The organism is Hydrogenophaga sp. RAC07 (genome assembly GCF_001713375.1).
Lineage (GTDB): Bacteria > Pseudomonadota > Gammaproteobacteria > Burkholderiales > Burkholderiaceae_C > Hydrogenophaga.
In genome coordinates this window covers 2,644,689-2,757,022 of record NZ_CP016449.1, presented here as the reverse complement: position 1 = coordinate 2,757,022, position 112,334 = coordinate 2,644,689, and the positions used below count along the sequence as shown (strand labels likewise).

Below are 112,334 nucleotides of genomic sequence, written 5' to 3'. Positions count from 1 at the left end.
GCGGCGCCATGGTCGCGCAGGGTGCCGATGAACATCAGCAGCCGGCACAGGGCATCGTGAGGGCTGGCGTCCGGGCGGCCGTGCAGGCTGGCCAGCACGAACACGTGTTGCGCGCGTGGGTCGCACAGCGGGCGCCACTTGTGCTCGCCGTCTTCGAAAGCGCGGTCTTCGAAGTCGGCCAGGGGTTGTGCCAGCCGCACACTCAGGGCAAGCGCCAGGTCGGTCCCCCGGTCGAGCGAGAAGATCAGCATGTCGTGTCCCAGCGCGCCTGCGACAGTGCACGCACGAAAGGGTCCAGTGCGTTGGCGGGCAGGGCATCGATGCCGGCGGCGGCGGCCCGTCCACTTCCACCAAAGGCCTGGCACAAGGTGTGTGCGCCCTGGGGTGATGCGCGTGGCGCACGCACACTGACGCTGTAGTGACCATCGCGCCGCTCGGTGAGCACAGCCTGGGCTTGTTCAGGATGCACGGCCGCCAGCGCGTTGGCCAGGAAGCCCGAAACGCGACGGCTCCAGGGTGCCGAGGGCAACACCACCACACGGGCCCGTGCACTTTCCCAGTGGGGCTTGAGGCCCATCGCGACCCGGAAATCGCGCCGCCGGCAGGCTTCGATGTCGTGGATCACGGGCTCGTCGCGCAACAGGGTCCAAGGGGAATCGTGGCGCGCCAGACGCTCGTACAACTCGCCAGGTGCAACGCACACATCCGAGGGGTCTTCGCCGTAGGCGTTGTAGTTGATCGCAACGCCCAGTCGCCGCAACACCGCCCGGTGCAACGGGTCGAGCCCGCAGGCGGCGCCCAGTTCGTCGGCCACCGCGGTGAGTTCGTCGCCATAGGCGCCGACCAGTGCCCAGGCGCGATAGCGGCCGTCCAGGAAGCGATCCACCAACAGACTGGTGCAGACATCGCTGCTGAAATCCAGGTGGGCCTCCAGTCCCTCGTGCACCGGTACCGCACCGCTCCAGTGGTGGTCGAACCAGCGAACGTGTGCGCCGCCTTCCAGCAGGCGGTCCAGGTCCGCGCGGTTGCGCTGCACCGACAGGTCGCACACCAGCACTTCGCTGGCGCCGATGGTGGGCACGCGCTGCAGCAGCGCGATGTCGCGCTTGAGCCCGGTGATCAGACGGGCCGCCGACGGATCGTGCAGCCGCCACTGCCGCACCGCGCACAGTCCGTCGGCGTCGCCGTTGCACACGTCGAAACGCGCGATGGCCTGAGCCCGTGACGCTGGGGTTGCTCGCGCTGCCATGGCGCGGCCTCAGTCCAGTTCGACAGGCACGAACAGGCGCTCGCCATCGCGATCGATCAGCAGCGCCACGGCAGCGGGCTTGCGCGCGACGATGGCGCGCACCTGCTCCACGCTCGACACCGGCGTGCCATTGACGGCAAGAAGCACATCGCCCACCTGCACACCTGCCAGAGCGGCCTGACCAGTGCTCTCCACGATCATCAAGCCGCCACCGTCCAGCGACGCAGCCTCACGCTCTGCGCTGGTCAGCGGCCTCATTCGGAGCCCGAGTTGTCCCGGCGACGCGACGGGCTGCTCGGGGGTGGTGGTGGTGTCGTCGGAGGCCCGCCCCAGCTTCACGCTCACCGTGCGCTGGGCCCGGTTGCGCCACACGGTGAGTTGCACCGTGTCGCCCGGCGCCATCAGGGCCAGACGGCCGCCCAGGTCGCCCGCATTGTCGATGCGCTGGCCATTGACGGACGTGATCACGTCACCCGCCATCAGGCCGGCCGAGCGCGCGGCGCTGTCACGCGCCACACCCACCACCAACGCACCGTTGGGCAAGTCCAGTCCGAAGGAGCGGGCCAGCGACTGGTTCAGATTCTGGATCGAGACACCCAGCCGCGCATGTTGGGCCCGCCCGTGGGCCACGATCTGGTCCTTGACGCGCAGGGCCACCTCGATCGGGATCGCGAACGACAGGCCCTGGTAGCCGCCCGACTGCGAGTAGATCTGGGCGTTGATGCCCACGACCGATCCGCTGGCATCGAGCAGCGGTCCGCCCGAGTTGCCCGGGTTCACCGCCGCGTCGGTCTGGATGAAGGTGACCAGCGACTCGCCAGGCAGCGCACGGCCCTTGGCGCTGACGATGCCCTGGGTGGCGGTCTGCTCCAGCCCGTAGGGCGCGCCGATGGCCAGCACCGGGTCGCCCACCTGAAGATCGTCAACGCGGCCCAGGCGCACCACCGGCAGATTGCTGCCCGCCACGCGCAGCACGGCCACGTCGGTCAGCGGATCGGCCCCCAGCACCTGGGCCTTGAACTCGCGCCGATCACTCAGCCGCACCAGGATCTGCTCGGCGCCCTGGATCACGTGCGCGCTGGTGAGCACCAGACCATCGGGCGTGATGATGAAGCCCGAGCCCTGGCCGCGAAACGGCCGCTCACCGGGCGGCGTGCCGCGCGGCAGGTTCTTGAAGAGCGAGGAGAAGGGTTCTTCGTCCGGCCAGGGCATCCAGTCCTGGGGCGAGACCTTGCGCGAGCCGGTGACCGTGATGCCGACCACGGCGGGTGCTGCCAACTGAACAATGGCGCGGTAGTTGGGCATGATCGCGCCCGGGATCACGGTGGCACGGGGGCCGTGAGAAACCGCAGGCGGTGTTTGCGCCTTCGCGTCCACGGCAAGCAAGGCGGCCAGCAACAGGAAAGACACTGGCATCGGGCTGCCCGCCCGGTCACGCGTTCGCATGTCGCTCATGGTGTGTCCCGATGAGGAGGTGACTCACCCTCGGGAGGTTCGCCTGTTTCGGGATCGAGCCAACCGGGCAGACCCACTTGTTACTCGACCTGTGCAAGGCCTTGCCGTGGCTCCTCACCAGCAGTGAGGCCCGGGTCACGGTCTCCATGTCGTGAGCCTCGATCACATCCAGATAGCCCCACGGGCCAGGCAGCGCATGGCTGATCGACCACTTCGAGGTCGGACAATGGTCGAGTACCTGTCGGGACACATGCCGCTCCAGCGTTTCGAACGACTTGGGTTGGTGCAGCGCTTGCGGCGACAGGCGCGTCAGCAGGATGAAAGTGGCCATGCAGTTCTCCCCGAACCTTGTTGAAGCCACTCTACGTGCACCGCAGGTCTGCCGTTTGAGTCTGCTCAATGCCGGGGCAGGTGTCGCCAGTGATGTCTTCAATGGGCCATCAGCACAGGAAGCGTCATCGTCTTCAGGACTGTGCGCGTGGCACCTCCCAGCACCCACTCGCGTGCACGCCCGTGTCCATAACAGCCCATCACCAGCAGATCTGCGTCCACGTCCGTCGCCAGTGACAGCAGGCGGTTGCCAACCTCGCCGTCTTCGATGCCGCCCGCATGCGCAGTGATGCCCACTCCGTGGGACTGGAGGTAGCTTTGCAGCGAATGCAGGGCTGAACCACTTCCTTCCCCGAAGCACACCGCATGCACTTGCTTCGACCGTTGCAGCCAGGGCAGGGAGGCTGACAAGGCTCGAGCCGCTTCCCGGGTTTCCTTCCACGCCACCAGCACCACACCACCTGCCGGGGCGCTCGCACCGGTGCAGGGCAGCACCAGGGCCGGCCGCCCGCTTTCCAGCAATGTGGTGGACACAAAGTCCGCTGGCAACTCGCCGGCCGATGGGTCGTCCGGGTCGGGCTGACCCAGGATCATCAGGTCGGCATACAGTGCCTGCCGCGCAAAGCCCCAGGGTCCGTCGGCCAGCGGTTCGGCCCAGTGCAGTCGACCGTGACCCCCGGTGAGCAACAGGAAACTGGTGTGCATCTTTTCGTTGCTTTCCCTGTCCAGGTCCTGCATCAGTGAGATGGCGGCTGCTGCACCTTCCATGGCGAAGGGGTAGCGCACCAGTGCCGTCAAGACGCAGGGCTGGCCGGTGACCTCGACCCCGAAATCGTCGGCCATCTGGCGTGCCAGCTTGATGCGCGCCGGCGTGCCGGCCGAGCTGTCGATGTGCAGCAGGATGGAGCCGTGGGTCTGCATGGTCATTCCTTTGAAGACGCAAGCTGCGAGCAAAGGAAGGTACCTCTTTGCCCAACGCCTTGCGTTGCGCAGGCTCAACCTGTCTGCAGGGATCGGGCGCCATTGAGTCACCTCAATCGAGACGATCCGGCCGCGACCTAGCATGTGTTCCGGCTTGCGCGGATTCATTCAGTGCAGGCCGACCACCACACCAAATCATCAAAGGAGCCAATCCATGAAAACCATCCAGAGAGGATTCCTCGCGTGTGCCGTTCTGCTCGGCGTGGGAGCCGTTTCGGCACAGCAGGCCACGTTCGATCCGGGCAGGCAGGAGTTTGTCAACAACTGCGCCAGTTGCCACGGCACCGACGGCAAGGGCAATGGCCCGCTGGGCGAGCTGCTGCGCAAGAGTCCGCCCGACCTGACGCAGTTGGCGAAGAAGAACCAGGGTGTCTTGCCGATCAACCGTCTCTATGGCGTCATTGATGGCGCGGGTGTGCCCAGCCACGGCTCGCGCGACATGCCGGTCTGGGGTCGTGAGTACCGGATCGACGATGCCCAGCAATTGAGGGAGGCCCGCGGCAGCTACGACTCGGCCGAGCTGGTGCGTGCCCGCATCCTCGTGCTGCTCGAGTACATCAGCCGCCTTCAAGCGCCTTGAGCATGTGAACCGCCCGGCCATGCGGCGTCGTCTTCGCCGGGATTGCGTTGATGGACCTCATGTCTCGTTGCTGTTCGCCTTGGACCTGTCGTGCACCGGCAAGACCGGCACGCTGACCGGAGGCACGTTCAGCCAGCTGCAGGCAGACGAGGCGAGTTTTCGGACCGTCTGGCGTACCCGGCGCCACAGGTGGAGCGAGGCAGCTTGCCGATGACACAGGCGCCCACACCCGCAAGCCTGCGCGCCATGGTTCTGCACGCGCCAGGCCAGCCACTGCGGCTGGAAACGCGGCCGCTGCCTCAACCCGGTCCGGGCGAAGTGCGCCTGCGCGTTCAAGCGTGCGCGGTGTGCCGGACCGATCTGCACGTGGTCGACGGGGACTTGCCCCTGCCGCGGCTGCCGCTGGTACCCGGACACGAAATCGTTGGTGTGGTGGAGGCGGTGGGCCCAGATGTGGACGCGGGCCGCCTGGGTCTGCGCATGGGCGTGCCCTGGCTCGCCCACACCTGCGGGCACTGCGCGTTCTGCCGGCTCGGGCGCGAGAACCTGTGCGACCACGCGCTGTTCACCGGCCATGGGCGCGACGGAGGTTTTGCCAGCCACGTGATCGCCGAGGCCGCCTTCTGCCTGCCGCTGAACCTGTCCATGGACGCCGAGCACCTGGCACCCCTGTTGTGCGCGGGACTGATCGGCTGGCGGGCCTTGTGCATGGCCGGCGAAGACGCCCAGGTGCTCGGTCTGTACGGCTTCGGCGCAGCGGCGCACCTGATCGCCCAGGTCGCACAACATCAGGGCCGTCAGGTGTTGGCGTTCACCCGCCCCGGCGATGCGCAGGCCCAGGCCTTCGCTCGCGAGCTGGGAGCCACGTGGGCAGGCGGGTCCGACGAAGCACCACCGACCCCGCTGGACGCTGCAATCATCTTTGCGCCGGTGGGCGCGCTGGTGCCGCTGGCCTTGCGCGCCGTGCGCAAGGGTGGTCGGGTCGTGTGCGGCGGCATCCACATGAGCGACATCCCGGCCTTTCCCTATGCGTGGTTGTGGGAAGAGCGCCAGCTGGTCTCGGTGGCCAACCTCACGCGGGCCGATGCCACGGATTTCCTGAGGTTCGCGTCCACCGCGCCTTTGCGGGTGGCAACCACCGCCTACGCGCTGGATCAGGCCAACGAAGCGCTGAACGATCTGCGTGCCGGTCGGCTGCAGGGCGCGGCTGTTCTGGTGATGTGAGCCGAAGCCTCACCTGAACGCGACGCGGGACAGCGGGGCGGACCGGGTGTTGGGGGGGGCGGTCATGCGGTGCGCGTTTGCCTGCGCAGCAGGTACGACACAAGCCGTTCCAGCGAGTCGACATCACCGTAGTCCGCTTCCGGTATGTCCACACCCACAGATTCCTGCAGCGCGATGAGCAGCTTGAGGAAGTCGAACGAGTCGAGATCAAGCTGCTCTCTCAGCGACGCGGTTGGGTTGACATGGTCCAGGTCGGCTTCGGGCGCGATGCCACGCAACGCATGGGCCACTGCTTGCCGCAGCGCTTCGGGTGTGTTCATGATCCGGGCTCCAGGGTCTTCAGCCGGGCAGTCAGCGCAGCCAGAAAGCGCGAGCCGACGAGGCCGTCGCTGACCCGGTGGTCACCTGCCAGCGAGGCGTGCAGGGTGCGCGCTGCCACCACCTGCCCATTCACCACGGCCGGTCGCAGCACCACGCGGCCCAGGCCCACCAGCGCCACCTGGGGTGGGTAGATCACGCCCTGTACCGTTTCGGCCCCCAGATCGCCCAGGTGGCTCACGCTGAGCGTGGAGTCGGCGAGGTCAGAGCTGCGCAGCTGAGCGTTGCGCGCGCGTTCCAGCACGGCCCGCAGCTGCGACATCAATTCGCTCAGAGAGAGGCGGTGCGCGTCGTGCACGGTGGGCACCACCAGGCCGCCACCGCGCAGCGAGGTCACCACACCGAGGTGCACCGCATCGGCTGGCTGGAACACGCCGTTCTCGAATCGGCCGTTGAGCGTGGGCGTGTCCGACGCGGCCTGCGCCACTGCTCGCAGCAGCACCGCTGCGAACAGCACCCGCTCGTTGACCGGGCGGTCCCGGTTGAAGGCCTCCAGCGCACGCAAGGGTTCTTCCACCACGATCTCGCAGCCCACGTGGTAGTGCGGAATCTCGCGCCACGAACGCGTCATGGCCGCACCGATGGCCGCGCGCATGGCGGTGCTGCGCGAGGGCGCGGCGGCAGCGGCGGTGGTCGCCGCGCGCTCCACGTCGGCCAGCGCCACGACCCGCTCAGGCATCTGCGCCGCCAGCGCTTCGATGTCCACCCCCAGGGCCTGCGCGCGTTGCCGCGCCGCTGGCGACATGCGTGCGTGTTGAGCGGCGACCGACGCCGTTGGTGCGGTGGAAGCGGGCGGTGCCTGCGCTTGTGTGGGCGGTGCCGCCGGGGGCGCGGCGACCGTCGCGGCGACCGGTGCAGCCGCCAGCTGCTGCCAGTCCTCGCCTTCACCGGCGAGCACGGCCAGCACATCTCCCACCGGGATCTCTTGCCCCGGCTGTGCCAAAAGGCGGGCCATGGTGCCGTCGTGCCACAACTCCACATCGATCGCGCCCTTCTGGGTTTCGACCACCGCCACCACGTCGCCACGCTTGAGCGCCTGGCCTGGCTTCACCTGCCACTGCACGAAGCGCGCCGCATCCATGTCGGCGCCGAAGGAGGGCATGCGCAGCTCGATCATGGGTGCATCAGCGCGCGCGCTGCCTCGACGATGCGCGCGGCATTGGGCAGGGCCGCATCTTCCAGGTGCTTGGCGTAGGGCATGGGCACTTCGGTGCTGCACACCCGCGCCGGCGGAGCGTCGAGCTCAAAGAACACCTGCTCGACCAGCAGCGCGATGATCTCGGCGGCCAGACCACAGGTCTTCCAGCCCTCGTCCACCACCAGCGCGCGGCGCGTGCGGCGCACGCTGGCCGAGATGGCGTCCACATCCAGCGGGCGCAGGCAGCGCAGGTCGAGCACCTCGGCCTCAATGCCCTCGCTGGCCAGCTGCGAGGCCGCCACCAGGCAGCGCGGCAGCGATCCGCCGTAGGTGATGAGGCTCAGGTCGGTGCCGCTGCGGCGCACCGCCGCACCCTCCAGCGCCACGGCGGGGGGCGGGTCGGGCAGCTCGCCGTCGGTGTTGAGCAGCATCGCGTGTTCGAAGATCACCACCGGGTCGGGGCACTGCATGGCAGTCAGCAACATGCCGTGCGCGTCTTCCACCGTGGCAGGGGCCAGCACGCGCAGGCCGGGCACATGTGCGTACCAGACCTCCAGACTGTGCGAGTGCTGGGCCGCGAGTTGCCGGCCGGCACCGCTGGTCATGCGCAGCACCACCGGCACGCCCACCTGGCCGCCCGACATGTGGCGCAGCGTGGCCGCGTTGTTGACAATCTGGTCCAGCGCCAGGAGGCTGAAGTTGACGGTCATCACCTCCACGATGGGACGCAGGCCATTGATGGCCGCACCGATGCCGCAGCCCACGAAGCCCGATTCCGACAGCGGCGTGTCGCGCACGCGGTGTGGACCAAACTCGTCCAGCAGGCCCTTGCTCACCGCATAGGTGCCGCCGTAGCGCCCCACGTCCTCCCCCATCAGGAGCACGCGCGGGTCGGCCAGCAGGGCCTGACGCAAGCCAAGGCGCAGCGCCTCGCGGTAGGTGGTCAGCATGGCGCGCCTGTGCCGGGTTCGGTCTCGGCCAGCACATGGCGGGTGAGATCCTGCAGCGGTTCGAGCGTGCCCGCGTCGGCAAAGGCCACCGCGTCGTCGATCTCCGCCTGGATGCGGGCTTCCAGCGCGGGGCGGTCCATTGCCAGGCCCAGCGATGTTGCGTGCGCCACCAGCATGTCGATCGGGTCGTGCTGCTTCCAGATGTCCACCTCCGCCTTGCTGCGGTAGAGCTCGGGATCGAACATGGAGTGGGCCCGGAAGCGGTAGGTGCGCAACTCCAGGAACACCGGCCCTTTCTTGGCCCGGGCATGCCCCAGCGCATGGCGCGTGGCCGAGCTCACGGCCGATGCGTTCATGCCGTTGACCGTGATGGCCTCCATGTTGTAGCTGCGGGCCTTGGCGCACAGGTCGGTGCAGGATTCCGAGCGCGCCAGCGCCGTTCCCATGGCGTAGAGGTTGTTCTCGCACATCAGCACGAGGGGCAGGTGCCACAGGGCGGCGAGGTTGGCGGTTTCATGGAACTCGCCCTCGGCCACGGCACCCTCGCCAAAGAAGCACGCAGTGACGCGGTCGTTGCCTTGCAGCTGGTCGGCGAGCGCAAAGCCGGCGGCCAGCGGCAGCGCGCCGGCCACGATGGCGTTGCCTCCGAAGAAACCGCGCGAGACGTCGAACAGGTGCATCGAGCCGCCGCGCCCGTGGCTGCAGCCTTCCTGTTTGCCGAACATCTCGGCCATCACCGCACGCATGGGCACCCCGCGCGCCAGCGCGTGGCCATGTTCGCGGTAGGTGCACAGCAGGTGGTCGTCGGCGCGCAGTTCGGGCACGGCCGCCGCCGCAACCGCCTCCTCGCCGATGTAGAGATGCAGAAAGCCGCGGATCTTGTTGGCGCCGTACAGCTCGGCGCAGCGCTCTTCGAAGCGCCGGATGCGCAGCATCTGGTGCAGCCAGGTGGTGGCCTCGCTGGCGCCCAGGGTCACGCGGCCTCCAGCGTGGACGTGTCGCCTTCGGGCAAACCCAGTTCCCGTGCGCGCAGCAGGCGGCGCACGATCTTGCCGCTGCGTGTCTTGGGCAGCGTGTCCACCAACTCCAGCTCCTTCGGTGCCACCGCCGCGCCCAGGCGCAAGCGCGCGAAACCCAGCAGGTCGCGCTGCACATCCTCGCTGGCCTTGGCACCCGGGCGCAGCACCACGAAGGCCTTGACGAGTTCACCCAGCAACGGGTCGGGCTTGCCAATCACGCCCGCTTCGAGCACAGCCGGGTGCTCCATCAGCGCCGACTCCACCTCGAACGGTCCGATCAGGTGACCCGACGACTTGATCATGTCGTCGTTGCGCCCGACGAACCAGTAGTAGCCGTCGGCGTCGCGCCGCGCCCGGTCTCCGGTGAGGTACCACGGGCCCGCGAAGCATTTTCGGTAGCGCTCGTCCTCGCCGAGGTAGGCGCGGAACATCGAGGGCCAGCCCCGCAGCAGCGCCAGCTCGCCCTCGGTGTCGGGTTCGGTTATCACGCGCGCGCTGCCGTCTTCGCGCCGCTCCACGATGGCCGCCGTGATGCCCGGCAGCGGTTTGCCCATCGAGCCGGGCTTGATGTCCATGCTGCGGTAGTTGGCGATCATGATGCCGCCGGTCTCGGTCTGCCACCAGTTGTCGTGGATGGGCAGGCCGAAGGCTTCCAGGCCCCAGCGCACCGCCTTCGGGTTGAGTGGCTCACCCACACTGGCGATGAATCGAAGGCAGGGAAAGTCGTGCAAGCGAGGGGCTGCGCTGCCGCTGCGCATCATCATTCGAACGGCCGTGGGCGCCGTGTACCAGACGCTCACGCGTTGCTGCTCCAGGATCGTGTACCAGCGCTCGGCGTCGAAGTCGGCCTCGTCCACGATCATCGTCACGCCCAGCGCCAGCGGCGCCAGAACGCCGTAGCTCGTGCCGGTGACCCAGCCCGGATCGGCGGTGCACCAGTACACGTCGTCGTCCTGCAGGTCCAGCGCCATGCGCGCGGTGGCGATGTGGGCCACGATGGCCTCGTGCACGTGCACCGCGCCCTTGGGTTTTCCCGTGGTGCCGCTGGTGAAGTGCAGCAGGGCAGGGGTCTGCGCATCGGTGGGGCGGGTCTGGTACGTGGGCGATGCCGCATCCAGCAGGACGCGAAGGTCCTGCGTGTCGGGTGGCAGCGGCCCGTCGTCGTCCGTGATCAGCAGCACGTGCTGCAGCTCGGGCAGGTGCTCGCGCAGGGCCTGCACCTTGCGGCGGTACAGCGTGGTGGTGGTGACCAGCACCCGGCCATGGCCCAGCGTGAGGCGGGTGGCGATCGGCTCCGGCCCGAAGGCCGAAAACAGCGGAGTCACCACGCACTGCTGCTTGAGCGCACCGAGCAGCGCCACGAACAGCTCGGGCAAGCGACCACACAGCAGGAACACGTGCTCACCGGAATTGACGTGGAGGTTCTGCAGCACATGGGCGAAACGGCTGCTCAGGTGTGAGAGCTCGGCGTAGCTCAGGTCGCGCCGCGCCCCCGACTTGCCCAGCCAGCGCAGCGCCAGCTTGGCTGCGTTGGGGCTGCGGGCGTGGCGATCAACCGCCAGTGTGGCCATGTTGAAGCCGGTTTTGGCCTCCAGACTCGCGTCCAGCGCGCGGCGCGCCTGCCCCCAGTTGAAAGCCGCGCAGGCCGCGCCGTGATCCTCCAGATTGGATGGTCGCAGCGTCTGCGGCTTGTGGATGGTCTCGGCGATGGTGGCCATGTCGTCAGAGGGCCCGCAAGTTCAGCGCTCGCGGGTCCCGCAGCCTGTGCGTCCCGCCTCGGCCGAGACATTCGCTGATTTCATTGAGAAGCCGCATGGGCGCGTCCAACCAGACGGTCGCACATCGGCCTTCCACCTCGTCCTCCTCCCGAAGCAGGGGCAGATCGAGGGCCCACTGGTGCGACGGATTCTGGCCAATGCCGGGTTGCAATTCGAAGTGCGTGGTGGCGCTGATCACATGAGCCTGCCGGTGGAGTTCAAACCCGCCGTGCCTGGTCCGGCCTTCGGGGAAATCGATGGTTTCCAGCGCCCGAGCGGGGGAGCCGTTGGAAACCAGAACTCGCTGCGTATTCATGGCAACTCTTTCCACGATCAGGAGCACCCAATCTAAAGCCCTGGTGGGCATGAACCATTGAGTTCGGTCAATACAAGTCGACCGTGTGCGCGTGACGGGCCCGGATCGCATGTTCTGAGAGGGGATGGCCAGGGTTGACTTGTCGCCCAGCCGAAAGGAGGTCCACCGGCATGTGGCGTGCGACATCCTCGGGAACGTTTGCATGTCCGGTGTGTTCTGCGACTTTGAAGCGGGCATGGCCTGGCTTGTCGCTGGAGCTGGGTCGCTGAATGGCTGCCCGGCAGTCGGTTCCGGTGGGCAGGCAATTCGTGTCGGGGATCGCGGGTTCGAGCCCCGTCCACTCCGCCAGTCAAGAATCAAGTCACCGCGGTCGCAAGACCCCGGTGATTTTTTTCGTCTGCCCTCCGGTCAGGTGGCCCGCTCGAGCCACCGAAACCGCGCAAGCCCGGTCGACAGCGCCGTGCCGCAAATGATCACCAGGCCGCATCCCACCATCCAGGGCGTGATGGTCTCGTTCAGGAATAACGCACCGTAGGCCAGTGCAAACACCGGGACGAGAAAAGTGACCGTGAGCGCCTTGCTGGGACCAGCCTGTTCGATGATGTGGAAAAACAGGATGTAGGCGATGGCTGTGCACAGGAGTGCCACCGCCGCCACAGCGGCCCACGCCGTGAAGCTCACTGGCTCGCTGGGCCAGAACCATGCCATGGGCACGGCCAGTCCGAGTGTGGCGCCGATCTGGCTGCCGGTGGCCGTGGCCAGGGGGTGGGCGCCGGTGAGGTAGCGTTTGGTGAAGCTGGCGGCCAGTCCGTAGCACAGCGTGGCGAGCAGACACGCACCCATGGCCAGCAGCGTGATGCCCGTCGAGCCCGCGCCCGCCACGCCGGTGGCGCTGAAACCCGATTTGCCGACCACCAGCAGCGTGACCCCGGCAAAACCGATGGCCAGGCCGAGCATGCGCGAGCCGCCCGGACGGTCCTTGAGCCAGAGCCACGCGACCAGCGCACCTGTGAGCGGCACCGTGGCGTTGAGGATGGAGGTCAGCCCCGTGGTGATGTGCATCACGGCGAACGCGAACAGCATGAACGGGATGCCCGAGTTGAGCAGGCCGACGAAGAGGATGGCCTTGGCGCGTTGGCGAAAGTCGGCCCAGACGCCTTTGACCAGAAACACCGGCAGCAGAAACAGCGCGGCCAGCGCCACCCGCAGGCCCGCGGTGGGCACGATGCCGAATTCGGCGGCGCCCAGACGGGTGAACAGGAACGATGAGCCCCAGAGGGCGGCGAGCAGGACAAATTCCAGGGCGAGGGTCGGGTTCATGGCGTGAAAGTATGCAGTGGCGCTCCCGGCGACCACGGGCGCCATTGATGCCGAATGGGGCGCGATTGATGCGGTGGACGACTCAATGGTGCGGCGCTGGTGAAAACGCAGCGCCTTCCAGCGCGAGCAACGCGGTCTTGCGTTCCAGCCCGCCGGCATAGCCGGTGAGCGAGCCGTCCGCGCCCACCACGCGGTGGCAGGGCACGACGATGCTGACCGGGTTGCGGCCCACTGCGGCGCCCAGCGCCCGCACAGCGGCTGGCTTGCCGATCGCTGCGCTCAGGCTGCCGTAGCTGGTGGTGGCGCCGGGTGCGATGCCCAGCAGGGCTTGCCACACCTGTTGCTGGAACGGTGTGCCGGACTCCAGGTCCAGCGGCAGATCGAAGGCCGTGCGCTGCCCGTCGAAATACGCGCCGAGTTGCTGGATGGCGGCTTGCAGCACCGGGTGCGCTGGATCGCGGCGCCATTTCGAGGTGTCGGGCCCATGGCGCTGGCCGTCAAACCAGACGCCGCTCAGGCCACGCGGTGTGGCCGCAAGGGTCATGGCGCCCAGGGGGCTTTGCCATGCGGTGAAGACAGTGAGGGGATCGTGTTTCATGTGGGTGTTCCAGTGGGTGAGACGTGCCCGGCCGACCAGGCCCGGAGCACGGCGTAGCTGCGCCAGGGTTTCCAGACCTGTGATGCGGCCTCGGCTTCCCGGGCCGGGTGTTTGAGGTCTTGCACACCCAGCGCCTTGTGCAGCGCCACGTCGCCAGCGGGAAAGGCGTCTGGCCAGCGCAGCGCGCGCATGGCGATGTACTGCGCGGTCCAGTCGCCGATGCCGGGCAGCTCCTTGAGCGCTGCGATGGTGGCCGGCACATCGGCACTGCCGTTGAGCACCAGGCCTTGTTCGGCCACGCCCCGCGCCAGCGCCACGATGGCGGCCTGGCGCTGTTTGACGATGCCCAGTTCACCCAGCGCATCGCCGCCGGCCTGAGCCAGCACCTCGGGAGAAGGAAACAGCCGGTTGAGGGCCACAAACGGTGTGTCGATGGGTTCGCCGAACCGGTTCACCAGCCGCTGCGCGAGCGTGCGCGCGGCGGCCACCGTGATCTGCTGGCCGAGCACGGCGCGCACGGCGAGCTCAAATCCATCGAGTGCTCCCGGCACGCGAAGGCCGTCGCCAGCCGGGAACGCGCCGTGCAGCACCGCGTTGATCGCGCTCGGGTCCGCGTCCAGGTCGAGCGCGGCGCGCAGGCGGTGGATGACCTGTGGCAGCACCTCGCGCAGTTCATCGCTCACGCGCAGCACGAGCTGGCAGCGCGCTTCGTCGAACTCGGCCAGCAGCCAGCCGCGGTGGCTGCGCCCGCCGATGTCCATGCGCAGGGTCTGCCCGAGGCGCTGCCTGTCGTCGACGAAGGCCACACCCCCGATCAGGCGCTGCCGGAAGAACGCCAGCGTGGCCGCGATGTCGTAGGGCGGGCGGTAGCCCAGGCGCACCGCACTGCCCTGGCCGCTGTCGCGGTTGCTGGTTTGACGGCGCAGCTGGGTCGGATTCAAGCGGTAATGGTCGAGGAAGGCGGCGTTGAAACGCCGCACGCTCGCAAAGCCGCTGGCCCCCGCGATCTGGGTCACGGGCAGGTCGGTGTCGGCGAGCAGTTGTTTGGCCGTGAGCAGCTTGCGCGTGAGCAGGTACTGCAGCGGCGAGACACCGAGCCGGTCTTCGAACACGCGGCGCAGGTGGCGGTCGCTCACGCCCAGGCGCGCGGCCAGGCGCTCACCCATGTTGCCGTCGGCATCCAGCCAGTGCTGGGGGTCGTCGAGCCAGCCTGTGGCCTGCTGCAGCAGGATGGCGGAGGCATCTTCGGTGGACCAGTGGCGGTCCATGGGTGCCAGCTCGGGGCGGCAGCGCAGGCAAGGGCGAAACCCGGCGTGTTCTGCCTGCGCCGCGTGTGCGAAGAAGCGGCAGTTCTCGCGCCGTGGTGTGCGCACCCGGCAAACCGGGCGGCAGTAAATGCCGGTGGAGGTGACGGCGGTGAAGAACTGCCCGTCGAAGCGCGCGTCGTGAGAGCACAGCGCGCGGTAGCAGGCTTCGTCGTCGATGCGTTCGTGGCGGTTCATGGATGCCATGGTAGGCCGTTCGGATGAATGCGACTGGCCGTTTCCGGACATGTGCCTCCAAGGGCATGAAACGCCACTCCTACAATGGTCCAACCTCCCCGAACCCAGGACACCCCCATGCAAGTCACCCCCTCGATCTTCAAGGCCTACGACATCCGCGGCGTGACGCCCACCGCGCTCAACGAAGACGTGGCCGAAGCGCTGGGTCTGGCCTTCGGCACGCAGGCCATGAAGCTGGGCGAGAAGAGCGTGGCTGTCGGCCGAGACGGGCGCCTGAGCGGCCCGGCCTTGTCGGCTGCGCTGATCCGTGGACTGGTGGCCGCCGGTGTGGACGTGATCGACATCGGGCTGGCGACGACACCCATGCTGTACTTTGCTGCCGCCACGCTGTGCACCAGCGGCATCCAGGTCACGGGCAGCCACAACCCCAGGGACTACAACGGTTTCAAGATGGTGCTTGCCGGGCGCGCCATCTATGGCGAGGACATCCAAGCGCTGCGCAAGACGATGGAGGCCGAATCGCACACCCTTGCCGACGGTGGACGTGTGCGCCTGATCAACGTGCAGGCGGCCTACCAGGCACGCATCGTGGGCGACATCCAGCTCTCGCGCCCCATGAAGATCGTGGTGGACTGCGGCAACGGCGTGGCGGGTGCGTCGGCCCCGGCGATCTTTCGCGCGCTCGGCTGCGAGGTGGTTGAACTCTTCAGCGAGGTGGACGGCAACTTCCCCAATCACCACCCCGACCCGAGCAAGCCCGAGAACCTGCAGGACGTGATGTGCGCGCTGCGCGAGACCGACGCCGAGCTGGGCCTGGCCTTTGACGGCGACGGCGACCGCCTGGGCATCGTCACCAAGGAGGGCAACAACATCTACCCCGACCGCCAGATGATCCTGTTCTCGCAGGACGTGCTCTCGCGCGTGCCCGGTGGCGACATCGTGTTCGACGTGAAGTGTTCTCAGCGCCTGGCGCCTGCGATTGAAGCGGCCGGCGGCGTGGCCCACATCTACAAAACGGGCCACTCGCTGATCAAGGCCCGCATGAAGGAGCTGAACAGCCCGCTGGGTGGGGAGATGAGCGGCCACATCTTCTTCAAGGAACGCTGGTACGGCTTCGACGACGGCACCTACGCCGGTGCCCGCCTGCTCGAGATCGTGAGCCGCAGCCCGAACGCCAGCGACGTGCTCAACGCCTTGCCCACCAGTTTCAGCACGCCCGAGCTCAACGTGGCCTGCGCCGAGGGCGAACCTCACGCGGTGGTGGAAAAGCTGGTGGCCATGGCGAAGTTCGACGCACCGGCCAAGCTGTCCACCATCGACGGCGTGCGGGTCGACTGGCCCGATGGTTTTGGTTTGATCCGCGCCTCCAACACCACGCCGGTGCTGGTGCTGCGCTTTGAAGGCCAGACAACCGAAGCGTTGCACCGCATCGAAGCGGTGATGTTGGCCTTGCTCAAGCAGGCCAAGCCCGACGCTGTGGTCGGCGCCAGCGCGCACTGAGTCGGCTCAGCGCGGCAAGGGCGGCAAGAGGGCCTGCACGCGCTCGATGACCGCCTCGGCCTGCGCGTCCACCAGCGCGGTGGTGTCCACCGGCTGGTTGGCGCCCCACACCGCAGCCACTGCCGAGGCCACATCGGTTTCGCTGGTCACCAGCCGGGCCTGGCGCAGGCGATCGAGCCGCTCGTAGCTCTCGGCGAAGTTCCACACATTGGGCCCATGCAGCACGGCGCAGCCCAGCGCCAGGGGCTCGTGCGGGTTGTGGCCACCCACGCTGGCGAACGACCCGCCCACCAGCGCCACCGGCGCGAGCCGGTACCACAGGCCCATTTCACCGATGGTGTCGGCAATGTAGACGGCCACATCGGTGGCGATGTGGGCACCGGTGCTCCGCAGGGGCACGTCTCGCAGGCCGGCGACCGACGCGAGCGCAGCCACCTCAAGGCCTCGCGCGGGCGCACGCGGCGCGATGATCAGCAGTGCATCGGGCTGCTCCGAGCGCAGCCGCGCGTGGGCTGCGAGCGCGAGGTCTTCCTCGCCCGGGTGGCTGGACGCCAGCACCCACACCGGCCGGCCCGACAAGGCCTGCTGCCAGGTGTCCAGGTCGTCCGCATCACAAGCCAGCGGCGGCACCAGCGCCTTGATCGTTCCGCTGACGGTGATGCGCTCGCGTGGCGCGCCCAGCGCCACCAGAGCCTCGGCGGTGGCTTCGTTCTGTGCAAACAGCTCGCGAAAACCGGGCAGCAGCGCCTGGTAGAGCCAGCGGCCCCAGCGGCGTTTGGCCAGCGACTCGGGCGACAGGCGTGCGTTGACCAGGGCGCGCGGGATGGCGCGCGCGTCGGTCTCGGCGATCAACGCGGGCCACAGGTCCATCTCGCACCACAGCGCGAGCGAGGGTTGCCAATGGTCGAGAAAGCGCGACACCGCGCCGGGCGTGTCCACCGGCGCGAACTGGTGTTGGCAGCGCGCGGGCAGGCCGGTGCGGCGCAGCGCGTCGCCCGAGGTGCGCGCGGTGGTGGTGATGAGAAAACTGCAGTCGGGGCGCAGCTCGGCCAGCCGCGCGAACAGGCCGGCGAGTGCCATGGACTCGCCCACGCCCACCGCGTGGCCCCACACCAGCACGCCGTCCGGTCGATCCGCGTATTCGCTGCCCAGCTTCTGCCGCACGCTGCGCGGCGTTTCCTTGCCGCGCAGCAAACGCCGCTGCAGGCCCTTGCGCCACACCGGGGCCAGCCAGCCGGCCAGCACCAGGTAGGTCCGCAACGCCCAGGGCTGCTGCGCAGGTGTCATCGGGCTTCCAGCCAGGGCACGAGCGTGGCCATGTGCTTGGCGGTGGCGCCGCCATGTTCGGCGTAGAACGCTTCTGCGCCGGCGATGGCGCGGGCGTAGTCGGCGGGTGAGGTGAGCAGCTGCACCAGCGCCGCCGAGAGGCTGTCTATCGTCATGTGCTGCTGCAACACACCCGCGGCCAGCGCTTCCACGCCGGGGTATTCAATGCCCCAGATACTGTGGCCCACCATCACAGGCTTCCTGAGCGCCAGCGGTTCGATCACGTTGTGCGCGCCCAGGGGCACAAAGGACGCACCCACCACCACCACCTGCGAGAGCGCGAGGTAGAAATACATCTCGCCCAGCGAGTCGCCCATGAGCACGTCGATGGCGCTCATGTCGGGTGCATCGGGGGTTGGCTGCAGGGTGGCGTCGAGCATGCGGCTGCGGCGCGCCACGCGCAGGCCCGCCGCTTCGAACATCTGCACCACCGCGTCAAAGCGCTGCGGGCTGCGCGGCACGTAGACCACCAGCGGTGGCGGCAGGCCCGCTGCTTGCAGGCCTGCCTGCACCTGCCGGATCGCGTCGATGAACTGTTCGTCTTCGCCCACGATGGCGCTGGCGAAACACAGCACCGGCCGTTGTCCGGCGGAGGCCGTGGCAAGCTGCCACGGTGCGAGCAAGGCCTGCGCGGCGCCGATCTGCTGCGGTGACACCGGCAAGTCAAAACGGGTCTCGCCCGCGATCACCACGCGTTCGCAACCCACGTCGCGAAAGCGTTGCGCATGCGTTTCCGATTTGCAGAGCACCAGCTCGTAGGCCTGGAAGATGCCGGCGCGAAAGCCGCCCCATTTGCGGTCGCGCACGATGCTCTTCTTCGGGTACTGTGCATTGGCCATCGCCAGCGGCACCCCCTGGCGGCGGATGGTGGCCAGCAGCACCGGCCAGGTGTCGATCTCGGTCATCACCGCCGCGCGCGGACGCACCCGGTGGATCAAACGGCGCACCGCCCAGCCCAACTCCAGTGGCACGTAGCTCACTTGCAGGCGCTGCGCATCCATGGCCTCGGCAAACAGCGAGTGGGCAGCCGTGCGGCCGGCCGGGGTGAGGGTGGTGATGAAAACGGGGTAGCCGGCAGCCAGCAAGGCGCGCACCAGCGGCGCGGCGCCACGCATCTCACCCATGGAGGCCGAATGCACCCACACCGGGCGATTAAGGCCGGTCGGGGCGGCGCCAAACCGTTCTCCCCAGTGTTCGCGGTACAGCGGCTCGCGTTTGCCGCGTTTCCACAAAAACAGCAGGAACACCGGCAGCAGCAGGTGCCACAGCAGCTCGTACACGCCGATGAGCACGGACAGCCGCCAACTGGGCGGAAAAGGTCGGGACGCTGCGCGTGTGGAAGTGGGGGAGGCCATCGGTGGAAACGGTGCGGGTCGGGCGAGGGTGCCTGCGCGTCGCACCTGGGGCTCCGGACGAAGGCCATTCAGTATAGTTACGCCCTTGGTCAGGCCCTCACCCAGCGGCCCGCCGCCCCACACAGGAACACCTCGATGCCCCTTCCCACGCCGGCCTGGACCGCAGTCATTCCGCTGCGCGCCGGATCCAAGGGCCTGCCCTCGAAAAACATCCGCCCGCTCGCAGGCAAACCGCTGTACCGCCACGCGGTGGACCAGGCGCTGCAGGCCGGCGCATCGCGCGTGGTGATCACCACCGACATTCCCGAGGTGCTCTGGGCCGAACTGCCCACCCAGGTGACGCTGGTGGAGCGGCCGCCCGAGCTGGCGGGCGACACCGTGCCCATGGCGCCGGTGCTGCAGCACGCCCTGCACACCGCCGACTGCCACGGCACCGTGGTGCTGTTGCAGGCCACCTCGCCGCTGCGCCTGCCCAGCGACATCGAAGCCGCGCTGGCGGTGTTCGCCGGGGGTTATTTCGAACTCGTCATGTCGGTCACCAGTGCCGACCGGGGCGTGCTCAAGTGGGGCACGCTGCGGGGCAACCGTTTCCAGCCACTCTCGGACCCGGCCTACTGCTTTGCCAACCGCCAGAGCCTGCCACCGGTGGTGCGGCCCAACGGCGCGCTGTACGTGCTGAACGCCGAACGTTTTGTGGCCAGCGGCAGTTTTGTGTCCGAGCGTATCGGTGTGGTGGAAATGCCGGCCGAGCGCAGCCAGGACATCGACTCGCTCGACGACTTTGAACGCTGCGAAGCCGCGCTGGAGGCTGCGCATCGTGAATGAGATGAACACCGACTACATCGAGGCATACGCCGCGCCCACCTGGCAGTGCGTGATGGTCTGCTGGGGCACGAAGTACTCGACCGCGCTCATCAACAACCTGGCGCGCAGCATCGCCAACAAGACGGCATCGCAGCCGCGCTTCATCCTGATTTCGGACCGGGAGCGTCCCGATCTGGCAGACCGCATCGAGCTGGTGCGGTTTCCAGAGTTCTGGCTCCAGGACAAGCTCAAGACCTCGGGCTGCCAGGCCAAGCTGGTGATGTTCGAGCATGGCATCGTGCCCACCGACCTGCCTGCGATCTACGTCGATCTGGACACCATCGTCCTGGGCGACTTGAGCACCGGCCTGGACCTGATGCAGAGCCGCCAGACCGTGGCCATCCTGCAGAGCGCGATCATTCCGTTTGGCTGGATCGGACGCAGCCTGTACCGATGGACCAACCGCAGGCGCTACGCGCGTGGCAACTCGTCCTTCGTGATCTACCACCCGGCCGAGTGCCACTTCATTGCCGAACGATTCAAGGCCCTGCTGGAGAAGCACCCGCGGCTCGAATTCCGCCCCATGGCGGCCGACGAACGTTTCATCAGCTGGGTCGCGCAGGAACACATGGTGCGCATCCCCAACTCCTTTGCCGTCAAGTTCCCCGGCGAGTTCATGTTTTATTGGGGCTTCTGGCTTTACATCAAAGCCCGCCTGCCCTGGGTGAAAAGCCGGCGCAAAGGCTTGGTGGCCGTGACGCTCAACGGCTTGATGATCAAGCCCGAAAAGCTGCTGTCGCTCAAAGAGGGCGACGTGATCGTTGACGAAAAATCCCGCAAGCTGATCTGGAGCGAAAAGACGCTTGGCTTCATGCGGTCCAAAATCCAGGCGTTCTACGCCGGCTCCCTGTAATTCCCTGACGCCACCCGGCACGAGGCCCTCATGAAAATCGCCCACCGCGACATCTCCCCCAAACACCCGCCGCTGGTCGTGGCCGAAATCGGCATCAACCACGGCGGCAGCCTCGACGTGGCCAAAGGCATGGTGCTGGCGGCGCACCGTGCCGGCTGCGAGATGGTCAAGCACCAGACCCATTTCGTCGACGACGAGATGACCGACGAGGCCAAGCAGATATTCCCGCCCAACGCCGACAAATCCATCTGGGACGTGATGGAAGAGTGCGCGCTCTCCAAAGACGACGAGATTTCGCTCAAGACCTACGCCGAGTCGCTCGGCATGATCTACATCTCCACCCCGTTCTCGCGCGCCGCAGCCGACTTCCTCAACGACATCGGGGTGTCCGCGTTCAAGATCGGCTCGGGCGAGTGCAACCACGTGCCGCTGATCCGCCACATCGCCAGCTTCGGCAAGCCCGTCATCATGAGCACCGGCATGCAGACCATCGACGGCATGCGGCCGTCGGTCCAAGCGCTGGACGATTCGGGTGTGGATTACGCGCTGCTGGAGTGCACCAACCTCTACCCTTCGCCACCCGAGATCGTGAGCCTGCAAGGCATCACCGAATTGCGCAACGCCTTCCCGCGCGCCGTCATTGGTTTCTCCGATCACAGCATCGGCCCCGAGATGGCGCTGTCTGCCGTGGCACTGGGCGCCTGCATCCTGGAGCGCCACTTCACCGACACGCGCTACCGCAAGGGCCCGGACATTTCGTGTTCCATGGACCCGGCCGAACTCAAGTTTCTGATCGACCGCTCGCGCGAGATCCACACCGCGTTGCACAACCCCAAGGTGCGCACCGCGCCCGAAGAAGATGTGTACCGATTCGCTCGCGGCTCCATGGTGGCCGACCGTGACCTGCCCGCCGGCCATGTGGTTACGCCGAGCGACATCTGGGCACGCCGCCCGGGCTCGGGCGAGATTTCGGTGCAGCACTTCGATCGCCTGGTGGGCGCGAAGCTCACGCGTGCCGTCAAACGCAACCAGCAACTGCTGTGGAGCGATCTGGACGGTGTGAAACCGCAAGCGAATTCGTGATGACCAACCGGCGCCTGCTCTTCGTCACCGGCACCCGGGCCGACTTCGGCAAGCTGGAGCCGCTCGCGCTGGCCGCGCAACAGGCCGGGTTTGCGGTGGGCTTCTTCATCACCGGCATGCACATGATGCGGCGCTACGGCGAAACGCGGCTGGAAGTGAAGCGCTTTCCCGGTGCCGAGTTCTTCGAGTTCGTGAACCAGCGGGAAGGCGACGCGCAGGATTTCATCCTCTCCAAGACCATCCTGGGGTTCTCCGATTTCGTGCACGAGCACCGACCCGATCTGGTGGTGATCCACGGCGACCGGGTGGAAGCACTGGCCGCGTCCATCGTCTGCGCCATGAAGTACATCCCCTCGGCGCACATCGAGGGCGGCGAAGTCTCGGGCACCATCGACGAGAGCATCCGCCACTGCAACACCAAACTCTGCGCGGCGCATTTCGTGAGCTCCGAAGGTGCGAAGCAGCGCGTGTTGGCACTCGGTGAATCGCCCGAGAGCGTCTACAACATCGGCTCGCCCGAACTCGACACGCACGCGAGGCCTTCGGGCGTGACACTCGCGCAGGTGAAGGAGCGCTACGCGATTCCGTTCGACGATTACGGCATCGTGATCTTCCACCCCGTGACCTCCGAGGCCGACACCATCGGCGCACAGGCGCAGGCCCTGTTCGCGCGCCTGGAAGCCAGCGGGCGCCATTTCGTGGTGATCTCGCCCAACAACGACCCGGGTACCGAAGACATCTTTGCCGTGCTGGAGAAGTTGCCCAAAGACCGTTTCCGCCAGATCCCGTCGATGCGCTTCAACTACTTTTCCGAGCTCATGAAGAACGCCTCGGCCATGGTGGGCAACAGCAGTGCCGGTGTGCGCGAAGCGCCGTTTCTGGGTGTGCCCAGCCTGGATGTGGGCACGAGGCAAACCAATCGCGCCCAAGCTTCTTCCGTACACGTCTGTTCGGCTTTTGATGCGGGGTCTATCGACAGCTTCCTGGCCGCGTGTTGGGGGCATCGTACGTCCATGGACTTATCGTTTGGTACCGGAAACGCTGCAACCCGATTTGCAGAAATCGTCCAGCAACCGGGCTATTGGACCCGGCCTGTTCAAAAGGTGTTTACCTCATGAACGCGGGGTTGCAGTTGCCTGGTCTGATGGTGTTGCTGATCAATTTACCCCGCTCGGCCGAGCGTCGCGTCCTTATGGAGCAACGTCTACGTCAGATTGGCCTCGCTTACGAGATGTTTCCAGCGGTGGACGGTAAGCAGCATTGGGGGCAGTTACAAGCATCAGTGGACTTTCCAGCATTCGAGCGTCATGTGGGTCGCGATGTACTCCCTGGCGAGGCGGGCTGCTACCACTCTCATTTGCAAGCCTGGGAGCGCTTTCTTGCGTCCGACTGCCAGTTCTTGCTTGTGCTCGAAGATGACATGGTTTTTCACGACGATTTTGGCGATGCGCTCCGATTTGCCCTGCGTGGCAGGGCGCACTGGGATATTCTCAAATTGGCGAAGATTCGCGCGAAACAGCCTGTTTGTCAGGGGAAGCTGGGACCATACCGCTTGAATGCATATTTAGGTGCTGCGACTGGCTTTGGCGCCTATTTGTTACAGCGGGAGGTGGCGCAACGTCTGCTACCGACGTTGTTGCCAATCAAGGCACCCATCGACCGTGAAGTCGAGCAGGTTCATCGTCATGATCTTCGTCACTTCGGGCTCGAACCCTTTCCTAGCCATCCGCAGGACGAAGGTCAAAGCACCATCACAGGCGAGCACTTCGGCGAAGTTAAGCGCTATCCCCTAAGTCGTCGATGGACAAAGTATGCTGAGCAAGCTAGTAACTTTTTTAGGCGCATTCTTTATTTGTGGCGTCACGGGCGCTTGTTTGCGCGAGTGGAGTCGCTCCCTTTGGAAGAAATTTGATGATCAAATCTCGCGTTGTGCTTTGCATGAAATGGGGCACACTTTATTCAGCTGAATATGTCAATGTGCTGTATCGCGCATGCTCGGCCCATATTAAAGGCGACTTCCGTTTTGTCTGCTTGACCAATGAATCTGAGGGGATCTTACCAGGGGTGGAGGTATTTCCTATCCCCGATATCGGTCTAGAGCACCGTCATTACTACCACGGCGCATGGCCGAAGATCGCGGTTTTTCAGCAGCGACTTCATGGATTGGTCGGACGTGCGCTATTCATTGATCTGGATACTGTCATTTGGGGTGCATTAGATCCATTGTTCGACATTCCAGGTGACTTGGTGGCTATTAACAATGCACCTTGGACGGGCGAGAGCGGAGCCCGAACCATGTCCAGTGTCTTCGCATTCGACATTTGCGCACAAGGACACGTTGTCAGTGAATTGCAGGCAAACCGTGACGAACTGATTGCACGGCACGACATTGAGCAGGAATACCTGCACCATGCGATCAAGAATATTCGGTATTGGCCTCAAGAGTGGTTGGTTAGTTTTAAGTACCATCTGCGCCGTCCATTGATCGTTGACAGGTTCCTTCCGCCACTACCGCCGCCCGAGGGTGTGCGTTTGCTGGTATTTCACGGCAGACCAAGGCCGATGGACTTGGTGCGACCGCCCAAGGGCAATTGGGACCGTTTTCCACACTATGGTTCCGGTGCGGTTGGGTGGATGCGCGACTATTGGGCTCGCCATGGAGGTTTAGTCACTTGAGTCTGCGGCTCAGCAAACGGAGAGACCAACGGTAGCGGATGCTTGGTTTCAGTCCGCAGGATCGGGCGTTCATTGTTCGAATGTCCAGTGTTTTCTGGCAGGTGACCTTGCCAAAAGCGGTGATGTACCAACCCTTTAATCGATGAAATGGCGTTGTAGGAAGCTTCGATGGTTCGGTCGGTCGCATACTCGGGCTTGCTGTCATTGATTCGCAACAGGCGGTCTGTGTCATGAAATCCACCGCTTTCCATCTGTCTTCGGGTAATGCCATGTCTTCTTGCACTATTGTTATACCTACGCATAACCGCGATGATTTGTTGATCAGGGCTGTATGCTCAGCTTTGAAGTCCTGCCCACCCGATGGCGAGGTGTTGGTGGTGGATGACAAATCGATCGTTCCTGCAGGGGAGTTGCTCAGTGGGTTAAATGATCAGCGCTTAAGGGTGCTGCTCAATACGGGAATGTCAGGTGCTGCGCACTCGCGAAACTTTGGAGTTGCATCGGCTGAAGGGAGTGTCATTTTTTTTCTGGATGACGATGACGAAATGTTGGAAACCTACTGCGCCGAGGTCCTTTCCGAGATCGCATGCGCCAGTATCGAAATGCACTGGGGGTTTTCAAGCAGTATCGAGCGCCGGGGTAACTCAACGAAGACCGACACCCTTCGCGCGAGGAAGCGCTTGAAGAGGGGGTTTGTTCCTCTTTCTGCCAGACCCAAGGATCTCGTAGCGGCTATGAGTGATGGATTCTGGATTCGCAAACGACTTTTTCTTGAGTTGGGTGGGCTCGACCCAGAACAAACCATCGACGAGGACACCGACCTGTGCCTAAGACTGTTGGCAGCGTCCAAACAACCTTGGTACCAAGGGAAGCCCGGAATGATCGTTCATCGGGGGTACGTGCCAGCGCGGTCCGAGGGCGCGCAATTGACTGTTGCAACTGCCGCCTTGCGCGGTCTGGATTGTTACCGCCGGACGTACGATAAGAACGCTGGTCATTTTGGATCACGCAGCGCAACGCACTGGTACCTTGCTACGAGGTATCTGAGGAGGGCGATCAAGCACGGACAGGCTGTGCAGGCCCGAGCGTTTCTTGGCTCAATCCGACCGATCGAAGTGAGGATTGCACTACGTGCTTTCGTCGAGCTCAAACTGCTTGTGCACTCAAAGCGCGCCTCCCAAAACCGAATTTGACGCTGGCGACAGTGGCTTGAAGTTTCATGATTTCACTAAGTAAGACTTTGCCGATCCTGCTCTATGGACTACCGGCTGGAATGTTGGCACTTTCACCCTTCTCATCGCGTGCCATGAACCTGACGTGGATAGCACTGTTCAGCTCCGTAGCCATCCTCTTTGCGCTTCGTTATGGCTTTCAGCGCCGGAGGGACTTCATGGCGGCTACGACGCCTGCAGCGCAGTTGCTAGCGCTTTTTTTCTCTGCGGGGTTCCTCATCAAGCTTCTGGTCCAGTGGCATTGGGGCGTACCTGGACAGGAGATCAGTTTTGAACTGAACGCGATGGTGGCTGCGTTCGTGGCACTCGCAGTGTCGCGCCTGCGTTTGGAAGAGTTACCCCAAGCGATTGCCTGGTTGGCGTTGATGGTCTTCGCTGCCTTAGCTCTGAAGACGGCAATTGGACTTTCGCTGGATGCTCACCTTTCGTTGCCGACCAATGCAGTTAACTGGTCAGCAGGACTGGCATTGATGCTATGTATTTGCGCTGGCTTCGTGTTTTCTCATCGACCTGGTTCGGCAGGCTGGTACCTGATGATGGTCGCAGTGATCCTGCTTGTCCTAGCTGTATTCATTTCCTCCAAACGAGGCTCGTACTTTGCGATTTTCTGGGTGGTGATCCTGGGCGTCTCCAGTGTGCTTCGAATACCAAAGTCGTCTGCAGGGTGGAGGAGGTTGTACTTCCCGGTCTTTGGGGTTTTGCTGCTCCTGTCAACCATAGCTTGGTTGAATCCTGGACTCATCAAGCAGCCGGTCGAACGGCTCATGTCGGCTACGAGGGAAGCATCGAAATTTGTGGCTGCAGCTGGCGACGAGGACTTCCTGCCTAAGGGTTCTATGGATACACGCTTGTATATCTATCGTCAGGCTATCCACCAGATCGGTGACCATCCGCTGCTTGGCATTGGGTTACAGGATAAGCAAGAACTGGTTCATTCCATTGAGCAGCGGTTGCAAGTTCCTTTGTTTCATCTGCACAGTGAATCGCTAGACGCCTGGGTGGCTTACGGCCTGCCTGGACTCGTGTCGGCGTTGATGTTTCCCTTGGGTCTGATCGTCGCTGGTTGGCGGCTGCGAAACATTAATCTAGGCACAGCGCTGATGTTGACAGGCGCTGGCTTGAGCCACTTTTTCAGCGGTCTTTCCAATGTCAACACCTTTCACAACTACTACCAGACGATGTTCGCGTTGGCTGTAGTTCTACCGATTCTCATGGCTCCCCTCGCTGTCCGGCGTGGTGATATCAAGAGCGTCACTTCGCCAGCAAGGAATTGATCGGCAACAAATCCTCAGGCACCAGCTTTCCGCTGGCCTGCTTCAGCCGCAAGCCGCCGAGCAGCACGTTGTAGCGCGCCTGGGCCAGGTCGCGTTTGGTCTGGAACAGCTGGCTTTGGGCGTTGAGCACGTCGATGTTGATGCGCACGCCCACCTGGTAACCCAGGCGGTTGGCGTCCAGGGCGCTCTGGCTGGAGGCTTCTGCCGCTTCCAGCGCCTTCACCTGACCCTGACCCGAGAGCACGCCCAGGAACGCGCTGCGCGTGGCCAGGTCGACGCCGCGTCGGGCGGCTTCCAGGTCGGTTCGGGCCTTGTCCTCAAGCGCCATGGTTTCATTCACCCGGTTCTGGATCGCGTAGCCAGCGAACAGCGGCATGTTGAACTGAACGCCCACGCTGGCGTTGTTGCTGCGCACGGTGTTCTGGGCGAGGGTGGTGGTGGACGGCGCACGGGCCACCTGGTATTGCGCCACCAGATCGACCGTGGGCTTGTGGCCGGCTTCGGCCTTGCGGGTCTCCAGTTGCGCGATCTCGAGTCCACGTGTGGCTTGCAGGATGGTGGGGTGCGTCTCGTCATTCAAGGCCACCCAGGCTTGCGGATCGGCCGGCAGCAGCGGGGGCAGCACCACCGGCGCCACCAAGGGCCTGGGTGACACGCTGGCGCGCCCCACCAGCTGGTTCAGCGTGAGCTGCTTGACCCGCAGGTCGTTCTCGGCGGCGATCTCCTGGGCCACGACCAAGTCAAACCCGGCCTGCGCTTCGCGCGAATCGGTCACGGTGGTGGTGCCGACCTCGAAGTTGCGTTTGGCGGCGGCGAGCTGTTCGCCCACCGCGGTTTTCTGCGCGCGCACGAAGGCCAGGGTGTCCGTGGCTGCGAGCACGTCGAAGTAGGCCTGGGTGGTGCGCACGATGAGGTCCTGCTCGGCCAGGGCGAGCGTGGCCTTGGCCACGTCCACCGAGAGCAGGGCCTGTTCATTGACGAGTTTGTTGACCGGCCGGTAGAGCGGCTGGCTGGCGGAGAGCGTGGCGCTCTGGCTGTCGCTGCTGGTGTCGGGGCCGCCGTTGATCTCGCGTCGCGCCCAGCTGGCGGCCGCGCCCAGACCCACTTCGGGCAACAGACCCGCCTTGGCCTGGTCGGCGCGGAAGAGGTTGGCCTCGTATTGCGAGCGGGCCGAGAGGAAGGTCGCGTCAAAGCCGCGCGCGGCTTCAAACAGCTCCACCAGGTTTTGCGCATGAGCACCCGAGGCCGCTCCCAGGGCCAGGCAGGCAGCCAAGGCCAGTCGGCTCATGGAAAAAGGGCGGCTCCCCTGGGAGGCGGCAGCGTGCGGGACTGTCATGGAGTTCCTTTGAGACGAATGGCGGGCGAATGACGAGAGGTGGCGCGCTCGGTCAATAGACCGGAACAGCGGGGTCGCGTTCCTGCGACCAGGCGTGGATGCCACCGTGGATGTTCACCACCTGCGTGAACCCCTGGTTGATCAGGAAGTTCGCCACCTGTGCGCTGCGCATGCCGTGGTGGCACAGGCAGGCAATGGGCTGGTCGCGGTCGAGCTCGGCCAGGCGCTCGGGCACGCTGCGCATGGGGATGTGGCGCAGCTCGAAACCCTCCGCCTTGACGGAGGCGGTCTGCAGTTCCCAGGGTTCGCGCACGTCGAGCACGACCGGCAGGCCGTCGGCGGGGACCTCGGTGGCCACCTGGGTGAGCCACGCATCCAGCTGGCCCGGTTGAATCGCTTTCATGGATGTCCTTGAAGAAAGGCTTCAGAAGCGAAAGCTCGAAGGTTCGGGGAAGTTCAGCAGGCGCGGCGCCACGGTGTCCCAGGGCTGGGCGGTCTGGAACGAGGCGTCGGCGATGCGGGTGACGATGGTGGCGCGCATCATGGGCTCATGGCCGACGATGGCCGCCAGCCGGCCACCGGGCGCCAGCAGTGCCAGCAAGGCGGGCGGGATCTCGGCCACCGAGCCACTGAGCACGATGGCGTCGAACGGGCCGTTCACGCTGCAGGCCGCAAAGTCCTGCGCGGCGGCATCCGCGTGTTTGACTTCCACATTGGCAATGCCGGCGTTGCGCAGGTTCTCGCGCGCGGAGCTGGCCAGCGCGGGATCGATTTCCACCGACACCACGCTGTGCGCCAGACTGGCCAGCAGGGCGGCCATGTGGCCGCTGCCGCTGCCGATCTCCAGCACCTTGTCGGTGGGCTTGAGGTCCAGGTCCTGCAGCAGACGCGCTTCGACCTTGGGCGCCAGCATGCACTGGCCCTCCACGGCGGGGTGGCTCAGGGGCAGTTCCATGTCGGCAAAGGCCAGGGCGCGGTGCGCGGCGGGCACGAAGGCTTCCCGGTGGATGCGCGAGAGCAGTTCCAGCACCTGGGGCGAGAGCACCTCCCAGGGTCGGATCTGCTGTTCGATCATGTTGAAGCGGGCCTGGTCAAAGCCGGTGTGGATCGTCGGGGCTGTGGTGGTCGTCATGGAGAGGGTTCCTGGGGCGTCTGGAAGTGGGAATGAATGGCTGGATTTTACGGAGCCGACACCAGAGGTTCGGCCAATTTGGGGCCCATGCCGAGCTTGCGCCGGAACCACTGGGCGAGATCGTCCATGTAGCAGTACACCACCGGCACCACCACCAGGGTGAGCAGCGACGACGTGATCACCCCGCCGATGACCGCCTGGCCCATGGGCGCGCGCTGTTCCGAGCCTTCGGTGAGTGCAAACGCCAGCGGCACCATGCCGAACACCATGGCCAGCGTGGTCATGAGGATGGGGCGCAGCCGCACGCGCGCGGCCAGCAGCAGGGCCGATTCGCGGTCCATCGGCGCTTCGCCCACCAAGCCGTTGCGCGCGCGGATCGCAAAATCCACCAGCAAGATCGCGTTCTTCGTGACCAGGCCCATCAGCAGCACGATGCCGATGACCGAGAACATGCTCATGGTGGAGCCGAACATGAGCAGGGCCAGCGCCACGCCGATCAAGGTGAGCGGCAGCGCGGTCATGAGCGCCAGGGGTTGCAGGAAACTCTGGAACTGGCTGGCCAGGATCATGTAGATGAAGATGATGGCCAGGGCGAGCGCCGAGATCGCGTAGCCGAAGGACTCCTGCATGTTCTTGGTGGAGCCACCAAATTCGTAGCGGTAGCCGGGCGGGAACGGCGTGCTGTCGAGCACCTGTTTGATCTCGGCCGACACCTCGCCGGGCGAACGGCCGAACACGTTGGCGTTGATCGAGACTTCGCGGTTGAGGTTGCGCCGGTTGATCTGGTTGGGGCCGGTGGAAGCCACCACCTCGGCCACCTGGCCCAGACGCACCACACGGGCGCTGCCGTCGGCGGCGGTGCCGACCATGAAGGGCAGTTGTTCGAGATCGCTGGCGCGCTCGCGCCCGCCGGGAGCCAGCTGCACGTTCACGTCGTAGCTCTCGCCGTTCTGCGCGCGCCAGTTGCCCACTGTGGTGCCGGCGACCAGCGTGCGCAACGCTCCGCCCACGGCGGCCACGTTCATGCCCGCGTCCGAGGCCAGCTCGCGCCGCATCTTGACGTCCACCGTGGGCTTGTTGGGCTTCACGCTGGCGTCCAGGTCGACCAGCCCGACGATGGGGCGGATGCGCTCCATCACCGTGGCGCTCAGGCGCTCCAGCTCGGCCAGGTCGTCGCCCTGCAGCGAAAACTCCACCTGCTTGTTGCCACCCACGGCATCGAGCAAGCCCACGTGGGTCACGGTGATGCCGGGCACGCTGCGCAGCCGCTCGCGCAGCTGGGCCGACATCGCGTCCGCGCTGAGCGTGCGGTCCTTGCGGTCGACCAGTCGCACATAGACGCTGGCGTACATGGTGCCCTGGGCGTTGCCGGTGTTGAGCGTGGACAGCGTGTACTTCACCTCCGGAAACTGGCGCAGGATGCCTTCGACCTCACGTGTCTTGGCCTCGGTGGCCTGCAAAGACGAGCCCACTGGCGTGTGAAAACTCAGCGAGGTTTCCGAAAAGTCGGCCTTGGGCACGAACTCGGTGCCCAGCAGCGGCAGCACGAACAGGCTGCCGATGAAGGTGGCCAACGCCACACCGAGCGTGGCCAGCTTGTGTTTGAGCGACCAGCGCAGCGTGGTCTGGTAGGTGTCGGCCAGGTCGTCCTGAAAGCGGTCGAACCAGCCGGTCACGCGGCCAATGGTCTTGTCGTAGAAGCCGCGTGGTGCGTCGGACCTGCCGTGCTTCTCAATCTCGGGGTCGTGCCACACCGACGAGAGCATCGGGTCGAGCGTGAAACTCACGAACATGGAGATGAGCACGGCGGCCACCATGGTGATGCCGAACTCGTGGAAGAACTTGCCGATGATGCCGCCCATGAAACCGATGGGCAGGAACACCGCCACGATGGACAGCGTGGTGGCCAGCACCGCGAGGCCAATCTCCTGCGTGCCTTCCATGGCCGCGTTGTAGGGCGTCTTGCCCATCTGCACGTGGCGCACGATGTTCTCGCGCACCACGATGGCGTCGTCGATCAGCAGACCCACCGACAGCGTGAGCGCCATCAGCGTGATCATGTTGATGGTGAACCCGAACAGGTTCATGAAGAAGAAGGTGCCGATCAGCGCAATGGGCAGCGTGAGGCCGGTGATGACGGTGGAGCGCCAGGAGTTCAGGAACAGGAAGACGATCAGCACCGTGAGCAGCGCGCCTTCGATCAGTGTGCGGCGCACGTTGTCCACCGACACGCGGATGGGCCGCGAACCGTCGGCGATCTGCTCCAGGCGGATGCCCGGCGGCAGCTCGGCCCGCAGCGTTTCCACCGCGGCCTTCAGACCATCGGTCACGGCGATGGTGTTTTCGTCCTGCGACTTCTGCACCTGCAGCAGCAGCGTGCGCTGGCCGTTGTAGAGCGCCAGGCTCTGCACTTCCTCGGTGCCGTCGTTGACCGTGGCCACCTGGGAGAGGCGCACCGCCTGGCCGGCGCGGCGCGCGACGATGATGTCGCCGAAATCCTGCGGGTTCTGCAGGCGCGAGAGCACCTGCACCACACGCTCGCTCTCGCCGGTTTTCAGCGTACCCACCGGCAGGTCCTGGTTCTCGTTGCGCACGGCGCTGGTGACCTGCTCGGTGGTCACGCCGAGTGCTTCCATGGCCGAGGGGTCGAGCTCGATGTTGATGGCGCGCTTTGTGCCGCCCACCAGCGTGACCGAGCCCACACCGCGCACGTTCTCCAGCCGCTTCTTGAAGGTCTGTTCGGCCCAGGTGGTGAGTTCCACCGCGCTGGGTGTCTTGCCGTTCACGGCTTCCGGGATCACGGCCACCGACCAGATGGAGCGCGCCGCCGGGTCGAAGCGCAACACGCGCGGCTCCTCCACCTCGTCGCGCAGCAGCGGGCGCAGGATGCCGATCTTTTCCCGCACGTCTTCGGCCGCCTTGCGCCCGTCGATCGTGAGCTGGAACTCGATGATGACAATCGATGAGCCTTCGTAGCTGCGCGAGGTCAACGTGTTCACCCCCGCCACCGCGTTCACGGCTTCCTCGACCTTCTTGGTGACCTCGGACTCGACGATTTCGGGTGAGGCGCCGGGGTAGGCGGTGGTCACCACCACAACCGGAAAATCGATGTTGGGGAACTGGTCGACCTGCAGGCGCTGGAACGAAAAAATGCCCAGCACCACGAAGGCGACCATCACCATGGTGGCGAACACCGGGTTGCGCAGGGAGACCTGGGTGAACCACATGGTGGACGGCTCAGTTGGTGGCGGTGGCGGGTGCGCTCAGGCGCATGGCGGTGCCCTCGCGGATCAACCCGGCCTGCGCGCGCAGCAGTTGGGTGCCGGCTGGCAGACCTTCCACCGCGCGCATCGGCTCGGATCCCTGCAAACCGGTGGTGCCCGGCTGCAGCGGCACATGGACCACCGCGCCCTCGCGCACCACCTGCACATAAGGCTGGGGCTTGTCGTTGCGAACGGTCGAGGCGGGCACGGCCAGCGCGGTGACCGAACCCGTCACGATGTGACCCTGTGCAAACAGGCCCTGGCGCATGCCGGGCAGTGCGGGCACGCGCAGGTACACCAGCACGCTGCGGCTCGCGGCCTGCACGCTGGGGTTGATGCGTGCCACGGTGGCCTGCACCGGTTCGGGCTGTCCTTCGACCGTGAGGCGCGCGGTCTGCCCGACCTGCACCGCCACCGCGTCGGCCGGCGCAATGGCCGCTTCCATCTCGAAGCCCGAGAGGTCCACCACATCGAGCACGCGGGTGTCGATGCCCACCCGTTCGCCGTTCTGCACCAGCCGGGCTGAGACCTGACCGGTGAGCGGGGAACGCAGCGTGGTGTCGGCCAGCGACTTGCGCGCGATGTCCAGTGCGGCGAGCGCCGCCTGGTGCGTGGCTTCGGCGCTGGCGAGGTTGGCGCTGGCGTTGTCGAGGGCGGTGTTGGAGATGAAGCCCTGGCGCACCAAGGCCTGGTTGTTGTCGAAGGTTCGCCGTGCAATCGCCACCTGCGCCTGCGCCGACTCGGCCTGGCGCATGGACTGGCGCACGCGGGCCTGCGCTTCGGTGCTGTCGATGCGCGCCACCACCTCGCCCGCTTTCACGCTGTCGCCTTCGCGCTTGGTCAGGCCCTGGATCTCGCCGGCGGTTTTGGCCTTGATGGCGGCGGTCTGCAAGGCATCGACCGAGCCCGACAGGGCAATGGTCTGGGTGAGCTCGATGCTTTGCACCGTCACCACGTCGGTGGGTGAGAGCGTGTAGGTGGGCGCCTTCTGCAGCGATTCGGCCGCCGCCATGGCCGCTTCGTTCGTGGCCTTGCGTTTGCCCAGCGCGCGCGTGACTCCCAGGGCAATGCCGAGCACCAGCGCAATGAGCAGCAGCCACTTGATCCAGAAAGACAGCGGGCGGCGGGGGTTCATGGCGGGTGGCTTGAAAAAGTCAGACGGTGGGTCGGCCGGGCGCGGCCAGCATGCCGGTGAGCAGCAGGTCGACCTGGGCATCGATGAAACCGACGGGGTCGATCTGCGCCGTGGCCGGGCAGCACGGCGCCATGGAGTGTTTCCACATCAGGAGGAAGATCATCGGCGCGATCAGGCTGTAGACCGCGTATTCCATGGGCAGCGGTCGGAAATCGCCGCGGTCCACACCGCGCTGGAGGATGCGGCGGATCAGGTCGTGACCGGGTTCGATCACTTCCTGTTGGTAGAAGGCCGCGATCTCGGGAAACATGCCGGCCTCGCTCATCACCAGCTTGGTGATGCCCGAGGCGGGGGTCATGCCGATGCGTTCCCACCACGAATGCATGCAGTAGCGCACCAGCTCGGCACTGTCGCCGCTGAAGCGCTCGAACTCTTCGTTCCACTCGGTGAAGCGGCCGGCGATGTTCTCGCGCACGACCGCCTTGAACAGCTCTTCCTTGCTCGGGAAATACAGGAAGAGCGTGCCCTTGGACACACCGGCCATGGCCGCCACTTCCTCGACCCGGGTGGCGGCAAAGCCTTTTTCAACGAACAGCGTGAGTGCCGCGTCCAGCAGCTCGCCCGGGCGCGCTTCCTTGCGGCGCGAACGGCGCTGCGGAAAGTCGGGCTCAACGGGGGAGCTGGTGTCTGGTGACAAGGACATGAGGGTATTTTAATGACCGACGGGTTATTAAATATACCCCACACCCCTCCCTCCCCCGTGTCCCCGCGGTAAAGCCCCGGCCCAGGGGGGGCGGGGCCCCGACGCTTCAGGAAAACGCCTGGATGCCGGTGATCGCACGGCCCAGGATGAGCGCGTGGATGTCGTGTGTGCCTTCGTAGGTGTTGACCACTTCCAGGTTCACCAGGTGGCGCGCCACACCGAACTCGTCGCTGATGCCGTTGCCGCCCATCATGTCGCGCGCCAGGCGTGCAATGTCGAGCGCCTTGCCGCAGCTGTTGCGCTTGAGGATGCTGGTGATCTCCACCGCGGCCGTGCCTTCGTCCTTCATGCGGCCCAGGCGCAGGCAGCCCTGCAGGCCCAGGCTGATCTCGGTCAGCATGTCGGCCAGTTTTTTCTGGATCAGCTGGTTGGCGGCCAGCGGGCGGCCGAACTGCTGGCGGTCCATCACGTACTGGCGGGCGCGGAAGAAGCAGTCTTCGGCGGCACCGAGCGCGCCCCAGGCGATGCCGTAGCGCGCGCTGTTCAGGCAGGTGAACGGGCCTTTCAGGCCACGCACCTCGGGGAAGGCGTTCTCTTCGGGGCAGAAGACCTCGTCCATGACGATCTCGCCGGTGATGGAGGCGCGCAGGCCCACTTTGCTGTGGATGGCCGGGGCGCTCAGGCCCTTCATGCCCTTGTCCAGGATGAAGCCGCGGATGGAGCCTTCGTCGTCCTTGGCCCAGACCACGAACACGTCGGCGATCGGCGAGTTGGTGATCCACATCTTGGCGCCCGAAATGCTGTAGCCACCGGGCACCTTCTTGGCGCGCGTGACCATGCTGCCGGGGTCGGAGCCGTGGTTGGGTTCGGTCAGGCCGAAGCAGCCGATCCAGTGGCCGCTGGCCAGCTTGGGCAGGTACTTCTGTTTCTGTTCTTCGCTGCCGAATTCGTTGATCGGCACCATCACCAGCGAGCTCTGCACGCTCATCATGGAGCGGTAGCCCGAGTCCACACGTTCGACCTCACGCGCCACCAGGCCGTAACACACATAGTTCAGGCCGGCACCGCCGTAGGCCTCGGGGATTGTCGCGCCCAGCAGGCCGAGTTCACCCATTTCGCGAAAGATCGCCGGGTCGGTCTTCTCGTGGCGGAAGGCCTCGGTCACGCGCGGCAGCAAGCGTTCCTGGCAGTAGGCAAAGGCCGCTTCGCGCACCTGGCGCTCGTCGTCGGTGAGCTGCTGGTCCAGGTGGAAGGGGTCTTCCCAGCTGAAGCTGGCTTTGGCTTTGGTGGGGGAAAGCATGGTCGGTGTCTCCGTGTAGTGGGGTGGCAATGCGTGCATTGTCCGCCCGGCATGAATACCTGTCTAATATCGAATAGGTATCCGTCCATACAGGAAAGCTATTCATGGAATTCCGCCACCTGCGCTACTTTCTGGTGCTGGCCGAAGAGCTGCACTTCGGCCGCGCCGCGCAGCGGCTGTCCATCACCCAGCCGCCGCTGTCGCTCAACATCCAGCAGCTCGAAGCCTCGGTGGGCGCCCAGCTCTTCACACGCAACAGCCGGGGTGTGCAGCTCACCGCTGCGGGGCAGGCGTTTGTGCCCGCAGCGCGCTCGTTGCTGGACCAGGCTGGCCTGGCCGCGCGCGAAGCGCGCGAGGTGTCGCAGGGCATGCTGGGCAGCCTGCAGATCGGTTTTGCCGGTACCGTGCTCTACCGCGGGCTGCCGCAGATCCTGCAGGGCTTTGCGGTGGACCACCCCAAGCTGCGCCTGGTGCTGCGCGAACTGAGTTCGAGCGACCAGCTCATCGACCTGATGCACGAGCGGCTGGACATCGGCTTTGTGCACACCACGCGCGTGCCGGCGGGCTTCTCGCAGATCCTGGTGTCCCGCCAGCCGTTCGTGGCCTGCCTGCCCGCCAACCATGCGCTTGCGAAACGCAAGCGGCTGTCATTGGCCCGGCTGCAGGGCGAGCCGTTTGCGGTGGTCTCGCGCGCCGTCTCGCCCGACTACCACGAGCGCATCCTCGGCCTGTGTGCAGACGCCGGGTTTTCGCCCGAGATCCGGTTCGAGTTGCGCCACTGGCTCAGTGTGGTGTCCATCGTGTCGCAAGGGCTGGGCTGTGCGCTGGTGCCGGCGGCCCTGCAGCAGGCCGGGCTGCCCGGCGCGGTGTTTGTGCCGCTGGATGTGGACACACCACCGTACGAGACCCACTGCCTGTGGAAGACCGACAGAGACCAGGCCGCGCTGGGGGCATTCCTGGGCGCGGTGCGTGGCTTTGCCCAGCCACTACAGTGAGGCATTGAAAGAATCCTGCGTCGCATGCGACCAACGCAGGTCAACACACTGGAGAAGACAATGAGCGACAGACAAGTACTGGTTTTGGGCGGCGGTTGCTTCTGGTGCACCGAGTCGGTGTACGTGGGGGTCAAGGGCGTGACCGACGTGGAGTCGGGCTACAGCAACGGCCACGTGAAGCAACCCAGTTACGAGGCGGTGTGCACCGGCACGACGGGGCACAACGAAGTGGTGCGTCTGGAATACGACCCGGCGCAGATCAGCACGCGCGAGATCCTGGAAATCTTCTTCGTGATCCACGACCCGACCACGCTGAACCGCCAGGGCAACGACGTGGGCACGCAGTACCGCAGCGGCATCTACTACACCACGCCGGAGCAGCAGCAGGTGGCGCAGGACCTGATCGACGAGCTCACCCGCGACAAGGCCTTCGGCAAACCCATCGTGACCGAGGTGGTGCCGCTGGACAACTACTCGGCCGCCGAGGCCTACCACCAGGACTTCTTCGAGCGCAACCCCAACCAGGGCTATTGCATGATGGTGGCGGCGCCCAAGGTGGCGAAATTTCGCAAGACGTTTGCGCGCCTGGCCAAGTAGGCCGGTTCAGACACAGAAAAAGGACGCCGCGGCGTCCTTTTTCGTTGTGGGCCATTAGGCGTTAGTTGCGGGGCGCGGCCGTCGCGGCCGCCAGCGCCGTCATGTTGAGCACGCGCCGCACCGTGGCCGCCGGCGTGAGGATGTGCACCGTGCGCGCGGCGCCCATGAGGATGGGCCCCACCGTCACACCGCCGCTGGCGGTGGTTTTCATCACGTTGTAGAGGATGTTGGCCGCGTCCAGGTTGGGGCAGATCAGCAGGTTGGCCGAGCCCGTGAGCGTGGTGTCGGTGAGGTAGGCGGCACGGATCTCGGGCTGCAGCGCGGCGTCTCCGTGCAACTCGCCGTCGCACTCGATCTCGGGATGCGCGGCCACGAACAGGTCGCGGGCGTTGGCCATCTTGCGTGCGGAGGCGCGTTTGCTCGACCCATAGCTGGAGTGCGAGAGGAACGCCACCTTGGGCGGCAAGCCGAAGCGCTGCACCTCCTGCGCCGCCATCCACGCAATCTCGGCCAGCTCTTCAGCGCTCGGCATCTCGTTCACATAGGTGTCGGCGATGAAGATCGGGCCGCGGTCGGTCATGAGCGCGTTGACCGAGGCGTACAGGCCCGCGCCCTCGCGGCGACCGAGCACGTGGTCGATGCGCTCCAGGTGCGTCATGTAGCCGCCCACCAGGCCGCAGATGAGCGCGTCCGCGTCGCCCAGCGAGACCATGAGCGAACCGATGATGGTGTTGGAGCGCCGCACCGCCGCCTTGGCCACCTCGGGCGTGGCGCCCTCGCGGCCCATGAGCTGGTGGTAGTGCTCCCAGTACTGGCGAAAGCGCGGGTCGTCCTCAGGGTTCACGTTCAACACGTCCTGCCCGAGCTTCATGCGCAGGCCGGCCTTGGCGATGCGCGCCTCGATCACGGCCGGACGGCCAATGAGGATGGGCACGGCGATCTGGTCGTCGATGGCCATCTGCGCGGCGCGCAGCGCGCGTTCGTCTTCACCGTCCGCGTAAGCCACGCGCTGCTTGTTCGGCAGGGCCTTGGCCGCGTTGAAGATCGGCTGCATCAGGATGCCGGTCTGGTAGACGAAGCGGCCGAGCTGCTGGCGGTAGGCCTCCATGTCCTGGATCGGCCGTGTGGCCACGCCGGAGTCGGCCGCGGCCTGGGCCACGGCCGGCGCTATGCGCAGGATCAGGCGCGAGTCGAACGGCTTGGGAATGATGTAGTCGGGACCGAAGCTGAGCTCCTGCCCGGCGTAGGCATTGGCCACTTCTTCGCTGGTTTCGCTCTTCACCAGGTCGGCGATCTGGCGCACGCAGGCCAGTTTCATTTCTTCGGTGATCCTGGTGGCGCCGCAGTCGAGCGCGCCCCGGAAGATGTAGGGAAAACACAGGACGTTGTTGACCTGGTTCGGGTAGTCGCTGCGGCCGGTGGCGATGATGCAGTCGGGCCGCACGGCCTTGGCCAGTTCGGGCCGGATCTCCGGCTCGGGGTTGGCCAGCGCGAGGATGATGGGCTTGGGTCCCATGGTCTTGACCATCTCGGCGGTGAGCACGCCGGGCGCGGAGCAGCCCAGGAACACGTCGGCGCCATTGACCGCGTCGGCCAGGGTGCGCAGCGGCGTCTGCTGCGCGTAGCGAGCCTTCGATTCGTCATAGCCGCCGGGGCGGCCTTCATAGATGACACCCTTGGAGTCGCAGACAAAGATGTTCGCGCGCGACACACCCAGGCCCACCATCACGTCCAGGCAGGCGATGGCGGCCGCGCCCGCGCCACTCACCACCAGCTTCACCGCGCCGATGTCCTTGCCCACCAGCTCCAGGCCGTTGAGCAGGGCGGCGGCCGAGATGATGGCGGTGCCGTGCTGGTCGTCGTGGAACACCGGGATGCCCATGCGCTCGCGCAGCTTCTTCTCGATGTAGAAGCACTCGGGCGCCTTGATGTCTTCGAGGTTGATGCCGCCCAGTGTGGGCTCCAGCGCGGCAATGATCTCGACCAGCTTGTCCGGGTCCTTTTCATCCAGTTCGATATCGAACACGTCGATGCCCGCGAACTTCTTGAACAGGCAGCCCTTGCCCTCCATCACCGGTTTGGCGGCCAGCGGGCCGATGTCGCCCAGGCCGAGCACGGCCGTGCCGTTGGTGATCACACCGACCAGGTTGCCGCGGCTGGTGTATTCGGCCGCCAGCGTGGGGTCGGCTTCGATGGCAAGGCACGGGTAGGCCACGCCGGGCGAGTAGGCCAGCGAGAGGTCACGCTGGTTGGACAGGGGCTTGGTGGGGGTGACGGCAATCTTGCCGCGCGAGGGCGTGCGGTGGTACTCAAACGCGGCGTCGCGCAGGGCTTCTTCGGCGGGGGTCATGTGTGTCTCCTGTGACCGTTGTTGTGCGTTTCATTGTGCCCCTCGTCGGGGGCTTCGCAAGAGGGATATCAGGTGGGTTGCAGCAGATCGAAGAGGGTTCGCGCGATCACCTGGGTGGCGCGCCGCAGGTCTTCCAGCACCAGGTTTTCGTCAGCACGTTTGGCGTTCGATTCGCGCACCGTGCGCGGGCCCGCACCGTAGATCACACCCGGAATGCCGTGCTCGCCGTAGATGCGCACGTCGGTGTAGAGCGGCGTGCCCACGGCGGGAATGGCTTCGCCGAAGATGGCCTGGCCGTGCTTCTGGATCGCATCGATCAGAGGTTTGTTGCCTGGCAGGGGCTTGAGTGCGCGCGCCAGCAACATGCGGTTCACCTTCACACGGATCGCGCGGCCGCCGCGCGGCGGGTTGAAGCTGGCCGCGGCCTGCTCGATGGTGCGGCGCAGGGACGCTTCCACCTCCGCCGGATCTTCCTCGGGGATCATGCGGCGGTCGACTTTGAACACCACCTTGCCGGGGATCACGTTGGTGTTGGTGCCGCCGCTGATCTGGCCCACATTGAGGTAAGGGTGGGTGATGCCTTCAACGTTCGACGTGACCTTCAGGTAGTCGGTGTTGAGTGCGTAGAGCGCATTCAGGATGTGCGTGGCGCCCTGCAGCGCGTCGGTACCGCTGTCGGGAATGGCGGCGTGCGCCATGTCGCCGTGCACGGCCACTTCGAGTTGCAGGCAGCCGTTGTGCGCGACCACCACCTGGTAGCTGAAACCGGCGGCGATCATCAGGTCGGGCTTTGTCAGGCCCTTCTTCAGCAGCCAGTCGGGGCCGACTTCACCACCGAACTCCTCGTCGTAGGTCACGTGCAGTTCCACGCCGCCGGCAAGCTTGGCGTTCAAGGATTCGAGGGCACGTATGGCGAAGGTGAAACTGGCGATGTCGCACTTGCTCACCGCCGTGGCGCGGCCGTAGATCCTGCCGTCCACGATCTCGCCGCCGTAGGGGTCGTGCGTCCAGCCTTCGCCCGGTGGCACCACGTCGCCGTGGGCGTTGAGCGCAATCGTTTTGCCCGGGCCGTAGGGGCGGCGCACGATCAGGTTGGTGATGCTCTGCAGGCCGGCGGCTTGCACTTCAGCTGCCGGCACAGCGTGTTTCTCGGCGGCGAGGCCCATGGCCTCCAGCAGCTCGGCCGTGCGTTCGGCGTGCGGTGCGTTGTTGCCGGGGGGCGTGTCGGTGGGCACACGCACGAGCTCCTGCAGAAAGCGCACTTCCTCGTCGAAGTGGGCGTCGATCCAGGCGTCGAGTTGTTGTTCTGTGGTCATGGGGCTCAGGTGTTGTGTTCGGAAGCGAGTTGGTCGAGCAGGTGCGAGAAGGCGTTGACGCACAACTCGATGTCGTCGCTGGTGGAGGATTCCAGCGGGTTGTGGCTGATGCCGCTGTTGAGGCCACGCACAAACAGCATGGCCTGGGGCATCACCTCGTGCAGCTTCATCGCATCGTGGCCGGCGCCGCTGGGCATGCGGTGCAGCGGCACGCCCAGGGCGGTCATGGCATTTTCCCAGCGGGTTTGCCAGGCGGGCGCGCTGGGCGCGGCGGCGGCGCGCATGGTCTCCTCCAGCGTGAGGCCGATGCCGCGTCGTTCGCAGATCGCGCGCAGCTGCGCGAGGATGTCGCGCTCGAGTGCATTGCGCTGGGCGTCGCTCGGCGCACGCAGATCCAGCGAAAAGCGGCAGCGCCCCGGCACCACGTTGATGGAGCCGCCGGGCACCTGCAGCATGCCGATGGTGGCGACCGAGTCGCCGTCGGCCTGTGCACGCTGTTCCATGAAGAGCGCAAGCTCGGCCACCGCGCTGGCGGCGTCGCGCCGACGGTTCATGGGCGTGGTGCCGGCGTGGCTGGCCATGCCGATGGCTTCGCACTGGTAGCGCACGCTGGCGTTGATGGAGGTGACGACGCCCAGCGGCAGGTCCATCTCGTTGAGCACCGGGCCTTGTTCGATGTGCACCTCGACGAAGCCGAGGTACTTCGACGGATCTCGTTGGAGTGCGCCGATGGCCTCCAGCGTGGCCGGGAGGCCGGCGTGCTGCATGGCCGCACGCATGGTCACGCCGTCGGCGTCCTGCTGGTCGAGCCAGGCCGGGTTGAAGTGGCCGGTGAGGGCGCCCGAACCCAGGAAGGTGGCCTTGTAGCGCTGGCCTTCCTCTTCGGCAAAGCCCACCACCTCGATGGCGAACGGCAGGCGTTTGCCCGCCGCGTGGAGTTGTTTCACACAGGCCATGGGCACGAAGATGCCCAGACGCCCGTCGTACTTGCCGCCGTTGCGCACGGTATCGAAGTGGCTGCCGGTGAGCAGTGTCTTGGTTCCCTCTCCCGCCTGCGGGAGAGGGCCGGCCTTGTAGACACCCACCACATTTCCGACAGCGTCTATCGACACCTCATCAAACCCGCATGCCTTCATGCGTTCGACCAGATCCGCAGCACACGCCCGGTGCGCATCGGTCAGGTAGGTGACGGTGAGCTGGCCCTGTTCGGCAAACCCGGGATCGCTGTGGCGCGCCAGGTCCTCGTGCCAGTCCCACACCTCGTTGCCGACCGCGGGTGTGAAGCCGAACTTGTCGTTGAGGCGGATCTCGGCGATGCGGTGGATGTTGCGCAGGCACTCGGCGCGCTCGAAGTCCACCGGGTGGCTCAGGCGGCGCTCCACGGTGGCGATGATCTCGCGCTTGGACAGGCCCGTGCCGCGCGGTCCGCGCACCGCGAGGATGAAGGGAAAGCCGAACTTCGCGATGTACTGCGCGTTGAGCTGCTGGATGTGCGCGAGCTCCTCGGGCGTGCAGTTCGTGAGGCCAGCCTTCTGCTGTTCGTTGGTGGACTCGGCGGTGAGCGAACGGCTTTCCATGGCCTTGCCCGCGAGTTCTGGGTGGGCGCGGATCAGCGCGAGCTGCGCGTCCAGGCCGGCGTCGGCCAGCACCGCCACCATGGCGTGTTTGAGCGCGGCGAGCGATGCAAAGGGCCGTTTGGCGAGTGCCTGCTCGGCGATCCACGGCGAGTGTTCGTACAGGCCATCGAGCAGGTGAAGCGCTTCGGCGGGCGTGGCGCTGTTGAGTTGTTGCAGGGTGGTGGTCATGGCTCAGGTCGGGACCGGGTGGTGTTGGCGCCAGTGGCGGGCGATGTCGATGCGCCGCGCCACCCACACGTGGTCGTGTTGCGCGATGTGGTCCAGAAAACGCTGCAGCGCTGTGATGCGACCGGGCCGGCCGAGCAGGCGGCAGTGCATGCCGATGCTCATCATCTTGGGACGATCCAAACCGCCCGGGTCGCCTTCGGCATAGAGCGCGTCGAAGCTGTCCTTGAGGTACTGGAAAAACGGGTCGGCGTGCGAGTAGCCCTGCGGCAGTGCAAAGCGCATGTCGTTGCAGTCCAGCGTGTAGGGCACGATGAGCTGGTGGGTGTTGCTGCCGTCGGTCTTTTGCACCTTCATCCAGAACGGCAGGTCATCGCCGTAGTAATCGCTGTCGTACTCGAAGCCGCCGAAGTCCGCCACGAGGCGGCGCGTGTTGGGGCTGTCGCGCCCCGTGTACCAGCCCAGGGGCCGGTTGCCGGTGAGCGCCTGCATGATCTGCATGGCCTGCGCCATGTGGGCACGCTCGGTGGCCTCGTCCACGTTCTGGTAGTGGATCCACTTGAGGCCGTGGCAGGCGAATTCGTGGCCGAGTTCTTTCAGCGCAGCGGTCACGTCGGGGCAACGCTGCAGCGCAGTGGCCACGCCGAACACGGTGAGCGGCAGACCTCGCTGCTCGAATTCGCGCAGGATGCGCCACACGCCTGCGCGCGATCCGTACTCGTAGATGCCTTCCATGCTGATGTGCCGCGCGGGGTAGGCCGCCGGGTTGAACATCTCGGAGAGGAATTGTTCGGACGCGTCGTCGCCGTGCAGCACGCTGTTCTCGCCACCTTCCTCGTAGTTCAGCACGAACTGCACGGCGATGCGCGCACCGTTCGGCCAGCGGGCATGTGGCACATCGCGGCCATGTCCGGCCAGGTCGCGGGGGTAGGGCAGGGTGGCGTCGTAGGTCATGAAAGCGCGATCGAAATGTCGTTGATGGGCAGCTTGCGGTCGAAGGTGAGGTTCTCTTCAACATGCTGAAGGTGCTCGGTCATCAGGCGCACGGCCAGTGCTTCGTCGCGCGCGGCCAGGGCCTTGACGATGTCGGCGTGCTCGTCGTGCGAGTGCGCGGCGGCCTGGTTGGTCTGGTACATGAGCGTGATCAGCGCGCAGCGCGAGATGAGGTCGCGCAGCAGTTCGGCCAGCACCGTGTTGCCCATGAGTTCGGCCATGCGCACGTGAAAGTCGCCCAGCAGTTCGGTGCGCCCGGCCACGTCCTCGTTGTTCACGGCCTGCTTTTCTTGCGCCACGTGTTCGCGCAGCGCCTTGATGCGTGCAGGGGTCACGGACTGCACAAAGGCGCGCGTCATTTCTGCTTCCAGCATGCGTCGCACCGCAAACACCTGCTTCGCTTCTTCCACCGAGGGTGCAGCCACAAACGCCCCGCGCGCGGGCTCCAGGCGGATCAGCCGGTTCTGCGACAGCTGGAACAGGGCCTGTCGCACCAGTGTGCGGGAGACCCCGAAGTGGTCGGCCAGCTTCTGCTCGGCCAGCTTGGTGCCGGGGTTCAGGCGGTGCTCGACGATGGCGCGCGTGAGCGACTCGACGATGTGCAGGGTGCTGGAGGTTTCCATGGATTCATCATAGCCAGAAAACCGGAAAAGTGTATACACTTTCAGTCGACTGATCACCACCGGAGAGACCACCATGGGCTTGAGTACACACGTTCTGGACACCATGCACGGCTGCCCCGCCGCCGGCATGCAGGTGGAGCTGCACACCACCCAGGGCGACCAGGCCACGCTGGTCAAGCGCTTCACACTCAACGCCGATGGCCGCAACCCCGACGGCATGCTCTACGACCACGCCAGCCTGAAGGTGGGCACCTACCGCCTGGTGTTCGATGTGAAGGGCTACTTTGCGGCCAGGGGCGTGGCGCTGCCCGAGCCCAATTTCCTCAACCGCGTGTCGCTCGACTTCGGCGTGGCGCACGCAGACCAGCACTACCACGTGCCCCTGCTGGTGAGCCCGTGGAGCTATTCAACTTACAGGGGAAGCTGAGACCACGTTCTCCCGGCCTGAAAACGTGCCTTGACCCAGAACGCGGCGGAACTGGCTCCGCCAGGCCGCACGCGTTGCCCCCTTCAGGGCGTGACGCCGCAGGCGGCGCGGGGTGTCACTTACTGCGCTGTCCTTCGGTCAGCGTGTCGAGCTGGAAGTTGCCGCTCTTGTCCCAGAGCCAGACGTCGGTGTAGGTCACGCTGCCCATGCGCACCGGCGCGGGGAACGGGGCGGCCGCGCGCACGGTGCGTTCGATCTCGCGCATCACGTCCGGCACATGGCTTGGTGCACGCATCCAGCTCACGTTGCGCACATGACCGCGGTTGTCCACCTCGACCTGCAGCACGCCGACCGCGTGCATCAGCGGCGGCAACTGGCCTTTGTAGATGCGGTGGCCGTTGCGTTCGTAGATGTGACGAGCGCCGTCCTTGCGGTAGTCCAGAGGCGACACCGCGTTCGAGATGAACTCGGGCGGGGGCAATTGTGAGACCGGTGGCGGTGCGGGGGCCGGCGCGGGTGGGGGCGGCGGCGCGGGGGGTGGCGGTGGAGGTGGCGTGGCGCAAGAAGCCAGCAAGGCGGCGGTCAACACGCCGATCCAGGCCCAGGAGCTGCGGGCGGACCGGGCGGCGGGATGCGGTGCGGGTTCGATGTCTCTCATGTGGGCAAACCTGTTGGAACTGATCGGACCCGGTCTCGCATCGAGAGCGCATATGAACGGGTGGATGGCGTGTATTGTGGATCGGCTGTGGCGTTTCGCACAGTAAGGTCGATACTGGGCCGCTCGGTCCCCGTTTACGTCTCCATACACATTCTTTGACATCGGCGCCACACATGCACGGCGAGCTTGAAACCTTTCTGCTGAATCTGGCGCAGGGTCCTGCGGTGCTCATCACCGTTGAGCACACGCGCGGCTCCGTTCCTCGCGAACCGGGTGCGTGGATGGCGGTCTTTGCCGACGCGACACGCGGCGAAGTGGGCACGATCGGCGGCGGCCAGTTGGAGTGGAAAGCAACACAACAGGCCCGCGAAGTCCTGGCGCGCTGGGCCCTGCGGCCCGGCGATGTGCCGTCAGATTGGCGCGAGCGCATCACGCTCGGCCCGAGCCTGGGCCAGTGTTGTGGCGGCACGCTGGTGCTGCGCTTCGAGCCGGTGGATGCGTCGCATGCGGCGCAACTGCGCGAGCGCTTGCGGCCATCACACACGCCGCTGGCGCTGTTTGGCGGCGGCCATGTGGGGCGGGCCATCGTGCAGGCACTGGCACCCCTGCCGTTCGACGTGAGCTGGATCGACAGCCGCGACGGTGTGTTTCCTGCGAAGCTGCCCGATCAGGTGACCACCGAACATTCAGACCCGGTGCACGCCGCCGTGCGCGATGTGCCCGCAGGGGCCTGCGTGCTGGTCATGAGCTTCTCCCACGCCGAAGACCTGGATGTGGTGGCCGCCTGCCTGCAGCGCCAGCGCGAGCACAACGACCTGGCCTTCATCGGCCTGATCGGCAGCCGCACCAAGTGGGCGACCTTTGGCCATCGCCTCGCCGAGCGCGGCTTCAGCCCCGCAGAGCTGGGTCGCGTGACCTGCCCGATCGGCTTGCCGGGCATCGAGAGCAAGCAGCCGGCGGTGATCGCCGCGTCGGTCGTGGCTCAGTTGTTGCTAGCCGTGAATGCCACTGAGGCCGCTGCTGTCGCGGCTTGATTGTGCTCAATATGTGTATACACTTTGCCGATTCGCAAGCTCTGACCTTGCTGTGAGACGCCATGGAAACCTACCTGCTCGACTGGGCCAACCTGCTGCTGCGCTGGCTGCATGTGATCGTGGCGATTGCCTGGATCGGCTCGTCTTTCTACTTCGTCTTTCTCGACAGCAGCCTCACGCCGCCTGAGGACGAACAGCTGAAAAAAGACGGTGTCAGCGGTGAGCTCTGGGCCGTGCACGGCGGCGGCTTCTACCACCCGGTGAAGTTCGCGGTCTCGCCGCCCCAGCTGCCGGAGCACCTGCACTGGTTCTACTGGGAGAGTTACTCCACCTGGCTGTCGGGCTTCGCGCTGTTCCTCATCTCGTATCTGTGGAGTCCCAGCGTCTACCTGATCGACCCCAAGGTGTTCGTCTGGAGCCCGGCGGCTGCCATTGCCGGTGCGTTGGCCTTCCTGGTGGTCTTCTGGCTGCTGTACGACGCGATTTGCCGCACCTTGGGCCAGAGCAAAAACGGGGACGCCAAGGTAGGCGCGCTGGTGTTGGTGCTGGTGTGTGTCGCGGCCTGGCTGGCCACGCAGCTGTTCGCCGGGCGCGCGGCCTTTCTGCTCATGGGTGCGATGATCGCCACCGCCATGAGCGCCAACGTGTTCTTCTGGATCATCCCGGGCCAACGCACCGTGGTGGCCGACCTCAAGGCGGGTCGCCCGGTCGACCCGATCCACGGCCAGCGCGGCAAGCAGCGCAGCGTGCACAACACCTACTTCACGCTGCCGGTGTTGTTTGCGATGTTGAGCAACCACTACAGCTTCACCTACACGCACCCGCAGAACTGGTTGATCCTGATCGGCATGATGTTCGCGGGCGCGGCGATCCGCCAGTTCTTCGTCATGCGCCACGGCTTCAAGCTGGGCCGCAACAAGCACCCTTGGCCGTACGCGGTGGCGGGCGGGGCGGTGCTGATCGCGCTCATCGTCTGGCTCAAGCCCGCGCCGGTGCAGGCGGTGGCGGTGCCCGACGTGGTGAGCTACGCGCAGCTCAAACCGGTGATCGAGCAGCGCTGCGTCATGTGCCATGGCGAGGCTCTGCAGTCGAAGAACGTGCGGCTCGATTCGCCCGAGGCGCTCAAGCAGCACGCGCAGACGGTGTACCAGCAGGTGGTGGTCGCGAAGCTGATGCCGATGAACAACGCGACGGGCCTCACGGACGAAGAGCGCGCCTTGTTTGCGCAATGGTTCAAGGGTGGCGCTCGGTTGGACTGATGCATGGGCGGGGCGCCTCAGGGGAAATGGCATGTGCGGTACCCTCAAGGCCATCTCACCAACCCGTTGCACACACCATGAAAACGAAAGCCGCCGTCGCCTGGAAAGCAGGCCAGCCCCTCACCATTGAAACTGTCGATCTCGAGGGCCCGAAGTTCGGCGAAGTGCTGGTTGAAATCAAGGCCACCGGCATCTGCCACACCGACTACTACACGCTCTCGGGCGCTGATCCGGAAGGCATTTTCCCGGCGATCCTGGGCCACGAAGGCGCGGGCATCGTGGTGGACGTCGGCCCCGGCGTGACCTCGCTGAAGAAGGGCGATCACGTCATTCCGCTCTACACGCCCGAGTGCCGCCAGTGCAAGTTCTGCCTGAGCCGCAAGACCAACCTGTGCCAGCTGATCCGCGGCACACAAGGCAAGGGCCTCATGCCCGATGCCACCAGCCGCTTCAGCCTCGACGGCCAGCCCATTTTTCATTACATGGGCACCAGCACCTTCAGCAACTACACCGTGGCGCCCGAAATCTCGCTAGCCAAGATCCGCGAAGACGCACCCTTCGACAAGGTCTGCTACATCGGCTGCGGCGTCACCACCGGCATCGGTGCGGTGATCTTCTCGGCCAAGGTCGAGGCGGGCGCCAATGTGGTCGTGTTCGGCCTGGGCGGCATTGGCCTGAACGTGATCCAGGGCGCGAAGATGGTGGGCGCCGACAAGATCATCGGCGTCGACCTGAACCCCGCGCGCGAAGCCATGGCACGCAAGTTCGGCATGACGCACTTCATCAACCCCAAGGAAGTTCCGAACGTTGTTGATGCCATCGTGCAGCTCACCGATGGCGGCGCCGACTACAGCTTCGAGTGCATCGGCAACACCAAGGTGATGCGCGACGCGCTGGAGTGCACGCACAAGGGCTGGGGCCGCAGCATCATCATCGGCGTGGCCGAAGCCGGCGCCGAAATCTCCACGCGCCCGTTCCAGCTGGTCACCGGCCGCAAGTGGGAAGGTTCGGCCTTCGGCGGCGCCCGCGGCCGTACCGACGTGCCCAAGATCGTCGACTGGTACATGGAAGGCAAGATCAACATCGACGACCTGATCACCCACAAGCTGCGCCTGGACCAGATCAACGAAGGCTTCGATTTGATGAAGCGCGGCGAATCGATCCGCGCGGTGGTGGAGTTTTGATGGGCATCGAGACGCTGAGCGAGCACCGGTGCTTTGGCGGCGTGCAGGGGTTTTACAAACACGCCTCCACCGAGATCGGCCTGCCGATGAAGTTCGGCGTGTACCTGCCGCCGCAGGCGCAGCACGGCCCGGTGCCGGTGGTGTTCTTTCTGGCCGGCCTGACCTGCAACGAAGAAACCTTTGCCATCAAAGCCGGCGCCCAGCGATACGCCGCTGAACTGGGCCTGGCCATCGTCACCCCCGACACCAGCCCGCGCGATACCGGCATCGAAGTCGCCGACGCGTCCTGGGATTTCGGTCACGGCGCCGGTTTTTACCTGGACGCCACCCAGGAGCCCTGGGCCAAACACTTCCGCATGGAAAGCTGGATCACCAAGGAATTGCGCGATTTGGTGCTGTCAAATTTCCCGACGCGGCCCGACAGGGTGGGTATTTCAGGCCATTCCATGGGCGGCCATGGCGCCCTGACGCTGGCGCTGCGCCACCCCGGTCTCTACCAGAGCGTGTCCGCCATCGCACCGATCTGCGCGCCCAGCCAGTGTCCGTGGGGGGAGAAGGCCTTCACCGGGTATCTGGGAACTGATCGTGCAGGTTGGGCTGAGCACGACGCCGTGGAATTGATCAAAAGCGGGCGCCGGGTGCTGCCGCTGCTGGTCGATCAGGGGTTGGCGGACAAGTTTCTGTCCGTTCAGCTAAATCCCCAATTGTTGGAGCAGGTGTGTCGTGATTTCGGGCAGCCGCTCGAGGTACGCCGGCATGAGGGGTATGACCACGGGTATTGGTTAATCGCTTCAGTGGTGGCCGATCACATCCGCCACCACGCCGGTGCTGCCTAAGAAATAGGGGTGAATTGCATACGCCTTTCGTGGTCTTCAACTGTCGAATTTGCTTACAGGAGTACAGGGAAGATCTCGTGCGGATTTTCATCTTCCTTGATAATCAAAGACTTTTTGACCTGGCCCTGATCTTGCTCTCAACGTTACGTAGCAGGTCAGTCCGTTCATGCAAGGAGAGTTCAAATGGTTAGATTCATGAAAGCAGCCGCCGCTGCGTCTGTCATCGTGGCGAGTTTCTTCGCAGGCAGCGTGAGTGCTGCCACGGTCTACTGCCCGGACGGCGCTGGTGGCTCACTAACCGCACCGACCAGCGGTCGGTACATCCAGGTGACCAATGCCGCCAACCCCGGTGAGTGCTACTACCAGGATGGAAACCTCGACAGTCCGCTGGTGCCTGGTGGCGATCCTGCTTACGAGGTTGCGGGTTATCAACTCATCGATAAGAACGGCATTCCCGGTACGTTGCTGATTGGCGGCTACGCTAACGGCGCTACGTCCGGCATTTGGCAACTGGCAGCCAACATCTGGAACAGTTATGACCAATTGTTTCTGGGCTTCCACTTCGGCAACGGTGGTGGGTCGCCTGACTCCTTTATCGTCGAATTGGAGGATGGCATGACCAGCGGAGACTGGAGTCTGTTCGCTGTCTCCCCTGACAGACTCAATGGCTTGTCCAATCTCTACTTGTTCACCAAGCCCTGCATCGGTGATGCCTGCGACCCGGGCGAAGTCCCCGAGCCAGGTAGCTTGGCTCTTTTGGGTGGCGCTCTGCTAGGTCTGACGTTGATTCGCCGCCGCCGGACCTAATTAGGCCGCTTCTCCTGGAAAAGCCCGCATGCGGGCTTTTCTGTTTTCTCGCGGGGCCCATCGATAATCAGCGCCTTTGCTCTAGCCTCTTTGCATGCGCATCCGCCACTTCGACCTCATCGCCTTCGACTGGGACGGCACCCTGTTCGATTCCACCGCGCTCATTGCTCGCAGCATCCAGCTGGCCGTCACCGACGTGGGGGGCACGCCGCCCACCACCCAGGCCGCCAGCTATGTGATTGGTATGGGCCTGATGCAGGCGTTGGCGCATGCCGCGCCCGACTTGCCGCCGGAGAAATACCCTCTGCTGGGGGATCGTTACCGCCACCACTACACCGCGCGCCAGCATGACCTGAGCCTGTTTGACGGCGTGTTGCCGTTGTTGGCCGAGTTGAAGGAGCGCCAGCACCTCCTGACCGTGGCCACCGGCAAAAGCCGCCGCGGGCTGGACGAGGTGCTGCGCACGGTGGAGCTGGTTGGCCTGTTTGATGGTTCACGCACCGCGGACGAAACCGCGGGCAAGCCGCACCCGATGATGCTGCACGAACTGATGAGCGAATTCGGTGTGGCGCCAGAGCGCACGCTGATGATTGGCGACACCACGCACGACCTGCAAATGGCGCTGAACGCCGGTTGCGCAAGCGTGGGCGTGAGCTACGGCGCGCACGAACCCGACGCGTTTCACGAACTCAAGCCCTTGTTTGTCGCCCATTCGGTGCGCGAACTGCACGACTGGCTCAACCAACACGCCTGAGGTTCCCATGACGCCACCCACCGACGATCCGGTCCACCCGCTGTGCAACAGCCGCGATCTGGTCGACGGGGGCAGGGCGGTCTCGTTCGATGTGAACTACGCGGGCCAGACCTGCCGCGCATTTGCGGTGCGGTTTCAGGGCCAGCCACAGGCCTACCTGAACCGCTGCTCGCACGTGGCGATGGAGCTCGACTGGCAACCCGACCGCTTTTTTGACGACACCGGCCGCTGGCTGATGTGTGCCACGCACGGAGCGATGTACGAGCCCGCAACCGGTGAATGCCGGGGCGGACCGTGCCGTGGCGGACTGTTCAAGATCGAACTGCTGGAGCTCGATGGGGTGATTCACTGGCGGTCACAATACCACCTCAAACCTGTTGAATTCTGAGAAATCCCCCACCATGAACGACGACAACCTGGGCTCGACGAGCTCCGCCGGCAGCGACCGCCACAACGGTGTGGCCTGGGAGCGCGCCACGCTGGAAAAGCTGGTGTTTGCCACCATCCGCGAGCAGCAAGCCGCGCGCCGCTGGAAGATGTTCACCCGCTTCATGTGGCTGGCTCTCCTGGGCGCGATCGTCTGGTTTGTGTATTCCAGCGCCGAGGTGGGCACGTCGACGAGCACGCCGCACACGGCCGTGGTCGAGATCAAGGGTGAGATCGCATCGGACTCCGAAGCCAGCGCCGAAAACATCGTGGCGGCCTTGCGCTCGGCGTTTGACGACGAAGGCGCCCAGGCGGTGGTGTTGCTGATCAACTCACCCGGTGGCAGCCCGGTGCAGGCCGGCATCATCAACGACGAGATCACCCGCTTGAAGGGGCTGCACGACAAGAAGGTCTATGCGGTGGTGGAAGAAACCTGCGCCTCGGCGGCCTATTACATCGCTGCGGCGGCCGACAACATCTACGTGGACAAGGCCAGCCTGGTCGGCAGCATCGGCGTGCTCATGGACGGCTTCGGCTTCACCGGCTTGATGGAAAAGCTGGGCATCGAGCGACGCCTGATGACCGCTGGCGACAACAAGGGCCTGCTGGATCCGTTCAGTCCGCAAGACGAGTCGCAGCGCCAGTTCATGCAGAACCTGCTGGCCGAGATCCACACGCAGTTCATCGAGGTGGTGAAAAAGGGCCGTGGCGACCGCCTCAAAGAAACGCCCGAGACCTTCAGCGGTCTGGTCTGGAACGGCCAGCAAGCCGTGGCACTGGGCCTGGCGGATGGCCTGGGCAACCTCGACTATGTGGCACGCGAGGTTGTCAAGGCCGAAGAACTGGTGGACTACACCCGCCGCGAAAACGTGGGCCTGAGGCTGGCCAAACGTTTCGGCGCCAGCGTGGGCGAGGGCATCTTCCTCGCCGCCCGCTCAGCCGGCGTTCAGCTCCGGTAACCGTTGGGGTTGGCGCTCTGCCAGCGCCACGCATCGGCACACATGTCGTCCAGCGTGTGCAGGGCCTGCCAGCCCAGCAGGCGCAAAGCCAGGGCGGGGTCGGCCCAGCACTGCGCCACATCGCCGGCCCGGCGCGGCGCCACGCGGTAGGGCACCGGGTTGCCGCTGGCGGCCTCGAACGCTTTCACCACGTCGAGCACGCTGTGTCCCCGGCCGGTGCCCAGGTTGACGGTGAAACTCTCGCCCCGACCCAGCAGCGCCTTGATGGCGGCCACATGGCCGGCGGCCAGGTCCTGCACGTGGATGTAGTCGCGCACACCGGTGCCGTCGGGCGTGGCGTAGTCGTTGCCATACACATTGAGGTGTTCACGCTGCCCCACGGCCACCTGTGCCACATACGGCATGAGGTTGTTGGGAATGCCGGCCGGGTCTTCGCCGATCAGGCCGCTGGGGTGTGCGCCGACCGGGTTGAAGTAACGCAGCACGCCCACGCGCCAGGCCGGGCTGGCGGTGCGCAAGGCCGTGAGCATGTCCTCGATCACCAGCTTGCTGTGGCCATACGGGTTGGTGTGGCTGCGCGGAAAGTTTTCGGTGATCGGTACCGAGGCTGGGTCGCCGTACACCGTGGCGCTGCTGGAAAACACGAGCGTGGGCGCGTTGCCCGGCGTTTCCGCGTGCACGGTTTCCATGGCGCGCAGCAGGCTCACCGCGCCGCCGATGTTGTTGTGGAAGTACTTGAGCGGCAGCACCACGCTCTCACCCACCGCCTTGTCGCCTGCAAAGTGCACCACGCCGGCTGGCTGGTGCCGGCGCAACACGTCTTCCACCCACGGTGTGTCGAGCACGTCGCCGCGTTCGAGCGTGAGGGGCCGACCCGTGATGGTGGCCAGGCGCTCCATGACCACCGGGTGGCTGTTGGCGAAGTTGTCCAGAACGACCGGGTCGAACCCGGCTTCGACCAGGGCCACCGCCGTGTGGCTGCCGATGTAGCCGGCACCACCGGTGAGCAAAATCTTCATGCGGGGAGCCTCAGGGTTTGGCGGCGTCGGGCTGGCGGCCGTACTTGTCTTCCAGGCGAACGATGTCGTCTTCGCCGAGGTAGCTGCCCGACTGCACCTCGATCATTTCCAGCGCCAGCTTGCCGGGGTTGTGCAGGCGGTGCACCTCGCCGATGGGGATGTAGGTGGACTGGTTTTCCGACAGCAAATAGGTTTCTGCACCGCGTGTCACTTCAGCCGTGCCCTTGACCACGATCCAGTGTTCGGCGCGGTGGTGGTGCTTCTGCAGGCTGAGGCTGGCGCCGGGTTTGACGCCGATGCGTTTGACCTGAAAACGCTCGCCCATGTCCACACTGTCGTACCAGCCCCAGGGCCGGGCCACACGGCGGTGCAGCGCGGCCTCAGGCACCTTCAGGCGGGTGAGGTGGGCCACCACGTCCTTCACCTGCTCTGCGTGGTCACGCTGCGCCACGAGCAAGGCGTCGGGTGTGTCGATGATCAGCAGGTCTTTCGTGCCCAGCGCCACCACGGTGCGGCCCGGTGCGTGGATGAAGGTGTTGCTCGCGTGCAGGGTGTGTCCCTGGCCGGTGATGCGGTTGCCGTCGTCGTCGGCCGGGCTGAGGTCGGCCACCGCATTCCAGCTGCCCACGTCGCTCCATTGGCCTTGGAAAGGCACCACCGCCACATCGGCGTGGCGCTCCATCACCGCGTAGTCGATGCTCTGCGAGCGGCAGGCCAGGAAGGGCGCAGCCTCGGGCCGCACGAAGTGGATCTGGCCCACGGTGTCCTGCTTCGGTGTTGCCATGGCCAGGCGACACGATTGAAGAATGTCGTCGGCGTGCTGGCCGAGCGCGGTCAACAAGGTGCTGGCGCGAACGAGGAAGATGCCGGCGTTCCACAACACATTGCCCTGCAGCAGCAAGGCCTGTGCGGCGGCCGGCGCGGGCTTTTCGATGAAACGCGCCACGCGGCGGCTGCCATCCGTGCGGGCATCGCCTTGTTCGATGTAGCCATAGGCCGTGCTCGGGAAACTGGGCACCACGCCAAAGGTGACGATGGCGCCGGCCTCGGCCGCCGGCACACCCCGGCGGATGGTGTGGGCAAATGCCTCGACGTCCGGGATGTGATGGTCGGAGGGGCAGAACAGCAGCAGTGGGTCGGCGTCTGCAGGGCTTGCAGCCAACAAGGCGGCCAGCGCCATGGCCGCGGCCGTGTTGCGCGCCGCCGGCTCCAGCAGCACCTGACCCGCCGCGTCTTGTGATTCCATGGCGTCGGCCACCAGAAAGCGGTGGTCTTCCGACGCCACGCACATGGGTGGGTTGCCACACCAGGCCAGGCGCGCCAGCGTCAGCTGCAACAGGCTCTGGTTGCCCACCATCGGCACGAACTGCTTGGGAAAACTCTGACGGCTCAACGGCCACAGGCGGGTGCCGGAGCCACCGCAAAGAATGACGGGGGTGATGCTCATGCGCTGGAGTGTTCGAGGTGGACGGTGAGGCAGAAGAAACCCGCCTCGATGATCGATGCAGTGTAGCCTTTCGACGCAGTTTCACGCCGGGCCGTTACCATGGAACGCTACGCTACAAGAATGAACATCAGAGAGAAATCGAGACCATGAAAATCCGCAAAGCTGTTTTCCCCGTGGGTGGCCTGGGCACCCGCTTTCTGCCCGCCACCAAAGCCATCCCCAAGGAAATGCTGCCGGTGGTCGACAAGCCGTTGATTCAATACGCGGTTGAGGAGGCTTATGCCGCCGGCATCCGCGAAATGATCTTCGTGACCGGACGCCACAAACGCGCCATCGAGGACCATTTCGACACCGCCTACGAACTGGAGATGGAACTCGAAGCCGCCGGCAAGTCGGCCCTGCTGGAGCTGGTGAATTCCATCAAGCCCGACGACATGGACTGCGTGTACGTGCGCCAGCCCCGCGCGCTCGGTCTGGGGCACGCGGTGCTGTGCGCCGAACGCCTGGTGGGCGACGAGCCCTTTGCCGTGCTGCTGGCGGACGATCTGATGATGGGTGCGCGCCAGGCCGAGGGCGGCCCCACCGTGTTGCAGCAGATGGTGCAAGCCTACGAATCGAGCCCGGGCACGGTGCTGGCCGTGCAGGACGTGCCGCGCGCCGACACCCGGCGTTATGGCGTGGTCGACGTGCACGGTGTGAGCGCCGCACTGGCCGAGGTGTTTGCCATGGTCGAGAAGCCCGCGCCCGACGTGGCGCCGTCCACCCTGGCGGTGGCGGGCCGATACGTGCTCACGCCGGCGGTGTTCGAGAGCATCCGCCGTCAGCCGCGCGGGGCGGGTGGCGAGATCCAGCTCACCGACGGCATCGCCGCCTTGATCGGCATCGAAAAGGTGCAGGCCTTCCGCTATGACGGCACGCGCTACGACTGCGGCAGCAAAGAGGGTTTTCTCGAAGCCACGATCGATCTGGCGCTGGCCAACGCCGAGCTGGGCGCCTCGGTGCGCGCCCACCTCAAACGCGTGATGGGCTGAGTCCTCAGCGACCGAACAGAAACACCGCTGGCGTGTCCAGCGGCAGTTCGTTGACGATGCCTGGCGTGCGTTTCCATTCGCTCACCAGCGCGCTGCGGCTCACCTGCTGCGGCAGAGACATGGCGCAGCACACCGCCAGACGCGTGTGCGGATGCAAGGTCTGCAACAAGGCTTGCAGCAGCGCGGTGTTGCGGTAGGGCGTCTCGATCAGGATCTGGGTTTGCCCGGTTTTGAGCGCGAGGGCTTCCAGATCGCGCAGTCGCTTGCCCCGCTCGGTGGCCTCTTGCGGCACATAACCGACGAATGCGAAGCTTTGACCGTTCAAACCGCTCGCCGCGAGCGCGAGCATCAGCGAAACCGGCCCTGTGAGCGGAACCACCTTCAGGCTCAGGGCATGCGCCGCGCGCACCACCGCGCTGCCGGGGTCGGCTATGGCCGGCATGCCGGCTTCGCTCACCAGCCCCACGTCGTGCCCCTGCAAGGCCGGCGCGAGCACTTCGCGTGCATGCGCATCGCCCTCGGCCTGCGGTGTGTGGTCGCCCTTTTTGTGAGCGGCGCGGGGCAGTTCGGTGATGTGTTGACCCTGCAACGGGGCTGCGATGCCCACGGTCGCCTCCACACGTTTGAGGAACGCACGCGTGCTCTTGGCGTTCTCGGTGATCCAGTGCGTGAGGCCACTGGCAACCGCCAGCGTTTCGCGGGGCAGCCAGGTGTCGGCGGGCGCGGCATCCACCACCATGCCGAAATCCAGCGGTGTGGGCACCAGGTAGAGCGTTCCCTTGGTGGAGGCAGGGACGCTCACGGCACGTGCACGCCGGCGGCGCGGATCATCCTGCAGGTGCGGATCAGCGGCAGACCCACCAGCGCAGTCGGGTCGTCGTTGTCGATGCGCTCCAGCAGCGAAATGCCCAGGCCTTCGCTCTTGGCGCTGCCGGCGCAGTCGTAGGGTTGCTCGGCGCGCAGATAGCGCTCTATCTCGGCGTCGCTGAGTTTGCGGAACACCACGCGCACCGAGGCGATGTCGCACTGTTCAAAGCCGGTGGCCGCGCAGACCACCGCCAGCGCGGTCTGGAACACCACCGTCTCACCACGCAGCCGCTTGAGCTGCACCACCGCCCGCTCGTGGGTGCCCGGTTTGCCCAGCGGCTCGCCGCGCAGGTCCGCCACCTGGTCGCTGCCGATCACCACCGCCTGCGGATGGCGCGCCGCCACCTCGCGTGCCTTGGCCAGGGCCAGGCGCACCGCCAGGTCGGCCGGGTTCTCCCCCGACCTGGGGGTTTCGTCCACATTGGGCGCCACCGCTTCAAACGGCAGTTTCAGCCGCGACAGCAGTTCATGGCGGTAGCGGGAGGTGGAACCCAGGATGAGTGGGCGCGAAGTGGGCGAGGGGGCGCTGGGGCGGTCGGGCGTCATCCCGCTATTCTGCGTGCATTCTTTTAAACTGCCCCACATGAAACCCACACCGAAACCCAGCTGGAATCCCGAGAGGCTGGATGTGCGTGCCTTTGCCCAGGCCGGCGCCACTTTGCAATCCGCCGATCCCCTGACCCGATTTGAGCGGCTGGTGGCCGAGGCGCACAGTGACGATGGCCAAGCCGCCCTGGGCTCGGTCACCTGGCAGGCCACGGGCGAAATGCGCGCTGGAGCCTCCGGCGGTGCCCCCGCTGTCTGGCTGCATTTGCACGCCGACGCTTCGATCCCGTTGACGTGCCAGCGCTGCATGGGTCCGGTCGACACGCCGTTGCTGGTGGACCGCTGGTTCCGCTTTGTGAACGACGAGGCAACGGCGGCGGCCGAAGACGACGACTGCGAGGAAGATCTGCTGGCGCTGGAGCCCCGTCCCCGGCTTCACGACGTGCTGGAAGACGAGTTGCTGATGGAGTTGCCGCTGGTCCCCCTGCACGAAACCTGTCCGGTGCCGGTGGTGATGCAGGCATCCGATCCCATGGTGGGTCCTGCCGAGGGCGAGCCCGAGCGCAGGAACCCGTTTGCCGAGCTGGCAAAGCTCAAGAAGTAGGCTGGTTCCCCACCCCTCATCGGGATCTGGGTCCGATCCAGCGCTTCGGGCTATAATGCTTGGCTTTGCGCTGGCATCCAAAAGCACACACATGTGCATGGTTTCAGGCGCACCCGTTTGTCCCTACCGATTTCAGGAGCCCACCATGGCTGTTCAGCAAAACAAAAAGTCCCCTTCCAAGCGCGGCATGCACCGTTCGCACAACGCCCTGAACGTGCCGGGCATTGCCGTGGAGCCCACCACCGGTGAAATCCACCTGCGCCACCACATCAGCCCCAACGGTTTCTACCGTGGCCGTCAGGTGCTGAAGAACAAATCCGAAGCCTGACGTGAGGGTTTGCCATTGGCCTCGCTGCGCCATGCGCTCGGGGTCAGGCGGACTCGACAGGCCCAGGCCCGCATGTTCCATGCGGGCTTTTTTCATGGACGGGGCACCTGCCGTGCCCGCCTCAGGAACTTGAGATGATCACCATTGCCGTGGATTGCATGGGTGGAGATGTCGGTCCAGGCGTGACGATGCCCGCCTGCCAGGCCTTTCTTGCCAGCCACCCGCAAGCCCAGCTCTTGCTGGTGGGCAAACCCGATGTCTTTCGGGCCTGGCCTCAGTTGCTCAACAACGTGCGTTGTACGGTCGTGCCGGCGACCGAAATTGTCGGCATGGACGATTCGGTGGAAATTGCACTGCGCCGCAAAAAAGATTCGTCCATGCGCGTGTCCATCAACCAGGTCAAGAATGGTCTTGCGCAGGCAGCGGTTTCTGCCGGCAACACGGGTGCTTTGATGGCCATTGCCCGCTATGTGCTCAAAACCCTGGACGGCATCGACCGCCCAGCCATCGCCACGCAAATGCCCAACGCCCGCGGAGGCGCCACCACGGTCCTCGACCTGGGTGCCAACGTCGATTGCTCCGCCGAACACCTGTTGCAGTTTGCGGTGATGGGTTCTGCCTTGGTGGCCGCGGCCACCGGTCGCCCGGAGCCCAGCGTCGGCTTGCTGAACGTTGGCGAGGAAGTCATCAAAGGCAGTGAAGTGATCAAAAAGGCCGGCGTTTTGCTGCGAAATGCAGCCAACACCGGTGATCTCAACTTCTTTGGGAACGTGGAGGGGGACGACATCTTCAAGGGCACGACCGACATCGTGGTGTGCGATGGTTTTGTCGGCAACGTTGCTTTGAAGGCCAGCGAAGGCCTCGCCTCGATGATCAGTGGTTTTCTCCGGGAAGAATTTTCCAGCAGCATCTTCAGGAAAATTGCAGCCATCGTCGCTTATCCGGTTCTAAAGTCGTTCAAGAATCGCGTTGATCACCGTCGATACAACGGAGCAGCGTTGTTGGGCCTGCAGGGCCTGGTCTTCAAGAGCCACGGTTCGGCGGACGCATTCGCGTTCGAGCAGGCCTTGGGGCGGGCTTATGATGCGGCCCACAACCGGCTGCTGGACAACGTGCGTGAGCGCATTGCGCATGCGCAGCAGCTGATGTCGCCCGAGTCGCTGCCCAGCGAACTCAAGAGCATCCCGACACTCTGAACCACCCCACACGCACCGCATGACCCGTTTTGCCCGCATCACCGGCACCGGCAGTTGCCTGCCACCCAACCGCCTGACCAACGCCGACATGGTGGACATGCTGGCAAAACGCGGCGTGGAAACCAGCGACGACTGGATCGTGGAGCGCACCGGCATCCGGGCGCGCCACTTCGCCGCGGACGGCATGTTCGCGAGCGATCTGGCCGCAGTGGCCTGCCGTGAAGCCATGTCCGCGGCGGGTGTGCTGCCGGCCGATATCGACCTGATCATCGTCGCCACATCGACGCCCGACATGGTGTTCCCTTCAACGGCCGCCCTGCTGCAGCACAAGCTGGGCATTGCAGGCTGCCCGGTGTTCGATGTGCAGGCGGTCTGCAGCGGCTTCATTTATGCACTGACCGTGGCCGACGCCCTGATCCAGTCGGGCACCGCGCACAAGGCGCTTGTGGTCGGCTCCGAAGTGTTCAGCCGCATTCTGGACTTCAACGACCGTACGACGTGTGTGCTGTTTGGTGATGGCGCCGGTGCGGTGTTGCTGGAGGCATCCGACAAGCCCGGCATCCTCGCCACCGACATCCACGCCGACGGCAAGCACTCGGGCATCCTGTGTGTGCCCGGGCACGTGTCGGGTGGCTCGATCCTCGGCGACCCGCTGCTCAAGATGGACGGCCAGGCGGTGTTCAAGCTGGCGGTGGGCGTGCTCGAAGACACCGCGCGGGCCGTGCTCGCGAAAGCCGGCAAGACGGCCGAGGACGTGGACTGGCTCATTCCGCACCAGGCCAATATCCGCATCATGCAAAGCACGGCACGCAAGCTCAAGCTGCCCATGGACAAGGTGGTGGTCACTGTCGATCAGCACGGCAACACGTCGGCGGCTTCGATCCCGCTGGCGCTGGACCACGCGGTGCGCCAAGGGCAGGTGAAGCGAGGCGACACCCTCATGCTCGAAGGCGTGGGGGGTGGCTTCACTTGGGGCTCCGTGCTGCTGGATTTCTGAGCAGATCCGCCCAGGGGCTTCTTCTGCACAAGACCAATTGAAGATCACATGAAGAATTTTGCGTTCGTATTTCCCGGCCAGGGCTCGCAAGCTGTCGGCATGCTCGACGCCTGGGGCGATCACCCCGAGGTGCAGAGCACACTCTCCGAGGCCTCGGATGCCTTGGGCGAAAACGTGGGGCAGTTGATCCACGACGGTCCCAAGGAGTTGCTGTCCATGACCACCAATACCCAGCCGGTGATGCTGGTTGCGGGGGTGGCCGCGTGGCGCGTGTGGCGTGCCGAGGGTGGGTCCTTGCCGTTGGTGCTTGCTGGCCATTCCTTGGGCGAATACGCCGCGCTGGTGGCAGCTGGCGTGCTGACGCTGACCCAGGCCGCCCCGCTGGTGCGCTTTCGTGCGGCCGCCATGCAGGAAGCCGTGCCGGTCGGTACCGGCGCCATGGCCGCCATCCTCGGCATGGACGCCCAGCGCGTGATCGCTGGCTGCGCCGAAGCGCAAGCCACGTTTGGTGCGGACAGTGCCGAGGTGGTGGAGGCGGTGAATTTCAACGACCCTTCCCAGACCGTGATTGCGGGCAGCAAGGCGGCGGTCGACAAAGCCTGCGAGGTGCTCAAGGCCAACGGTGCGAAGCGCGCTTTGCCCTTGCCGGTGTCGGCACCTTTCCACTCCAGCCTCATGAAGCCGGCCGCCGAGCGACTGAAGGAAAAGCTCGCCGGTACGGTGTTTTCGCAGGCGCAGATTCCTGTGGTCAACAACATCGATGTGACCGTTGAAACCGATGCGGACCGCATACGCGATGCGCTGTACCGCCAGGCATTCGGCCCGGTGCGGTGGGTGGAATGTGTCCAGGCCATCAAGGCGCGCGGCGTCGACAGGATTGTCGAATGCGGCCCGGGCAAGGTGCTCGCGGGCATGGTCAAGCGCATTGATCCTGAACTCACGGGCGTTCCCTTGTACGACCCGGCCACCTTGGCCGATGTCAAAACCTTGTTGGCCTGAGACCAGGAGCACACCATGTCTGAACTGAAATTTGCGGGCCAGGTGGCGTTGGTCACCGGCGCCTCGCGCGGCATCGGCGCCGCCATTGCGCACGAACTGGCTGCGAATGGCCTCATCGTGATCGGCACCGCCACCAGCGACGAAGGCGCGGCCAGGATCACCGCGGGCCTCACCGGTGTTGCAGGCGCCGCAGAGGGTTGCCGTGGCGCCAAGCTTGATGTCAACGATGCTGCGTCGGCCGAAGCGCTGATCGATGAAATCGTCAAGGCCCACGGTGGTCTGCAGGTGTTGGTGAACAACGCCGGCATCACCCGTGACATGCTGGCCATGCGCCTGAAAGACGACGACTGGGACGCCGTGCTCGATACCAACCTGAAGGCCGTGTTTCGCATGAGCCGCGCTGTGATTCGCCCGATGATGAAGCAGCGCTACGGCCGCATCATCAGCATCACCAGCGTGGTGGGCGCTTCGGGCAACGCAGGCCAGGCCAACTACGCTGCGGCCAAAGCCGGTGTGGCGGGCATGACGCGCGCGCTGGCGCGTGAACTCGGCAGCCGCAACATCACGGTGAACTGCGTTGCACCCGGTTTCATCGAAACCGACATGACCGCGGCGCTTCCCGAAGAACAACAGAAGGCCTTGCTGGGGCAAATCCCGCTGGGACATTTGGGAAAACCGGCCGACATCGCGCATGCCGTGGCCTACCTGGCTGGTCCACACGCGTCGTATGTCACGGGCCAGGAGTTGCATGTCAACGGCGGCATGTTCATGTCCTGACGACACAGCCCGCGTTCAATTGTGTTCAATCGCCGCGCCAGCCGCCCGGCGGGCCATCTGGGGAGACCTCCCTAGCCCGGCTAAAATGGCGGCCTTGCATTTCAACCACCCTCAGAGGGACTTATGAGCGATATCGAAGCACGTGTTAAGAAAATCATTGCCGAACAACTCGGTGTGGAAGAGGGTCAAGTCACCAACGAAAAAGCTTTCGTGGCCGACCTCGGCGCTGATTCCCTGGACACGGTCGAATTGGTGATGGCTCTCGAGGACGAGTTCGGTATCGAAATCCCCGACGAAGACGCCGAGAAAATCACGACGGTGCAAAACGCCATCGATTACGCAATGGCCCACCAGAAGGCCTGATTGTTTATTTGCATGCGTTCAGCCGCTGCCTGCCTCGCCGTTTCTTCGGAGTCGGGTGGTCAGGCCTGCGGTCAAGAACGCGGGGGAACTGAATGAGCCGTCGTCGCGTAGTCGTGACCGGCCTGGGCTGTATCAGCCCCGTGGGAAACACGGTGGAAGATGCCTGGGCCAACCTGTTGGCCGGACGCTCCGGCATTGACCTCATCACCCGGTTTGACGCCTCCAACTTTGCTTGCAAGATCGCGGGCGAGGTCAAGGGCTTCAACATCGAGTCCTACATGAGCGCCAAAGAAGCGCGAACGATGGACAGCTTCATCCACTTCGGCGTCGCAGCGGCCCACCAGGCCGTGATCGACTCGGGTTTGCCCTTGGGAGATGCGCTGGATGAGGAGACCGCCATCCGCATCGGATGCATCATCGGCTCGGGCATTGGCGGCTTGCCTCTGATTGAAGAAACCCACGCCGAACTGGTGAGCCGTGGTCCTCGCCGCATATCGCCTTTCTTCGTGCCTGCGTCGATCATCAACATGATCGCTGGCCACGTGTCGATGCGTTATGGCTTCAAAGGACCGAACCTCGCTGTGGTGACGGCGTGCACCACCGGACTGCACTGCATCGGCGAGGCCGCCCGCAAGATCGAGTACGGCGACGCCGATGTGATCGTAGCCGGTGGCTCCGAAGCCACCGTGTCACCTTTGGGTGTGGGAGGTTTCGCTGCCATGCGCGCCCTGTCCACGCGCAACGACGATCCGGCCACGGCTTCACGCCCCTGGGACAAAGACCGCGATGGCTTTGTGCTGGGTGAAGGCGCAGGTGTGATGGTGCTCGAAGAGTACGAGTTCGCCAAAGCGCGCGGCGCGCGCATTTATGCGGAGCTCTCGGGTTACGGAATGAGCGCCGATGCCGGTCACATGACGGCGCCCAGCATGGACGGCCCTCGACGCGCCATGGTCAGCGCTTTGCGCAATGCGGAACTGAACGCCGACCAGGTGGACTACCTCAATGCGCATGGGACCTCGACGCCGCTGGGCGATCTCAATGAAACGAACGCCATCAAAGCCGCTTTGGGTGATCACGCGGGCAAGGTGGTGGTCAACTCCACCAAGTCCATGACCGGCCATTTGCTCGGTGGCGCGGGCGGCATCGAGAGCGTGTTCACGGTGCTGGCACTGCATCACCAGAAGAGTCCTCCGACCATCAACATCTTCAACCAGGATCCCGAGTGCGACCTGGACTACTGCGCCAACACGGCACGGGACATGAAGATTGATGTTGCCCTCAAGAACAATTTCGGATTTGGCGGCACCAACGGCTCATTGGTTTTCAAGCGCGTTTGAGTTTCTCGAACGTCTCCATTACACCCGCTCTCCATGCACAACGCCCCATCCGTGGTCTTCCCGGTGGGGCGTTGTGCGTTTCATGGCTGGCTTCTGGTGGCGCTCGGTGGGGTGAGCGGGGCGGTGGTGGCATTGTTCCTGGTCGAGTCGAATTTTCGGAACCTCGGTGTCTGGGGCTGGCTTCCTTGCGTTGCGGGCATTGCCGTGTGGCTGAGCTGGACGACTTGGGCCCTTCTGACCTGGCTTTCTTCGCCGCAGGGCAGCCTGCATTGGGATTCACGGCGTGTGGCGGAAGACGGCACCCGCGGCGCTTGGTCGTGGACCGACCGCAATCACTCGGAACAGCTGATCTTGAACAGCATGGAGCGCGTGCTCGATCTGCAGGACCGCGTCTTGCTTCGCTTCCGCGGGCCGGGCATGGGCCGACGGTGGGCGTGGGTGGTACGGAGCGGCTCTCCCGGGCGTTGGAGCGACTTGAGAAGAGCGCTGGTGGCGAGCCTCGCTTGACCCCGGTTCGTCATCTGCGGGCCTTCGTAGCGGCAGGCCATCCACCGACGCGCCGAGTCTCTTCCAACCCTTGGGGTATATTTCCGCGCGCATGACTCCTGAAGACCACACCGCCCCCCCGCCTCCCGACAGCGACGTCATGTTGGTGCAGCGCACATTGGGCGGCGAGCAGCGAGCATTTGAATTGCTCGTCATCAAATACCAGCGCCGCGTCGAGCGGCTCATCGGGCGCATGGTGCGCGACTCCGATCTGGTTCAAGACATCGCGCAGGAGACTTTCATCCGGGCCTACCGGGCTCTGGCGCAGTTCCGCGGCGACGCCCAGTTCTACACCTGGCTGTACCGCATCGCGGTGAACACCGCGAAAAAGCAGCTGATGGAGCTCAAGCGCGACCCCCTGGTTTTCCAGTCGCAGATGAAATCGTCGGACGACGATGAAACTTCCTCGTCCGAACGCGAACTAAATTTCAACGCGGCCGACACCGAGACGCCCGAGGCGGTGCTGGCGAGCAAGGAGATTGCCCAAGCGGTCAACGCGGCCATGGACGCGCTGCCCGAAGAGTTGCGAATGGCAATCACCTTGCGGGAAATCGAGGGCATGAGCTACGAGGAAATCGCGCAGGCGTTGGAATGTCCGATTGGAACGGTTCGTTCGCGGATTTTTCGAGCCCGCGAGGCCATTTCCGGACGCATCAAGCCGATGCTGGAACGCCAAACGGGCAAACGCTGGTAGTGGAATTGCGCAGTCGGGCCACACAAGCCCATTGCATCGCACACGGGGAAATGAATCATGAATGCCGAACAACATCACAGCCCGCCGACGGCTGAAACCGCCGCCGCCCTCAAGCCGAGTCTGGGTTTGGATCCGGCCTTGTCCGCCATGGTCGATGGTGAGCTTGGCGCTGCCGAAATTGACGCTCTGATGACCTCGCTGGACTCGGATGCGCTGTCGAATTGGCATGCGTATCAAGTGATTGGTGACGTGCTGCGGGGCCAAGGAGACTCGAAGGGCGCTCGGCCCGCTGCCGAATTTCTGGCGGCTGTTCGGATTGGCCTGGAGGGCCGTGAGACCGAGCTGAAAACTGCGCCTCGCACGGGTGTTCAAACCCCGGTGTCCGGGTCGGGTCAGGTTCGAAATGAGGCCGCCAACGACGCGGTTTTCCGCTGGAAGCTGGTCGCGGGCTTTGCGTCGCTCGCCGCTGTGATGGCCGTGAGCTGGAGCGTGGTATCGGGTTCGGGTTCGGGCAGTGACGCTGGTGCCCAGCTGGCATCGAACACTCCCGCGTCCGTGGCAACCGCCTCCGCTCCTGCGATCGCCGCGCCGGTGGCCGTCAACACCGGCCAGGGCGTGGTGATCCGCGACGCACAACTCGAAGCCCTGCTGGCCGAGCACCGGCAGCACGGTGGCATGTCAGCCCTGCAAATGGCCTCCGGGTTCATCCGCAACGCCACCTACGAAGCGGCGGGACGTTGAGCAGCCATGTTGCCGATTTTGTTTGACGCGAGACCTGCCATGCCTGTGATTGCTGCGACCTCCCACCGCCCCCGCCACCCCCGCTCGACATTGCGGCACTGGCGCCCTGTGGGCGCCATGGCACTGCTCACCGCTGGTTTGTTGTTGGGTGGTCCATTGCAGGCCCAGGTCGGATCCTCGCCCGAGGCGGGCACGCGGTCGGTGAATGAATGGCTCAGCCGCATGCATGAAGCGTCGCGTCAGCGCGCCTACACGGGCACGCTGGTGGTGTCGGCGGGGGCTTCCATGTCCGCGTCGAAGGTCTGGCATGTGTGCGACGGCAACCAGCAGATGGAGCGCATCGACACGCTCACGGGGACACCGCGCACAACCATTAGGCGCAACAACGAAGTCATCACCTTCGAGCCGGAGACCAAGACAGCGTTTGTCGAGAAGCGCGAATCGCTGGGCATGTTTCCGGAGTTGCTGCGCACGCCGAACAACCTGATTCCCCAGTTTTACGCCGCGCGCGAAACCGGCGTCCAGCGCGTGGCGGGACACCTGGCCGACATGGTCGAGATCCTGCCCAAAGACGAACTGCGCTTTGGCTACCGCATCTGGTCCGAGCGACAAACCGGCCTGGTGGTGAAGTTGCAGACGCTGGGCGAGCAGGGCGCGGTGCTGGAGCAGATGTCGTTCTCCGAACTTCAACTGGACGCGCCAGTCAGCATGGACAAGCTGCAAAAGATGATGAAGGACACGCGTGGCTACGAGGTGCACAAGCCGCTGCTCAAGAAGACCACGGCCGAAGCCGAGGGCTGGCGCTTGAAAGAGCCGGTGCCCGGGTTCACGGCGATGAGTTGCCACACGCGCGACGCCGGCGCCGCTCAAGCACCCGGCACCGCTCCGATGCAGTGGGTGTTTTCCGATGGTCTGGCTTCGGTGTCCTTGTTTGTCGAACCCTTCGACGCGCAGCGACATGGGCAGGAAAAAGCAGCCGCTGTTGGCGCAACGCACTCGGTCAGCAAACGCGTGGGTGACCACTGGTTGACGGTGCTCGGCGAGGTGCCACCGCCAACACTGCGCCGCTTTGCCCTTGCGCTGGAACGAACACGCTGAACCTGCCAGACTTGTTTTTTTCTCAGCTGAGCCGTACCTGCGCAGTGTTCGGCAAAGCGCTCCGACGAGCACAGCCCGGTTTTGCCATTTGCGAGTGTGTAAAGGATCACCATGACGCACCTGAAACGTATTCAAAAGCCTTTGCTGGCCATGACCGCATCCGCTGCCTTGGCAGCCTTCGGAACGGCAGCGCTCATCCTGCACGCGCCACTGTCGGCGCAAACGGCGGTGGTGCCGGTGGTGCCGCCGGCCGCCAGCGTGCGTGGCTTGCCGGACTTCACCGATCTGGTGGACCTGGTGGGGCCGTCGGTGGTCAACATCCGCACACTGGAGCGTGCTGTGGCCGCGCGCCCGGGTGCTGGAGGTGCGCCTGACGAACAGATGCTGGAGTTCTTCAAGCGCTTCGGTATTCCTGTGCCACCAGGCATGACGCCGCGCACGCCTCGCCAGGAGCGCGGTCCCTCTGAAGAAGCACAGCCTCGCGGCGTTGGCTCGGGCTTCATCCTCAGCGCCGACGGTCTGATCATGACCAACGCCCACGTGGTGGAAGGCGCCGACGAATTGCTGGTGACCTTGCCCGACAAACGCGAATTCAAGGCGCGTGTGGTCGGCGCTGACAAGCGCACCGATGTGGCCGTGGTCAAGATCGAGGCCACCGGTCTCTCTCCGGTGAAGATTGGCGACGTGAACCGCCTGCGGGTGGGCGAGTGGGTGATGGCCATTGGCTCTCCTTTCGGCCTGGAAAACACGGTGACTGCCGGCATCGTGAGTGCCAAGCAACGCGACACGGGCGACTTTTTGCCGTTCATCCAGACCGACGTGGCCATCAACCCCGGCAACTCGGGTGGCCCTCTCATCAACATGAGCGGTGAGGTGATCGGCATCAACAGCCAGATTTACTCGCGCTCCGGGGGATTCCAGGGCATCTCGTTCGCGATCCCGATCGACGAAGCGGTGCGGGTGTCCGACCAGCTCAGGACCACGGGCCGCGTGACGCGCGGGCGCATTGGCGTGCAGATCGATCAGGTCAGCAAGGATGTGGCCGATTCGCTGGGCCTGGGCGCTGCCAAGGGTGCTTTGGTGCGAGGCGTGGAGCCCGAGTCACCTGCGGCCAAGGCGGGCGTCGAACCCGGCGACATCATCCTGAAGTTCGATGGCAAGACCATCGAGAAGTCAGTCGATCTGCCGCGCTTTGTGGGCAACACCAAGCCCGGGAACAAGAGCACCATGACCGTGCTTCGCCGCGGTGCCCAGAAGGACCTGACGATCACGGTTGCGGAGCTGGAGCCTGAAAAGCCCGAAGTAAGGGCGGCTGCGCCCGAGCAGCCCGCCAAGCCGCAGGCCAGCAGCGCGGTGCAATCGCTCGGTCTGGGTCTGGCCGAACTGACGGCTGCCGAGAAGAAGGAGCTCAACCTCAAGGGCGGTGTTCGCATTGCATCGGCCGAGGGGCCGGCGGCGCGTGCCGGTTTGCGCGAAGGTGATGTGATCGTGGCCATTGCCAATACAGACACCGCCAGTCTCAAGGAGATGGAGACAGCGCTGAGCAAGATCGACAAGTCGAAACCGGTGAATGTGCTGTTTCGCCGCGGTGAGTGGGCACAGTACGCGGTCATTCGACCGCAGCGCTGATGGGCCGCTTGGCGCTCAACACAGCCGCAGCACCAAAACCCCCAGACCCTCTCGGATCTGGGGGTTTTTTGCAGGGGTGGCCTATTCGCCACAGTGATCGGTCCGAGCAACGTTCCCCCAAAAATGGCGATTTGTTAGTGGATGCTCACTATCGTCGCGCTCGCGTTGACCGATTTCGCTAAAATGGGCCCGAATCCGGTGGAATTCCCTCACTTCGGTGGCAAGTCGGCCCACGATGTGGGAGCTGTCCCGGAAGTCCCCAGGTCGTCCACAGACGGTCCACAACTTCTCCCGTTATCTTGTGGATATGCTGTGCGTAAAGTTCACGTTGCTGCGTCGCAACAAGGGGCTGACGGTGGTTCGGTGGTGTGCATTCCGGGCTTTTTGCCTACAATGAAACCCCAACTATCGCAGTTGCCATTGATTGTTGGTTACGGGCGCGTCAGCAGCTGACGCGCCCTTTTTTATGGCCGCTCGTTCCTGCTCGGAGCCGCGGTTTTCCCCAGTGTTTGAGCCGTTCTCCTGATGAATCACATCCGCAATTTTTCGATCATCGCGCACATCGACCATGGCAAGTCCACGCTCGCCGATCGCATCATCTCCCTCTGTGGCGGCCTGTCCGACCGCGAGATGAGCGAGCAGGTGCTTGACTCGATGGACATCGAGAAGGAGCGCGGCATCACCATCAAGGCTCAGACCGCCGCGCTCAAGTACAAGGCGCGTGACGGGCAGGTTTACGACCTCAATCTGATCGACACACCTGGCCACGTGGACTTCTCTTATGAGGTCTCACGTTCACTCTCGGCCTGCGAAGGTGCGCTGCTGGTGGTGGATGCCAGCCAGGGCGTTGAAGCGCAGACCGTGGCCAACTGCTACACGGCTCTCGAGCTGGGTGTGGAGGTGGTGCCGGTGCTCAACAAGATGGATCTGCCCAACGCCGATCCCGAGAACGCGAAGAGCGAAATCGAAGATGTGATCGGCATCGATGCCACGGACGCCATTCCCTGTTCGGCCAAGACCGGCATGGGCGTCGAGGACATTCTGGAAGCCGTGGTGGCGCGCATTCCGCCCCCCAAAGGCAACGCTGATGCACCGCTGCGCGCCATGATCGTGGACAGCTGGTACGACGCCTACGTGGGCGTGGTGATGCTGGTGCGGGTGGTGGACGGGCGCCTGCTCAAGAACGAGCGTTTCAAGATGATGGCGACCAACACGGTCTACAACGCCGACAGCATGGGCGTGTTCACGCCGGGCAACGAGCCTCGCGAATCGTTGCAGGCCGGTGAGGTGGGCTACATCATTGCGGGCATCAAGGAGCTGCAGGCGGCCAAGGTGGGCGACACCATCACCCTGGAGAAAAAGCTGCCCAACAACGCCGGTCCGGCCACCGAGGCCTTGCCTGGCTTCAAGGAAGTGCAGCCCCAGGTGTTCGCCGGCCTGTACCCGACCGAAGCCAACCAGTACGACTCGCTGCGCGATGCGCTGGAGAAGCTCAAGCTCAACGACGCTTCTCTGCAGTACGAACCCGAGGTGTCGCAGGCGCTGGGCTTCGGCTTTCGCTGTGGCTTCCTCGGCTTGCTGCACATGGAGATCGTGCAGGAGCGGCTGGAGCGCGAGTTCGACCAGGATCTGATCACCACCGCACCCAGCGTGGTGTACCAGGTGATGAAGCCCGATGGTGAGGTCATGATGGTGGAGAACCCGTCCAAGATGCCCGACCAGGGTCGACTGGAAGAGATTCGTGAGCCCATCGTCACTGTGCATCTCTACATGCCGCAGGAGTACGTGGGTGCGGTCATGACCCTGGCCAACCAGAAGCGCGGCATGCAGCTCAACATGGCGTATCACGGCAAGCAGGTCATGCTGACCTACGACATGCCCCTGGGCGAGATCGTGCTGGACTTCTTCGACAAGCTCAAGTCGGTGAGCCGGGGCTACGCGTCCATGGACTACGAGTTCAAGGAGTACCGCGCGGCCGATGTGGTGAAGGTCGACATCCTGCTCAACGGCGAGAAGGTCGACGCCTTGTCCATCATCGTGCACCGTTCGCAGTCGCAGTACCGTGGTCGTGCGGTGGTGGCCAAAATGCGCGAGATCATCAGCCGGCAGATGTTCGACGTGGCGATCCAGGCGGCCATTGGCGGCAACGTGATCGCGCGCGAGACCATCAAGGCGCTGCGCAAGAACGTGCTGGCAAAATGCTACGGCGGTGACATCTCCCGCAAACGCAAACTTCTCGAAAAACAGAAAGCAGGCAAGAAGCGCATGAAACAGATCGGCTCGGTGGAAGTTCCCCAAGAGGCGTTCCTCGCCATATTGCAGGTGCAGGACTGATGCAGGCGCTCATGGGAACGGTCACCGCGGTGATCCTGGCGGCTTTTGTGGCCTACGCGGGCGCCTGGTACGCCGGCGTGGTGGAAGGCAATTTTGCGCTGCTGCTGATGCTGGCCACGGTCGTCACGGGGCTGTACTGGCTGGCCGAACGGCTGGTGTTTCTGCCTCAGCGCCGGCGCGCGGCGGAGCAGTTGCTCGTCGAACACAACACGCGCAAGGAAGCCTTGATCAAACAGGGTTTCAGCCAGGTCGAAGGCGACGTGGAGCCCGCGCGCCAAAAACTGTTGGCGCAACCCTGGTGGCTGGACTGGACCGCGGGTCTGTTCCCCGTGATCCTGGCTGTGTTCGTGCTGCGATCGTTCCTCTTCGAGCCGTTCAAGATCCCCTCGGGTTCGATGATTCCGACCCTGCGCGTGGGCGATTTGATCCTGGTGAACAAGTTTCACTATGGCGTGCGCATGCCGGTGTTCAACACCAAGCTGATTGCCAACAACGACCCCCAGCGCGGCGACGTGATGGTGTTTCGCTACCCCCCACAGCCCAGCCTGGACTACATCAAACGCGTGATTGGTGTGCCCGGCGACGAGGTGGCCTACTTGAACAAACAGCTGACCGTCAACGGCAAGGCCGTGCCGCGCGTGGCGCAGCCGGACTTCTTCGACAGCGATTCCATGCGCTACTCGAAGCAGTTCGGGGAAACACTGGATCAGCGCCAGTACAGCACCCTCAACGACGACGACAGGCCCGCATTCATCCCGGGTGCCACCGAGTTTCCGTTTGCCGACGGTTGCAAGTACACCGTCGAAGGCGTGACCTGCAAGGTGCCCGCAGGGCACTATTTCATGATGGGCGACAATCGGGACAACTCGCTGGACTCGCGCTACTGGGGCTTCGTGCCGGAGCGCAACATCGTCGGCAAGGCCTTCTTCGTCTGGATGAATTTTGGCGACCTGGGACGCATCGGATCCTTTGAATGACAACCATCACCTGTGGAGCTTGACGTCATGAAATTGAAGCAACAGCAACGCGGCCTGACCTTCATGGGCCTGATCATCGTGGGCATCTTGCTGGCCTTGGCCGGCGTGGTGTTTGCGCAGGTTGTGCCTACCTACATCGAATACATTGCAGTGCAGAAGGCGGTGGACAAGGCGGCTGCAGGGTCCACCGTGGCGGAGGTTCGCCAGATTTTCGACAAGGCCGCCACCATCGACGACATCCGCACCATTTCGGCCAAGGATCTGGTGGTGGGCAAAGAGGGCGACCGCGTGGTGGTGTCCTATGCCTACACCCGCGAGATTCCGCTCGCCGGCCCGGCTTACCTGTTGATGAAATACGAAGGCCGCTCGAAGTGACATGCAGCCAGGGGGAGCGCTCGATGGAGCGCCCGCATTCTTGAATCCGGAACTCACGGCGCTGCAACGGCGCCTGCAACACAACTTTGCCAATCCGCGCCTGCTGGAGCGCGCACTGACGCACCGCAGCTTCACCGCCGACCACAACGAACGCCTGGAATTTCTGGGCGATTCGGTGCTCAACCTAGCGGTCTCAGGTCTGCTGTTCGAAAAGCTCAACCAGTTGCCCGAGGGCGATCTGTCGCGCGTGCGCGCCAATCTGGTCAAGCAGGACACCTTGTTCGACATCGCATCGCGGCTGAACCTTTCAGCCGGTCTGCGGCTGGGTGATGGCGAAAAGCGCTCGGGTGGGCAGAAGCGCCCTTCGATCCTGGCCGACGCGCTCGAGGCGGTGATCGGTGCGGTGTACCTCGACGCCGGCTTTGAAGTGGCTTCGGCGCTCGTGCGCCGCCTCTACAGCGACCTGGAGCTCAACGCGCAGATGAGCGCCATGGGCAAGGACCCCAAGACCGAATTGCAGGAGTGGCTGCAGGGGCGCAAAATGAAACTGCCGGTCTACCGCGTGGTGGCCACTCTCGGCGAGGCGCACAAACAGACCTTCGACGTGGAGTGCACCGTGACCGAGACCGGCCGCAGCGAACGCGGCATCGGCGCGTCGCGGCGGGCCGGTGAGCAGGCCGCTGCCGCGGCCATGTTGCAGCACCTCACCGCCGATCCCAAGCAGGCCCATGCCTTGCCACCCGCGACCCCCGATGTCGCCCCTTCCGCCAAGGTACCTTGAAGCCATGCCCCGCACACCCGTGAACCCGCCATCCAATCCCGACCTCGATGCCATGCTGGCCAAGGCCTTGAGCAAGGAAACGGCGGCCGTGCCGGCCGATTCGCCTGCGGAAGCCGTGGCCGAGGTCGACCCCGCCGAACAACGCTGCGGCTATGTGGCCATCGTCGGCAAGCCCAATGTGGGCAAGTCCACCTTGCTCAACGCTTTGGTCGGGCAAAAGGTGAGCATCACCTCGCGCAAGGCGCAGACCACGCGCCACCGCATCACTGGCATGCGCACCGTAGGCCCCACACAGTTCATCTTTGTGGACACGCCCGGTTTCCAGACCCGCCACGGCAACGCGCTGAACCGCGCGCTGAACAAGACCGTGATGGGCGCTGTGAGCGATGTGGATCTGATCCTCTTCGTGGTGGAAGCGGGCCACTTCAACCTGGCCGACGCCAAGGTGCTGTCGCTGTTGCCAGCCAATGTGCCGGTGATCCTGCTGGCCAACAAGTTCGACCTGGTGCACCGCCGCGGCGATCTGGCACCGTGGCTGCGCTCCATGCAGGAACGCCACCCGTTCACCGAGTTCGTGCCGATGTCGGCCAAGACCGCCAAGGACATCGAGCGCCTGTTCGGCATCTGCGAAAAATTCCTGCCGCAGCAGCCCTGGATGCACGACCCGGAGGACCTGACCGACCGCAGCGAACGTTTCATGGCCAGCGAGATGGTGCGCGAAAAACTGTTCCGGCTCACCGGCGACGAATTGCCCTACACCTCCACCGTGATCATCGACAAGTTCGAGGAAGAGGGCGCGCTCAAACGCATCGCAGCCACCATCGTGGTCGAGCGTGAAGGCCACAAGGGCATGGTGATCGGTGAGGGCGGCGAGAAGCTCAAACGCATCGGTACCGAGGCGCGCCAGGAACTTGAAAAGCTCTGGGACTGCAAGGTGTTTCTGGAGCTGTGGGTCAAGGTCCGCTCGGGCTGGGCCGATGACGATGCACGCGTTCGTTCTTTCGGTTACGAGTGAGCCGCCGGCTGCCTGACCCGTGGCCCTGAAACGCGTTTCCGAGGAACCCGCCTTCGTCCTGCACCGCTACGACTGGAGCGAAACCAGTCTGGTGCTGGAAGTGTTCACCCGCCACCATGGCCGCATCGCGCTGGTGGCGAAAGGGGTGAAGCGCCCCACCTCCCAATTCCGCCCGGTGTTGCTGCCGCTGCAGCCGCTGCATGTGTCGTGGACGGGGGACGCCGAGGTGCGCACGCTCAAGTCGGCGCAATGGCAGGGTGGGCACGTGATGCCCACGGGCGAGGCGCTGATCTCGGGCAGTTACCTCAACGAACTGCTCATGCGCCTGCTGGCGCGCGACGATCCCCACGCCAGCCTCTTCGACCACTTCGCCCTGGCGGTGCAACTGCTGGCCGAGAAGAGCGATGCGCAGCAGGTGATCTTGCGGGCGTTTGAACTGCTGCTGCTGCGCGACGTGGGCTTGTTGCCCGACCTCGCGCAAGAGGCCAACACCCTGGCGCCTCTCGACCCCGACGGGCTGTATGTGCTCACGCCCGAAAGTGGTCTGCGCGCGGCCCACGGCGACGACGCGCATCCCCTCAGCGGTGAGCAGTGGCTGGGGCTGCAAGCTGCCATGGACGGCCCGGCGCCTTTCGTCACCACGCTGCGCGCGTGCGCCAACGCGTTGCAAGCCCTGCGCCCGCAGCTGCGCCACCTGCTGCACTACCATTGCGGCGTGCGGGTGTTCAAGACGCGGCAACTCATGCTGGATGTGCAAGCGATGACGCGGCCCCGCTCCACTGGGGCGTCCGAGCCCGGTGAACCGGCAACCCCCAACCCCGAGCCCACCCCATGAACGCGGTCACCTCTCCCTTTCTTCGCACCGCGCTCTCGGTCAACCTCAACAAGGTGGCCCTCGTGCGCAACACGCGCCACCTGGGCATTCCGTCGGTCACCCGCGCAGCCACGCTGTGCCTGCAGGCTGGCGCCCGCGGCATCACGGTGCATCCGCGACCTGATGAGCGCCACATCCGTGCGCACGACGTGCACGACCTGGCCGAGCTCATGAAGGCCTGGCCGGACCGCGAATACAACATCGAAGGCAACCCCTTCCACAACCTCATGGGCTTTGTGCGCGCCGTGCGGCCGCACCAGGTCACGTTCGTTCCCGACAGCGAGGGCCAGTTCACCAGCGACCACGGCTGGAGCTTTCCCGCAGACGCAGAACGCCTGCGCCCGCTGATCGACGAGTGCCGTGCGCTGGGAGTGCGCGTGAGCCTGTTCATGGACGCCGATGCCCACCAGATGGCCGGTGCCAAGGCCGTGGGTGCCGATCGCGTGGAGCTCTACACCGAGCCCTACGCGGCTGCGTGGCACACGCCGCAGCGTGCCGAGCAACTGGAGCGTTTTCGTGTTGCCGCGCAGGCGGCGTTGGACGCGGGGCTGGGTGTGAACGCCGGTCACGACCTGAACCGCGACAACCTCACCGCGTTTCTGCGCACCGTGCCCGGCGTGAGCGAGGTGTCGATTGGTCATGCTCTGATGGCCGACGCGCTGGAGCTGGGCTACACCGCCACCATCGCTGAGTACAACCGCTGCATCGCTGAAGCCAGATGATTTTTGGTATCGGCACCGACATCTGCGACATCCGGCGCATCGAGGCGACGTTTGAACGCCAGGGCGAACGTTTCGTGCGCAAAGTGCTGAGCGACGCCGAATTCGCCGTCTGGCAGAAGCGCAGCGCGCGCTGGCCCCAACGCGGCTTGCGCTTCCTGGCCACGCGCTTCTCCGCCAAGGAAGCCTTCTCCAAAGCCATCGGTCTGGGCATGCGCATGCCCATGACCTGGCGGCAGTGCGAAATCACCAACCTGTCCAGCGGCCAGCCGGTCATCGTGCTGCACGGCGGGCTCAAGACCTGGTTCGAAGCCCAGGGCTTGCGCGCGCATGTGACCGTGACCGACGAGACCGACTACGCGGCCAGTTTCGTCATCGTTGAACGCGACTGACCTCGACCTTTCTTCGAGATCCGGATCCATGAACCCACACTCCCCTCTCATCATCGATGTTGCCGGTCTCGCCTTGACCACAACCGACCGCCAGCGCCTCGCCCACCCCCTGGTCGGCGGCGTCATCCTGTTTGGCCGCAACTGGCACGACCGGTTGCAGCTCACGCAGCTGTGCCGCCAGATCAAGGCTGTGCGGCCCGATTTGCTGATCGCGGTGGACCACGAAGGCGGCCGCGTGCAGCGCTTTCGCACCGACGGCTTCACCCATCTGCCGCCCATGGCCGCGCTGGGGACCATGGCCATGCGCGCGGCCAAGGCGGGTGAGCCCGACGGTGTGGCCACCTTGCAGGCTTGCAACGCCGCTACCGCGGCGGGCTACGTGTTGGGTGCCGAGCTGCGCGCCTGCGGCGTCGACCTGAGCTTCACGCCGGTGCTGGACCTCGACTTTGGCGAAAGCTCGGTGATCGGCGACCGTTCTTTCGGCCGCGATCCGCGCATCGTCACGCTGCTCGCGCAGGCGCTGATGCACGGCCTGCTGCAAAGCGGCATGGGCAACTGTGGCAAACATTTCCCGGGCCACGGCTTCGTCAAGGCCGACTCGCACCTCGCCATTCCGGTGGACCGTCGCAGCCTGAAAGCCATCCTGGCGGAAGACGCGGCACCCTACGGCTGGCTCTCGGCCAGCCTGCAGGCCGTGATGCCCGCCCATGTGATCTACCCCAAGGTCGACCAGCGTCCCGCAGGCTTTTCCGCGCGCTGGTTGCAGGAGGTGTTGCGCCACCGCCTGGGCTTCACCGGCGCCATCTTCAGCGACGACCTCAGCATGGCCGCGGCGCGGCAGATCGATGGTCAGGCCGTGAGCTTCACGACCGCTGCGCTGGCTGCCCTGCAGGCGGGTTGCGACATGGTCTTGTTGTGCAACCAGTCCGTGGAAGCCGGTGGTGCTCCGATCGACGAGGCCATCGACGATCTGTCCCAGGCCTGTCTGAACGGTGACTGGCTGCCCAGCGAAGCGAGCGAAGAGCGCCGCGTGGCTTTGCTGCCGGGGGGCGCTGCGCCCGACTGGGACAGCTTGATGGTGAGCGAACGCTACATGCAGGCGCTATCGCTGCTGCCCTGACGCAAGCCCCACCTCAGGCTCAGTTCTCCAGACCCAGCTTCTCCAGCAGGTCCGACACCAGCTCCAGGCGCAGCAGCGGATTGTCCAGCGCCATCAGCCGCTGTTTGAGCTCGGCCGGTGCCGGCAGCAACTCGGCCCAGCGGTTGGCCACCCAGCCGCTGTCGTCCCACTGGTAGGGCGGCTGCAGGGGCAACTGGTCCAGGCTTTCGGGATCGCGCTCCTGCAGGTTCTGCAGCAGGCGCTTCAGCGCGTCGCGGGTGTTCGCCAAGTCGGTCGGCACCGCCACCACGGACTCGTGCTCGTCCAGCGTGACGTCGGCCACCCACAGACCGTGCGGCAGTTGGCTGCGGCGGTTGATGTGGAAACGCTGCAGACCGCGGCACTTGATCACCATGAGCCCGGGCTGGGGCCGTTCCAGGCTCTCGATGTGGGCCAACGTGCCCACCGCGTGAAACACCTCTTTGGCGAAGCTGTCACCCGTGGGCGGTGCTGCGGGATTGGCACGGCGCACCTCGCTGCCTTCGCTCAGGCAGACCACGCCAAACGGAGCGCCGGCCTTGTGGCAGCGGCCGATCATGTCGAGGTAGCGCACTTCGAAGATGCGAAGCGGCAACCACCCGCCAGGGAACAGGGCGGTCTGCAGCGGAAACAGGGGGAGCTGAGACAGCGTGAGCGCCTCGGCTGCGGGTTCGGAACTCAATCGTTGACCACCGCGTCGGCGCTCTGGCGCTGCAGCATGGCCAAGGTGTTGGCGATGGTGGTGCGCAGTTCGCGCCGGTCGGAGATGAAATCCACCGCGCCCTTGGTCTGCAAAAACTCGGCGCGCTGGAAACCTTCGGGCAGCTTCACCCGCACGGTGTTCTCGATCACGCGTGGGCCGGCGAAGCCGATCAGCGCCTTGGGCTCGGCAATCACCACATCGCCCAGGAACGCAAAGCCTGCGCTCACGCCGCCCATGGTCGGATCGGTGAGCACGCTGATGTAGGGCAGGCCCTTCTTGGCCAGGCGGGTCAGCGCGGCGTTGGTCTTGGCCATCTGCATGAGCGAGAGCAAGCCTTCCTGCATGCGCGCACCACCGGTGGCGGTGAAGCACACGAAGGGCACCTTCTGGGCGATGGCTTCTTCAACGCCGCGCACGAAACGTTCGCCGACGACCGAGCCCATGGAGCCGCCCATGAAGTCGAATTCAAAGCAGGCCACCACCAGGCTGATGCCGTGCACCGCGCCACCCATGACGATCAGCGCGTCGGTCTCGCCCGTGGTTTCCAGCGCGTCTTTAAGGCGCTCGGGGTACTTGCGGCTGTCCTTGAACTTGAGGGCGTCGACCGGCAGCACTTCCTGCGCGAGTTCGTAGCGCCCTTCGGCGTCCAGAAACGCGTTGAGCCGCGCGCGCGCGCCGATGCGGTGGTGGTGGCTGCAGTGCGGGCAGACGTTCTGGTTTTTTTCCAGATCGTTCTTGTAGAGCACCGCCTCGCAACTCGGGCACTTGATCCACAAACCTTCCGGCACGCTGCGGCGCTCGGTCGGGTCGGTGGGGGTGATCTTGGGAGGCAGCAGTTTTTCGAGCCAGGACATGTGTGTTCTCCGTGCAGCAGCAGAATGTTTGGAATTAGACCATGCAGAAAGGTGCGAGCGGGCCAGCCGCCGGGCCGCCCCCAAGGCAGGCCCAGCCCCCTTGGGGGGCAGCGACCCGCGCAGCGGCGGAGCGTGGGGGAACCCCGTTATGCGTCTAGAGCTTTGCGGATCGTGCGAATGAAGTTCGAGGCAACAGCCACCACTTTTTCATGCGGCTCGTTGTCGATCAGCTGGATGATCTTGCTGCCGATCACCACGGCGTCGGCCGCGCGGCTGATGGCGCGTGCGGTTTCCGCGTCGCGGATGCCGAAGCCCACGCCCACGGGCACGTTCACGTGAGCGCGGATGCGCGGCAGCATGGCTTCGACCTGGCCCACGTCAAGCGTGCCGGCACCTGTCACCCCCTTGAGCGACACGTAGTACACGTAGCCACTGGCCACGCGTGCCACCTGCGCCATGCGTTCGTCGGTGGAGGTGGGGGCCAGCAGGAAGATCAGGTCCATGCCGTGCTCGCGCAGTGAGGCGGCGAACTCTTCGCACTCTTCGGGCGGGTAGTCCACGATCAACACGCCGTCCACCCCGGCCGCCGATGCGTCGCGCACGAAGGCGCCCACGCCGTGCTTCTGGTCGTAGCGCTCCACCGGGTTGGCATAGCCCATGAGCACCACGGGCGTGGTGTCGTTGCGCTCGCGGAAGGTGCGCACCATGGCAATCACCTGGGTGAGGCCGATGCCGGCGGCCAGTGCGCGGTCGCCCGCCTTCTGGATCACCGGGCCGTCGGCCGACGGGTCGGAGAAGGGCACGCCGAGTTCGATGACGTCTGCGCCCGCTTCGGCCATGCCGTGCATGAGGTCGGGCGTGATGTCGGCATAGGGGAAGCCGGCGGTGACGAAGGGGATGAGGGCCTTGCGGTCCTGCTTTTTCAGCGCGGCAAAGGTGGATTCGATGCGGCTCATTTTTTCACCTCGATGGTGGCCACGCCACCTTTGACCGACTGCCCTTTGCAGCTCGGGCGGCAATAAAAGTCGGCGTTGGACAGGTCGGCCACGGTGCCGATGTCCTTGTCGCCCCGGCCCGAGAGGTTGACCAGGATCGATTGATCGGCCTTCATGGTCCTGGCCAGCTTCATGGCGTAGGCCACGGCGTGGCTCGATTCGAGCGCGGGGATGATGCCCTCGGTGCGGCACAGGTAGTGAAAGGCCTCCAGCGCCTCGGCGTCGGTGATGCCCACGTACTCGGCGCGGCCGATGTCTTTCAGGAACGCGTGTTCGGGGCCCACGCCGGGGTAGTCCAGGCCGGCGCTCACGCTGTGCGTTTCGGTCACCTGGCCGTTGTCGTCCTGCAGCACATAGGTGCGGTTGCCGTGCAGCACACCCGGGCTCCCTTTTTGTAGCGAGGCCGAGTGTTTGCCGCTTTCCATGCCTTCGCCAGCGGCTTCGACGCCGATCAAGCGCGTTTGCGCGTGGTTGATGTAGGGGTAAAAAATACCCATGGCGTTGCTGCCGCCACCCACGCAGGCGATCACCGCGTCGGGTTGCTCGTTCTTGCAGCCGGCGGCCAGCAGCATCTCGGGCATCTGCACCAGGCATTCCTCGCCGATCACGCTCTGGAAGTCGCGCACCATCATCGGGTAAGGGTGAGGACCGGCCACGGTGCCGATGATGTAGAAGGTGTTGTCCACGTTGGCGACCCAGTCGCGCATGGCCTCGTTGAGCGCGTCCTTGAGCGTGCGGCTGCCCGATTCGACCGGCACCACGGTGGCGCCCAGCAGCTTCATGCGGTAGACGTTGGGGCTCTGGCGCTTCACGTCTTCACTGCCCATGTAGACCACACACTCCAGCCCATAGCGCGCGCAGATGGTGGCGGTGGCCACACCGTGCTGGCCCGCGCCGGTCTCCGCAATGATGCGCGGCTTGCCCATGCGTTTGGCGAGCATGGCCTGGCCGATGGTGTTGTTGATCTTGTGCGCGCCGGTGTGGTTGAGGTCTTCGCGCTTGAGGAAGATCTGCGCTCCACCGGTCTCGCGGCTCATGCGGGCGGCGTGGTAGACCGGGCTGGGTCGGCCCACAAAGTGCGCGAGTTCACTTTTGAATTCGGCCAGGAACTCGGGGTCGTGCTGGTATTTCGCGTACGCGGCCTTGAGCTCGTTGATGGCGTGGGTGAGCGTCTCGCTCACGAAGCTGCCGCCGTAGATGCCGAAGTGGCCGCGGGCGTCGGGTTGCTGGTAGGTCTGCATGGGGTGATCTCGTCTCGGTTGCCCGACCCCGGATCGGGGGCGATCAGGGCAGGCGGGAAAGGTGTTCGTCGGCTGCACGAACGGCAGCGACGAAGGCGTTCATGAGGTCCGGGCTCTTGATGCCCTTGGACACCTCGACGCCGGAACTCACATCAACGGCCCAAGGCCGCACGCACGTGATGCCATCGATCACGTTTGCAGGCGTGAGTCCACCAGACAAAACGAGGCGAGAGCTGGCGTTTAGAAGCGGATGTGACCAAGGGAATGCTGTCCAGTCGAAGGATTGACCCCCACCGCCGAAGCCTTCGACGTGCGCGTCGAGCAGGATCGCTTGGGCTGTTGAGAAGTCCGTCGCGTATTTTAGGAGATCGAAGCCTTGCCCGGCAGCACCTGTGGGTATGCGCGCGGCGCGCATGAAGGGGCGGCCAGCGGCCAGGCAGTCGGCGGGTGACTCGTCGCCGTGGAACTGGAGCAGGGCGTTGGGTACGGCTTCGCACGCGCGCTGAACGTACTCGGGGCTGGCGTTGACGAACAGCAGCACGGGTGTCACGAAAGCGGGCAGGCGGCGGGCCAGCTCACCAGCGCGTTCCGGCGTGACATGGCGCGGGCTTTTTGCGTACAGCACAAAACCAACGGCATCGGCTCCCGCGCGGGCGGCTGCGTCCACATCGGCCTCGCGTGTGAGGCCGCAGATCTTGATGCGGGTGCGGTGTGCGTTCATGGCAACCAGTCGAAGGCGGACGTGCGCAGCGGCAAGCCCAAAGCCTCATCGTAGACCGGCCCGAGGAAATACAGGCCGTCCGGGGAAAAGGTGGGTGCTGCCACGTCCCGGCTGCGGGCCTGGAGCACCTCGGCCATCCACTCGGGCGGGCGGCTGCCGATGCCGATGGCGATCAGGCAGCCCATGATGTTGCGGATCATGTGGTGCAGGAAGGCCGAGGCCTCGAACTCGAAACGCCAATAGGCACCACGGCGAGCGATCTCGGCGCGCATCAGGTGTTTGACCGGCGAGTGGGCTTGGCACTGGGCGGCGCGGAACGACGAGAAGTCGTGCTCGCCCACCAGCATCTGCGCGGCTTGCACCATGGGCTCCAGTGCCAGCGGTCGGAACACCCAGCCGACCTGACCGGCGTCCACGCTGGGGCGCACGGGCGACTCAAGCAGCACGTAGGCGTAGCGGCGCGAGCGTGCGCTGCCGCGCGCGTGAAAGCTGCTGTCGACCTGGCGCGCCCACTGGATGGCGATGTCGGAGGGCAGGAAGGCGTTGGTGCCCCTGACCCAGGCGTTTTCGTCGCGCTGCAGCGCCGTGTCGAAGTGCACCACCTGCATGAGCCCGTGCACACCCGAGTCGGTGCGGCCGGCACACAGGGTTTTGATGGGTTCCGTGGCGCCGAACCGGGTGAGGGCTCGCTCCAGCTTGTCCTGCACGGTTTGGCCACCCAACTGGCTTTGCCAGCCCTCATAGGCGCGGCCGTTGTAGCTGACACCCAGAGCGATGCGGGTCACGTCACCCTCCGGGATTCACAAGTGCAGGCGCCGGGCCGGCCGGCAGGCCGGCCTTGAGGACGTGTCAAGCCAGATCGGCCAGGAAGGTGCCTGCCTTGGTTTTGAGGGAGCCGGATGCTTCTGCCAGCACCTCTTCCGCCAGAGAACGGGCGCCTTCAAAGTCGCCGATCGCGCGGAATTCTTCTGCCAGGGACAGCTTGGTTTCCAGCGGATTTTCCTGGCCGGATGCATCGCTGGCCGTCATGTCGATTTCGGCGGGCGCTTCCAGGTCGAGGTTCAGATTGTTCAGATCGAATGCCATCGGTGCCGGGGCAGCGTCCACAGCACTCTGGTTCACGGGTGCTGCGCGGTCAGAGGATTCGTCGGGAAGGTCCATGTCAAGACCAAAATCTGGCGCTTCTTCGCTCAAGTCGAACGTGGGCGCTTCCGGGGTGGCGGCTGCGACTGGAGTGGGCGCTATCTCTGAAGGCGGCTGCAAGTTCGCGGGTTGCGAAGGGAAATCCAGGTCGAAGTCCATGGACATGGAGGGCGGACCCGAGGGTTCGGCAGTCTGGCTGGTGAGCGCGTCGGTGATCTGGAGATCGCCCATGTCCGACAAAACCGCATCGGGCGGTGCAGCGGCGTAGGCTGGCGCCACGCTCTGGTCGGTGCTGGCGTCGTCGAGCGAAAAATCCAGGTCGAGGTCAAGATCGCCCATGCCCGATGCCGGGCTGCCCGAAGGACCCGACATGGTGCTGCTGACAAACGGCATGGTGTTGGCACCAGCTGCCGCAAAATTCTCGACAGCGCCGGCCTTGGCCGCCGGTTTGCCACCGGGTTGGTACAGCGGGTTGGACGGGTCAAGCTCCTTGCCCAGTTCGCAGGCCCGATCCCATTCAGGACCCTGGCCCTGGGTCAACCCAAACGCTTCAGTGGCCACAACTTCAAAAGCCCTGGCATCGCGGCGCTTGGCGTAAATCTCCAGCAATTTGTTGTGAATGGCCACGCGCGTGGGCGTGCTGCGCATGGCTTCCTTGAGGATTTCCTCGGCCTGCAAGTCTCGGCCGTAGGCGAGGTACACGTCGGCCTCGGCCACGGGGTCAACATCGCCGGCTGCGTCCAGCTGGCTGGGCGAATAGACCATGGACGAGCCCGAGGCTGCGGATTCCGCGGTGTCGATGCGCTGCCCACCGCTGGAGCCAAAGAACGAATCGGGCTGGAGACGGCTTTCCAGGAAGGAGCTGTCAACGCTGGCACCGCCTTTGCGCTGTCGCATGCGGTAGATGCCGAAGCCCGCCAGCAGGGCCAGCAGCCCCCCGGCCAGGGGCAGCACCAAGGGGTTGTCGCGCAGCTGGTCAATGAACGATGGCTCGTCAGGCAGGGGAACGGGAGCGGGTGCCGCAACCTGCGGGGTTGGCGTGACGGCGGGTGCGGCGGCGGGAGGTGCCTCCGGTGCAGCGGCAGCGGGTGTTTCCGCCGGCGTTGCAGCGGGTGCCGCGGCTGGTGGCGTTGCACTGTCGGCTGGCACCGCAGGTGCAGCTGGTGGCGTCGCTGGTGCAGGTGTTGCGGCTGTAGCGGGCGCGGCCGCAGCGGCCGGTGCAGCCGGTGTGGCGGGGGCTGCTGGCGTTGCCGGTGCGGGAGTGCCCAGTTTCGCCAGCTCGTCGATGTTGCGCGAAAGCTCAGCCACGCGGGTCGACGCCTCTTGCGCTTGCCGTTCCTTGGCGATCTGGTCTTCGCGAGCGGTCTGCGCGGGCGTGGCGCCTTTGGACAGTGTCAGCTTGTCGGCGGCAGGCGCCGTGGGCGCAGCGTCTTTCACCTCGGCCTGCACCTGGCCAGCCGCCTGCCGGTCGGCTGTGCCCACGTCGGCATCGGGCGCTGCGCCGGCCAGGCGACGGCGGAATTCGTTGAAGTCGCGGCTCTGGGCCTCTATGGTCTGGCGCGCTTCTCCTGCGTTGACTGCGCCGGCTTGTTCGGCGGTGGGCAGATCGATCACGGCGCCTGCCTTGATCCGGTTCACGTTGCCACCAATGAACGCACTGGGGCTGGAGCGGAGCATGGCCACCAACATCTGGTCCAGCGACACGTTTGCGGGGCGGTTGGAGGCGGCGATGCGTCCAGCCGTGTCGCCGGCCTGCACGCGAACCTGCGCACCACCGGATGCAGGGGCGGGCGCTGGCGCTGCTGCGCGCTCGGGCTGCGCGACGGGCGTCGAGGGCGGTGAGACGGCGGGTGCTGGCGCAGGCGCGGCCTGAGCCACGGGCGGCAATGGTGCACTGGGCAACACGGGTTGGGCTCGTGTGGCTGGCGGTGCGCTCACCCCGGGTGCAATGGGCACCGGTCGGGGCGCCGGGCGCAGGTTGGGTGGATCAAACAGGAGCGTGTAGTCGCGAACGATGCGGCCTGAAGCCCAATTGGCTTCGACGATCAAATCCACAAAGGGCTCGTTGACCGGGCGAGGGCTGGTCAGTCGAAGAAACGAACGGCCGTCGGCTCGGCGTTGCAGCGAGATCTGCAGACCGGAGAGGGCGGCATTGATTTCCATGCCCGAGGCGCGAAACGTCTCAGGCGCTGCGAGGCTCACCCGCAGGCTGGCAGCCTCTTCAGGGTTGATGTCTGGAACGTCGATTTCCGCCCGCAAAGGCTCCCCCAGCGCAGACTGAACGACCACACGTCCCAAAGCCAAGGCCTGGGCAGCTCCGTGGTGCGTGAGCGCTGCGCACAGCAAGGCGGCTGCAGCTATGGCTTGCAAGCCACCAAACCCGGTGATTTGTCGCACCTGGCTCGCCGATTGAAAGGGGGTATGGCGGGGTTTGAATGGCACTTGGACCTCGAAGGAAAAAACCTAATTTTGACCTTAACATCAACGGATTACGGTGACAAGCTGAGAATCCGCTTGAGTTTCCCAGCCCACCGTTTGTCGTGTTTGGCCCTTGAATTTACGTTGCTGACTTGCAACGAACCTTTTCAGCTGTTTCCGGGTCCCGCCGCCTTTCGCACCCGACCCCCATTGCACTCAAGCGTCGAGCAGGATGCGCAGCATGCGGCGCAGCGGTTCGGCCGCACCCCACAGCAACTGGTCGCCAATGGTGAAGGCGCCCAGGTATTCCGGACCCATGGCCAACTTTCGGATGCGCCCCACCGGGATTGTCATCGTGCCGGTGACGGCCACGGGCGTCAGGTCTTTGATGGTGGCTTCGCGGGTGTTGGGCACCACTTTCACCCAAGCGTTGTCGGCCGCGATCATGGCTTCGATGTCGGCCAGCGGCACGTCCTTGCGCAGCTTGAAGGTCAGTGCCTGGCTGTGGCAGCGCATGGCGCCCACGCGCACGCAGAAACCGTCGACCGGGATGGCCGACGAACCGAAGCCTTCACCCAATCCCAGAATCTTGTTGGTTTCGGCCATGCCTTTCCACTCTTCCTTGGACATGCCATTGCCCAGGTCCTTGTCGATCCAGGGAATCAGCGAGCCGCCCAGCGGCACGCTGAAGTTGGCTGTCTCGGCGCCGGTCAATGAGCGCTGCTTGGCGATCACCTTGCGGTCGATTTCGAGAATGGCGCTCTTGGGGTCGTCCAGCAAGGCTTTGACTTCGGCGTTGAGCGTGCCGTACTGCGTGAGCAGTTCGCGCATGTGCTGTGCGCCACCGCCCGACGCGGCCTGATACGTCTGCGTGCTCATCCATTCGACCAGACCAGCCTTGTACAGCGCACCCACACCCATGAGCATGCAGCTCACGGTGCAGTTGCCGCCGACCCAGTTCTTGCCGCCGTTGCCCAGGGCGGTCTTGATCACGGGCAGGTTGACCGGGTCCAGGATGATGACGGCCTCTTTGTCCATGCGCAGGGTGGACGCCGCGTCGATCCAGTGGCCATTCCATCCGGCAGCGCGCAGTTTGGGGAACACCTCGCTGGTGTAGTCGCCGCCCTGGGCCGTGATGATGATGTCGCAGCGCTTGAGGGCGGCGATGTCGTGCGCGTCCTGCAGCCTGGTTTCGTTCTTCGCCATCGTGGGGGCCTTGCCGCCCGCGTTGGAGGTGGAGAAGAACAGCGGTTCGATCAGGTCAAAGTCGCTTTCCGCGACCATGCGGTCCATGAGCACCGAGCCCACCATGCCGCGCCAGCCTACGAGTCCTACGAGTTTCATGTCAACGCCCTTTCAAAGTTGAAAAACCTTTTGAGCCCCGGCTCGTCGTGCCGGGTGGGGGCGTGACGAACCGGAGCTGGATCAGCCCTTGGTAATCGTTTTGGTGATGGCAGCCACGACCGCATCACCCATCTCGCGGGTGCCGACCTTCGTGGTGCCTTCCGACCAGATGTCGGTCGTGCGCAAGCCGGACGCAAGCACGCTGCTGACCGCACTTTCAATGCGGGCGGCAGCAGCGGGCTGGTTGAGTGAGAAACGGAGCATCATGGCAGCGGACAGTATTGTAGCCAGCGGATTGGCAATGCCCTGGCCGGCGATGTCCGGTGCACTGCCGTGGCTGGGCTCGTACAGGCCCTGGTTCTTCGTGTTCAACGAGGCCGAGGGGAGCATGCCGATGGAGCCGGTCAGCATGGACGCTTCATCGGACAAGATGTCACCGAACATGTTGCCCGTGACCACCACATCGAACTTCTTGGGCGCGCGCACCAACTGCATGGCCGCGTTGTCCACGTACATGTGTTCGAGCTCCACATCGGGGTACTCGGCGTGCACCTCGGTCACCACGTCTTTCCAGAACTGGAAGGTTTCCAGCACGTTGGCCTTGTCGACGCTGGTTACTTTTTTGTTGCGCTTGCGGGCCGCCTGAAAAGCCACGTGCGCGATACGCACGATCTCCGGCTTGCTGTAGCGCATGGTGTCGAACGCTTCTTCGGCACCGGGAAAGTGGCCGTCTGTGGCCACGCGGCGGCCGCGCGGTTGGCCGAAGTAGATGTCGCCGGTGAGCTCTCGGATGATGAGGATGTCCAGGCCCGAGATGATTTCGGGCTTGAGGCTGGAAGCGCCCACCAACTCGGGGTAGCAGATGGCGGGACGGAAGTTGGCAAACAAGCCCATGTGCTTGCGCAAACCGAGGATGGCCTGTTCAGGGCGCAGGGGTCGGTCGAGCTTGTCGTATTTCCAGTCACCCACGGCACCGAACAGAACTGCATCGGATTCCATCGCCAGCTTCAAGGTCGACTCGGGCAGCGGGTGGCCGTGGGCTTCGTAAGCCGCGCCACCGACCAGGGCCGATTCCATCTCGAAGGGAAGGTCGAGCACGTCAAGGACCTTGATGGCTTCGGCGACGATTTCGGTACCGATGCCATCACCGGGAAGAACTGCGATTTTCATGGGTTGTGAATGGTTCACCCCGACCTCCGGCCAGGGTGTTGTCTCTCGTTGGGTCAGACCGGCATCGTGTGATGGAGCCAGGGCTTGGTGGCCAGACGTTCGGCCTCGAAAGCGGCGATCTTGTCCTTGTAGCGCAGGGTCAGGCCGATGTCGTCCAGGCCGTTGATCAGGCAGAACTTGCGAAACGCCTGCACTTCAAACGGCAACTCCTCGCCCTGGGGCTTCACGATCACCTGGCGCTCCAGGTCGATGGTGAGCTCATAGCCGGGGAACGCCGCCACCTCGTCAAACAACTGCGCCACCTGGGCTTCTGGCAGTTGGATCGGCAGCAAGCCGTTCTTGAAGCAGTTGTTGAAGAAGATGTCGGCGTAGCTGGGGGCGATGAGTGCACGAAAACCGTACTGGTCGATGGCCCAGGGCGCGTGCTCACGGCTGGAGCCGCAACCGAAATTCTTGCGTGCCAGCAACACCGACGCACCGGCATAGCGCGGCTGGTTGAGCACGAACTCCGGATTGGGCTTGCGGCTGGCCGGATCTTGTCCCGGTTCGCCTTTGTCGAGGTAACGCCATTCGTCAAACAGGTTTTCGCCGAAGCCTGTCTTGCGGATCGACTTCAGGAACTGTTTGGGAATGATCGCGTCGGTGTCGACGTTTTCCCGGTCCATCGGGGCCACGAGGCCCTTGTGCACAGTGAACTTGTTCATTTTTTCTTGGCGGCGTCTTCCAGCACCTGCCCACCCTTCTGGATGTCCTGGCCAACACCCTGAACGGTGTTGCAGCCAGCCAAGGCCAGCACGAAAGCAGCAGCGAGGAGGGTAGCGATCGATTTCATGAACTCTTCCTTTCAGGCAAATTGACGGACATCAACGAAATGACCATGCACAGCCGCAGCGGCCGCCATGGCGGGGGAAACCAGATGCGTGCGACCGCCGGCGCCCTGGCGCCCTTCGAAGTTGCGGTTGCTGGTGGAAGCGCAGCGCTCGCCCGGCTCAAGCCGGTCGGCGTTCATGGCCAGGCACATCGAGCAGCCGGGTTCGCGCCACTCGAAGCCGGCGGCTTTGAAGATCTCGTGCAGGCCTTCGCGCTCGGCCTGGGCTTTCACCAGACCAGAGCCCGGGACCACCATGGCCAGCTTCACGTTTTTGGCCACCTTCTGTCCGAGCTTCTTCACCACCGCCGCGGCTTCGCGCATGTCTTCGATGCGGCTGTTGGTGCAGGAGCCGATGAAGACCTTGTCGACAAAAATGTCGTCGAGCGCCTTGCCCGGCTGCAGGCCCATGTAGGTCAGGGCGCGTTCGATGGCACCGCGCTTGTTGACGTCTTTTTCGCGGTCGGGATCGGGCACGTTGCCGTCGATCCCCAGCACCATTTCGGGCGAGGTACCCCAGGTGACCTGCGGCACGATTCTGCTGGCGTCGAGTTCGACCACCGCATCGAACTTCGCGTCGGCGTCGGACTGCAGCGTATTCCAGTACGCCACTGCGTGGTCCCACTCCACACCCGTGGGCGAGAGCGGGCGACCCCTGACGTACTCGATGGTCTTTTCATCCACCGCGACCAGGCCAGCACGTGCACCGCCTTCGATGGCCATGTTGCACACCGTCATGCGACCTTCGATGCTCAGAGCGCGGATGGCGGTGCCGCCGAACTCGATGGTGTACCCGGTGCCGCCAGCAGTGCCGATCTTGCCGATGATGGCGAGAACGATGTCTTTGGCGGTGCAGCCCTTGGCGAGTTGGCCGTCCACGCGCACCAGCATGTTTTTCGCTTTCTTGGCCAGCAGCGTCTGCGTGGCCAGCACATGTTCGACCTCGCTGGTGCCGATGCCGTGCGCGAGCGCGCCGAACGCGCCGTGGGTGGACGTGTGGCTGTCGCCGCAGACCACCGTCATGCCGGGCAGGGTGGCGCCGTTTTCAGGGCCGATCACGTGCACGATGCCTTGGCGTTTGGACATGAAGGGGAAGAACGCGGCGGCGCCGAATTCGGCGATGTTGCTGTTCAGCGTGGTGATCTGCTCTTTGCTGATCGGGTCGGTGATGCCGTCGTAGCCCAGTTCCCAGCCGGTGGTGGGCGTGTTGTGGTCGGCGGTGGCCACCACCGAGCTCACCCGCCAGACCTTGCGGCCGGCCTGGCGCAGTCCTTCAAACGCCTGGGGGCTGGTGACTTCGTGCACCAGATGCCGGTCGATGTAGAGCACGGACGTGCCGTCGTCTTCGGTGTGGACGACGTGTTCGTCCCAGATCTTGTCGTAGAGCGTGCGTCCCATGGCGGTTCCGTTGATGATCGCTGGCGGCGATCCTGAAAACTGGAGAGCCCTCGATTTTACGGGCTCCGAATGAAAAACGCCCGCTGCACCGGGAGGTGCCGCGGGCGCTGCGTTCAACGCAAGCGGATCAGCGCGTTTCCAGCGGCTTGATGTCGCGGCGTGGCGAGCCGGTGAACAGCTGGCGTGGACGGCCGATCTTGTACTCGGGGTCGCCAATCATCTCGTTGAGCTGGGCAATCCAGCCGACCGTGCGGGCCAGAGCGAAGATGCCGGTGAACAGGTTCACCGGGATGCCGATGGCGCGCTGCACGATGCCGGAGTAAAAGTCCACGTTGGGATAGAGCTTGCGCGAGACGAAGTACTCGTCTTCCAGCGCAATCTTCTCCAGCTCCTTGGCGAGCTTGAACAGCGGGTCGTTCTCCAGGCCGAGTTCCTGCAGGACCTCGTTGCAGGTTTCCTGCATGAGCTTGGCGCGCGGGTCGTAGTTCTTGTACACGCGGTGACCAAAGCCCATGAGCTTGACGCCGGAGTTCTTGTCCTTGACCTTCTCCATGAACTCGCCGACCTTGGACACGCCACCCTGGCGCTGGATGTCTTCCAGCATGTTCAGGCAGGCTTCGTTGGCGCCGCCGTGGGCCGGGCCCCACAGGCAGGCCACACCGGCGGCGATCGCCGCGAACGGGTTGGTGCCCGACGAGCCGCACAGGCGCACGGTCGACGTGGAGGCGTTCTGCTCGTGGTCGGCGTGCAGGATGAAGATGCGGTCGAGTGCGCGCTCGAGCACGGGGTTGACCACATATTCTTCACACGGCGTGCCGAACATCATGCGCAGGAAGTTGCCCGAATAGCTCAGGTCGTTCTTCGGGTACATGTAGGGCTGTCCGATGCCGTACTTGTACGACATGGCCACCAGCGTGGGCATCTTGGCGATCAGGCGAATGGCCGCGATTTCGCGGTGCTTGGGGTTCGTGATGTCCGTGCTGTCGTGGTAGAAGGCCGACAGTCCGCCGACCAGGCCCGTGAGAACCGCCATGGGATGTGCGTCACGGCGGAAGCCACGCAGGAAAAACTGCATCTGCTCGTTCACCATGGTGTGGTTGATCACGAGCTTGTGGAAGGCCTGGCGCTCCGAGTCGTTGGGCAGCTCACCCTTGAGCAACAGGTGGCAGGTGTCGAGGTAGTCGCACTGCGTGGCGAGCTGCTCGATCGGGTAGCCGCGGTACAACAACTCGCCCTTGTCGCCGTCGATGTAGGTGATGGCCGACTGGCAGGCGGCTGTGGACAAAAAGCCCGGGTCGTAGGTGAACATGCCGGTCTGTGCATACAGCTTGCGGATGTCGATCACGTCCGGACCGACGCTGCCGGCATACACCGGCAGGTCCACGCTGGGGCTGCCGTTGGAGAACGACAGGGTGGCTTTGTTGTCAACGAGTTTCATGCGGGTTCCTTCTGTTGGGAATGGCTTAAGCGGATTGCCGGGTTGCACGGAGCATGCCCAGCACACGGGTGACATCGTCACGGGCCAGATCGTCCTGGGGTGCCTTGCGGCCGAGCAACAGATCAAGCAGATCGTTGTCGGAGAGGTCCATCAGCAGTCCCAGGGCATCGGCTTGACGGACCGTCAAGCCAGATTCGTACCGAGCAAAGAATCGCTCGATGAAAAGGTCGTTCTCCAGCAGCCCACGCCGGCAACGCCACCGCAGCTTGCTCAGGGCACGCTCGTCCAGCAGCGCGTTCAGCGCTGCGTCGGTGGCTTGTTCGGGGTGGGGTGCGGTGTTCATGCGAGTGGATCGGGGCACTCAAACGGAGCGCATCACCATCATTTCCTTGATCTTGCCGATGGCCTTGGTGGGGTTCAGACCCTTGGGGCAGACGTCCACGCAGTTCATGATGGTGTGGCAGCGGAAGAGGCGGTACGGATCTTCGAGGTTGTCCAGACGCTCGGCCGTGCCCTGGTCGCGGCTGTCGGCGATGAAGCGGTAGGCCTGCAGCAGGCCAGCGGGACCGACGAACTTGTCGGGGTTCCACCAGAAGCTGGGGCAGCTGGTGGAGCAGCTCGCGCACAGGATGCACTCGTACAGGCCGTTGAGCTCGTCGCGCTCTTCGGGGCTCTGCAGGCGCTCCTTTTCGGGTGCCACGGTGTCGTTGATCAGGTAGGGCTTGATGCTGTTGTATTGCTTGAAGAACAGCGTCATGTCCACGATCAGGTCGCGCACCACGGGCAGGCCTGGCAGGGGCTTGAGTGTGATCACGCCGGGCAGCGTGTTCATGTTGGTCAGGCAGGCCAGGCCGTTCTTGCCGTTGATGTTCATCGCATCCGAGCCGCACACGCCTTCGCGGCACGAACGGCGGAACGAGATCGAGGGATCCACCGCCTTGAGCTTCATCAACGCGTCCAGCAGCATGCGCTCGTGACCGTCGAGCTCCACCTCGATCGTCTGCATGTAGGGCTTGGCGTCCTTCTCGGGGTCGTAGCGGTAGATCTTGAATGTGCGTTTGGCCATGATGTTTCCTTCTTGTTCAAGGGCGCCGCGGAACTGGCTTTGCCAGGCCGCAGGCGCCGCCCCTGGAGGGGTGCGCCAAAGGCGCGCGGGGTGTTTAAAAGGTTCTAACTTTGGGAGGGACGGAATCAACCGTCAGCGGCTTCAAATTCACGGCCTTGTAGGTCAGGCTGTTGTCGGCGCTGTGCCAGAGCGTGTGTTTCATCCACTCGGCGTCGTTGCGGCCCAGCGGGAACTGCGCGTCGTCGGCGGGGCGCTCGTAGTCGTTGACCGTGTGTGCGCCACGGCACTCGTGGCGGGCGGCGGCCGATGTCATGGTGGCCTGCGCGCACTCGATCAGGTTTTCCACTTCCAGCGCTTCGATGCGCGCGGTGTTGAAGACCTTGGACTTGTCTTTCAGCGCGATGTTGTTCACACGGGCGCGCATGGCGTTGATCTTGGCAACCCCTTCGTCCATGCTGGCCTGGGTGCGGAACACGCCGGCGTGTTGCTGCATCGCGGCGCGCAGGTCGTTGGCCACGTCTTGCGCGTACTCGCCGCCGGTGGTGTTGTCCAGCCGGGCCAGGCGCGCCAGCGTCTTGTCGGCGGCGTCCACCGGCAATGGTTTGTGCACCTTGTTCTTGTCGTTGAACTGCACGATGTGGTTGCCGGCTGCACGGCCGAACACCAGCAGATCCAGCAGCGAGTTCGTGCCCAGGCGGTTGGCGCCGTGCACGCTCACGCAGGAGCATTCGCCCACAGCGTACAGACCATTGACCACAGCCTGGCCGCCGTTGCCATCGGGGGTGACGACCTGGCCGTTGATGTTGGTCGGGATGCCACCCATCTGGTAATGGATGGTGGGCACCACGGGGATCGGCTCGCGCGTGATGTCCACGTTGGCGAAGTTCACGCCGATCTCGTACACCGAAGGCAGGCGCTTGTGGATGGTTTCCGCGCCCAGGTGGTCGAGCTTCAAGAGCACGTAGTCCTTGTTCGGACCACAACCGCGGCCTTCCTTGATCTCCTGGTCCATGCAACGCGACACGAAGTCGCGTGGCGCCAGATCCTTCAAGGTGGGCGCGTAGCGCTCCATGAAGCGCTCGCCTTCGCTGTTGAGCAGAATCGCGCCTTCGCCACGGCAGCCTTCGGTCAGCAACACGCCGGCGCCGGCCACGCCGGTGGGGTGGAACTGCCAGAACTCCATGTCCTCCAGCGGGATGCCGGCGCGTGCCGCCATGCCCAGGCCATCACCGGTGTTGATGAAGGCGTTGGTGGAGGCCGCAAAGATGCGGCCTGCGCCGCCCGTGGCCAGCAGCGTGGTCTTGGCTTCCAGCACGTAGGTCTCGCCGGTTTCCATTTCCAGCGCGGTCACGCCGAGCACGTCGCCGCTGGCGTCGCGGATCAGGTCAAGCGCCATCCATTCAACAAAGAAGGTGGTGCGGGCCTGCACGTTCTGCTGGTACAGCGTGTGCAGCATGGCGTGGCCGGTGCGGTCGGCTGCAGCGCAGGCGCGCTGCACGGGCTTCTCGCCGTAGTTGGCGGTGTGGCCACCGAACGGACGCTGGTAGATGGTGCCGTCGGGGTTGCGGTCGAAGGGCATGCCGAAATGCTCCAGTTCGTACACGACCTTGGGGGCTTCGCGGCACATGAACTCGATCGCATCCTGGTCGCCGAGCCAGTCGGAACCCTTGATGGTGTCGTAGAAGTGGTAGTGCCAGTTGTCCTCGTTCATGTTGCCGAGTGAGGCGCCGATGCCGCCTTGCGCGGCCACCGTGTGCGAACGGGTCGGGAACACCTTGGAGAGCACGGCCACCTTGAGGCCGGCGCGCGCCAGTTGCAGCGAGGCGCGCATGCCGGAACCACCGGCTCCGACGATGACAACGTCGAACTGACGCTTGGGAAGATTTGCGGTAGCGGTCATTGCTTCAGAGCCTCCAGAGAACTTGAACAGCCCAGCCCAGACAGGACAGGAGCCAAACCATGGTGAACACGTGGAGCACCAGGCGGATGCCTGCGGGCTTGACGTAGTCCATCCAGATGTCGCGCATGCCGACCCACACGTGGTAGGTCAGGGCGAGGAAGACGGCGAAGGTCAGGGCCTTCATCCACTGGGCCGAGAAGATGCCGGCCCAGCTGTCGTAGCCGATCGGGCCCTTGGAGAACAGCACCTGCACCAGCAGGATCAGGGTGAACAGCGCCATGATGGCGGCGGTGATGCGCTGGGCGAGCCAGTCGCGCAGGCCGTAGTGGGCGCCGGTGACGACGCGTTTGGAACCGTAGTTGACAGACATATCCAATTTCCTAGTCAGTTGGGGTCAGAGCTGAAGATCTGACCCGCAAATCAATACAACCCGAACAGCTTGGCGCCAAGCAGCACGGTTAGGCCAATGCTCAGGACCAGCGTGACGATGGCCGATGACTTGCCGAACTCCTTGCTCACCGCATGGCACGCGTCCATGTAGAGGTGGCGCACACCGGCAATCAGGTGGTGCAGGTAGGCCCAGATCAGGGCCAGCACCACGAGCTTGAAGAACCAGCCCGGCACGAAGCCCAGGCCAGCCGAGAAGGCCCCGCTGAAGCGTTCGAACGAGATCTCGGAAGACACCGATGTGTCGAACAGCCAGACGATCAGGGGCAACAGGATGAACATCAGGCCACCGCTGGCGCGGTGCAGGATCGACACCCAGCCTGCGGGCGGCAGGCGGTAGGTGGTCAGATCCTTGAATGCGTTGATGTTGCGGAACTCGGGCCGCTTCTTGGTCAACTCGGTCATGGTGGGGACTTTCTTGCGCAGAGGGGGTGCGGGGAAGGGATGTCGGTGGTGTAACGCGTTGGTAACTGCAACCACCGGGTGTCAAATTCTATTGCAACGCACCAATCGTGAGACTGACACCGGATGCAGGCGCGGGGCTATCAAGGGCATAGCAGCGGCGAGTCAGCTCAGTTCGTTGCGATAGTGACGGGTGTCGGTGCGGTAGAGCCCGCGCCGCAGTTCCATCGGGGTGTCGTTGTAAGTGAAGGCCAGACGTTCGACGCTGAGCAGCGGCGAGCCCTCGGGCACACCCAGCAACGTGGCGGTCTCGCTGTCGGCGGCCACGGCCTTGATCTTCTCGACCGCGCGCACCATGCGCACACCGAACTGGGCTTCAAACAAGGCGTACATGGGGCCCTTGTCGTCTGCCAGGGTTTCCAGCGTCAGCCCCTTGAAGGGCACGCCAGGCAGCCAGATTTCTTCGAGGATGGCGGGCACCTGGGCAAAGGTGAGCACACGCTTGACCTGCAGCAACGGGTCGCCTGTGCGCAGGGCGAGCTGGCGTGCCACCTCGGCGGGTGCGCGCAGGCGGCGGCATTCGATGATTCGTCGCTCAGCCGTGCCCTGGTCTTCGAGCGAGCCGGTGTCGGGCAGCAGGCGCAGGAAGCGGTACTGGATGTGCTGCTCGGAGTGCGTGGCCACAAACGTGCCCTTGCCCTGGCGGCGCACCAGCAGGTTGTCGGTGGCGAGTTCGTCGATGGCCTTGCGCACCGTGCCCTGGCTGACCTTGAAGCGGGCGGCCAGGTCGAATTCGCTCGGGATCATGTCACCCGGCTTCCATTCGCTGGCCTGAAGGCTGCGCAGGATCAGCGTCTTGATCTGCTGGTAGAGCGGGCTGAAGGCCGGCGCGCTGTGCTCGGACGCACCCACCTCGGGCGCGGTGCGGCCGTCGTTCGCGGGTGCGTCGGGGGTGCTGGGTGGGGTCGTGGCCATGGTGTTTGAATGCGTCCGCAGGCGGCGCACGAACGTCGAATCATATCTTATATAAGACATAAGACAAATTGACGTATCAGGGTTTGCGAGGGTACACTCCCGGGCTGACCTGGACCCACCAGCGGTGCGCCTTTGGCCCGCTTCTGCCGCCTTTGTCTCGGGGTGTTCGCTCCCCAACCCCATCCCCTTCCTCTCGTCTCATTCTGGAGTTCTCACCATGCAAAAGAAGCCCGTTCGTGTTGCCGTCACCGGCGCCGCTGGCCAGATCGGTTACGCCCTGCTGTTTCGCATCGCTTCCGGCGAAATGCTGGGCAAAGACCAGCCCGTGATCCTGCAGCTGCTGGAAATCCCGGACGAGAAAGCCCAGAAGGCCCTCAAGGGCGTGATGATGGAAATCGACGATTGCGCCTTCCCGTTGCTCGCCGGCATGGAAGCCCACAGCGACCCGATGACCGCGTTCAAGGACACCGACTACGCGCTGCTGGTCGGCTCGCGTCCGCGTGGCCCCGGCATGGAACGCGCCGAGTTGCTGGCCATCAACGGCGCCATCTTCACCGCGCAGGGCAAGGCCCTCAACGCCGTGGCTTCGCGCAACGTCAAGGTGCTGGTGGTCGGCAACCCCGCCAACACCAACGCCTACATTGCCATGAAGAGCGCGCCCGATCTCAAGCCGGGCAATTTCACCGCCATGCTGCGCCTGGACCACAACCGCGCCGCTTCGCAAATCGCCGCCAAGACCGGCAAGCCGGTCGCCAGCATCAAGAAGCTGGCCGTGTGGGGCAACCACTCGCCCACCATGTACGCCGACTACCGCTTCGCCACCATCGATGGCGCTTCGGTCAAGGACATGATCAACGACCAGGTCTGGAACAAGGACGTGTTCCTGCCCACCGTGGGCAAGCGTGGCGCCGCCATCATCGAAGCGCGAGGCCTGTCCTCCGCAGCTTCGGCCGCCAACGCCGCCATCGACCACATGCGCGACTGGGCGCTGGGCACGAAGGGCGAGTGGGTCACGATGGGCATTCCTTCGCAAGGCTGGTACGGCATTCCGAAGGACATGATGTTCGGCTTCCCCGTCACCTGTGAAAACGGTGAGTACAAGGTGGTCGAAGGCCTGGAGATCGATGCCTTCTCGCAGGAATGCATCAACAAGACCCTGGCCGAGCTGCAAGGCGAACAAGACGGCGTGAAGCACCTGCTGTAACCCGCTGGTAACCGCGCCTTGGCCTCCATCCATCCGAGACACATCCTGCTGGGCGCTCAGGCCGGCGCGTTCGCGCTGCCGGTCTGTGACCACTACAGCGGGGTGGAAGCGCGGATGAAAAAAAGCCTGGCGCTGCAGGCCGAGATGGCCGAGGAGTTCGGCACCTGCGTCTTTGACGTGACGCTGGACTGCGAAGACGGTGCGCCGGTGGGTGGGGAGGGCGAACACGCCTTGCTCGTCACCGAACTGGCCTTGGCCGCCGCGGCCCAGGCGCGTGTGGCCGTTCGTGTGCACCCGGTGGACCACCCGGCGTTCGACGCCGACGTGACCACCGTCGCCGGCCATGCCGGTCACCGTCTTGCGCACCTGATGGTGCCCAAGGTCGAGTCGGTGGCCGATGTGCAACGCGCTGTGTCCGCGCTCGACGCTGCAGGTGCATCGGCGCTGCCGTTGCACGTGCTCATCGAATCGCCCGCCGCCGTGCACCGCGCCTTCGACATCGCCGCCCACCCCCGCGTGCAAAGCCTGAGCTTTGGCCTGATGGACTTCGTTTCGGCGCACGGTGGGTCCATCCCCGCCGACGGCATGAGCGTGTCTGGCCAGTTCAGCCACCCGTTGGTGCTGCGCGCCAAGCTGGCCATTGCGTCAGCCTGCCACGCGCACGGCAAGGTGCCTTCGCATTGTGTGGTGACCGAGTTCAAGGACCTGTCCGTGCTGGAGACCGCCGCACGCACTGCAGCACGCGAACTCGGTTACACCCGCATGTGGAGCATCCACCCCGACCAGATCCGCCCCATCCTGGCGGCTTTTGCACCCTCGGCGAGTGAGGTGGACACAGCCGCGGCCCTGATCGAACACGCCATGGCCGCCGAGTGGGCGCCGGTGCAGTTCGAAGGCCGTCTGCACGACCGCGCGAGCTACCGCTACTACTGGCAGGTGCTGGAGCGCGCGCACCACACCGGTCTGCCGCTGCCCGAAGCCATGCAGCCGTTTTTCAACGAGCCCGTTGCTGCGCGGCATTGAGCTTGTTCGCCCCCGCCCCAACTGTTATCTGATCCCACGAACACCCTTTCCCACTGGAGAACGCCATGTCCAACACCTTCCTCACCGACTACCGCGCCCACATCGCCGAACGCGCGGCCCTGGGCATCCCGCCGCTGCCCCTCGACGCAAAGCAGGTCGCCGACCTGATCGAACTGGTGAAGGCGCCGCCGGCCGGTGAAGACGCGTTCCTGATGGACCTGCTCACGCACCGCGTGCCACCCGGCGTGGACGATGCTGCCAAGGTCAAGGCCAGCTTTCTCGCGGCCGTGGCGCACGGCGACATCGCCGTGGGTCTGGTTTCCAAGGCCAAGGCCACCGAACTGCTGGGCACCATGGTGGGTGGCTACAACGTGCACCCGCTGATCGATCTGCTCGACCAGGAAGACGTGGCGGCGGTGGCGGCCGAAGGTCTTAAGAAGACGCTCCTGATGTTCGACTTCTTCAACGACGTGGCGGCCAAGGCCAAAGCCGGCAACGCCAAGGCGAAGGAAGTGATCGAAAGCTGGGCCAATGCAGAGTGGTTCACCACGCGCCCTGAAGTACCGAAGTCGATCACCGTGACCGTGTTCAAGGTGCCCGGTGAGACCAACACCGACGACTTGTCGCCCGCGCCCGACGCCTGGAGCCGCCCCGACATTCCGCTGCACTACCTGGCCATGCTGAAGAACACGCGCGAAGGTGCGGCCTTCAAGCCCGAAGAAGACGGCAAGCGCGGCCCGATGCAGTTCATTGAGGACCTGAAGAAAAAGGGCCACCTGGTGGCCTACGTGGGCGACGTGGTGGGCACCGGCTCCAGCCGCAAGTCGGCCACGAACTCGGTGATCTGGGCCACCGGTCAAGACATCCCCTTCGTGCCCAACAAGCGCTTTGGTGGCGTGACGCTGGGCGGCAAGATCGCGCCCATCTTCTTCAACACGCAGGAAGATTCGGGCTCGCTGCCGATCGAGGTGGACGTGTCCAAACTCGAGATGGGCGATGTCGTCGACGTGATGCCCTACGACGGCAAGATCGTGCGCAACGGCGAGACCGTGGTCGAGTTCAAGCTCAAGAGCGATGTGCTGTTCGACGAAGTGCGCGCCGGCGGCCGCATCAACCTGATCATCGGCCGCTCGCTCACCGCCAAGGCGCGTGAGTTCCTGGGTCTGCCGGCGTCCACGCTGTTCCGCCTGCCGACCACGCCCGTGGCGACCAAGGCCGGCTTCACGCTGGCGCAAAAGATGGTGGGCCGCGCGGTCGGTTTGCCCGAAGGCCACGGCGTGCGCCCCGGCACCTACTGCGAGCCGCGCATGACCACCGTGGGCAGCCAGGACACCACAGGCCCCATGACGCGCGACGAACTGAAAGACCTGGCCTGCCTGGGTTTTTCCGCCGACCTCGTGATGCAGTCTTTCTGCCACACCGCGGCGTATCCCAAACCGGTGGACGTGAAGACGCACCGCGAGTTGCCCGCTTTCATCAGCAACCGCGGAGGCGTTGCCCTGCGTCCGGGTGACGGCGTGATCCACAGCTGGCTCAACCGCCTGCTGCTGCCCGACACCGTGGGCACCGGTGGCGATTCGCACACCCGTTTCCCCATCGGCATCAGCTTCCCTGCCGGCTCGGGCCTGGTGGCGTTTGGCGCTGCCACCGGCGTGATGCCGCTGGACATGCCCGAATCCGTGCTGGTGCGCTTCAAGGGCCAGATGCAGCCCGGCATCACGCTGCGCGATCTGGTGCACGCGATCCCGCTGTACGCCATCCGCGCCGGTTTGCTGACCGTGGCCAAGGCCGGCAAGAAGAACGTGTTCTCCGGCCGCATCCTGGAAATCGAAGGTCTGCCCGATCTGAAGGTGGAGCAGGCGTTTGAACTCTCCGACGCGTCGGCAGAACGTTCGGCCGCCGGCTGCACCGTGAAGCTCAACCCCGAGCCGATCAAGGAATACCTCACCAGCAACGTGGTGCTGATGAAGAACATGATCGCCGATGGTTACGCCGACGCCCGCACGCTGGCGCGCCGCATCGAAAAGGTTGAAGCCTGGCTGGCCAACCCCAGCCTGCTCGAAGCCGACAAGGACGCCGAGTACGCCGCCGTGATCGAGATCGACCTGGCCGAACTCACCGAGCCCGTGCTGTGCTGCCCGAACGATCCGGACGACGCCAAGCTGCTGAGCGACGTGGCCGGCGCCAAGATCGACGAGGTGTTCATCGGTTCGTGCATGACCAACATCGGTCACTTCCGCGCGGCTTCCAAGCTGCTCGAAGGCAAGCGCGACATTCCGGTGAAGCTGTGGATTGCGCCACCCACCAAGATGGACGCGGCCGAGCTGACCAAGGAAGGCCACTACGGCGTGTTCGGCACGGCCGGTGCGCGCACCGAAATGCCGGGCTGCTCGCTGTGCATGGGCAACCAGGCGCAGGTGCGCGAGGGCGCCACCGTGGTGTCCACCTCCACGCGCAACTTCCCCAACCGCCTGGGCAAGAACACCAACGTGTACCTGGCCTCGGCCGAGCTCGCGGCCATCGCTTCGAAGCTGGGTCGCATTCCGACCGTGGCCGAGTACCAGGCCGACATGGGCGTGATCAACAAGGACGGCAGCCAGATCTACAAGTACCTGAACTTCGACCAGATCTCGGAATACGCCGACGCGGCCAAAGGTGTCACTGCCTGAGCCGCCGTCACTCTTTGAAGAAGCGGCCTGCGGGCCGCTTTTTTTTGCCCCTGCCTGGTCCTCTTCCCTGCCATGTGCTGCCGATAGACTCAAAGCCACATGACCCTGCCGCTTTACAGCCTCGTCCTCTTGCCCTTCGTGGGCAGCCTCGTTGCCGCGCTGCTGCCATCGGACGCTCGAAACAGAGAGTCCACGCTGGCGGGCGTCATTGCGCTGATCTGCGCGGTGCAGGCCGCGATGCTGTTTCCCGAGATGGCCGCCGGCGGTGTGGTGCGCGAAGAGATCGTGTGGTTGCCGTCGCTGGGCTTGAACCTCGTGTTCCGCATGGACGGTTTTGCGTGGATGTTCTCCATGCTGGTGCTGGGTATCGGTGCGCTGGTGGTGCTGTACGCGCGTTACTACATGTCGCCCACCGACCCGGTGCCGCGCTTCTTCTCGTTGCTGCTGGCCTTCATGGGCTCCATGAGCGGGGTGGTGCTCTCGGGCAACCTGATCCAGCTGGTGCTGTTCTGGGAGCTCACCAGCCTGTTCTCGTTTCTGCTGATCGGTTACTGGCACCACCGCAGCGACGCGCGCCGCGGCGCGCGCATGGCCCTCACCGTCACCGGCACCGGTGGCCTGTGCCTGCTGGCCGGCGTGCTGGTGCTGGGCCACATCGTGGGCAGCTACGACCTCGACGTGGTGCTGCGCGCGGGCGACCTGGTCCGTGCGCATCCGCTGTACAGCACGGCACTGGTGTTGATCCTGCTCGGGGCTTTGACCAAGAGCGCGCAGTTCCCGTTTCACTTCTGGCTGCCCCACGCCATGGCCGCACCCACCCCGGTGTCGGCCTACCTGCACTCGGCCACCATGGTCAAGGCCGGGGTGTTTCTGCTCGCGCGCTTGTGGCCGGTGCTGGCCGGCACCGACGCGTGGTTCTGGATCGTCACCGGCTCGGGCCTCATCACCCTGCTGATCGGTGGCTTTGTGGCCATCTTCCAGAAAGACCTCAAGAGCCTGCTCGCCTACTCGACCATTTCGCACCTGGGCCTCATCACCACGCTGCTGGGTCTGAACAGCCCGCTGGCCGCCGTGGCAGCGGTGTTCCACATCATCAACCACGCGACCTTCAAGGCCTCGCTGTTCATGGCCGTGGGCATCATCGACCACGAAACCGGCACGCGCGACATGCGCCGCTTGAGCGGCCTCTGGCGCTACATGCCCATCACCGCCACGCTCACCCTGGTGGCGGGCGCGGCCATGGCGGGCGTGCCGCTGCTCAACGGCTTCATCTCCAAGGAGATGTTCTTCACCGAGGCGGTTTTCGTGAACGCCGCGCCCTGGTTCGACACCTTGCTGCCGCTGGCCGCGGTGGTGGCGGGTGCGTTCAGCGTGGCGTATTCGCTGCGCTTCACCGCCAACGTGTTCTTCGGCCCCGATACCTGCCACGCGCTGCCGCGCACACCGCACGAGCCACCGCACTGGATGCGGGTGCCGGTCGAGCTGCTGGTGCTGGCCTGCCTGCTGGTGGGTGTGCTGCCGCAGTGGTCCATCCAGGCCATCCTGTCCACCGCGGCCACACCGGTCGTGGGTGGGCCATTGCCCGCTTTTGATCTCGCGGTGTGGCACGGTTTCAACCTGCCGCTGGCGATGAGTTTCGTGGCGCTGGCGGGCGGCATCGGGCTGTTTGTGCTGCTGCGCCGACCGCTGCAGACCGGCCGCATCCCGCGCACGCCGGTGCTCGGCCGGGTGAGCGGCAAGCGGATGTTTGAGGGCACTTTGGCGTTCATCACCGCCGCCAGCCGGCGGCTGCAGCGCGTGTTGGGCACGCGGTGCCTGCAGGCCCAGTTGCTGCTGCTGGTGCTGGTCACGGTGCTGGCGGCGTTTGTCGCCCTGCGCGGGGCCGGCGCCGGCACCTGGCTCGCGGGCGAACGCAAGGTGCTGCCGTTCTCGCCCATGTTCGCGTTGCTCTGGCTGGTGGGCATCGGCAGCGCCATCGGCGCCACCTGGCAGGCCAAGTACCACCGGCTCACGGCGCTGGCGCTCATGAGCGTGGCGGGGCTGGTGACGGTGGTCACCTTCGCGTGGTTCTCCGCACCCGACCTGGCCTTGACCCAGCTCTCGGTGGAGGCGGTGACCACGGTGCTCATCCTGCTCGGCCTGCGCTGGTTGCCCAAGCGTTCCGAAGCGGTGGACCGGCGATTGCCGCTGCGTATCCGCTTGCGCACCAGTGCGCGGCGTGGGCGCGACCTGGCCGTGGCGCTGCTGGCGGGTGGCGGCATGGCGGCGCTGTCGTATGCGGTGATGACGCGCGATTTCCCGCAAAGCATCTCCACCTTCTTCCTGGAGCGCGCCGTGCCCGAGGGCGGCGGCACCAACGTGGTCAACGTGATGCTGGTGGACTTCCGCGGTTTCGACACGCTGGGTGAAATCGCCGTGCTGGGGATCGTAGCCCTCACGGTGTACGCGCTGCTGCGCCGCTTCAGGCCAGCGCGGGAAAGCATGGACCTGCCCCCGCAGCAGCGCGCCTTGCCCACCGACCTGGCGACCGATCTCGTGAACGCGCAGACCGCCGCCGACACCGCCCACGGCTACTTGCTGGTGCCGGCGGTGCTGGTGCGCCTGCTGCTGCCGATCGCGGCCGTGATCGGGGTCTACCTGTTCATGCGCGGGCACAACGAACCGGGCGGTGGTTTCGTGGCCGGGCTGGTGCTCTCCACCGCCTTCATCCTGCAGTACATCGTCTCGGGCACGCAGTGGGTCGAGGCCAACATCAGCTTGCGCCCGGTGCGCTGGATCGCCACGGGCCTGCTGATGGCAACCTTCACCGGCCTGGGCGCGCTCTTTTTCGGCTATCCCTTCCTCACCACGCACACCGCCCACCTCACCCTGCCGCTGCTCGGCGAGGTCTACGTGGCCAGCGCGCTGTTTTACGACATTGGCGTCTTCACCCTGGTGGTGGGTGCCACGCTGCTCATCCTCACGGCACTGGGCCACCAGTCGGTGCGCGGCCACCGCCGCGTGAGCTCCGACGCCCGCGGTGCCGGCGCACAAACCCCGGGAGACCTTTGATGGAAATCGTGCTGGCTGTGGCCATTGGTGTGCTCACCACCTGCGGCGTGTGGCTGATGCTGCGCCCGCGCACCTACCAGGTGATCATGGGTCTGGCGCTGCTGGGCTATGGCGTGAACCTGTTCATCTTCAGCATGGGCCGGCTCTCGGTGGACAGCGAACCGATCATGGTGGCGGGCTTTCCGCCCACCTTCGAGTTCTACGACGATCCGATGCCGCAAGCACTGGTGCTCACCGCCATCGTCATCGGCTTCGCCATGACGGCGCTGTTCCTGGTGGTCATGCTGGCGCAGCGGGGATTTTTCGGCAACGACCATGTGGACGGCGAGGAGAAAGCCCGGGAGGTTGGTGAATGAGGGATTTGGCCCAGGCCCTCATGCCGCACCTCATGGTGGCGCCGGTGCTGCTGCCGTTGCTGGCGGCCTGTCTGCTCATGCTGGTGAGCGAACGCCGCCACCGCACCAAGGCCACGCTGGGCCTGCTGGCCACCGCCGCCAACCTGGTGGTGGCCGTGCTGCTGGTGGTCTGGGTCAAGGCCGAAGACGAACCGAGTGCCTTCGGCATCTACCTGCCGTCCAACTGGGACGCGCCCTACGGCATCGCGCTCGTGCTCGACCGGCTCTCGGCCCTGATGCTGGTCATGACCGCGCTGGTGGCCTTGATGGCCTTGCTGTTCGCACTGGCGCGCTGGCACAAGGCGGGCGCACATTTCCACCCGCTGTTCCAGATCCAGATCATGGGGTTGAACGGTGCCTTCCTCACCGGCGACCTGTTCAACCTGTTCGTGTTCTTCGAGGTCATGCTCGCCGCGTCTTACGGTTTGCTGCTGCACGGCTCCGGGCCGGCGCGCGTGAAGGCCGGCTTGCACTACATCGCCATCAACCTCGCCGCGTCGTCGTTGTTCCTGGTGGGTGCGGCGCTCATCTACGGCATCTCGGGCACGCTCAACATGGCCGACCTGGCCGCGCGCATGTCCGAGGTGGCGGACGCCGACCGGGCCCTGCTGCACGCGGGCTGCGCCATCCTGGGCGTGGCCTTTCTCGCCAAGGCGGCCATGTGGCCGCTGAACTTCTGGCTGGTGCCGGCCTACGCAAGCGCCAGCGCGCCATCGGCCGCGGTGTTTGCCTTGCTCACCAAGGTGGGTGTGTATGTGTTGCTGCGCCTGTCGACGCTGCTGTTTTCCGACGACGCTGGCGACTCGGCCGGCTTCGGCAGCCAGTGGCTGCTGTGGGGCGGTCTGGCCACGCTGTCCCTGGGCGCCATCGGCATGATGTCGGCGCAGCGCCCGGCGCGCCTGGCGGGGTTCGCGGTCGTTGTTTCTTCGGGCACGCTCATGGCGGTGTTCGGGCTCGCGCGGCCCGAGGTCACGGCGAGCGCGTTGTACTACCTGCCCGTGTCCACGTTTGCGGTGGCGGCGTTTTTCCTGTTGACCGAGCTCATGGACCGCTCGCGGCAACCGGAAGGCATGCGCCAGCAGGCACCCGAAGACGAAGAGGACCACCTGCCGTTTTCCATGGCCGAGCTGGAGCTGTCGCAAGGCGCCAACCTCGACGAGGACGAAATGCCGCTGGTGGGCCGCGCCATTCCCGCCGCCACCGCGCTGCTGGGTCTGGCCTTCATCGCATGCACGCTGTTGCTGGCGGGCCTGCCTCCGTTCTCCGGCTTCATCGGCAAGTTCGCCATGCTCTCCACCTTGCTGGACGCGCCCGGGGACAGCGTGGCGCCGGTGAGCTGGTTGCTCATGGGCGCCATCATCACCTCGGGCCTGTTGGCCTTGCTGGCGCTGACGCGCACCGGCATGCGTTTTTTCTGGGCGCCGGTGGACCGGCCGGCCCCGGTGCTGCGCGTGGTGGAGTACCTGCCTATCGCCTTGCTGATTGGCCTGTGCGTGCTGTTCACCGTGCGCGCCGAAGCGGTGATGCGCTACACCCGAGCCACGGCGGCCGCGCTCTACCAGCCCCGCCTCTACATCGACGCCGTCTTGAGCGCCCGACCCTTGCCCACGCCCACCAACGCCGATCGGCTGGGCTTGCCCGTGCCCGGAGGCTTGAAGTGATGCGCCGACTGTTCCCGTCGCCCTTGTTGTCGCTGGCGCTGGTGGCCTTGTGGCTGTTGCTCAACAACTCGCTCGGTCCGGGCCAGTGGCTGTTGGCGCTGCTGCTGGGCTGGCTGGTGCCCTGGCTCACGCATTCGCTGCGGCCCACGCCGGTGCGTTTCAGCCACCCGCTGGTGGCGCTTCGCTTGTTCTTCCAGGTCGGGCGCGACGTGCTGGTGTGGAACGGGCGCGTGCTGCTGGGCACGGTGGCGCCCGCGGCCAAGGTGCCGCAAGGCGGCTTTGTGGTGGTGCCGCTGGATCTGCGCGACCCCAACGGTCTCGCCGTGCTGGCCGCCATCATGTGTGTGATTCCCGGCACCATCTGGTCCGAGCTCGCGCTGGACCGCAGTGCCTTGCTGGTCCACATGTTCGACCTGGACGACGCGCAGGCCGAGATCGACCTGATCAAACACCGCTACGAGCGGCCGTTGATGGAGATATTCGAATGAGCCCGCTGCTGTACGGCGCGATCGTCTTTGCGCAGGCCTGTTTTGCGCTGGCCATGGGCCTGGCGCTGGTGCGCCTGCTGCGCGGCCCCTCGGCCCAAGACCGGGTGCTCGCCATGGACCTCATCTGCACGCTGGCCATGCTCATGATGATGGTGCTGGCCATCCGCTACCGCAGCTCCATGTACTTCGAGGCCGCGCTGCTGATCGCCGTGTTCGGCTTCATCGGCTCGGCGGCCATGGCCAAGTTTTTGTTGCGCGGCGAGGTGATCGAATGAGCGGCAACCTGGCGTGGTGGATCGAGATCCCGGTGGCGCTGCTGCTGGTGCTCAGCGGCCTGTTTGCGCTGGCGGCGGGCGTGGGCGTGGTGCGCTTCAAGACCTTCTTTCAGCGCATGCACCCGCCCGCGCTGGCCTACAGCTTCGCCGCGTGGTGCGTCACGCTGGCCAGCATCGTGTACTTCTCGGCGCAAGACGACAAGCTCGCGCTGCGCAGCTGGCTCATCATCATTTTCCTGGCGCTCACGGTGCCGGTGACCACCATCCTGCTCGCGCGCACCGAGTTGTTTCGCCGGCGCACGGCCGGTGGGGGTGGGGGTGATGAGGTTCCGCCGCCGCTGAACCACGAGTCCGCCGCGCCGGTGCCTGCAGACGAGGCCCGCTGATCAAACGCTGGCGGAGGCCAGCAGCCCTCGCAATGCGGTTGCCGTGGCCTCATCCGCTGGAAAAAAAGTTTCCATCGCCAGCTCTTGCAGCGTGATGTCCACCGGCGAACCGAACACGGTGGTGGTGCTCACCAGCTGCAGCACGCCGTGGGGTGTGTGGAACTGGAACGGCATCAGGACACCGGGGTGCTCGCCCGGCAGGTCCACGGGCGGCGACCCAGGTTCCTCGGGATAGCCCTTGAGCTCTTCCAGCAGCGCGACCAGCACCGTGTCGCCGGTGGCGCGGATCTGCTGGCGCAACCGCTCGAACAGGTGCTCGCGCCACTGCCGCAGGTTGGCGATGCGCGGCGCCAGACCCTGCGGGTGCAGGCTCAGGCGCAACACGTTCACCGGGCCTTGCAGCAGCTCGGGCGCAGCACCGGCCATGAGCAGGGGCACCAGGCGGTTGTGCATCACCAGGTTCCAGTGGCGGTCCATCGCGAGTGCGGGCCAGGGCTCGTGGCACGCCAGGATGCGCTGCACCGCCGCGCGCGCCGGGGCCATCTCGGGGTCTTGCAACGGCCGCGCGCGGTACATGGGCGCAAAGCCCGCGGCAACCAACCAGGCGTTGCGCTCGCGCAGCGGCACGTCGAGCCGCTCCACGAGGCGCAGTACCATCTCGCGGCTCGGGCTGGCGCGGCCGGTTTCCACACAGCTCAGGTGGCGCGTGGAGACCTCGGCCACATGGGCCAGGTCCATCTGGCTGAAGCGCCGTCGCTGGCGCCAGTGGCGCAGGTGGTCGCCAAAGGAGGTGGGTGGAGCGCTGCGGTGGGGGAGGGCGGAGGTGTCCATGGACCGCATGTTAGGGCGGCCGGGGCGGCGCTTCCATGACCTCGGAGGTCATCGACGCGCTGCACGGCGCCGTCGACCATGAAGGCCTCTTCAACCCCCGCAAGGAGTGCTTCCATGTCCCTCACCGCTCAACTTTCATCCCCCACCGTGCTGCGCCGGGTGCTCGCGTTCGACGCTGCGTCGGGCGCCGGCACCGGCGTGCTGCACCTGCTGCTGGCACCGCTGCTGTCCACCTGGCTCGGCCTGCCCGAATCGCTCTTGCAGGCCTCCGGTGTGGCGATCTTCGTGTTTGTGTTGCTGGCCGGCTGGCTGGCGCTTCAGGCCTCGCCGCCACGCGGTCCGCTGATGGCGATCGTGTTGCTCAACTTTGCCTGGGCGATCGCCTGTCTGTGGCTGGCGTTCGGCGGAGCGTTCAACCCCACGCCGCTCGGCATGGCCTACCTGTTGGTGCAGGCGGCCGTGGTGTTGGTGCTGGCCGAGCTGGAATGGATGGGCTGGCGCCAGCTCGCTGCAGGCCCGCGCATGCCGCAGATGGCCTGAACCGCGCCACAACGAAAAAGGCGGCCCGAGGGCCGCCTTTTCATGTCCGAAGACAGGGAGCGATCAGCGCGTGCCGGTCACTTCCACGTCCACGCGGCGATCGGGCTGCAGGCAGGCCACGAGTGCGGCGGTGCGGCTGTTGCCCTTGCAGTCTTCAGGCTTGGTCACCGGCTGGGTCTCACCCTTGCCAACGGCCGAGATCTTCGCGCTGTCCAGGCGACCGTTGGTCACGAGGTAGTTCTTGACAGCCATGGCGCGCTCTTCCGAGAGCTTCTGGTTGTAGGCGTCCGAACCGAGGCGGTCGGTGTGGCCTTCAACGACCACGGTCTGGTAGTTGGCGGTGGACAGGTCACGGGCGAACTTGTCGAGTTCGGCGCGGCCTTCGGGCTTCACGTTGGCAGCGTCAAAGCCGAACAGCGACTCGGCCGACATGCTCACGCGCTGGGGCATGGGAGCCGGTGCGGGCATGGGGGCTGGTGCCGGTGCGGGCGCCTGCACCATCGGAGCGGGAGCCGGAGCCGGTGCCACGTAAGGCGCAGGGGCTGCGGCCACATAGGCAGGCGCGCGGTTGAACGGGAACACCAGGCCCACGGTCAGCATGTCGACGTTGGTGCGGCCATTCACGCCGTTGTTGACCCGGTAGCGTTCGAGTTCGGTGCGGATCCACATGGAACGGCTCAGTTCGTACTGAAGGCCCAGACCCACTTTGGCGTTGGCTTTGGTGTCGTTGCGATCCTGCACGCCGGCAGCCGTGGCACCAGCGCCGGTGAACGATGCGCGCGTGCGGCCCATGGCCACACCCACACGACCCAGCACCGAAAAGCGCTCGGTGATCGGCAACGTGCCGACCAGGTCCAGGTTCAGACCACGCATGCGGGTGTCGTTGTTGAACGCGCCGTTGGGGGTGTTGGACGAGAAGGTCGACTTGCCCAGATCGAAGTAACCGCCTTCAACGGCGATGTTGCGGTTGAACTGGTAACCGCCGAACAGCTTGTAGCCGGTGTCTTTTTCATCGCTGGTGAAGCCGGTGGCCGGGCCGTTCGGTGCGCCTGCGCCGAGAAGGCCATTGGCCACAGCGGCTTCGTCAACCTTGGCGCGGGCTTCACCGGCGGACACGCCGCCGTAGAAGAAACCAGGTTCCTGGTATTGAGCGAATGCCGAGGTGGCGGCGACGGAGAGGATGGCGACGGTCAGTGCACTGAAGGCGTGACGGGATTTCATGGCGGGCTTTCAAGAGGCTTGGAACTTCGTTTGCACGAAGGGATTTCAGCAACGTGAGCTCACCATGGAATGGCAGGCGTCTCGTTGTCAGACCCGTTTGTAGTTGTGCGTGTTGGCAGGGTCTGTGCGTTCGCAGACACAGCGAGGCGAGGGTTGTTTTGTGGACACAAGGGCGTGGTGTCTTTGTGTGCAACCTGAAACGGATGTGGGCTACCGAACAGATGCAATGCGTACCGGGCACTAGTCTCCACCTACACCGATGAGGTCCATGCGATGTGCATGTGTTTTGTCGGTCGGACCGTGCAACCTGCGCAACCGCTCAAGCCACGGTCACTGACTCCTCAAGGAACATTCCATGAAAAAAGCTCTACTGCTGATCGCCGTTGCATCCACCTTCGTTCTGGCCGCTTGCGACCGTGAACCCGTCATCGTGAACGCACCGGCTTCCACCGTCCCAGGCCCAGCGGGTCCTGCAGGCGCCACCGGTTCGACCGGCTCCATGGGTTCGACCGGTTCCACCGGCTCGACGGGCTCCACCGGCGCAACGGGTTCCACGGGTTACACCGGCAACACCGGCGCTACCGGCGGCACGGGCGCCACGGGTGACACCGGCGCCACCGGCGCGACTGGCGACACCGGCAAGACCGGTGGCGGCACCGTGATCGTGGTGCCACCTGCTGAACCTGCGAAGTAATCCACGCCCGTTCAACACAAGGAGAACACCATGAGTATTGGAACCATTCTGTTGATCGTGCTGGTCCTGCTGTTGCTGGGTGTGATCCCCAGCTGGAACCACAGCCGCAGCTGGGGCTACGGCCCCAGTGGCGTGCTAGGTGTCGTTCTGATCATCGTGGTGGTATTGCTGCTCACCGGCAGGCTCTGACCCCGCGCGGCCCCGCCTCACGGTTGAGGGCCTCACAAAAAACCCCCGCAAGAGACATCTTGCGGGGGTTTTTTTATGGGCCATCGGAGCACGGCACGTTGGGTGCCGTGCTGCTTGGTTCAGCGCGTGCCGGTCACTTCCACGTCCACGCGGCGGTCGGGCTGCAGGCAGGCAACCAGAGCGGCGGTGCGGCTGTTGCCCTTGCAGTCACCCGGCTTGGTCACAGGCTGGGTTTCACCCTTGCCCACGGCCGAGATCTTCGAGCTGTCCAGGCGGCCATTGGTCACGAGGTGGTCCTTGACGGCGTTGGCGCGCTCTTCTGACAGCTTCTGGTTGTAGGCGTCCGAACCGAGGTGGTCGGTGTGGCCTTCCACCACCACGGTCTGGTAGTTGGTGCCTGTGAGGTCACGGGCGAACTTGTCGAGTTCGGCGCGGCCTTCGGGCTTCACGGTGGACGCGTCAAAGCCGAACAGCGACTCGGCCGACAGGCTCACGCGCTGGGGCATCGGCGCCGGTGGAGGTGGTGGCGGGGGCGCCTGCACCACCGCGGGCGGCGGTTGAACCACCACCGGCATCGGCATGGGCGCGGCGGCCATGCGCACCGGCTGCGGCGCCGGTCCTCCGAAGCGGTAGACCAGACCCACCGAGAGCATGTCGATGTCACCCTTGTTGCCGATGGCGTCGTTCACGCGGTAGCGCTCCAGTTCCAGCCGCATGGCCATTGCGTCGCTGAAGGCGTAGTTCAGACCCACGCCGTACTTGGCATTCGCCTGGCTTTTGCTCGCGGTCGGGTTGCTGACGTTGACCGCGCCGGTGCCGGAGAACCGGTCGTTGGCGCGGGCGTAGTTCACGCCGACCCGGCCCAGTGCCGACAGTTTTCCGGTCAGGGGCAGCGATCCCACCAGGTCCAGGTTGAGACCCCTGACACGCATCTCGCCGTTCAAGGTGCCG

112 protein-coding genes (2 of these 112 cut by a window edge) are annotated in these 112,334 nt (G+C 65.1%); 57 read left to right on the top strand and 55 right to left on the bottom strand.

The window, feature by feature from the left end; all coding sequences use genetic code 11:
- The 5 genes from BSY239_RS12790 to BSY239_RS12770 form a co-directional block, all read right to left on the bottom strand.
- Positions 1-251, bottom strand: partial view of a ribose-phosphate diphosphokinase gene (locus BSY239_RS12790; RefSeq protein ID WP_069047195.1) — the beginning only. It extends 724 nt beyond the left edge of the window; the window shows 251 of its 975 coding nt (coding positions 1-251); it begins with the start codon at positions 249-251; its stop codon lies beyond the left edge, outside the window.
- The gene (locus BSY239_RS12785) at positions 245-1,249 is read right to left on the bottom strand and encodes a hypothetical protein (protein WP_069047194.1); all 1,005 of its coding nucleotides are present in this window, start codon (positions 1,247-1,249) and stop codon (positions 245-247) included. Before BSY239_RS12785 ends, BSY239_RS12790 begins: the two co-directional genes overlap by 7 nt.
- 9 nt (positions 1,250-1,258) lie before the next feature.
- A complete protein-coding gene (locus BSY239_RS12780; protein WP_236944064.1) occupies positions 1,259-2,704 on the bottom strand; it encodes a Do family serine endopeptidase in 1,446 nt (481 codons plus the stop codon).
- On the bottom strand, positions 2,682-3,035 hold the full coding sequence (locus tag BSY239_RS12775; protein ID WP_069047192.1) for a GYD domain-containing protein: 354 nt from the start codon (positions 3,033-3,035) through the stop codon (positions 2,682-2,684). The genes BSY239_RS12780 and BSY239_RS12775 overlap by 23 nt, the downstream gene beginning before the upstream one ends.
- A gap of 98 nt (positions 3,036-3,133) precedes the next feature.
- A complete protein-coding gene (locus tag BSY239_RS12770; RefSeq protein ID WP_069048971.1) occupies positions 3,134-3,955 on the bottom strand; it encodes a universal stress protein in 822 nt (273 codons plus the stop codon).
- Positions 3,956-4,169: 214 nt separating this feature from the next.
- Here BSY239_RS12770 and BSY239_RS12765 point away from each other — a divergent pair, with 214 nt between their 5' ends.
- Positions 4,170-4,595 carry a c-type cytochrome gene (locus BSY239_RS12765; RefSeq protein WP_069047191.1) on the top strand — a complete coding sequence of 142 codons (426 nt, stop codon included), beginning with the start codon at positions 4,170-4,172 and terminating at the stop codon, positions 4,593-4,595.
- A 210-nt stretch (positions 4,596-4,805) separates the two neighbouring features.
- Positions 4,806-5,819: a zinc-dependent alcohol dehydrogenase family protein gene (locus tag BSY239_RS12760; protein ID WP_069047190.1), complete on the top strand. Its 1,014-nt coding sequence runs from the start codon at positions 4,806-4,808 to the stop codon at positions 5,817-5,819.
- A 62-nt stretch (positions 5,820-5,881) separates the two neighbouring features.
- Here BSY239_RS12760 and BSY239_RS12755 read toward each other — a convergent pair whose 3' ends face one another.
- From BSY239_RS12755 to BSY239_RS12715, 9 genes are all read right to left on the bottom strand, one after another.
- On the bottom strand, positions 5,882-6,139 hold the full coding sequence (locus BSY239_RS12755) for an acyl carrier protein (RefSeq protein ID WP_069047189.1): 258 nt from the start codon (positions 6,137-6,139) through the stop codon (positions 5,882-5,884).
- Positions 6,136-7,314 (bottom strand): dihydrolipoamide acetyltransferase family protein, encoded by a 1,179-nt coding sequence (locus tag BSY239_RS12750; protein ID WP_069047188.1) that lies wholly within the window; start codon positions 7,312-7,314, stop codon positions 6,136-6,138. The genes BSY239_RS12755 and BSY239_RS12750 overlap by 4 nt, the downstream gene beginning before the upstream one ends.
- Positions 7,311-8,285, bottom strand: a complete 975-nt coding sequence (locus BSY239_RS12745; protein ID WP_069047187.1) for an alpha-ketoacid dehydrogenase subunit beta — start codon at positions 8,283-8,285, stop codon at positions 7,311-7,313. Before BSY239_RS12745 ends, BSY239_RS12750 begins: the two co-directional genes overlap by 4 nt.
- Complete coding sequence (gene pdhA / locus BSY239_RS12740; RefSeq protein WP_236944063.1) at positions 8,279-9,262, bottom strand: pyruvate dehydrogenase (acetyl-transferring) E1 component subunit alpha; 984 nt, start codon at positions 9,260-9,262, stop codon at positions 8,279-8,281. Before pdhA ends, BSY239_RS12745 begins: the two co-directional genes overlap by 7 nt.
- Positions 9,259-11,022 (bottom strand): acetate--CoA ligase, encoded by a 1,764-nt coding sequence (gene acsA / locus BSY239_RS12735; protein ID WP_069047186.1) that lies wholly within the window; start codon positions 11,020-11,022, stop codon positions 9,259-9,261. The genes pdhA and acsA overlap by 4 nt, the downstream gene beginning before the upstream one ends.
- A gap of 4 nt (positions 11,023-11,026) precedes the next feature.
- Positions 11,027-11,377, bottom strand: a complete 351-nt coding sequence (locus BSY239_RS22455; RefSeq protein WP_156775472.1) for a hypothetical protein — start codon at positions 11,375-11,377, stop codon at positions 11,027-11,029.
- 408 nt (positions 11,378-11,785) lie between these two features.
- Complete coding sequence (locus tag BSY239_RS12725) at positions 11,786-12,697, bottom strand: DMT family transporter (protein ID WP_069048969.1); 912 nt, start codon at positions 12,695-12,697, stop codon at positions 11,786-11,788.
- Positions 12,698-12,779: 82 nt separating this feature from the next.
- Positions 12,780-13,295, bottom strand: a complete 516-nt coding sequence (locus tag BSY239_RS12720; protein ID WP_069047184.1) for a methylated-DNA--[protein]-cysteine S-methyltransferase — start codon at positions 13,293-13,295, stop codon at positions 12,780-12,782.
- Complete coding sequence (locus tag BSY239_RS12715) at positions 13,292-14,797, bottom strand: DNA-3-methyladenine glycosylase 2 family protein (protein ID WP_442905726.1); 1,506 nt, start codon at positions 14,795-14,797, stop codon at positions 13,292-13,294. The genes BSY239_RS12720 and BSY239_RS12715 overlap by 4 nt, the downstream gene beginning before the upstream one ends.
- A 117-nt stretch (positions 14,798-14,914) precedes the next feature.
- Between BSY239_RS12715 and BSY239_RS12710 the strand changes: the two genes are divergently transcribed.
- On the top strand, positions 14,915-16,297 hold the full coding sequence (locus tag BSY239_RS12710) for a phosphomannomutase/phosphoglucomutase (protein ID WP_069047182.1): 1,383 nt from the start codon (positions 14,915-14,917) through the stop codon (positions 16,295-16,297).
- 6 nt (positions 16,298-16,303) lie between these two features.
- On the opposite strand, the gene BSY239_RS12705 is transcribed toward BSY239_RS12710, so the two are convergent.
- Together BSY239_RS12705 and BSY239_RS12700 are read right to left on the bottom strand one after the other, a co-directional pair.
- A complete protein-coding gene (locus tag BSY239_RS12705) occupies positions 16,304-17,584 on the bottom strand; it encodes a 3-deoxy-D-manno-octulosonic acid transferase (RefSeq protein ID WP_083239955.1) in 1,281 nt (426 codons plus the stop codon).
- Positions 17,581-18,978: a 3-deoxy-D-manno-octulosonic acid transferase gene (locus BSY239_RS12700; RefSeq protein ID WP_069047181.1), complete on the bottom strand. Its 1,398-nt coding sequence runs from the start codon at positions 18,976-18,978 to the stop codon at positions 17,581-17,583. The genes BSY239_RS12705 and BSY239_RS12700 overlap by 4 nt, the downstream gene beginning before the upstream one ends.
- Positions 18,979-19,113: 135 nt before the next feature.
- Between BSY239_RS12700 and BSY239_RS12695 the strand changes: the two genes are divergently transcribed.
- The 8 genes from BSY239_RS12695 to BSY239_RS12665 all read left to right on the top strand — a co-directional run bounded on the left by BSY239_RS12695 (position 19,114) and on the right by BSY239_RS12665 (position 26,960).
- Positions 19,114-19,803 carry an acylneuraminate cytidylyltransferase family protein gene (locus BSY239_RS12695; protein ID WP_069047180.1) on the top strand — a complete coding sequence of 230 codons (690 nt, stop codon included), beginning with the start codon at positions 19,114-19,116 and terminating at the stop codon, positions 19,801-19,803.
- A 1-nt stretch (position 19,804) separates the two neighbouring features.
- Entirely contained in the window at positions 19,805-20,695 is an 891-nt protein-coding gene (locus BSY239_RS12690) for a hypothetical protein (protein ID WP_069047179.1), read from the top strand.
- A 30-nt stretch (positions 20,696-20,725) separates the two neighbouring features.
- Positions 20,726-21,778 (top strand): N-acetylneuraminate synthase family protein, encoded by a 1,053-nt coding sequence (locus tag BSY239_RS12685; protein WP_069047178.1) that lies wholly within the window; start codon positions 20,726-20,728, stop codon positions 21,776-21,778.
- Positions 21,778-22,896, top strand: coding sequence for a UDP-N-acetylglucosamine 2-epimerase (gene neuC, locus BSY239_RS12680; RefSeq protein ID WP_069047177.1), 1,119 nt, complete (start codon positions 21,778-21,780; stop codon positions 22,894-22,896). The genes BSY239_RS12685 and neuC overlap by 1 nt, the downstream gene beginning before the upstream one ends.
- Positions 22,893-23,690 carry a glycosyltransferase family 25 protein gene (locus BSY239_RS12675; RefSeq protein ID WP_069047176.1) on the top strand — a complete coding sequence of 266 codons (798 nt, stop codon included), beginning with the start codon at positions 22,893-22,895 and terminating at the stop codon, positions 23,688-23,690. The genes neuC and BSY239_RS12675 overlap by 4 nt, the downstream gene beginning before the upstream one ends.
- On the top strand, positions 23,690-24,454 hold the full coding sequence (locus BSY239_RS22450) for a glycosyltransferase (RefSeq protein ID WP_156775471.1): 765 nt from the start codon (positions 23,690-23,692) through the stop codon (positions 24,452-24,454). Before BSY239_RS12675 ends, BSY239_RS22450 begins: the two co-directional genes overlap by 1 nt.
- Before the next feature lie 230 nt (positions 24,455-24,684).
- Positions 24,685-25,647, top strand: coding sequence for a glycosyltransferase family 2 protein (locus BSY239_RS12670; protein ID WP_083239954.1), 963 nt, complete (start codon positions 24,685-24,687; stop codon positions 25,645-25,647).
- Between the two features lie 26 nt (positions 25,648-25,673).
- Entirely contained in the window at positions 25,674-26,960 is a 1,287-nt protein-coding gene (locus tag BSY239_RS12665) for an O-antigen ligase family protein (RefSeq protein WP_083239953.1), read from the top strand.
- On the opposite strand, the gene BSY239_RS12660 is transcribed toward BSY239_RS12665, so the two are convergent.
- The 7 genes from BSY239_RS12660 to BSY239_RS12630 form a co-directional block, all read right to left on the bottom strand.
- Entirely contained in the window at positions 26,938-28,248 is a 1,311-nt protein-coding gene (locus BSY239_RS12660; protein ID WP_156775470.1) for a TolC family outer membrane protein, read from the bottom strand. The genes BSY239_RS12665 and BSY239_RS12660 overlap by 23 nt on opposite strands.
- 100 nt (positions 28,249-28,348) lie before the next feature.
- A complete protein-coding gene (locus tag BSY239_RS12655) occupies positions 28,349-28,699 on the bottom strand; it encodes a rhodanese-like domain-containing protein (protein ID WP_069047172.1) in 351 nt (116 codons plus the stop codon).
- A gap of 21 nt (positions 28,700-28,720) precedes the next feature.
- Positions 28,721-29,428 carry a protein-L-isoaspartate O-methyltransferase family protein gene (locus tag BSY239_RS12650; RefSeq protein WP_069047171.1) on the bottom strand — a complete coding sequence of 236 codons (708 nt, stop codon included), beginning with the start codon at positions 29,426-29,428 and terminating at the stop codon, positions 28,721-28,723.
- Between the two features lie 47 nt (positions 29,429-29,475).
- Positions 29,476-32,655 (bottom strand): efflux RND transporter permease subunit, encoded by a 3,180-nt coding sequence (locus BSY239_RS12645; RefSeq protein ID WP_069047170.1) that lies wholly within the window; start codon positions 32,653-32,655, stop codon positions 29,476-29,478.
- A 10-nt stretch (positions 32,656-32,665) separates the two neighbouring features.
- Positions 32,666-33,826 carry an efflux RND transporter periplasmic adaptor subunit gene (locus tag BSY239_RS12640; RefSeq protein WP_069047169.1) on the bottom strand — a complete coding sequence of 387 codons (1,161 nt, stop codon included), beginning with the start codon at positions 33,824-33,826 and terminating at the stop codon, positions 32,666-32,668.
- Between the two features lie 19 nt (positions 33,827-33,845).
- Positions 33,846-34,529: a TetR/AcrR family transcriptional regulator gene (locus BSY239_RS12635; protein ID WP_069047168.1), complete on the bottom strand. Its 684-nt coding sequence runs from the start codon at positions 34,527-34,529 to the stop codon at positions 33,846-33,848.
- Positions 34,530-34,635: 106 nt separating this feature from the next.
- Positions 34,636-35,829: an acyl-CoA dehydrogenase gene (locus tag BSY239_RS12630; protein WP_069047167.1), complete on the bottom strand. Its 1,194-nt coding sequence runs from the start codon at positions 35,827-35,829 to the stop codon at positions 34,636-34,638.
- A gap of 104 nt (positions 35,830-35,933) precedes the next feature.
- Between BSY239_RS12630 and BSY239_RS12625 the strand changes: the two genes are divergently transcribed.
- Together BSY239_RS12625 and msrA are read left to right on the top strand one after the other, a co-directional pair.
- Positions 35,934-36,824 (top strand): LysR family transcriptional regulator, encoded by an 891-nt coding sequence (locus BSY239_RS12625; protein ID WP_069047166.1) that lies wholly within the window; start codon positions 35,934-35,936, stop codon positions 36,822-36,824.
- 60 nt (positions 36,825-36,884) lie between these two features.
- Entirely contained in the window at positions 36,885-37,421 is a 537-nt protein-coding gene (gene msrA / locus BSY239_RS12620; RefSeq protein ID WP_083240194.1) for a peptide-methionine (S)-S-oxide reductase MsrA, read from the top strand.
- 61 nt (positions 37,422-37,482) lie between these two features.
- Here the strand turns inward: msrA and BSY239_RS12615 are convergent, their stop codons facing one another.
- From BSY239_RS12615 to BSY239_RS12595, 5 genes are all read right to left on the bottom strand, one after another.
- Positions 37,483-39,771: an NADP-dependent malic enzyme gene (locus BSY239_RS12615; protein WP_069047164.1), complete on the bottom strand. Its 2,289-nt coding sequence runs from the start codon at positions 39,769-39,771 to the stop codon at positions 37,483-37,485.
- A 68-nt stretch (positions 39,772-39,839) separates the two neighbouring features.
- The gene (locus BSY239_RS12610) at positions 39,840-41,087 is read right to left on the bottom strand and encodes a M20/M25/M40 family metallo-hydrolase (protein ID WP_069047163.1); all 1,248 of its coding nucleotides are present in this window, start codon (positions 41,085-41,087) and stop codon (positions 39,840-39,842) included.
- A gap of 5 nt (positions 41,088-41,092) precedes the next feature.
- Positions 41,093-42,892: a 2-oxo-4-hydroxy-4-carboxy-5-ureidoimidazoline decarboxylase gene (gene uraD / locus BSY239_RS12605; protein WP_069047162.1), complete on the bottom strand. Its 1,800-nt coding sequence runs from the start codon at positions 42,890-42,892 to the stop codon at positions 41,093-41,095.
- Between the two features lie 3 nt (positions 42,893-42,895).
- Entirely contained in the window at positions 42,896-43,843 is a 948-nt protein-coding gene (puuE, locus tag BSY239_RS12600) for an allantoinase PuuE (RefSeq protein ID WP_069047161.1), read from the bottom strand.
- Positions 43,840-44,505 carry a GntR family transcriptional regulator gene (locus BSY239_RS12595; protein ID WP_069047160.1) on the bottom strand — a complete coding sequence of 222 codons (666 nt, stop codon included), beginning with the start codon at positions 44,503-44,505 and terminating at the stop codon, positions 43,840-43,842. The genes puuE and BSY239_RS12595 overlap by 4 nt, the downstream gene beginning before the upstream one ends.
- A 73-nt stretch (positions 44,506-44,578) precedes the next feature.
- Here BSY239_RS12595 and uraH point away from each other — a divergent pair, with 73 nt between their 5' ends.
- Positions 44,579-44,932: a hydroxyisourate hydrolase gene (gene uraH, locus BSY239_RS12590; protein ID WP_069047159.1), complete on the top strand. Its 354-nt coding sequence runs from the start codon at positions 44,579-44,581 to the stop codon at positions 44,930-44,932.
- Between the two features lie 115 nt (positions 44,933-45,047).
- On the opposite strand, the gene BSY239_RS12585 is transcribed toward uraH, so the two are convergent.
- Complete coding sequence (locus BSY239_RS12585; RefSeq protein ID WP_069047158.1) at positions 45,048-45,590, bottom strand: energy transducer TonB; 543 nt, start codon at positions 45,588-45,590, stop codon at positions 45,048-45,050.
- 173 nt (positions 45,591-45,763) lie between these two features.
- On the opposite strand from BSY239_RS12585, the gene xdhC reads away from it, so the two are divergent.
- The 8 genes from xdhC (at position 45,764) to BSY239_RS12545 (ending at position 52,849) form a co-directional block, all read left to right on the top strand.
- A complete protein-coding gene (gene xdhC / locus BSY239_RS12580; protein ID WP_069047157.1) occupies positions 45,764-46,624 on the top strand; it encodes a xanthine dehydrogenase accessory protein XdhC in 861 nt (286 codons plus the stop codon).
- Positions 46,625-46,686: 62 nt separating this feature from the next.
- Positions 46,687-47,883 carry a urate hydroxylase PuuD gene (locus BSY239_RS12575; RefSeq protein ID WP_069047156.1) on the top strand — a complete coding sequence of 399 codons (1,197 nt, stop codon included), beginning with the start codon at positions 46,687-46,689 and terminating at the stop codon, positions 47,881-47,883.
- Between the two features lie 77 nt (positions 47,884-47,960).
- Positions 47,961-49,067 (top strand): S-(hydroxymethyl)glutathione dehydrogenase/class III alcohol dehydrogenase, encoded by a 1,107-nt coding sequence (locus tag BSY239_RS12570; protein WP_069047155.1) that lies wholly within the window; start codon positions 47,961-47,963, stop codon positions 49,065-49,067.
- On the top strand, positions 49,067-49,903 hold the full coding sequence (gene fghA / locus BSY239_RS12565; RefSeq protein WP_069047154.1) for an S-formylglutathione hydrolase: 837 nt from the start codon (positions 49,067-49,069) through the stop codon (positions 49,901-49,903). The genes BSY239_RS12570 and fghA overlap by 1 nt, the downstream gene beginning before the upstream one ends.
- Positions 49,904-50,098: 195 nt before the next feature.
- Complete coding sequence (locus BSY239_RS12560) at positions 50,099-50,710, top strand: PEP-CTERM sorting domain-containing protein (protein WP_069047153.1); 612 nt, start codon at positions 50,099-50,101, stop codon at positions 50,708-50,710.
- A gap of 94 nt (positions 50,711-50,804) precedes the next feature.
- The gene (locus tag BSY239_RS12555) at positions 50,805-51,464 is read left to right on the top strand and encodes an HAD family hydrolase (protein WP_069047152.1); all 660 of its coding nucleotides are present in this window, start codon (positions 50,805-50,807) and stop codon (positions 51,462-51,464) included.
- Positions 51,465-51,471: 7 nt separating this feature from the next.
- Positions 51,472-51,852, top strand: coding sequence for a Rieske (2Fe-2S) protein (locus BSY239_RS12550; protein ID WP_069047151.1), 381 nt, complete (start codon positions 51,472-51,474; stop codon positions 51,850-51,852).
- 13 nt (positions 51,853-51,865) lie between these two features.
- Entirely contained in the window at positions 51,866-52,849 is a 984-nt protein-coding gene (locus BSY239_RS12545) for a S49 family peptidase (protein ID WP_069047150.1), read from the top strand.
- Here the strand turns inward: BSY239_RS12545 and galE are convergent.
- On the bottom strand, positions 52,837-53,868 hold the full coding sequence (gene galE, locus BSY239_RS12540; RefSeq protein WP_069047149.1) for a UDP-glucose 4-epimerase GalE: 1,032 nt from the start codon (positions 53,866-53,868) through the stop codon (positions 52,837-52,839). The genes BSY239_RS12545 and galE overlap by 13 nt on opposite strands.
- 10 nt (positions 53,869-53,878) lie before the next feature.
- Positions 53,879-55,315: a mannose-1-phosphate guanylyltransferase/mannose-6-phosphate isomerase gene (locus BSY239_RS12535; RefSeq protein ID WP_069047148.1), complete on the bottom strand. Its 1,437-nt coding sequence runs from the start codon at positions 55,313-55,315 to the stop codon at positions 53,879-53,881.
- 146 nt (positions 55,316-55,461) lie between these two features.
- Here BSY239_RS12535 and galU point away from each other — a divergent pair, with 146 nt between their 5' ends.
- The gene (gene galU / locus BSY239_RS12530; RefSeq protein WP_083239951.1) at positions 55,462-56,346 is read left to right on the top strand and encodes a UTP--glucose-1-phosphate uridylyltransferase GalU; all 885 of its coding nucleotides are present in this window, start codon (positions 55,462-55,464) and stop codon (positions 56,344-56,346) included.
- A gap of 4 nt (positions 56,347-56,350) precedes the next feature.
- Here galU and BSY239_RS12525 read toward each other — a convergent pair whose 3' ends face one another.
- Together BSY239_RS12525 and BSY239_RS12520 are read right to left on the bottom strand one after the other, a co-directional pair.
- Positions 56,351-57,085 (bottom strand): SAM-dependent methyltransferase, encoded by a 735-nt coding sequence (locus BSY239_RS12525; protein WP_069048966.1) that lies wholly within the window; start codon positions 57,083-57,085, stop codon positions 56,351-56,353.
- A gap of 59 nt (positions 57,086-57,144) precedes the next feature.
- Positions 57,145-57,759 (bottom strand): Maf family nucleotide pyrophosphatase, encoded by a 615-nt coding sequence (locus tag BSY239_RS12520; protein ID WP_069047147.1) that lies wholly within the window; start codon positions 57,757-57,759, stop codon positions 57,145-57,147.
- Between the two features lie 37 nt (positions 57,760-57,796).
- On the opposite strand from BSY239_RS12520, the gene BSY239_RS12515 reads away from it, so the two are divergent.
- The 22 genes from BSY239_RS12515 (at position 57,797) to nagZ (ending at position 77,655) form a co-directional block, all read left to right on the top strand.
- Positions 57,797-58,363, top strand: coding sequence for a YceD family protein (locus BSY239_RS12515; protein WP_069047146.1), 567 nt, complete (start codon positions 57,797-57,799; stop codon positions 58,361-58,363).
- A 145-nt stretch (positions 58,364-58,508) separates the two neighbouring features.
- Positions 58,509-58,691, top strand: a complete 183-nt coding sequence (gene rpmF, locus BSY239_RS12510) for a 50S ribosomal protein L32 (protein WP_019575026.1) — start codon at positions 58,509-58,511, stop codon at positions 58,689-58,691.
- A 134-nt stretch (positions 58,692-58,825) separates the two neighbouring features.
- The gene (gene plsX / locus BSY239_RS12505) at positions 58,826-59,887 is read left to right on the top strand and encodes a phosphate acyltransferase PlsX (protein WP_069047145.1); all 1,062 of its coding nucleotides are present in this window, start codon (positions 58,826-58,828) and stop codon (positions 59,885-59,887) included.
- A 19-nt stretch (positions 59,888-59,906) separates the two neighbouring features.
- Complete coding sequence (locus BSY239_RS12500; RefSeq protein ID WP_069047144.1) at positions 59,907-60,884, top strand: beta-ketoacyl-ACP synthase III; 978 nt, start codon at positions 59,907-59,909, stop codon at positions 60,882-60,884.
- A gap of 48 nt (positions 60,885-60,932) precedes the next feature.
- A complete protein-coding gene (gene fabD, locus BSY239_RS12495) occupies positions 60,933-61,883 on the top strand; it encodes an ACP S-malonyltransferase (RefSeq protein ID WP_069047143.1) in 951 nt (316 codons plus the stop codon).
- A 15-nt stretch (positions 61,884-61,898) separates the two neighbouring features.
- The gene (gene fabG, locus BSY239_RS12490; RefSeq protein WP_069047142.1) at positions 61,899-62,660 is read left to right on the top strand and encodes a 3-oxoacyl-ACP reductase FabG; all 762 of its coding nucleotides are present in this window, start codon (positions 61,899-61,901) and stop codon (positions 62,658-62,660) included.
- Positions 62,661-62,783: 123 nt separating this feature from the next.
- A complete protein-coding gene (gene acpP / locus BSY239_RS12485; protein WP_068173947.1) occupies positions 62,784-63,023 on the top strand; it encodes an acyl carrier protein in 240 nt (79 codons plus the stop codon).
- 92 nt (positions 63,024-63,115) lie between these two features.
- Positions 63,116-64,360, top strand: a complete 1,245-nt coding sequence (gene fabF / locus BSY239_RS12480; protein ID WP_069047141.1) for a beta-ketoacyl-ACP synthase II — start codon at positions 63,116-63,118, stop codon at positions 64,358-64,360.
- A gap of 33 nt (positions 64,361-64,393) precedes the next feature.
- Positions 64,394-64,867, top strand: a complete 474-nt coding sequence (locus BSY239_RS12475; protein ID WP_069047140.1) for a hypothetical protein — start codon at positions 64,394-64,396, stop codon at positions 64,865-64,867.
- Positions 64,868-64,958: 91 nt separating this feature from the next.
- Positions 64,959-65,600: an RNA polymerase sigma factor RpoE gene (rpoE, locus tag BSY239_RS12470; protein WP_069047139.1), complete on the top strand. Its 642-nt coding sequence runs from the start codon at positions 64,959-64,961 to the stop codon at positions 65,598-65,600.
- Between the two features lie 57 nt (positions 65,601-65,657).
- Positions 65,658-66,341, top strand: coding sequence for a sigma-E factor negative regulatory protein (locus tag BSY239_RS12465; protein WP_083239950.1), 684 nt, complete (start codon positions 65,658-65,660; stop codon positions 66,339-66,341).
- 117 nt (positions 66,342-66,458) lie between these two features.
- The gene (locus BSY239_RS12460) at positions 66,459-67,439 is read left to right on the top strand and encodes a MucB/RseB C-terminal domain-containing protein (protein WP_069047138.1); all 981 of its coding nucleotides are present in this window, start codon (positions 66,459-66,461) and stop codon (positions 67,437-67,439) included.
- 150 nt (positions 67,440-67,589) lie between these two features.
- Complete coding sequence (locus tag BSY239_RS12455; RefSeq protein WP_069048964.1) at positions 67,590-69,068, top strand: DegQ family serine endoprotease; 1,479 nt, start codon at positions 67,590-67,592, stop codon at positions 69,066-69,068.
- A 525-nt stretch (positions 69,069-69,593) separates the two neighbouring features.
- Positions 69,594-71,402 (top strand): translation elongation factor 4, encoded by a 1,809-nt coding sequence (lepA, locus tag BSY239_RS12450; RefSeq protein ID WP_069047137.1) that lies wholly within the window; start codon positions 69,594-69,596, stop codon positions 71,400-71,402.
- Complete coding sequence (gene lepB / locus BSY239_RS12445; RefSeq protein WP_069047136.1) at positions 71,402-72,379, top strand: signal peptidase I; 978 nt, start codon at positions 71,402-71,404, stop codon at positions 72,377-72,379. The genes lepA and lepB overlap by 1 nt, the downstream gene beginning before the upstream one ends.
- Positions 72,380-72,406: 27 nt before the next feature.
- Positions 72,407-72,754 carry a DUF4845 domain-containing protein gene (locus BSY239_RS12440; protein WP_069047135.1) on the top strand — a complete coding sequence of 116 codons (348 nt, stop codon included), beginning with the start codon at positions 72,407-72,409 and terminating at the stop codon, positions 72,752-72,754.
- Between the two features lies 1 nt (position 72,755).
- Positions 72,756-73,535 (top strand): ribonuclease III, encoded by a 780-nt coding sequence (gene rnc, locus BSY239_RS12435; RefSeq protein ID WP_442905725.1) that lies wholly within the window; start codon positions 72,756-72,758, stop codon positions 73,533-73,535.
- Positions 73,536-73,539: 4 nt separating this feature from the next.
- Positions 73,540-74,550, top strand: coding sequence for a GTPase Era (gene era, locus BSY239_RS12430; protein ID WP_069047134.1), 1,011 nt, complete (start codon positions 73,540-73,542; stop codon positions 74,548-74,550).
- A 19-nt stretch (positions 74,551-74,569) separates the two neighbouring features.
- Positions 74,570-75,385, top strand: coding sequence for a DNA repair protein RecO (gene recO, locus BSY239_RS12425; protein ID WP_069047133.1), 816 nt, complete (start codon positions 74,570-74,572; stop codon positions 75,383-75,385).
- Positions 75,382-76,146 carry a pyridoxine 5'-phosphate synthase gene (locus BSY239_RS12420; RefSeq protein ID WP_069047132.1) on the top strand — a complete coding sequence of 255 codons (765 nt, stop codon included), beginning with the start codon at positions 75,382-75,384 and terminating at the stop codon, positions 76,144-76,146. Before recO ends, BSY239_RS12420 begins: the two co-directional genes overlap by 4 nt.
- Positions 76,143-76,535, top strand: a complete 393-nt coding sequence (acpS, locus tag BSY239_RS12415) for a holo-ACP synthase (protein WP_069047131.1) — start codon at positions 76,143-76,145, stop codon at positions 76,533-76,535. The genes BSY239_RS12420 and acpS overlap by 4 nt, the downstream gene beginning before the upstream one ends.
- A gap of 28 nt (positions 76,536-76,563) precedes the next feature.
- Positions 76,564-77,655 carry a beta-N-acetylhexosaminidase gene (nagZ, locus tag BSY239_RS12410; protein ID WP_069047130.1) on the top strand — a complete coding sequence of 364 codons (1,092 nt, stop codon included), beginning with the start codon at positions 76,564-76,566 and terminating at the stop codon, positions 77,653-77,655.
- 19 nt (positions 77,656-77,674) lie between these two features.
- Here the strand turns inward: nagZ and BSY239_RS12405 are convergent, their stop codons facing one another.
- The 19 genes from BSY239_RS12405 to BSY239_RS12315 form a co-directional block, all read right to left on the bottom strand.
- Complete coding sequence (locus BSY239_RS12405; protein ID WP_069047129.1) at positions 77,675-78,355, bottom strand: LON peptidase substrate-binding domain-containing protein; 681 nt, start codon at positions 78,353-78,355, stop codon at positions 77,675-77,677.
- Positions 78,352-79,230, bottom strand: coding sequence for an acetyl-CoA carboxylase, carboxyltransferase subunit beta (gene accD, locus BSY239_RS12400; RefSeq protein ID WP_069047128.1), 879 nt, complete (start codon positions 79,228-79,230; stop codon positions 78,352-78,354). The genes BSY239_RS12405 and accD overlap by 4 nt, the downstream gene beginning before the upstream one ends.
- 146 nt (positions 79,231-79,376) lie before the next feature.
- Positions 79,377-80,186 carry a tryptophan synthase subunit alpha gene (trpA, locus tag BSY239_RS12395; RefSeq protein ID WP_069047127.1) on the bottom strand — a complete coding sequence of 270 codons (810 nt, stop codon included), beginning with the start codon at positions 80,184-80,186 and terminating at the stop codon, positions 79,377-79,379.
- Entirely contained in the window at positions 80,183-81,466 is a 1,284-nt protein-coding gene (gene trpB / locus BSY239_RS12390; RefSeq protein ID WP_069047126.1) for a tryptophan synthase subunit beta, read from the bottom strand. Before trpB ends, trpA begins: the two co-directional genes overlap by 4 nt.
- Before the next feature lie 43 nt (positions 81,467-81,509).
- Positions 81,510-82,187, bottom strand: coding sequence for a phosphoribosylanthranilate isomerase (locus BSY239_RS12385; RefSeq protein WP_069047125.1), 678 nt, complete (start codon positions 82,185-82,187; stop codon positions 81,510-81,512).
- Positions 82,184-82,972, bottom strand: a complete 789-nt coding sequence (gene truA, locus BSY239_RS12380; protein WP_069047124.1) for a tRNA pseudouridine(38-40) synthase TruA — start codon at positions 82,970-82,972, stop codon at positions 82,184-82,186. The genes BSY239_RS12385 and truA overlap by 4 nt, the downstream gene beginning before the upstream one ends.
- A 64-nt stretch (positions 82,973-83,036) precedes the next feature.
- Complete coding sequence (locus tag BSY239_RS12375) at positions 83,037-85,727, bottom strand: FimV/HubP family polar landmark protein (RefSeq protein ID WP_236944060.1); 2,691 nt, start codon at positions 85,725-85,727, stop codon at positions 83,037-83,039.
- 237 nt (positions 85,728-85,964) lie between these two features.
- On the bottom strand, positions 85,965-87,092 hold the full coding sequence (gene asd, locus BSY239_RS12370) for an aspartate-semialdehyde dehydrogenase (RefSeq protein WP_069047123.1): 1,128 nt from the start codon (positions 87,090-87,092) through the stop codon (positions 85,965-85,967).
- 81 nt (positions 87,093-87,173) lie between these two features.
- Entirely contained in the window at positions 87,174-88,262 is a 1,089-nt protein-coding gene (gene leuB / locus BSY239_RS12365; protein WP_069047122.1) for a 3-isopropylmalate dehydrogenase, read from the bottom strand.
- A gap of 53 nt (positions 88,263-88,315) precedes the next feature.
- The gene (gene leuD, locus BSY239_RS12360; protein WP_069047121.1) at positions 88,316-88,966 is read right to left on the bottom strand and encodes a 3-isopropylmalate dehydratase small subunit; all 651 of its coding nucleotides are present in this window, start codon (positions 88,964-88,966) and stop codon (positions 88,316-88,318) included.
- A complete protein-coding gene (locus BSY239_RS12355) occupies positions 88,963-89,094 on the bottom strand; it encodes an entericidin A/B family lipoprotein (protein WP_069047120.1) in 132 nt (43 codons plus the stop codon). The genes leuD and BSY239_RS12355 overlap by 4 nt, the downstream gene beginning before the upstream one ends.
- A 12-nt stretch (positions 89,095-89,106) precedes the next feature.
- Positions 89,107-90,528 carry a 3-isopropylmalate dehydratase large subunit gene (gene leuC / locus BSY239_RS12350; protein ID WP_069047119.1) on the bottom strand — a complete coding sequence of 474 codons (1,422 nt, stop codon included), beginning with the start codon at positions 90,526-90,528 and terminating at the stop codon, positions 89,107-89,109.
- Positions 90,529-90,655: 127 nt separating this feature from the next.
- Positions 90,656-91,966 carry a citrate synthase gene (locus BSY239_RS12345; protein WP_069047118.1) on the bottom strand — a complete coding sequence of 437 codons (1,311 nt, stop codon included), beginning with the start codon at positions 91,964-91,966 and terminating at the stop codon, positions 90,656-90,658.
- 25 nt (positions 91,967-91,991) lie between these two features.
- Entirely contained in the window at positions 91,992-92,309 is a 318-nt protein-coding gene (locus BSY239_RS12340) for an FAD assembly factor SdhE (RefSeq protein ID WP_069047117.1), read from the bottom strand.
- Between the two features lie 18 nt (positions 92,310-92,327).
- Positions 92,328-93,032, bottom strand: coding sequence for a succinate dehydrogenase iron-sulfur subunit (locus tag BSY239_RS12335; protein WP_069047116.1), 705 nt, complete (start codon positions 93,030-93,032; stop codon positions 92,328-92,330).
- Positions 93,033-93,126: 94 nt separating this feature from the next.
- Positions 93,127-94,932: a succinate dehydrogenase flavoprotein subunit gene (gene sdhA, locus BSY239_RS12330; protein ID WP_069047115.1), complete on the bottom strand. Its 1,806-nt coding sequence runs from the start codon at positions 94,930-94,932 to the stop codon at positions 93,127-93,129.
- Between the two features lie 4 nt (positions 94,933-94,936).
- On the bottom strand, positions 94,937-95,302 hold the full coding sequence (gene sdhD / locus BSY239_RS12325; RefSeq protein WP_069047114.1) for a succinate dehydrogenase, hydrophobic membrane anchor protein: 366 nt from the start codon (positions 95,300-95,302) through the stop codon (positions 94,937-94,939).
- A 50-nt stretch (positions 95,303-95,352) separates the two neighbouring features.
- On the bottom strand, positions 95,353-95,784 hold the full coding sequence (gene sdhC, locus BSY239_RS12320; RefSeq protein WP_069047113.1) for a succinate dehydrogenase, cytochrome b556 subunit: 432 nt from the start codon (positions 95,782-95,784) through the stop codon (positions 95,353-95,355).
- A gap of 162 nt (positions 95,785-95,946) precedes the next feature.
- Positions 95,947-96,756 carry a GntR family transcriptional regulator gene (locus tag BSY239_RS12315; protein ID WP_069047112.1) on the bottom strand — a complete coding sequence of 270 codons (810 nt, stop codon included), beginning with the start codon at positions 96,754-96,756 and terminating at the stop codon, positions 95,947-95,949.
- A 217-nt stretch (positions 96,757-96,973) separates the two neighbouring features.
- Between BSY239_RS12315 and BSY239_RS12310 the strand changes: the two genes are divergently transcribed.
- The 9 genes from BSY239_RS12310 to BSY239_RS12270 all read left to right on the top strand — a co-directional run bounded on the left by BSY239_RS12310 (position 96,974) and on the right by BSY239_RS12270 (position 107,908).
- Positions 96,974-97,960, top strand: a complete 987-nt coding sequence (locus tag BSY239_RS12310; protein WP_069047111.1) for a malate dehydrogenase — start codon at positions 96,974-96,976, stop codon at positions 97,958-97,960.
- 18 nt (positions 97,961-97,978) lie between these two features.
- Positions 97,979-98,983 carry an HpcH/HpaI aldolase/citrate lyase family protein gene (locus BSY239_RS12305; RefSeq protein ID WP_069047110.1) on the top strand — a complete coding sequence of 335 codons (1,005 nt, stop codon included), beginning with the start codon at positions 97,979-97,981 and terminating at the stop codon, positions 98,981-98,983.
- Positions 98,984-99,048: 65 nt separating this feature from the next.
- On the top strand, positions 99,049-101,652 hold the full coding sequence (acnB, locus tag BSY239_RS12300) for a bifunctional aconitate hydratase 2/2-methylisocitrate dehydratase (RefSeq protein WP_069047109.1): 2,604 nt from the start codon (positions 99,049-99,051) through the stop codon (positions 101,650-101,652).
- A 105-nt stretch (positions 101,653-101,757) separates the two neighbouring features.
- The gene (locus BSY239_RS12295) at positions 101,758-104,703 is read left to right on the top strand and encodes a monovalent cation/H+ antiporter subunit A (RefSeq protein WP_069048962.1); all 2,946 of its coding nucleotides are present in this window, start codon (positions 101,758-101,760) and stop codon (positions 104,701-104,703) included.
- Entirely contained in the window at positions 104,703-105,059 is a 357-nt protein-coding gene (locus tag BSY239_RS12290; protein WP_069047108.1) for a Na+/H+ antiporter subunit C, read from the top strand. The genes BSY239_RS12295 and BSY239_RS12290 overlap by 1 nt, the downstream gene beginning before the upstream one ends.
- A complete protein-coding gene (locus BSY239_RS12285; RefSeq protein ID WP_069047107.1) occupies positions 105,056-106,759 on the top strand; it encodes a monovalent cation/H+ antiporter subunit D in 1,704 nt (567 codons plus the stop codon). The genes BSY239_RS12290 and BSY239_RS12285 overlap by 4 nt, the downstream gene beginning before the upstream one ends.
- Positions 106,756-107,247, top strand: a complete 492-nt coding sequence (locus BSY239_RS12280) for a Na+/H+ antiporter subunit E (RefSeq protein WP_083239948.1) — start codon at positions 106,756-106,758, stop codon at positions 107,245-107,247. The genes BSY239_RS12285 and BSY239_RS12280 overlap by 4 nt, the downstream gene beginning before the upstream one ends.
- The gene (locus tag BSY239_RS12275; protein ID WP_069047105.1) at positions 107,244-107,522 is read left to right on the top strand and encodes a K+/H+ antiporter subunit F; all 279 of its coding nucleotides are present in this window, start codon (positions 107,244-107,246) and stop codon (positions 107,520-107,522) included. Before BSY239_RS12280 ends, BSY239_RS12275 begins: the two co-directional genes overlap by 4 nt.
- The gene (locus tag BSY239_RS12270; protein ID WP_069047104.1) at positions 107,519-107,908 is read left to right on the top strand and encodes a Na+/H+ antiporter subunit G; all 390 of its coding nucleotides are present in this window, start codon (positions 107,519-107,521) and stop codon (positions 107,906-107,908) included. The genes BSY239_RS12275 and BSY239_RS12270 overlap by 4 nt, the downstream gene beginning before the upstream one ends.
- On the opposite strand, the gene BSY239_RS12265 is transcribed toward BSY239_RS12270, so the two are convergent.
- Positions 107,909-108,739, bottom strand: coding sequence for a helix-turn-helix domain-containing protein (locus BSY239_RS12265; RefSeq protein WP_069047103.1), 831 nt, complete (start codon positions 108,737-108,739; stop codon positions 107,909-107,911).
- Between the two features lie 114 nt (positions 108,740-108,853).
- Here BSY239_RS12265 and BSY239_RS12260 point away from each other — a divergent pair, with 114 nt between their 5' ends.
- Positions 108,854-109,279 carry a hypothetical protein gene (locus tag BSY239_RS12260; RefSeq protein ID WP_069047102.1) on the top strand — a complete coding sequence of 142 codons (426 nt, stop codon included), beginning with the start codon at positions 108,854-108,856 and terminating at the stop codon, positions 109,277-109,279.
- Positions 109,280-109,342: 63 nt separating this feature from the next.
- Here the strand turns inward: BSY239_RS12260 and BSY239_RS12255 are convergent, their stop codons facing one another.
- The gene (locus tag BSY239_RS12255) at positions 109,343-110,500 is read right to left on the bottom strand and encodes an OmpA family protein (RefSeq protein ID WP_069047101.1); all 1,158 of its coding nucleotides are present in this window, start codon (positions 110,498-110,500) and stop codon (positions 109,343-109,345) included.
- A gap of 355 nt (positions 110,501-110,855) precedes the next feature.
- On the opposite strand from BSY239_RS12255, the gene BSY239_RS22445 reads away from it, so the two are divergent.
- A complete protein-coding gene (locus BSY239_RS22445; RefSeq protein ID WP_069047100.1) occupies positions 110,856-111,194 on the top strand; it encodes a hypothetical protein in 339 nt (112 codons plus the stop codon).
- A 30-nt stretch (positions 111,195-111,224) separates the two neighbouring features.
- Positions 111,225-111,383 (top strand): DUF3309 family protein, encoded by a 159-nt coding sequence (locus tag BSY239_RS12245; protein WP_069047099.1) that lies wholly within the window; start codon positions 111,225-111,227, stop codon positions 111,381-111,383.
- 119 nt (positions 111,384-111,502) lie between these two features.
- Here BSY239_RS12245 and BSY239_RS12240 read toward each other — a convergent pair whose 3' ends face one another.
- Positions 111,503-112,334 carry the 3' portion of an OmpA family protein gene (locus BSY239_RS12240; RefSeq protein WP_069047098.1) on the bottom strand. It continues 317 nt past the right edge of the window, so only the last 832 of its 1,149 coding nucleotides appear in the window; its start codon lies off the right edge, out of view; the stop codon is at positions 111,503-111,505.

Coding starts and splice junctions, on each gene's coding strand:
- BSY239_RS12615 (WP_069047164.1), bottom strand. CDS start 39,771: ATGACCCCCGCCGAAGAAGCCCTGCGCGACGCCGCGTTTGAGTACCAC.
- fabF (WP_069047141.1), top strand. CDS start 63,116: ATGAGCCGTCGTCGCGTAGTCGTGACCGGCCTGGGCTGTATCAGCCCC.
- BSY239_RS12275 (WP_069047105.1), top strand. CDS start 107,244: ATGAGCCCGCTGCTGTACGGCGCGATCGTCTTTGCGCAGGCCTGTTTT.
- BSY239_RS12665 (WP_083239953.1), top strand. CDS start 25,674: ATGATTTCACTAAGTAAGACTTTGCCGATCCTGCTCTATGGACTACCG.
- BSY239_RS12720 (WP_069047184.1), bottom strand. CDS start 13,295: ATGAAACACGATCCCCTCACTGTCTTCACCGCATGGCAAAGCCCCCTG.
- BSY239_RS12500 (WP_069047144.1), top strand. CDS start 59,907: ATGACCCGTTTTGCCCGCATCACCGGCACCGGCAGTTGCCTGCCACCC.
- uraD (WP_069047162.1), bottom strand. CDS start 42,892: ATGACCACCACCCTGCAACAACTCAACAGCGCCACGCCCGCCGAAGCG.
- BSY239_RS12695 (WP_069047180.1), top strand. CDS start 19,114: ATGCCCCTTCCCACGCCGGCCTGGACCGCAGTCATTCCGCTGCGCGCC.
- BSY239_RS12270 (WP_069047104.1), top strand. CDS start 107,519: ATGAGCGGCAACCTGGCGTGGTGGATCGAGATCCCGGTGGCGCTGCTG.
- BSY239_RS12690 (WP_069047179.1), top strand. CDS start 19,805: ATGAACACCGACTACATCGAGGCATACGCCGCGCCCACCTGGCAGTGC.
- BSY239_RS12575 (WP_069047156.1), top strand. CDS start 46,687: ATGGAAACCTACCTGCTCGACTGGGCCAACCTGCTGCTGCGCTGGCTG.
- BSY239_RS12265 (WP_069047103.1), bottom strand. CDS start 108,739: ATGGACACCTCCGCCCTCCCCCACCGCAGCGCTCCACCCACCTCCTTT.
- msrA (WP_083240194.1), top strand. CDS start 36,885: ATGAGCGACAGACAAGTACTGGTTTTGGGCGGCGGTTGCTTCTGGTGC.
- leuB (WP_069047122.1), bottom strand. CDS start 88,262: ATGAAAATCGCAGTTCTTCCCGGTGATGGCATCGGTACCGAAATCGTC.
- puuE (WP_069047161.1), bottom strand. CDS start 43,843: ATGACCTACGACGCCACCCTGCCCTACCCCCGCGACCTGGCCGGACAT.
- BSY239_RS12560 (WP_069047153.1), top strand. CDS start 50,099: ATGAAAGCAGCCGCCGCTGCGTCTGTCATCGTGGCGAGTTTCTTCGCA.
- BSY239_RS12260 (WP_069047102.1), top strand. CDS start 108,854: ATGTCCCTCACCGCTCAACTTTCATCCCCCACCGTGCTGCGCCGGGTG.
- lepB (WP_069047136.1), top strand. CDS start 71,402: ATGCAGGCGCTCATGGGAACGGTCACCGCGGTGATCCTGGCGGCTTTT.
- asd (WP_069047123.1), bottom strand. CDS start 87,092: ATGAAACTCGTAGGACTCGTAGGCTGGCGCGGCATGGTGGGCTCGGTG.
- BSY239_RS12585 (WP_069047158.1), bottom strand. CDS start 45,590: ATGAGAGACATCGAACCCGCACCGCATCCCGCCGCCCGGTCCGCCCGC.
- BSY239_RS12725 (WP_069048969.1), bottom strand. CDS start 12,697: ATGAACCCGACCCTCGCCCTGGAATTTGTCCTGCTCGCCGCCCTCTGG.
- BSY239_RS12775 (WP_069047192.1), bottom strand. CDS start 3,035: ATGGCCACTTTCATCCTGCTGACGCGCCTGTCGCCGCAAGCGCTGCAC.
- rnc (WP_442905725.1), top strand. CDS start 72,756: ATGCAGCCAGGGGGAGCGCTCGATGGAGCGCCCGCATTCTTGAATCCG.
- BSY239_RS12455 (WP_069048964.1), top strand. CDS start 67,590: ATGACCGCATCCGCTGCCTTGGCAGCCTTCGGAACGGCAGCGCTCATC.
- lepA (WP_069047137.1), top strand. CDS start 69,594: ATGAATCACATCCGCAATTTTTCGATCATCGCGCACATCGACCATGGC.
- uraH (WP_069047159.1), top strand. CDS start 44,579: ATGGGCTTGAGTACACACGTTCTGGACACCATGCACGGCTGCCCCGCC.
- BSY239_RS12760 (WP_069047190.1), top strand. CDS start 4,806: ATGACACAGGCGCCCACACCCGCAAGCCTGCGCGCCATGGTTCTGCAC.
- BSY239_RS12465 (WP_083239950.1), top strand. CDS start 65,658: ATGAATGCCGAACAACATCACAGCCCGCCGACGGCTGAAACCGCCGCC.
- BSY239_RS12710 (WP_069047182.1), top strand. CDS start 14,915: ATGCAAGTCACCCCCTCGATCTTCAAGGCCTACGACATCCGCGGCGTG.
- BSY239_RS12525 (WP_069048966.1), bottom strand. CDS start 57,085: ATGGTGGTGGATGCCGCGCCCGCCGACACCTGGCTGCCCCGCGAAACG.
- BSY239_RS12570 (WP_069047155.1), top strand. CDS start 47,961: ATGAAAACGAAAGCCGCCGTCGCCTGGAAAGCAGGCCAGCCCCTCACC.
- BSY239_RS12315 (WP_069047112.1), bottom strand. CDS start 96,756: ATGGCCACGACCCCACCCAGCACCCCCGACGCACCCGCGAACGACGGC.
- BSY239_RS12745 (WP_069047187.1), bottom strand. CDS start 8,285: ATGCTGACCACCTACCGCGAGGCGCTGCGCCTTGGCTTGCGTCAGGCC.
- BSY239_RS12670 (WP_083239954.1), top strand. CDS start 24,685: ATGAAATCCACCGCTTTCCATCTGTCTTCGGGTAATGCCATGTCTTCT.
- BSY239_RS12345 (WP_069047118.1), bottom strand. CDS start 91,966: ATGAAACTCGTTGACAACAAAGCCACCCTGTCGTTCTCCAACGGCAGC.
- sdhC (WP_069047113.1), bottom strand. CDS start 95,784: ATGACCGAGTTGACCAAGAAGCGGCCCGAGTTCCGCAACATCAACGCA.
- trpB (WP_069047126.1), bottom strand. CDS start 81,466: ATGCAGACCTACCAGCAACCCGACGCCCGCGGCCACTTCGGCATCTAC.
- BSY239_RS12750 (WP_069047188.1), bottom strand. CDS start 7,314: ATGATCGAGCTGCGCATGCCCTCCTTCGGCGCCGACATGGATGCGGCG.
- BSY239_RS12285 (WP_069047107.1), top strand. CDS start 105,056: ATGAGGGATTTGGCCCAGGCCCTCATGCCGCACCTCATGGTGGCGCCG.
- BSY239_RS22450 (WP_156775471.1), top strand. CDS start 23,690: ATGATCAAATCTCGCGTTGTGCTTTGCATGAAATGGGGCACACTTTAT.
- plsX (WP_069047145.1), top strand. CDS start 58,826: ATGATCACCATTGCCGTGGATTGCATGGGTGGAGATGTCGGTCCAGGC.
- galE (WP_069047149.1), bottom strand. CDS start 53,868: ATGAAGATTTTGCTCACCGGTGGTGCCGGCTACATCGGCAGCCACACG.
- leuC (WP_069047119.1), bottom strand. CDS start 90,528: ATGGGACGCACGCTCTACGACAAGATCTGGGACGAACACGTCGTCCAC.
- BSY239_RS12705 (WP_083239955.1), bottom strand. CDS start 17,584: ATGACACCTGCGCAGCAGCCCTGGGCGTTGCGGACCTACCTGGTGCTG.
- fghA (WP_069047154.1), top strand. CDS start 49,067: ATGGGCATCGAGACGCTGAGCGAGCACCGGTGCTTTGGCGGCGTGCAG.
- acpP (WP_068173947.1), top strand. CDS start 62,784: ATGAGCGATATCGAAGCACGTGTTAAGAAAATCATTGCCGAACAACTC.
- BSY239_RS12290 (WP_069047108.1), top strand. CDS start 104,703: ATGGAAATCGTGCTGGCTGTGGCCATTGGTGTGCTCACCACCTGCGGC.
- BSY239_RS12310 (WP_069047111.1), top strand. CDS start 96,974: ATGCAAAAGAAGCCCGTTCGTGTTGCCGTCACCGGCGCCGCTGGCCAG.
- BSY239_RS12335 (WP_069047116.1), bottom strand. CDS start 93,032: ATGGCCAAACGCACATTCAAGATCTACCGCTACGACCCCGAGAAGGAC.
- BSY239_RS12475 (WP_069047140.1), top strand. CDS start 64,394: ATGCACAACGCCCCATCCGTGGTCTTCCCGGTGGGGCGTTGTGCGTTT.
- fabD (WP_069047143.1), top strand. CDS start 60,933: ATGAAGAATTTTGCGTTCGTATTTCCCGGCCAGGGCTCGCAAGCTGTC.
- BSY239_RS12650 (WP_069047171.1), bottom strand. CDS start 29,428: ATGACGACCACCACAGCCCCGACGATCCACACCGGCTTTGACCAGGCC.
- BSY239_RS12245 (WP_069047099.1), top strand. CDS start 111,225: ATGAGTATTGGAACCATTCTGTTGATCGTGCTGGTCCTGCTGTTGCTG.
- BSY239_RS12765 (WP_069047191.1), top strand. CDS start 4,170: ATGAAAACCATCCAGAGAGGATTCCTCGCGTGTGCCGTTCTGCTCGGC.
- sdhA (WP_069047115.1), bottom strand. CDS start 94,932: ATGACCGCTACCGCAAATCTTCCCAAGCGTCAGTTCGACGTTGTCATC.
- era (WP_069047134.1), top strand. CDS start 73,540: ATGCCCCGCACACCCGTGAACCCGCCATCCAATCCCGACCTCGATGCC.
- BSY239_RS12550 (WP_069047151.1), top strand. CDS start 51,472: ATGACGCCACCCACCGACGATCCGGTCCACCCGCTGTGCAACAGCCGC.
- nagZ (WP_069047130.1), top strand. CDS start 76,564: ATGAACCCACACTCCCCTCTCATCATCGATGTTGCCGGTCTCGCCTTG.
- BSY239_RS12555 (WP_069047152.1), top strand. CDS start 50,805: ATGCGCATCCGCCACTTCGACCTCATCGCCTTCGACTGGGACGGCACC.
- rpoE (WP_069047139.1), top strand. CDS start 64,959: ATGACTCCTGAAGACCACACCGCCCCCCCGCCTCCCGACAGCGACGTC.
- BSY239_RS12255 (WP_069047101.1), bottom strand. CDS start 110,500: ATGAAATCCCGTCACGCCTTCAGTGCACTGACCGTCGCCATCCTCTCC.
- BSY239_RS12440 (WP_069047135.1), top strand. CDS start 72,407: ATGAAATTGAAGCAACAGCAACGCGGCCTGACCTTCATGGGCCTGATC.
- BSY239_RS12780 (WP_236944064.1), bottom strand. CDS start 2,704: ATGAGCGACATGCGAACGCGTGACCGGGCGGGCAGCCCGATGCCAGTG.
- acpS (WP_069047131.1), top strand. CDS start 76,143: ATGATTTTTGGTATCGGCACCGACATCTGCGACATCCGGCGCATCGAG.
- BSY239_RS12355 (WP_069047120.1), bottom strand. CDS start 89,094: ATGAAATCGATCGCTACCCTCCTCGCTGCTGCTTTCGTGCTGGCCTTG.
- BSY239_RS22445 (WP_069047100.1), top strand. CDS start 110,856: ATGAAAAAAGCTCTACTGCTGATCGCCGTTGCATCCACCTTCGTTCTG.
- rpmF (WP_019575026.1), top strand. CDS start 58,509: ATGGCTGTTCAGCAAAACAAAAAGTCCCCTTCCAAGCGCGGCATGCAC.
- acnB (WP_069047109.1), top strand. CDS start 99,049: ATGTCCAACACCTTCCTCACCGACTACCGCGCCCACATCGCCGAACGC.
- xdhC (WP_069047157.1), top strand. CDS start 45,764: ATGCACGGCGAGCTTGAAACCTTTCTGCTGAATCTGGCGCAGGGTCCT.
- BSY239_RS12635 (WP_069047168.1), bottom strand. CDS start 34,529: ATGTCCTTGTCACCAGACACCAGCTCCCCCGTTGAGCCCGACTTTCCG.
- BSY239_RS12715 (WP_442905726.1), bottom strand. CDS start 14,797: ATGAACCGCCACGAACGCATCGACGACGAAGCCTGCTACCGCGCGCTG.
- BSY239_RS12515 (WP_069047146.1), top strand. CDS start 57,797: ATGAAACCCACACCGAAACCCAGCTGGAATCCCGAGAGGCTGGATGTG.
- BSY239_RS12755 (WP_069047189.1), bottom strand. CDS start 6,139: ATGAACACACCCGAAGCGCTGCGGCAAGCAGTGGCCCATGCGTTGCGT.
- BSY239_RS12640 (WP_069047169.1), bottom strand. CDS start 33,826: ATGAACCCCCGCCGCCCGCTGTCTTTCTGGATCAAGTGGCTGCTGCTC.
- sdhD (WP_069047114.1), bottom strand. CDS start 95,302: ATGTCTGTCAACTACGGTTCCAAACGCGTCGTCACCGGCGCCCACTAC.
- BSY239_RS12420 (WP_069047132.1), top strand. CDS start 75,382: ATGAACGCGGTCACCTCTCCCTTTCTTCGCACCGCGCTCTCGGTCAAC.
- BSY239_RS12595 (WP_069047160.1), bottom strand. CDS start 44,505: ATGGAAACCTCCAGCACCCTGCACATCGTCGAGTCGCTCACGCGCGCC.
- BSY239_RS12545 (WP_069047150.1), top strand. CDS start 51,866: ATGAACGACGACAACCTGGGCTCGACGAGCTCCGCCGGCAGCGACCGC.
- acsA (WP_069047186.1), bottom strand. CDS start 11,022: ATGGCCACCATCGCCGAGACCATCCACAAGCCGCAGACGCTGCGACCA.
- BSY239_RS12625 (WP_069047166.1), top strand. CDS start 35,934: ATGGAATTCCGCCACCTGCGCTACTTTCTGGTGCTGGCCGAAGAGCTG.
- trpA (WP_069047127.1), bottom strand. CDS start 80,186: ATGAGCCGCATCGAATCCACCTTTGCCGCGCTGAAAAAGCAGGACCGC.
- BSY239_RS12460 (WP_069047138.1), top strand. CDS start 66,459: ATGGCACTGCTCACCGCTGGTTTGTTGTTGGGTGGTCCATTGCAGGCC.
- galU (WP_083239951.1), top strand. CDS start 55,462: ATGAAAATCCGCAAAGCTGTTTTCCCCGTGGGTGGCCTGGGCACCCGC.
- BSY239_RS12675 (WP_069047176.1), top strand. CDS start 22,893: ATGAACGCGGGGTTGCAGTTGCCTGGTCTGATGGTGTTGCTGATCAAT.
- BSY239_RS12785 (WP_069047194.1), bottom strand. CDS start 1,249: ATGGCAGCGCGAGCAACCCCAGCGTCACGGGCTCAGGCCATCGCGCGT.
- BSY239_RS12340 (WP_069047117.1), bottom strand. CDS start 92,309: ATGAACACCGCACCCCACCCCGAACAAGCCACCGACGCAGCGCTGAAC.
- BSY239_RS22455 (WP_156775472.1), bottom strand. CDS start 11,377: ATGAATACGCAGCGAGTTCTGGTTTCCAACGGCTCCCCCGCTCGGGCG.
- BSY239_RS12700 (WP_069047181.1), bottom strand. CDS start 18,978: ATGGCCTCCCCCACTTCCACACGCGCAGCGTCCCGACCTTTTCCGCCC.
- BSY239_RS12655 (WP_069047172.1), bottom strand. CDS start 28,699: ATGAAAGCGATTCAACCGGGCCAGCTGGATGCGTGGCTCACCCAGGTG.
- BSY239_RS12535 (WP_069047148.1), bottom strand. CDS start 55,315: ATGAGCATCACCCCCGTCATTCTTTGCGGTGGCTCCGGCACCCGCCTG.
- leuD (WP_069047121.1), bottom strand. CDS start 88,966: ATGAACAAGTTCACTGTGCACAAGGGCCTCGTGGCCCCGATGGACCGG.
- BSY239_RS12770 (WP_069048971.1), bottom strand. CDS start 3,955: ATGCAGACCCACGGCTCCATCCTGCTGCACATCGACAGCTCGGCCGGC.
- neuC (WP_069047177.1), top strand. CDS start 21,778: ATGACCAACCGGCGCCTGCTCTTCGTCACCGGCACCCGGGCCGACTTC.
- BSY239_RS12630 (WP_069047167.1), bottom strand. CDS start 35,829: ATGCTTTCCCCCACCAAAGCCAAAGCCAGCTTCAGCTGGGAAGACCCC.
- BSY239_RS12520 (WP_069047147.1), bottom strand. CDS start 57,759: ATGACGCCCGACCGCCCCAGCGCCCCCTCGCCCACTTCGCGCCCACTC.
- accD (WP_069047128.1), bottom strand. CDS start 79,230: ATGTCCTGGCTCGAAAAACTGCTGCCTCCCAAGATCACCCCCACCGAC.
- BSY239_RS12385 (WP_069047125.1), bottom strand. CDS start 82,187: ATGAACGCACACCGCACCCGCATCAAGATCTGCGGCCTCACACGCGAG.
- fabG (WP_069047142.1), top strand. CDS start 61,899: ATGTCTGAACTGAAATTTGCGGGCCAGGTGGCGTTGGTCACCGGCGCC.
- BSY239_RS12685 (WP_069047178.1), top strand. CDS start 20,726: ATGAAAATCGCCCACCGCGACATCTCCCCCAAACACCCGCCGCTGGTC.
- BSY239_RS12610 (WP_069047163.1), bottom strand. CDS start 41,087: ATGACCACAGAACAACAACTCGACGCCTGGATCGACGCCCACTTCGAC.
- BSY239_RS12660 (WP_156775470.1), bottom strand. CDS start 28,248: ATGAGCCGACTGGCCTTGGCTGCCTGCCTGGCCCTGGGAGCGGCCTCG.
- BSY239_RS12645 (WP_069047170.1), bottom strand. CDS start 32,655: ATGTGGTTCACCCAGGTCTCCCTGCGCAACCCGGTGTTCGCCACCATG.